This is a genomic window from Bradyrhizobium sp. SZCCHNRI3043, from assembly GCF_032377735.1.
In the GTDB taxonomy this organism is placed as follows: Bacteria; Pseudomonadota; Alphaproteobacteria; order Rhizobiales; family Xanthobacteraceae; genus Bradyrhizobium.
Genome location: NZ_JAUHID010000018.1, coordinates 1 through 115,343 on the forward strand (window position 1 = coordinate 1; position 115,343 = coordinate 115,343).

Sequence of the window (115,343 nt, forward strand, 5' to 3'; positions counted from 1 at the left end):
GCTCCCCGCCTCGCGTGTCGTGACGATCGCGCGCAACGCCCCTCCGGCTGAGGCGGGATGGCGACACTAAAGCACAAATTCCGAAAAAGCGAAAGTGAAAAATTTAAGCATGGGCCGACGACGGCGCTCATCGCGCTGAAGAACCACACAAACTTTCTTTGTAGGCGCAGCCCTTTCACATCGTCGGATCGCACTCATCATCGCTCCGCCCTGACGTCGCGCATCCGAGTTGCCCGGCGGGCACCGCCGGCGCCTACCTGGGATCATCGATCCGGCGGCAACAGGCTTCGCCGGACAGCCGGCGAGTAGTCGAGCGACGTCAGCAGGCGGTCCTCAATCTGGCCGACCATCAGACCATGCTCGGCATGGGTGATGCGCTTGATCTCGGACCATTCCGCATCCGCCATGAAGGCTGCCCACCCCGCTATCTTGGTGGCCTCGTCCGGCCATTCCAGAACGTAGACGAACTCGGTCCGCTCGCCGAACCGGCTCTCCCACATCGCGACGATCTGGAAGCCATGGCGCATGCGCATGATGCGGGCGGCGTGATCGCGAAAACGGGCATGAAACGCCGCCTTGTTGTGCTCGAAGATTTCGTAGATGCGAAGCTGATGGATCATGACGGCTCTCCTTCACGTGGATATGGGCGTTGCACGCCAAGCAGCAAGGCGCGTCACATCATGGTCGCGCGGCGGTCGGCGCCATCGTCGCGGGTACGAAGGCGTAGCCCGGATGAGCGCAAGCGACACCCGGGGTCTCGCGTGCAGCTCGTGTGTCCCCGCATGTCGCTCGCGCTCATGGGGGCTACGGAAAGCGCAACGTCGCCGTGAGCGGCGTTCGGGTTCAAGCGAGGATGTCGCCGCTAGCCGCGTTTTTTCCGGTCGCATCTTCGAACCGGCTGCTCCGAGGCGCCGTCGAACCTCGCAAGCGGACCATTTCGGCTTCGCAAAACCGAAGGATGGATCAGATGTCGAGGATGTCGAAACTGCGGCTGCTCACCACGATCGGGGCCATTGCGGCCGGCGCGGGGGCGACCGGCGCCCATGCACGTCAGCTCAATTTGCCGCCTTGCGAGCTGAGCTCTTGGGGCTCCTGCGGAACCTATGAGCTGCTGCCGCAGCCCTCGCGGCACCGCACCTCCGACACCTCGCCGACCTACATGAAGCAGACCGACCCGCGCTACAGCAGCGCCATGACCGCGGCCGGAGGCGGCGGCGGGGGCGGTGGTGGCGGCGGCGGCCGCTGAGCCCGAAGCTGGTGGGTGGTCGCTGTGTAGCCTGGATGAGCGGTTCGTCCGCCGAAGCCTAACGGGCGAAGGCGGAAGCGACATCCGGAGTCTTCACCGGCAGGAGTGCTGGCCCGCATGTCGCTGCGCTCATGCGGGCTGCCGAACCGCCCGCGCCTTACGCCGCGCCCGCCTTCTGCGCGTAGGCCCAGGCCTGCTTGGTCATCGGCACCATGCGCTTGACCGACTCGATCGCCTTGTCGTTGGCAGCGGTGCCGTCGCGGATGCGGCCGATGATGCCCTGCAGAATGCCGGCGAGCCGGAACAGATTGTAGGCGAAGTACCAGTTGAGGTCCGGCAGCTCGGTGCCGGTGACGCCGCGATAGATCGCGGCCGCCTCCTCCATGGTCGGGATGTTCTTGGCCTTCAGGTCGACGCCGTCGAGGCCCGGCATGATCCACTGCATCAGCAGATAGGTGAAGTCCGCCATGGGATCGCCGAGCGTCGACAGCTCCCAGTCGAGCACCGCGATGACGCGCGGCTCGGTCGCGTGGAAGATCATGTTATCGAGCCGGTAGTCGCCATGCACGATCGAGACGCGCTGCTGCGCCGGCAAGGTGCGCGGCAGCCACTCGATCAGCTTCTCCATCTCCGGCAGATGCTCGGTCTCGGACGCCCGATACTGCTTGGTCCAGCGGTCGACCTGACGCGCAAAGTAGTTGCCGGGCTTGCCGAAGTCGGCGAGGCCGATTGCGACGGGATCGTAGGTGTGCAACTTCGCCAGCGTCTCGATCTTGCTGGTGAAGATCGCGCGGCGCTGCGGCGCGTCGACATGCGGCAGGGTCGGATCCCAGAACACCCGGCCCTCCTCCATCGACATGATGTAGAAGGCAGCGCCAATGACGCTGTCGTCGTTGCACAGCGCGTAGGCCTTGGCGACGGGAAAGCCCTGCTTGCCGAGCGCGGCGATGACGCGGAATTCGCGATCGACCGCATGCGCTGACGGCAGGAGCTTGCCGAACGGCTTGCGCCTGAGCACGTAGGAGCGCGCCGGCGTGTTGAGCCGATAGGTCGGATTGGACTGGCCGCCCTTGAACTGCTCGACGGTGAGCGGGCCGGCATAGCCCTCGACATGCTCGGCCATCCACGCCGCGAGCTTGGCCTCGTCGAAGCGATGCCGCTCCTCGACCGGCTTGGTGCCGGAGAATTCTTCGTCCTTCTTGACGCCGTCGGCCACGACGAACTCCCTTGGGTCATATTGAACGTAGGATGGGCAAAGCGAAGCGTGCCCACCGCTTTTCTCGGAGACTGGAATGGTGGGCACGCGCCTGCCCGCGCGCTTTCGCGCCCGGGCCGACGCTTTGCCCACCCTACAAGGTCTGCGTCAGTGCCGCGGCTCGTTGGCGTATTTCTTCATCTCGAGCCGGGCAATGGCGCGGTTGTGCACCTCGTCCGGGCCGTCGGCAAGACGGAGCGTGCGGATGTTGGCGTAGTCCTTGGCAAGACCCGCCTCGTCCGAGACGCCGGCGCCGCCGAACGCCTGGATCGCGTCGTCGATGATCTTCAGCGCCATGTTGGGCGCCGCCACTTTGATCATCGCGATCTCGCCCTGGGCGGTCTTGTTGCCGACCTTGTCCATCATGTCGGCGGCCTTGAGGCACAGCAGGCGCGTCATCTCGATGTTGGTGCGGGCCTCACCGATGCGCTGCTCCCACACCGAATGCTCGATGATCTTCTTGCCGAAGGCCTGGCGCGTCATCAGCCGGCGCACCATCTTCTCCAGCGACTCCTCGGCCTTGCCGATGGTGCGCATGCAGTGATGGATGCGGCCCGGACCGAGCCTCCCTTGCGCAATCTCGAAGCCGCGGCCCTCGCCGAGCAGGATGTTCTCTTTGGGCACCCGGACGTTCTCGAGCAGCACCTGGGCGTGGCCATGCGGCGCGTCGTCGAAGCCGAAGACCGGCAGCATCTTCTCGACCTTGATGCCGGGTGTGTCGAGCGGCACCAGGATCTGCGACTGCTGCTGATGCTTGGCGGCCGACGGATCGGTCTTGCCCATCAGGATCGCGATCTTGCAGCGGGGATCGCCGACACCCGACGACCACCATTTGCGGCCGTTGATGACGTAATGATCGCCGTCACGCGTAATGCGGGTTTCGATGTTGGTGGCATCGGACGAGGCCACCGCGGGCTCCGTCATCAGGAAGGCCGAGCGGATCTCGCCGTCCATCAGCGGGCGCAGCCATTTGCGCTTCTGCTCCTTGGTGCCGTAGCGGATGAACACCTCCATGTTGCCGGTGTCCGGCGCCGAGCAGTTGAACACCTCCGAGGCCCAGGAGATGCGGCCCATCTCCTCGGACAGCAGCGCATATTCGAGATTGGTCAGACCGGCACCACGGAACTCGTCGTCCTCGTGCTCCGACGGCGGCATGAACATGTTCCAGAGGCCTTCCGCCTTGGCCTTGGCCTTGAGGTCCTCCAGGATCGGGATCACCTTCCAGCGATCGCCCTCGGCGTCCTGCTGCTTGTAGATCGGCACCGCCGGGCGGACATGCTTGGTCATGAAGCTGCGCACGCGCTCCAGCCATTCCTGCTGCTTCGCCGACATCGTGAAGTCCATGGGACTCTCCTCAGGGTTTCCTCGAGATTGTTTTGACCGCAGTGTCGGCCCGCCGGATGCATCCGTGCAAGTGTGATCTCGCGCGACACGACCGCGCGAACCGTCGCTGCAGTGCCAAAATGTCGTCTCGCGGAAGCACCGCGATTGACATTCCGGCCGTCTCAAACAATAGTTTCATACAATTGTTTGAAACGCAACTCCCCACCCTGCTTCGTCGTTCGGGAGGACCAGCATGGCGACCGACCAGACCCGGACTGCGATCCTGATCGCCGCCGAGCGGCTCTATGCCGAGCGCGGCTTCTCCGACGTGACCTTGCGCGACATCGTGGCGGAGGCGAACGTCAATCTCGCCGCGGTGAACTATCATTTCGGCTCCAAGGACGAGTTGATCGCCGAACTGTTCGTGACCCGCTCGATCGCGCTCAACCGCGAGCGGCTGCGCGAATTGCGCGCAGCGGAGGATGCCGGCGGCGGCCGCGCCGACATCAGCGACATCCTGCGCGCGCTGGTCGGCCCGATCCTGCGCGGCTGCCTGGGGCCGGAGAACCAGCGCTCGGCGGTGGCGCAATTCATGATCCGCGCCTCGATCGAATCGGTGCCGCCAATCCGCCGCATCAAGAACAAGGAAATCGACCATCTGCGGAAGTTCGCCGCAGCGATGAAGCGCGCTTTGCCGGAGAGCTCCGAGGTCGACCTGTTCTGGGGCCTGCATTTTGCGCTCGCCATGGCGCATCACACCATCCGCGAGAGCGAGCGGCTGACCAAGCTCTCCGACGGCCGATGCGACCTCGACGATGTCGAGGATGTGATCGCGCGGGTGGTGCGCGGTGCCGTGCTCGGCTTGACGACGCGCGTGCCGGCGGCAAAGTCACAGGCCAAGGTCGCAGCGCGCGAGGCGCGCTAGACCTCGTGCTCCGCTGGATGAGAAGGAAGCTCGCCTGATGACGCAGCGCTTGCGATTGATCATGGCCGTCGCCGCCACGGCGCTCGCGATGGTGACCGCCAGCGAGCCGGTGCTGGCCCGCGGCGCCGCCGCCAGCATCATGAACTCGCCGGGCTATCAGCGCCGCCTGCAGGAATCACGGCAGCAGCTTGGCGCGCCGCCGCGGGCCCCGTTGTTCGAAGCGCCGCACTCCTATTCCCCGTGGAAGGCGAAGCGGCACCGGCATCACCGCCACGCCCACTGATCGTACGCTACACCACGTCCTCTGCTTCAAACTGCAGCCCGGATGAGCGCAGCGACATCCGGGGTCTTCACCGGCGGTAGTGGCGATCCCGCATGTCGCTTTCGTTCATGCCGGCTACGCGGCTACACCACGCCCTGCTGCCTCAACGCCGCGATCTTCGTCTCGTCGTAGCCGAGCTGCACCAGCACATCCCGGGTGTGCTCACCGAGCAGCGGCGGCGCGCGGTACTCCGTGATCGGCGTGCCCGAGAAGGTCAGTGCGTTGCGGATCAGCGACAGCTGCGGCTCGAACGGGTGCTCGACCTTCACCTCCATGCCACGCGAGCGCACATGCGGGTCTGCGAAGACGTGGGCGAAATCGTTGACGGGTCCGCAAGGCACGCCCGCTTTTTCGAGCTCCTCCAGCCAGTGCGCCACCGAGTTCTTCAGGAACAGGCCGGCAAAGATCGCCATGATCTCCTTGCCGTTGACGACGCGGTCGTTGTTCTTGACGAATTTCGGATCGGTGGCGAGCTCCGGCGCCCCTAACACGGCGCAGGTGCGCGCGAACTGCGCGTCGTTGCCGACCACCAGCATCAATTCGCCATCGGTGCAGCGGAACACGCCGGCCGGCATGCCGCCATTCCCCCAGGTGCCGCGGCGCGGCGGCGACTTGCCGTTGACCAGGAAGATCTGGGCGTAGTGCGACAGCGAGGCGATCACGGTGTCGAACAGGCAGACGTCGACGTGCTGGCCACCGCCACCATTGACGTCGCGGTGATACAGCGCCGAGAGGATGCCGATCGAGGTATTCATGCCGGTCATGTAATCGACGATCGACGGCCCGACCTTCATCGGCCCCGCCCCCGGTTCGCCGTCCATGTGGCCGGTGACACTCATCAGCCCGCCCATGGCCTGGAAGATCGCGTCATAGCCGGCGCGCGGGGCATACGGCCCGGTCTGGCCGAAGCCGGTGACCGAACAATAGATCACGTCCGGGTTGACCGCGCGGATCGCCTCATAGTCGAGGCCATAGCGCTTGAGATCGCCGACCTTGTAGTTCTCCATGAAGACGTCGCAATCCTTGGCGAGCGCGCGGATGATCTCCTGCCCCTCCGGGCTCGCGATGTTGACGGTCACCGACTTCTTGTTGCGGTTGGCGCAGATGTAGAACGAGTTGTTGTTGTTCGCCTTGCCGTCGGGATCCCAGAGGTAAGGCGGGCCGAAGGCGCGCGCGTCGTCTCCCGTGCCGGGCCGCTCGATCTTGATCACCTCGGCGCCGAGATCGGCCAGCATCTGCGCGGACAAGGGTCCGGCGAGCACGCGCGTCAGATCGAGAATCTTGATGCCAGAAAGCGGCAGGGCCGACATGGAGTTCCTCCGGGAGCCTTATTCCTTGTGGCGGATTTGCTCTGCGAGGCACCGCCTGTCACCCGCGGATACACCATTTCGTGCCCCGGAGCACTGCGCTGGCGGCATGCGGCCTTGCCCGGCACAGGATGTCACCCGGATTCGCGACGCTCACCGAACCGGTAGCACCCATTGGGAATGCGCCCGCAATCACCGGGGCACGCGCCGACTTTCTTGCTTCGTTTTGTGTGCGACGGGAGTCCAGACACATCCGGACACAGGGAACAAGGAGCCGTTAAGCGTTACAACCACAGCTGGAGACAGGTTTGATGTCTTACCCGGAGCACACCATGACTTCGATCTCTGCCTCCTCGATGAGCGGCTTTTCGCCGCTCGACCTGCTCAAACAGGAGCTCACCAAGGAAGTCTCGGCCGGCAAGGTCAGCTCGACCGACCAGACCGCCTTGTCGTCGGCGCTCGACGACATCGACTCCGCATTGAAGAGCGGCGGCAACAGCTCGTCCTCGTCGTCGACCTCCAGCACGCCGCCCTCGCCCGAGGAGATGCAGTCGAAGATCGACGATCTCATCCAGAGCGAGGTCGACAGCGGCAAGCTCACCTCCGACCAGGCGACCGAATTGAAGAACGTATTCGCCAATGCGTTCTCCGGCGGCGGCGCCGGCGGTCCGCCGCCCGCACCAAGCGACGATGCCAGCAGCGACACCACGTCGAGCACCTCGTCGTCCTCGTCGAGCTCATCGTCTCAAGTCGAGGAGCTGTTGAAGAAGCTGCTCGACGCGCTGCAGAGCTCGAACAGCAGCAAGACCTCGTCCTACAGCGCCAGCGGCACCAGCTCGTCGAGCTCGTCCAGCAAGTCGCTGGTGGTCGACTTCTCGGCATGATCCGGCGGTCTCACCATTGTGCCCGCGGTCTATCGCAGCGCTCATGCGGGCTACGTGGAGAAACCGGCGGCGTCACTCCGGCGCATTGAACGTCCGCGCGAAATACACCGGCGCAGCCGTCTTTTTCAGGCGGTAGAGCTGCGCCGGCCGGTTCGGCCCCTTGCGCATCTTGGCGATCGGTTCGATGAGGTCGGCCGACAGCATGCGGGTCCGGAAGGCGCTCTTTTCCAGCGCACGATCCAGCACGACCTCGTAGGTCCGCTGCAGTTCGGGCAAGGTGAATTCCTCGGGCATCAGATAGGCCGGCAGCGAGGTGTACTCGACCTTGTTGCGCAGTCGCTGCACCGCAGCGCGCAGGATCTCCGCATGATCGAAAGCGAGCTTCGGCTTCACGCCGGTCCCGTCGAGCGGAAACCATTGCGCGTCCGCGGCGAGCGCCGTCTCCGCCGCTGACGCCGGGACCAGCGCAAAATACGCGTGGGTCGCCGACCAGCCGCGGGGATCGCGGTTCGCGCTGCCCCAGCTGCCGAGTTGCTCCAGATACGGGCTGACGACGCCGGTCTTCTCGACGAGCTTGCGCCGGGCGCAGGCTTCGAGATCGCGATCCGTGTCGACATCGACGAAGCCGCCCGGCAGCGCGAAAGCGTCCGGGAACGGCTCACCCTCGCCGTGACCGCGGCGCACCAGCAGCACGTGCAGCGCCTCCAGGCGGATCGTGAAGATGACGACGTCGACCGTCGTCAACGGGCGTGGGAAATTAAGCCCGGCCCTGCCTCGCCCGATCTCGCCCGCGCCGCCGCCTGGTTCCTGCCGTCCCGCCATGCCAACCCCTGACCGCCTTGCCGATTTTTGCCCCTTGACACTAGCACGCTTAGTTGTACTGTCCAACTTACTTAGTTGGCGTAACACACTTACGCCATCAGACGTCAGGAGGCCGCCATGTTCGGCATTCGCTTCATCAAGGCCCAACCCACCACCTACCTCCTCAAATACCGCGCCGGCGCCGTGGTCGAGGAAGGCGCCGGGCTCTCCACCTTCTATTACGGGCCCGCGACCTCGCTGGTCGCGATCCCCATCGGCAGCCGCGACGCCGCTTTCATCTTCCAACAGATCGCCCGCGACTTTCAGACGCTGACGATCCAGGGCCAGATCACCTACCGCATCGGTGAGCCGAAGAAGGCAGCGGCGATGCTGAACTTCACCCTCAAGCGCGACGGCAAGACATACGAGTCCGACGACCCGGAAGAGCTACCGCAGCGCGTGCTCGGCGCGGTCGAGGTGCTGGCGCAGCAGGCCGTCAAGGACATGCCCCTGAAGGAGGCGCTGCGCGCCTCCGACCGCATTGCCGAGGCGATTGCGACCGGACTGAAGCGCCGGGCCGACATCGATGCGCTCGGTCTCGAAATCCTCGGCGTCGCCGTGCGCGCGGTGAAGCCGACGCCGGAGACCGCCAAGGCGCTCGAAGCCGAGGCGCGCGAGGCGATCCTGAAGACCGCGGACGAGGCCATCTTCGCGCGGCGCAATTTCGCGGTCGAGCGCGAGCGGGCGATCCGCGAGAGCGAACTCGATACCGAGATCGCGGTCGAGCAGAAGAAGCGCTCGATCCGCGAGACGCAGATGGACGCGGAGGCCAGCGTCGCGGCGAAGAAGAACGAGCTGCGCGAGGCCGGCATGGTCGCCGACATCGGGCTGGAGGCGAGGCGCAAGGATTTCGTGGCGCTGAACGCGGCCAATACCCGCACCTTGGCCGATGCCGAGGCCTATCGCGTCGGCGCGCTGATGAAGATCTTCGAGGGTGTCGACACCCGCGTGATCCAGGCGCTGGCCGCGACCGGCATGCAGCCGGGGCAGCTGATCGCGCAGGCCTTCTCAGGGCTCGCCGAGAAGGCCGAGAAGATCGGGCAGTTGAACGTCTCGCCGGAGCTGCTGAGCAGTCTGATGCAGAAGCCCGCGGAGGCCGCCCGTGTCCGGCAATGACCGCAAGGTGGTGCTGGTCACGAGGAGAACGCGGCTCGATGAGCTGATCGCAAAATTCCTCACCGCGGACCAGGCCCGCTTCTATGTCGAGCATCTCGGCGCCGACTTCTCCGACTATGAGCGCGAGCACGCGGCCTACCGGGCCGCGCGCTTGACCAGCGTCCAGACGCTGGAACGCTGGGGCCGCTACCAGATCGTCGACCGCAGCTTCCTGCCGAACTTCCTGTTCGGCCCGGCCGACATCGTCGCGGCGCTCGGCCCGGACGGCCTCGTCGCCAACACGATGAAATATCTCGACGGCCAGCCGTTGCTCGGCCTCAACCCGGACGCGGCGCGGCATGACGGCGTGTTGCTGCCGTTCAAGCCCGCCGATCTCGCGAGCGTCCTGCCCGAGGTCGCGGCCGACAAGCGCGCCGCCAAGGCGGTGACCATGGCAAGAGCGAGTCTGGCCGACGGCCAGGTGCTGCACGCCGTCAATGACCTCTTCATCGGCGCGCGCACCCATGTCTCGGCCCGTTACGAGATCACGATGCGCGACAGCCATGAGCGACAATCCTCCAGCGGCCTGATCGTGGCAACGGGGCTCGGCTCGACCGCCTGGTTCAAGAGCATCGTCACCGGCGCGCTCGCCATCGCCGGCAGCTTCGGTGGCCGCACGACGGGCGGCGACTACACTCCCCTGCCCTGGGACGCCCGTGCGCTTCGTTTCGCCGTGCGCGAGCCGTTCCCGAGCAAGACCTCGCAGACCTCCCTGGTCTGCGGAGGCCTCAGGGGCGCAGAGACCCTGCGCCTGCGCTCGCTGATGCCCGAGAACGGCGTCATCTTCTCCGATGGCATCGAGGCCGACCATCTCGACTTCAACGCCGGGACCGAGGCGGTGATCGGGATTGCGGAGCGACAGGGGCGGCTGATCGTGTAGTTCGGTCCCGCAGGTCGCGTCGTGGGCAGCGTAACGTGCTCTTGCCGCGTCATTGCGAGCGCAGCGACGCAATCCAGACTGTCTCTGCGGAAAGATTCTGGATTGCGTCGCTGCGCTCGCAATGACGGAGGAAAGACCAAGCGTCCATCTTCCACATGTCGTCGCTGCGGGCGCGCGGCCGTAGGGTGGGCAAAGCGGCCGCCGAAGGCGGCAGCGTGCCCACCGTGGATCGGCGCGCTCGACGGCAAAGATGGTGGGCACGGCGCAATCCCGATCTCGGTCGTGGACAGAGCACGGCTGCGGCTTTGCCCACCCTACGGCCGTCACGCCCGTGCGAACACCAGCACGCCGTTCGCCGGGATCGTCACCATCGCTGAGCACGGCTGGCCGTGCAGCGCCGGGCCGCCTGCGATCACAGCGCCATTGTTGCCGACGACATCCGGATTGACCCAATTGTCGTAGACGTCGCTGTTGAATACCTCTTTCCACTGCCCCGGTGCAGGGAAACCGATGGCGTAGTCGCGCCATGGCGTCTCGCTCAGGCTCACGATTACGACGACGTCGTCGCCCTGGCCATCCCAGCGGTGAAAGGCGAGCACGCGGTTGCCGTCATGGACGTGGACGATGGCGCAGCCTTCGGCGGTCAGCGCCGGATGGGTGCGGCGGATCGCGATCAGTTCGCTGGTAAAGCGCATCGCATCGGCGGTGATCTTGTCCTCGCCGTCAAGCAGCGCCCAACTGATCGTTGTGTCGGGGTTCGGCGTGTCGCTCCATGGTCTGTCCTCGAACAGCTCCTGGCCCATGAACAGCATCGGGATGCCCGGCGCGGTCAGCAACAGGCCCGTGGCGACGCGGCTGCGGCTGCGCGCATACCAGCAGCGGCTGTCGATAGGATCGGCGAGGCGCGGGATGCGCGGCTCGCGGCCGGCATAGACGATGTCGTGGTTCTCGATCGAGTTCACCGCGCGCCAGCGCTTGTCGAGGCTGAGATCGGCGATCGCCGCGGCGATCGGCTGCATCGCAACGGCAGCGCCGGCGCCTCCGGCCGCGCTGGCGACGGCGCCGCGCACCGCAAGGCGCAGGCCGTCGCTCCAGGTCGCGTCGAAGCCGGCGCCACCTTGTGCGATGTCCCTCACCACCCACGGGTTCACCGGCCAATATTCGGCGATCTGGAACGCGTCGGGCTTCTCGGCGCGCAGCGCCTCGGTGAGCTGCTGGCAGGTCGCCCAGCCGCCGAAGCGGTCCATCACGCTGACCTCGTCGAAGCGCAGGCCGTCGGCGTGGTACTCGCGGTACAGCATCACGGCATTGTCGACGAGGTACTGCCGAACGTCGGCGTTCCAATAGGCGAACACCTGGCCGCCGGCCCAGCCCTGGTCGGTGAAGTACAGGCTGCGATTGGGATCGCCATAGGCCTGACGGTCGAAGAACCAGATGCTGTTCTCATCAAAACCGCCGCCGGCGTGGTTGTAGACGACGTCGAACAGCACCGCGATGCCATGGACATGACAGACGTCGATCAAGGCGCGCAGTTGGTCGTCGCAATGACGCACGGTGTCGACGCCGGCGTAAGGCGCCGCGCCAGCCGCGACCAGGATCTCATTGGTGCGGGCGACATAGGCGGCGAGATGCGCCTCCTCGGCCTCGCCATAGTCGGTTTCCGGGCTGAACAGGTCGGTGCCGTTGTAGCCCATGCTGAACATGGTCGGGAATTCCTGCACCGGCAGCAGCTCGATGGCGTTGATGCCGAGCTTCGCCAGGTGCGGCACGCGCTCGATCACGTCGAAGAAGCAGCCGTCGGGATTGCCCGCCTTCATGTCGAAGGTGCCGACGTGGAGCTGGTAGATCACGAGCTCGCTATAGGGCGGCGGTGTGAACGCGGTGTCGTGCCAGGGAAACGCGTTGGGATTACGCAGCACCGAATGCGATTGCGGGAACGGCGGATCGACGGTCAAGAGCCGCGCATGCGGATCGCGCTTGTAGCCCGAGGTGCCCTCGCCTTCGACGAAGTACATGTAGGCGTCGCCGTCCTTCAGGCCGGGGATGAAGATCGCCCAATGGCCGTTGCCGATCGGCGCCAGGCGGCAGCTCGCGTCCTGCGCCCAGTCGTTGAACGGGCCGGAGACGTAGACCGCCTTGGCATGCGGCGCGAACACGCGGAAGGTAGCGCCGCCGGTCACCAGGGTGCCGCCCATGGGAGCCTGGAGAAGATGCATCTGCCGCAGCGAAATCCTCAATCCTTCGGGGAATGGCGGCAGCGTAACAGGTTCGAGCAGCATATCCATGATGGTCGGCTCTCCCCGGCGCTCAGAACAGCCGCGCGCCATTCGGCACGGGCTTGTCCGGCTGGAACAGCACGACGTTGCCGGCCTCGTCCGGGAAGCCGAGCGTCAGCACCTCGGACATGAACTTGCCGATCTGGCGCGGCGGGAAATTGACGACGCCGGCGACCTGGCGGCCGATCAGGGTGGCTGGATCGTAGAGCGTGGCGATCTGGGCGCTGGAGCGCCTGGTGCCGATGCCGGGCCCGAAATCGATCGTCAGCTTCAGCGACGGTTTGCGCGCCTCCGGATAGGGCTCGGCCGCGACGATGGTGCCGACGCGGATGTCGACGACCAGGAACTGGTCGAAGCTGATCCCTGCTGCCGCCGGCGCTGTGGGATCATGGGCAAGATGCATGGCGGCCTCATCGAACGCATGACCGCGCGGGAAGGCTTGCGGTGCCGACGCGGTCTGGGTCGGAATCTTTAATCGCCATAAGGGCTCCTGACAATGCACCCGCCCGGCGACGGCACGGCATATGGACGATTGGCTGTATTGGTGTGGCAGGCCGGTCGCAGGGTGCGAAGCCTTCAATCGCAGGCTGGGCAAGCGGGGGTGCCGCTGCCCCGCATCGCCGAGCGGGAGGTGCGTGAATCGCCATGGAATGTCGCTATCCGGCAAATCGTCGCGTGCACGCCTTGACCCGCCCTGCAGCATGTCCGCCGCCGAGCGCAATGATTATGACACGTCGCCCGTAATGTCGCAGTTCGGTCGCTTTGCCTCCAGACACAGCACGGAGGCCCAGCCTGGCTGCGACTACTGGACATCATCAGCAAGCTTCGCCGGGCACAACCTGCCCATGGCGCGTTGCCGGCCCCGGCGCTCTTGGGAATGGTCCTGGCCGGCGCTTCTGTCAGGCGAGCTAGGCGGCGCGCCGCCCGCGCGACAGAGTTTCGGATGGAAGCTCACCGAACATGTCGCGATAGTCTCTTGCGAAGTGTCCGAGATTTCCGAAGCCGCAATTGAAGGCGACTGCAGAGACGGAGGTGCGCTGATCTGCCCCCGAGAGCATCTGCTTTGCCCGTCGCAATCGCACCGTTTTCGCAAACGCCATCGGCGAGTATCCGCGGCTCTTCTTGAAAGCAGTATAGAGCGCGCGGATGCTGACGCCTGTCTGTGATGCCAGCGCCTCGATCGTGATGGCGCGGTCCCAAGAGGCCTCGATATACTCTTCGGCCAGCCGGACGATCCGCGGCACGACGTCCTTTTCGGCTCTCTCCAACAGCTCGCTGAAATTGTGGCGGTGAGCCGACAGGAAGGAAACGATGAGAGCCTGCTCCAGTTCGACGAGCACCGTGCGTGGCAGCTCTGTAGCCGCAGCATCCAACTGATGAGCGAGGAACATCGCCAGATCGCGCAAGACCAGAGCGTTCGGCTGCACCGCAGCCGCTATGGGATCAAACTTGAGGACACCGGCTGGCTTTGCACCGAGCAGCGTCGTCAATGTCTGCTCCAACGCCCTCGCGCCTATTCGAAGAATGAGCTGCTCATAACCTGGCTCGAACACAATCCTGTTGGGTTCGCCAGGCGCAACGATGCAGGACTGCCGCTCGGTTATCGCGATCGCCGTGCGATTCAGAATGGTCAAAGCGCTGCCTTTGAGGCCAATTTGCAGGCGCGCGAAGTCGCTCTCCGGGAACTTGACGACCGCCCTCGCCCCGCCATATGCACAGAAGCCCAGGCCGATATTCGTAAGCTGAAGGTAGTTGCCCACCCCCAGGAAGCCATCTGCCTTGGTGACTGCGAAGCCAGTTGCCCCGTAGACCGTACGCAACGCGTGCTCCATCGCCTCCGGATCGTCTGTACGAATGACGGGAGCGCGGCTCAGGAGGCTTACGGATCGGTCCAAGTTCATCGAAGGATAGTATCTCAGGTTTGACCGGACTCAAACCTGGGAAAAACCCGGTCAGCGGCGAGGTGCCGCAGCTCCCTTCATCGCCGATATAGCTTGAGGTTCCAGTTTCTGAGCGACCTTTGCTGCTGCCCCAGCGCTCTTGGGAATGGTCCTGGCCGACGCTTCTATCAGGCGAGCTAGGCGGCGCGCCGCCCGCGCGACAGAGTTTCGGATGGAAGCTCACCGAACATGTCGCGATAGTCTCTTGCGAAGTGTCCGAGATTTCCGAAGCCGCAATTGAAGGCGACTGCAGAGACGGAGGTGCGCTGATCTGGCCCCGAGAGCATCTGTTTTGCCTGTCGCAATCGCACCGTTTTTGCAAACGCCGTCGGCGAGTATCCGCGGCTCTTCTTAAACGCAGCAGAGAGCGCGCGGATGCTGACGCCTGTCTGCGATGCCAGCTCCTCGATCGTGATGGCGCGCCCCCAAGAGGCCTCGATATACTCTTCGGTCAGCCGAACGATCTGCGGCGCGACGTCCTTTTCGGCTCTCTCCAACAGCTCGCTGAAATTGTGGCGGTGAGCCGACAGGAAGGAAACGATGAGAGCCTGCTCCAGTTCGACGAGCACCGTGCGTGGCAGCTCTGTCGCCGTCGCATCCAACTGATGAGCGAGAAACATCGCCAGATCGCGCAAAACCAGAGCGTTCGGCTGCACCGCAGCCGCTATGGGATCAAACTTGAGGACACCGGCTGGCTTTGCGCCGAGCAGCGTCGTCAATGTCTGCTCCAACGCCCTCGCGCTTATTCGAAGAATGAGCTGCTCATAACCTGGCTCGAACACAATCTTGTTGGGCTCGCCCGGCGCAACTATGCAGGACTGCCGCTCGGTTACCGCGATCGCCGTGCCATTTAGAATGGTCACAGCGCTGCCTTTGAGGGCAATTTGCAGGCGCGCGAAGTCGCTCTCCGGGAACTCGACGACTGACCTTGCGCCGCCATATGCACAAAAGCCGAGGCCGATGCTCGCAAGCTGAAGGTAGTTGCCCACCCCCTGGAAGCCATCTGCGTTGGAGACTGCGAATCCAGTTGCCCCGTACACCGTACGCAACGCGTGCTCCATCGCCTCCGGATCGTCTGTACGAATGACGGGAGCGCGGCTCAGCAGGCTCACGGATCGGTCGAGGTTCATCGGAGGATCGGTCCCCACTCTTATATGGCTTTTGCCAAAATATTGGAGCGTACGTCTTCCGGGCTGATCCAAGTCAACCTCCGAACACTTTCGTCAGGCGGCAGGCGCCTCAGTTCCATCAGGTTCCCGTTTCTCACATGTTAATTCGAAAGGGTAATTGGCTAGTGATGCAGCTAATTCTGAGCAAAGTTTGCAGAGACTGGACTTGAGAATGACTTCAAAATCGCTGCGCGACGCGCTTCAATCTCGTTGAGATGAACAGGCCGCAGGTCTTCTCTGCGGCCGCAAGAGAGGAGACGAACGTGGCGGCACGGGACCAGTATTTCAGCCCGACGACGTGGAACTCATGAGGTCCGTGCTGGACGAGGCGGTGATCATCCTGCCCACTGACACACCGCCAGTGTCTCACGTTTCCTATGGGACACAGTCCTCATGATTGGCTCTCAAGCCTGAGCGGGCGTCGTTCGCGTGCCGCTCGACGGCTTTGAGGGAATGGGGATCAGGTGATCAAGACAAGCGCCCCCAACCGTCGACGCTGGGCGCTTGAGATACTCGATATTGCGAAGCAGGTCACCGAAGCGATGAACTTATGACCTTGTCACAACGCGAGCCTGGCAACGTCCACACGCCTGTCGATATGAGGCGATATGAAGTGAGTCCTTATCATGCTTATCAAGACGGTCACGTTGCATTCTATTACTTATCTTGTCGGGATTACCAGTTCAGTGGCAGTGCACCAGGTCATCCCCTCGCCGGGCACAGCGATCATCTTGCAGTCTGGCACGACTGCAATACGTTATCAGCAGGTCGCCAATCGCTCGACCAAAGGCGATAAGTTGCCAATCAGGCACGCAAATCGTCAACTCAACGTGCCAGGTTCTAAATTCGGAACCGACTGCAGACCGCCAATTGATGTCCCTGGGCGCTGCTTTGCAGACGCCGAAGGGATCCGCAAGGTCGCGTTGTCCGCTCCCGGCCCCCTTCGTGGCATACCGATTGCTTTGAACCAAATCGGTTCTGATGCGACGGGTCTGGTGTAGTCGTGGTGCAGAAAAAAATGACCGATATTCGAGGCGGCGACCTGTCCAATCAGGCTGTATTGAAATCGCTAAGTAGACTCCGCGCAGCAAAGCTGCGCCTCGATCGGCCGACGTCGCTCCAATCGACAGAGGCCACCCTGTTGTCGCAGATCGCGCTTTGCGACGTTCTATTGGACGAAATTCAGTCGATCGCTTGCAGCCTAAAGCGGCCGAGGCCGTACCCCGGTGAGCCGACGGCTGGTCGGAACCGGGCACGGCTGTGGTACCGTTCCTCAAACATGGGGTGCAGCGCCGGCACGCGGCGCAGCGATGCCGCCTTCCACCGCTGGAGACGGGGCCGCGTGCCGTCGATTGACGAGGCCGGTGCGGCCGATGGGTCCCAGGGTCCCCCACGCGCATCGCGGCCGCTCGCCGCAGAGTCTCGCAGCCTCCCAAAACTCCGCTGTCTTCCCGGCGTACGCAGGGACCCATAACCACGGGGGATTGGTGACGTGAGATGGCCCGACGTCCGCAGCCCAACGGCCTTTACGGAGGATAGGTCCCGGGTCGGCGCCCCGCCGCCGCTTCGCGCCGTCGTGGCTTGCTCGGGACGACAACGGAGGTTGGCGGGAGAGCGGAGACGCGGATCAGTCGTCACGTAGCCCGGATGAGCGCAGCGACATCCGGGTTCACCGACACGGCACGTGAGACCCCGCATGTCGCTGGCGCCGACGCGCGTCCCGCGCGCCGCCTATCGCTCATGCGGGCTACGCGCCGCACCCAGACAGATCCGCGCGAGAAACGCACCATCTCTCCTCCGTCATGGCGAGCGCAATGAAGCAATCCAGACTGCCGCCGCGGAACGATTCTGGATTGCTTCGCTGCGCTTGCAACGACGATCGGCCCGACGGTCTCGTGCGTCAAGCTGTCATTCGCACCGGGCCGTGGGCACGTCGCTGCGCGGCTTTCGCCGCGTAGCGCCTACACGACTACAACTACACATTCTCCAGATGGCACGCCACCCACTGGTCCTCGCCCTTCAGACGCAGCTCGGGCGCCTCCACTCGGCAGCGGTCGAATGCGAGCGGGCAGCGGGTGTTGAAGCGGCAGCCCTTGGGCGGGTTGACGGGGCTGGGAACATCGCCCTTGAGAATGATCGGGGTGCGCTCGGCGCCGGGCTCGGGAATTGGGACGGCTGAGAGAAGCGCCCTGGTATAGGGATGGCCGGGGGACGCGAAGATCTGGCGGCGCGGGGCGAGCTCGACGATGCGGCCGAGATACATCACGGCGACGCGGTGCGTCATGTGCTCGACGATGGCGAGGTCGTGGCTGATGAAGAGGAGCGCGAGGCCGAACTCGCGCTGCAAATCCTGCAGCAGGTTGACGATCTGCGCCTTGACGGAGACGTCGAGCGCCGACACCGCCTCGTCACAAACGATCAGGTCGGGCTTGGCGGCGAGCGCGCGTGCAATGCCGATGCGCTGGCGCTGGCCGCCGGAGAATTCGTGCGGGCGGCGGTTCACGGCGTCGCGCGGCAGCCGGACGATCTCCATCAGCTCGGCAATGCGCGCATCGCGCTCGGCCGCAGTCTTGGAGAGGCCGAAATTGTTGATCGGCTCGGCGAGGATGTCGCGGATGCGCATCCGCGGATTGAGGCTGGAGAACGGATCCTGGAACACGACCTGCACGCGGCGGCGCATCTCGCGCAGGCGGTGCGGGCCGAGATCGTCGATGCGCAGGCCGTCGAGCACGATCTGTCCGGCCGTGATGTCGAACAGCCGCAGGATGGCGCGGCCGACGGTCGACTTGCCGCAGCCGGATTCGCCGACCATCGACAGGGTCTCGCCGCGCGCGATCTCGAACGACACGCCGTCGACGGCGTGCACCCGGCTCTTGGCTCGGCCGAACAGGCCGCTGCGGATCGGAAAATGCTTCTTGAGGTCGTTGACCTGCAGCAAGGGAGCGCTCATGCGGCGGCCTGCTCCTTGGCGGCGAAGTGACAGGCAGCGATGTGGTGCGGCGCCTTCTGCTCCAGCCCCGGCGCATATTGCCGGCACACATCGGTGGCGAGCGCGCAGCGGCCGGCGAACACGCAGCCCTCGATGCGCTGCTTGAGGTCCGGCACCTGGCCGGGAATCTCCGCGAGCCGCTTGATCTCGCCCGACAGCGACGAGCCGAGCTTCGGCAGCGCGCCGAGCAGGCCCTGCGTGTAGGGATGGCGGGGGCTTCGGAACAGTTCCCTCACCGGCGCTTCTTCGACCTTGCGGCCCGCATACATCACCATCACCCGCTCGGCGACCTCGGCAACGACGCCGAGATCATGGGTGATCAGGATGATCGCCGCGCCGACGCGCTGCTTCAGTTCCAGCATCAGCTTGAGGATCTGCGCCTGGATGGTGACGTCGAGCGCGGTGGTCGGCTCGTCGGCGATCAGGAGCTTTGGATTGCAGGCGAGCGCCATCGCGATCATCACGCGCTGGCGCATGCCGCCGGAGAGCTGATGCGGATATTCGCGCACGCGCCGTGCCGGCTCGGGGATGCCGACCAGGGTCAGCATCTCCACCGCGCGCGCCTCCGCCTGCGCCTGGTCGAGCCCCTGATGCAGCCGCAAGGTCTCGCCGATCTGGCGGCCAACCGTCAGCACCGGGTTGAGGCTGGTCATCGGCTCCTGGAAGATCATCGAGATGTCGTTGCCGCGAAGCGCGCGCATCTCGCGGTCGGAGAGCGTCAGGATCTCCCTGCCCTCGAGGCGGATGGAGCCGGCGATCTTGCCGGGCGGCTCCGGGATCAGGCGCATCATCGACATCGACGTGACCGACTTGCCGCAGCCGGATTCACCGACGATGGCGAGCGTCTCGCCGGGATTGACGTGGAACGACACGCCGTCGACGGCGCGGTTGATGCCGGTGGGGGTGCGGAAATGAACCTGCAGGTTCTCGACCTCGAGCAATGGCATCATTTGAGCTCCCGGCGATCTCTGACTGCGCTGCTCATGGGCTCTTCGCCATGCGCGGGTCGAGCGCGTCGCGGAGGCCGTCGCCGACGAGATTTACCGCGAGCACCGTCACCGACAGGAACGCCGCCGGGAAGAACACGATGTAGGGCTTGACCTGCCACAGCGCGCGGCCCTCGGCCATGATGTTGCCCCAGGACGGAATGGTCGGCGGCGTGCCGGCGCCGATGAAGGAGAGGATCGCCTCGGTGATCATGGCGCTGGCGCAGATGTAGGTCGCCTGCACCAGCATCGGCGCGGTCGTGTTCGGCAGGATGTGGCGCAGGATAACCATCGGCGTTCGCGTGCCCGAGGCGACGGCGCCATCGACATAGGGTTGCTCTCGCAACGACAGCACGACGCCGCGCACCAGCCGCGCCACGCGCGGGATCTCGGCGATGGTGATGGCGAGGATGACGTTGCCGACACTGCCGCGCGTCAGCGCCATCAGCGCCACCGCCAGCAAGATCGGCGGGATCGACATCAGCCCGTCCATGCAGCGCATCAGCACGCCGTCGGCCCAGCGCACGAAGCCGGCGACGAGACCGATCGTGAGCCCGATCAAGGAGGCGCCAAGCGCCACCGCGAGGCCAACCGTGAGCGAGACACGGGTGCCATAGAGCACGCGCGAATAGATGTCGCGGCCGAGCGCATCGGTGCCGAACCAGAAATCCGCCGACGGCAGCCGCGTGCGCTTGGCCGGCGCGATCGCGGTGGGATCGACGGTGAAGAGGAACGGCGCGAACACGCCGATGATGACGAGCAGCAGCAGCAGCGCGCCGCCGATCGCCACCGTCGGATGGTTGCGCAGGAAGCCGATGGCGCCGCGCCGGATCTTCGGCGCAACCATCAGGTCGGGCAGAACAGGGGCGAGGACGAGGCCCGGCGGCGGCGATGTGGATGTCGTGGCGGTCAATAGCGGATCCTCGGGTCGACCAGGGTGTAGGTGATGTCGATCAGGAGATTGACGAGCACGTAGACGAAGCTGAACAAGAGCACGATGCCCTGGATGACCGGATAGTCACGGCGCAGGATCGCATCGATGGTGAGCCGGCCGAGACCCGGAATGGCGAACACGCTCTCGGTGACGACGGCGCCACCGATCAGAAGCGCGATGCCGATGCCGACCACGGTGACGATCGGCACCGCGGCATTCTTCAGCGCATGAATGAACAGGATGCCGCCCTGCCCCAGCCCCTTGGCGCGGGCGGTGCGGATATAGTCCTGCTGCAGCACCTCGAGCATGGCGGCGCGGGTGATGCGCGCGATCAGGGCGATGTAGACGCAGCCGAGCGCGACCGCGGGCAGGATCAGGTTCTGCAGCCACGGCCAGACGCCTTGGGCCAGCGGCGTGTAGCCCTGCACCGGAAGCCAGTCGAACTTCAGCGCGAACACATAGGCCAGGATGTAGCCGACGACGAACACCGGCACCGAGAAGCCGAACACGGCAAAGGCCATGATGATGCGGTCGATCCAGGTCCCTGCCTTCCACGCCGCGATGACGCCGAGCGGCACCGCGACGATGATGGTGAGGACCAAAGTCACCATCATCAGCGACAAGGTCGGCTCGATCCGCTGGGCGATCAGGGCCGACACCGGCAGGTTGGTGAAGATCGAGGTGCCCAGATCGAAGTGCAGCAGACGCCACACCCAACTGCCGAACTGGACCAGGAATGGCTGGTCCAGTCCGAGATTGGCGCGGATGCGCTCGACGTCGGCCGGACTCGCCTGGTCGCCTGCGATGACAACGGCCGGATCGCCCGGCGCGATGTACAGCAGGCTGAAGACGAACAGCGCGACGATCGCCATCACCGGCAGCGTCGACAGGACTCGTCGGAGCGCATAAGCGAGCATGAGACGTCTTTCGCTTTACGCCGTCTTCGACACGCCCCAGAACAGCGGGATCGGCCCCTTGGTCACGCCGGAGACGTTCTTGCGCCACGCGGTGTAGCCGAGGAAGAAGCCGGTCGGCGCGAACACGACGTCGTCGAGCGCGGCCTTGTTGATGCGCGCGGCAACCGCCTTCTCCTCGTCGAGCGACTTGGCGGCGAACCAGTTGGTGATCTCCTTTTCCACGGGCTCGCTGGTCGGCCAGCCGAACCAGGCCTTGTCGCCATTGGCGCGCAGCGCGGTGTAGGCGGCCGGGTTAATGCAGTCGGCGCCTGCGTGCCAGGTGTGGAACATGTGCCAGCCGCCTTGCGAAGGCGGCGTCTTCTGCGCGCGGCGGGCGCCGACGGTGCCCCAATCGGTGGCGACGAAGTCGACGGTCATGCCGAGCTTCTTCAGGAGATCAGCGGTAACGTCGCCGAACGCCTTGGTGATCGGCTGGTCCTGCGCGACGACGCAGGTGATCGGCTCACCCTTGTAGCCGGCCTCCTCGAGCAGCTTCTTGGCCGCCGCGAAATCGCGTTTGCCTTTGAGGATGTCGCCGCCCGCCTCGGTATAGAGCGGCGTGTCCGGCGTGAAGAAGCCGGGCAGCGGCTTCCACAGCGCGTTGTCGTCGCCGACCAGCGCGCGCATATAATCTTCCTGGCTCATCGCCATCAGGATTGCCTGGCGCGCCTTCACGTTGTTGAACGGCGCATGCAGGTGGTTCATGCGGAACGAGCCGACATTGCCCAAGGGATCGCCGATGTCGACGCCGATGTTCTTGTTGCCCTTCAGCACCGGCACGAGATCGGTGATCGGGTTCTCCCACCAGTCGACCTCGCCGTTCTGCAACGCGGCGGCCGCGGTCGCGGGATCCGGCATGATCACCCATTCGACGCGATCGACCAGCACCTGCTTGCCGCCGGCGAGCCACACCGGCTTCTCCTGGCGCGGCACGTAGTCGGTGAACTTCTCGAACACGGCCTTGGCGCCCGGCACCCACTCGCCCTTGACGAACTTGAACGGGCCAGAACCGACATATTCCGACATCTGCTTGAACGGGTCGGTCTGCGCAATGCGCTCGGGCATGATGAAGGCGCAGGGCGCATTGCCCTTGCCGAGCGCGAACAGCATCTTCGGATAGGGCTGCTTCAACACCCATTTGAAGGTCTTGTCGTCGACGGCCGTGAGCTCGTTCTGCAGCGCCTTCAGCATCAGCCCCATCGGATCGCGCGCCGACCAGCGCGTGAGGCTGGCGACGACGTCCTTGGCGAGCACCGGCGCGCCGTCGTGGAATTTCAGGCCCGGGCGCAGCTTGAAGGTCCAGGTCAGGCCGTCAGAGGAGACCTCTTCGGATTCCACCATCTGGCGCTGCGGCACGAACTGGTCGTCGATGCCGTACAGCGTGTCCCACACCATCGCGGCCGCATTGCGGACCACATATTGCGTGCCCCAGATCGGATCGAAATTGGCGAGATTGGCCTGCGGCACGAAACGCAGCGTCCGTGCGGACGCGCCTTGCGCGATCGCCGGCGCCGCGAACCCCGTCAGCGCCAGGCCACTCGCGCCCGCCAATCCCTTCAATACCGTTCTGCGATCCATGTTCTCTCCTGATGCAACTTGCCTGAGTTCAATTGCCGAAATTGTAAGCAAGGCCCATGCCATGCGCGCGAAGGGGATTCATTTGAACGCAAATGAGGCATGAGGCGCAAGGGCGCAGGTGCCGTAGGGTGGGCAAAGGCGATGCGATAATCCCTCCACGTCCGAGGTCACCGTGGCGCCGTGCCCACCATCGCGCCGCACACTCCGCCGCAAGACGGTGCACACGGCGCCATTGCGGTCTCACATTTGGAAACAGCACGGCTGCGCCTTTGCCCACCCTACGCAGTGTGCCAGCTGGCCGCATCACGACTTGCGCACCGGCGAGCCATCCGCCATCAGCCGCTCGCCCTTGCGTTCGACGATCATGCCATAGGCTTGCGGCTGGCGGTGGACGTCGAAATTGAAGATCGTCTGCTTATAGGATCTGCACAAATCGAGGTCACAGCGCGCCAGCGCGATCTCGTCGCCCTTGGTGGCGCAGGCCGCCACGATCTCGCCCGAGGGTGCGATGATGCAGCTGCCGGCGATGTGGTCGATGCCCTCCTCGATGCCGCCCTTGGCGACGCCGATCACCCAGGTGCCGTTCTGATAGGCACCGGACTGCATCACCAGGCGGTTGTGGAACAGCGAAAGGTCGTCATGCTCCGGTGCGGGCGGATTGTGCACCGGCGTGTTGTAGCCGATCAGCACCATCTCGACGCCCTGCAGCCCCATCACGCGATAGGTCTCGGGCCAGCGGCGGTCGTTGCAGATCGCGATGCCGATCACGCCGCCAAAGGCGCTGGCGACGCCGAAACTTTTGCCCGGCTCGAAATAGCGCTTTTCCAGATGTTGGAACTTGCGCCACGGCTCGTGCTCGGCATGGCCCGGCAGATGCACCTTGCGGTATTTCGAGACGATCGCGCCGGTCTTGTCGACGAGAATGGCCGTGTTGTAGCGGTGTACGATGCCGTCCTCGAGCGCCAGCTCGGCATAGCCCAGGCAGAAGCCGACGCGCAGCTCCTTCGCGAGCGCGAACAAGGCCTGCGTTTCCGGCCCTGGCATCTCGCGCTCGAAATAGAGGTCGATCTCGGCCTGATCGGCCATGTACCAGCGCGGGAAGAACGTCGTCAGCGCCAGCTCGGGATAAACGATCAGGTCGCAGCCATTGGCGTGCGCCTGCCGCATCAACGCCATCAGTCGCGCAACCACCGCGGTCCGTGTTTCGCTCTTGGCAATCGGACCGAGCTGACCAATGGCGACGTTGACGAAGCGCGGCATGTTTCCGTTCCCTATTTCGGAACTAAGTGATCGTTCCGTGGCGCGCAGCTCTTGCACCGATCATGCCATGCCTGCTCAATCGCGCAAGCCCGGCGCGTAGCCGAACGCCACGGCCGGCTCGGCCGCGGTCTCGACCCACACGCTCTTCACCTGCGTGTATTCGTAGAGCGCCTCGACGCCGGAGGAGCGGCCATGGCCGCTGTTGTTGTAGCCGCCGAACGGCGAGGCGACGTTGATGGTCTTGTAGGCGTTGATCCAGAACGTCCCGGCCTTGACCTGTGCTGCGACGCGATGCGCGCGCGCGACATCCCTGGTCCACACCGCGCCCGCGAGGCCGAACTCGCTGTCATTGGCGATCGCGATCGCCTCCGCCTCGGTGTCGAAGCGGATCGCGGCGACGACCGGACCGAACACCTCCTTGCGCGCGATGCCCATGGCGTTGGTGACGTTCTTGAGCACGGTCGGCTTGACGAAATATCCGCCGTCCTGCGCCACGCCAGTTGCGCCAGCGGCGACCTCGGCCCCCTCGGCCGCGCCTTCACGGATCATCGACAGCACGTGATCATATTGCTTGGCGTTGTTGATCGGACCGATCTCGGTGTCCGCCGACAGCGGATCGCCGCATCTGATCTTCGCCGCGCCTTTCGCGACCAGATCGACGAAGCGGTCATAGACCGCGCCCTGCACCAGCAGCCTGGAGCCGGCGACGCAGCTCTGTCCGGCGCCGCCGAAGATCGCGGCCTGCGCGCCGACGGCGGCGCGTTCGAGATCGGCATCGGCGAACACGATGTTGGCGGACTTGCCGCCGAGCTCGAGCACCGACGGCAACAGCCTGCGCGCCGCAGCCTCGCCGATCAGCCGCCCGGTCGGTACCGAACCGACGAACACGACCTTCCTGACCGCAGGCTGGCCCAGCGCGGCCTGCCCCGTGGTGTGGCCGAAACCCGCGAGCACGTTGACGACGCCCTTCGGCAGGCCCGCGCGTTCGGCGATGCTTGCCAGCGCCAGCGACGTCAGCGGCGTCAGCTCCGACGGCTTGAGCAGCACGGCGTTGCCCATGCTGATGGCGGGCGCGATCTGCCAGCCCGCGGTGAAGATTGGCGCGTTCCACGGCGTGATCTGCAGCACCACGCCCATCGGCTCGCGACGCGTGTAGTTGAGATGGCTCGAAGGCACCGGGATGACGTCGCCGTGGAATTTGTCGGCCCAGCCGGCATAGTACTCGAACATCTCCGCGACCTTGGCGACCTCGCCCCTGGTGTCGCGGATCGGCTTGCCGGCGGACAGTGATTCCAAATGCGCCAGCGGCTCGGCCGCGGCGAGGATCGCCCGTGCCACCGCCTGCATCACGCGGCCGCGGCCCGCGGCGGTCAGATTCGCCCACTCCGCCTGCCCCGCCACAGCAGCTGCCGCCGCCTTGGCCGCCACATCGGCGCCGGCATCGGCATAGGTGAACAGCAATCTGCCGGTGGCGGGATCATTCACCGAGACCGTCGCGCCATCGCCGACGATGAGGTCACCGCCGACATGGGAGCCAACGGCCTCCAAGTCAGGCCAGAACGGTAGCGTCGCGGCGCGCAGGCGGGGATCGATGAAATGGGTCATGGCGGCAGGCTCACGGCTTCGCCATCGAACCGAGCTGCAGCTCGACGATGCGGTTGAAATCATCAGTGTCGGCAATGCTGGCGGCGCTGTCCGCCCAGATGCGCGCGGTGTCGGCGGCCATCGGCAGCGACAGTCCGAGCTCACCGATGAGCTGCGCCGCGAGCCTGACGTCCTTGCGCATCAGCTGCATGGTGAAGCCGGAATCGAAGGCGCCGTTGAGAATCCAATTGGGCACGTTGACGAGCGTGACGCCGGAGCGGCCCGAGCCGGCATTCAGACCTTCCAGCAGCCGCTCGGCATCGACGCCCGCCGCATCGGCGATGCGCAGCGCCTCCGCGGCGGTGAGCAGGTGCGCGGCGCAGAGGAGATTGTTGACGATCTTGGCGACGTTGCCGGCGCCGACGCCGCCGACATGGACGCGCTTGGCGCTCATGCGATCCAGCACCGGCATCACACGCGCCAGATCCGCGTCGTCGGCGCCGATCACCATGGTCATCGTGCCGCTCGCCGCGCCCTTCGGTCCGCCGCTGACGGGCGCATCGACGAAGCCCATGCCGCGCGCCTTGAGAAGGGCTGCGAGCCGGCGCGAGGTCTCGGGATGCGAGGTCGAGGTGTCGACGATGACGACGCCGGGCCTGGCCTGCGCGAGGATGCCGCCGGCGCCCTCCACGACATCGGCGACGATGCCGGCGGTCGGCAGCGACAGGATGACGATGTCGGCGGCGGCGATCACGCCGCCAATGCCGTCGGCAATCGCGATGCCCTCGGCCGCCAGCGCCGTTCGCATCGCGGCGAGCGCGTCATAGCCGGTGACGGCAAAGCCGGCGCCCTTCAGCGTCAGCGCCATGCCGCGCCCCATCTTGCCAAGTCCGATGATGCCGATCGCCGTCACGTGGCCTCCTGCCAGGATTTGCCTCGGCAGCGTAGCCGCACCAATCCGGAGCAGACATCAGCGCCCTCCGCCGCTAGTGTTGCCCTGAGGTCAACAGTTTCCGAAGCCATGTCCGCCCTGCTCGATCACCACCGCCTGCACTATCTGCACGAGGCGATCCGCCTCGGCTCGGTACGCGCCGCCGCGGAAGCGCTCGACGTCAACGCGTCGGTGATCAGCCGGCAGATCGCACTGCTGGAGAAGGAGCTCGGCCTGACCCTGCTCGAGCGGCTCAGCCGCGGCATCCGCGCCACCGAGGCCGGCGCGCTGCTGGTCGAGCGCTTCCGACAATGGCAGGCCGACCAGGCCGACACCGTCGCGAAGTTGCGCGAACTGCAGGGCCTCAAGCGCGGCCATGTCGACATCGTGCTCGGTGAGGGTTTCGTCAGCGACCTGATGTCCGGCCCGCTCGGCCGGTTCTGGCAGCGCCATCCCGACCTCACCATGGCGTTCGATCTCGCCGGCACCAACGAGGTCGTCAATGCCGTTGCCGAGGATCGCCATCACATCGGGCTGGTGTTCAATCCGGGCGCCGATCCCCGCATCCGGATCGCCACCGCGAGCCGGCAGCCGCTGTGCGCGATCATGCCGCCGGATCACGCGCTGGCGCGGCTCGGCCGTCCCTTGCGCCTGCGCGAGCTCGCCGACCACCCGCTCGGACTGATGCATCCGAGCTACGGCACGCGCCAGATCGTGGCGATGGCGGAGGCCGCCGAACGCATCGCTCTGTCGCCGAAGCTGACCACCAGCTCGATCAACGTGCTCCGCCACTTCGTCAAGAGCGGCCTCGGCCTGACGCTCTTGCCCGCCTTCTCGATCGCCGCCGATCTTGCCGACGGCTCACTCGCTGCCGTGCCGGTCGACAACGGCCTGCTGGCCTCGAGCGAAGCCTGCGTCATCACCCGGCGCGGCCGCGAGCTGCCGCATGCCGCCGGTCACCTGCTGCGCTTCCTGAGTGGTCAGATGCGGGCGTTCCGGGTCGGCGGAGCCGCCGGCAAGACCAGGACGCGCGGCGCCGGACGTTGATCCGCGCAGATCACCGCGGATCGTTTTCCGTTGCGCTCGCACGTGGGTTGCGATTGGATGTTGCAACCTCGGGAATCGACCTCATGCGCAACGTTCTCGCGATCGCGTTCGGCCTGTGGGCGGCGACAGCGGCCCAGGCCGAGACCTGCCAGTTCATCGGCAACCAGATCCTGTGCGACGACGGGACCTCGGGGCAGCGGATCGGCAACAACACTTATTGGAACGACGGCTCCTCGTCACAGCAGATCGGGCGCTTCACCTACAACAACGACGGCAGCAGCTCGCAGCAGATCGGCAACCACACCTACTACAGCGACGGCACGTCGGCGCATACGATCGGAAACACGACCTATTTCAGCGACGGCAGGACGTGCCGACGGATGGGCAACCGCGTCTCTTGCGACTAGGCGATTCGGCCAATGTGACCGACGCTGCAACGGCTTCTCGGAGCTGGAAATATTTGAAATAAAGGGAATTGAACCCTTGCATCGGGGCACGTCGGCTCCGGTCGACGGTCGTTCAACTGGCGTTTCACGAAGGTAGCCATCATGGAGTTCCGCTTTTCTTCAACGATCGAAGACGAGGCCTCACACGTCCGCTTCCAACTTGGAAATCTCGAATTCTTTCGAACCGAGAAATATGATGTGACCTGGCCAGATGCACTCAAAGCGGAGATCGAGCAAGGTATAGCTCAGTTTTCAGATGAGAGACTGCGCGACGCGATCGTGCGTCACGACTTGCCGGGCGCCAGTTTGGAGCGCGTCGTGCAGTCATGGCGGCGGGTGGAGGATCGATTTGCTTCCGATTTCGTTGCGCAGCTTACGCGACAGTTGCCAAAGGTCGTGCGCGTCCATGTCACCAAGTTTGGTCCGGGCGGGTCGCACAATGGCGCATCGATGGCGCCGCGGTTGGTCGTAAGCTATCCGGAAATGAAGGGATTGGATTTCAACAGCGTTCTCGTCCATGAGTTCATCGAAGTCTTGCTTTGGACAAGGTTCCGCAGCGAAGAAGCCAGACTGGGAAAGAGAGCCGCTCATGCCATCAAGGAAGCTGTCGTCGACAAGTTCTGCTCCTGCGACAACCTGATACCCGTCGTTGGGAGCTACAGAAAACAAGCGAGCTATTCCCAACTGCCTCCGGATTGGGAAGGTTGGCTACCAGCTAAAGGGCTGACGTGGAGTTCGTAGCGACCAGGCCAAATCTAGTGCGGCGTCATGCTGGCTGGCGTTGACGCAGCGGTGGTGACGGCTAACAAGTAAGAGGTCACAGTTCGGGCCGGCAAACAGTCAACCACCCGACGAATTCACTCCACGACCAAACCTTGACCGAAAACCCGGCGCGATGAATTCTTGCGGCGAGCCGGGTTTCGTTTGTTACCAAAACATCAGACTCGTCCGCAGCCGTTGCAGCTATCAGCGCGTCTTCCGCGTGCTTCGTATTTCCTGCCATGTGCGCGACGATTGAGGCGTTGACTGCATTGCGGCCCCAACTGCATTCATCCCACTCTGAAACGTCCCAAATTGCGCCGGTTGTCGATACCTTCCCAGCCAGTCCGTATATCTCCAACAAAGCAGCGCGCTTCGGCTCTGGAGCCAGCGACAGCTCATCGCGCTGAACGTGGGTGCTAACGAGCGTCAATTGACCGTCCGCGATGCGCTCCTGAATCGCTCCGATCACAACCTGATCGGCCGCAACCAGATCATGCACATTACTGTCCAGCATGATTCTCATGGGTCAGTGTTCTATTTGAAAATGAATCGTCAGGTAAAATGGTTGCCACCATACTTGCCACCAAAGAGAACCTACCTTTGGCTAAGTGGCTGAAAATACTGGAGCGGGTGAAGGGAATCGAACCCTCGTATTCAGCTTGGAAGGCTGCTGCTCTACCATTGAGCTACACCCGCATCAGGGCGTTCCCTAACATGGTCCGCGGCGGGTCTCAACCTCTTCGGGGCGGGGTTTCGAAGCAGATGGGTCCCGGATCGGGCCTGATGGAACGGCCCGAAGCGATGGCAGCGCGCGACATCGAGACCGCGGCGCGGCACGCCGGCGGCGGCCGGTTCCGTAATCTGCCCCCTACCCTCGCCGTCCGGACCGTCCTATATTGGCGTCACCATCAACAACGAAAGGAGGTGATCCAGTGTCTTTCACCAAGCGCTGTCACCTCGCTGGGATCGCCCGCTGAGCGGCTCTTCATGAGCGACGTTTGAGGGCGTGATTCGTCAGCGGATTGCGCCATCGCGGCTTGGCAACGGGGCGGTCTCGGCCCTGGACCAGCGAGTTCAAGAACGGAAGCGCGGCGGGTCTCACGGCTCGCCGCGTTTTTTATGGCACCTCCGCCCGTTCCCCGGCGGACGGTGCCGGGGGCGCCGGCTCACTGCGGACGAACCGCCGCGCCAGGAAGCCGCCGAAGCCGAGCATCCAGAAATACTGCACGTACTCCGGTGCAAGCGCTGCGATCACGATGCCCGGCACGAACACGATGACGGGAAAGATCGCGCCGGCGATCTCGGCATGGCGGCCGCTTGGAAGCGCGAGCCACCACAGCGCGGCGTTCAGCGACGCAATGATCGTCAGATGCAGGCCATAGAGGACGGCGACCGCGCTGCTCAGCCTGTAGCCGCCGTAGAGCCCGTTGGTCACCGGCAGCAGCACGATCGACAACAGGAAGAACAGATTCAGGATGACCACGGGCCGGCCCGCGAACGGCTGCCGGGCCAGCCGCCGGTGGTGGCTGATCCAGAACACGCCGGCGATGATGAAGCTGAGGACCAGCCCGGCGAGACGGCCGGAATAGGTATGCGCCAGGTCGATCCAGCCGGGCATATGCGCGAAATTGGGCTTCGGCAGGTCGTAGGCGAGAAGCGTCATCGCCACACCGAAGATGGTGTTGGACAGCGATTCCAGCCGGCGCATCTCGAACAGGTGGGACTGAGGCTCTGTCATGTCGAATCGGAAGCGACCGCGGCGGGGAACGGAGATGAAGACTCACGTTCTATAGCAGCTCCGGCGCCGCACCGCCCGACCTCGCTGCCGCCCTTGGGCGGCAGGCTGTCACGTCACTCGCCGCCCTCCAGACCAAACCGGCGATCGAGCGGCAGCCCTCACCGGCACGCATAGATATGGCCATCGAAGCCGCGATAGCTGCGCGTCGCCGGGTTGTAGCTGCGGAACTGGACGCAGGCCGGCACACCCGCTGTGCGCAGCCGGGGCTTGTCCTCCGGATGCAGCCGGGCCGCGGTCGGGGTTGCGGCCGCAGGCCTCGCCATCACGATCATCGGCCGGCTGGCGACCATGCGCGATGTCCTGCCGCCATCCTTGACCGCTGCATCCCTGACGGCGACCACAACGGCCTGCGCCTGGGCCGCCTTGCCGGATGACGGCTTGCCCGATGAGGCCCTGGCTGGGGGTGGCGTCGTCGCGGGCGGATTGGCCGCGGCCGTCTTGGCGGAGGACGGCTTGGCAGAGGACGGCTTGGTCGCTGCTGCCGCCGCCGTCGACGGCGATTTCACGGACGGCTTGGTCAGGGACGGCTTACCGGCGACTGGCTCTGCTGCGGCGGCCTTCGGAGCCGCATCCTGCTTGTCCGTAACTGCGGCCTGCTTCGGCTCAGCCGAGGCGGCGGATGTCGTCGCAGCCGCCTCCGCAGCCGCGACAGGCTTGACCTCGGCACCGGCCGAAATGTCGGCGCTGGCAGCCTGGCTCGGAACGGACGGCCCAGGATTGACCGACGCGGTCTTGTCGTCTGCAGGGATCTTGTCCTCGGCAACGGGCGCCTCGGCCGGCTTCTTGATCAGCTTCTTGCATTCCAGCGGGAACACCAGCTCGCCCGACGCCGTCAACCCGATCGGCTCGCATCCGCCGAACGGCCCGCTGTCCTTGCCCTGATCCTTGGCCACCTCGCCTGCGGATGGTGAGGAGCCGCCCGGCTCGGCGCTTCGCGCAAGCGAAACGCCAACTACAATCTGAAATAGAACAACGCCGCACAACAATCCGGCCCGGCCGGCCTTCCGCCCCAATGTACACATGACACGCTCGCTCGACGCATGAACTCCGACAAGGCCATCACGCCATTGAGGCAAGTCTGTGAAGGCAAGCCGCGGATTCCCGCTGCGATGTCAATTCGATGGCATTGTGTCCTGTTTGCACGATCAACCGTGCCGCAGGAATCCCTCAATGCGGTTGCAATCGGAGCCTAACAGGGTCGCCCGCGTGCGGTGACCGTCGGGCATTGATGGCCGCGGCCAGATGCGAGCGTCCGGACAGACCCATTGAGCGCAACCGACTATCGTCCCGACATCGACTGCCTGCGCGGCTTCGCAGTGATCTCGGTGATCGCGTTCCACTACGACATCTCGCCGTTTCGCAGCGGCTATGTCGGCGTCGACATCTTCTTCGTCATCTCGGGCTTCCTCATCACGCGGATCATTCATGCGGAGGTGCGGACCGGAACGTTCTCATTCGCGGCGTTCTACCGGCGCCGTGCCAGGCGCATCCTGCCCGCCGCCCTCGCGATGCTGTGCGTCACCCTGCTCGGCGCCAGCGTGATCCTGTTGCCGCGAGATGCAGTGTCCGTGGCGCACCAAGCGCTGGCCGTCCTCGTCTTCTGCTCCAACATCCTGCTGTGGTCGCAGCAGGGCTATTTCGACGCCGCCGCCATCACCAAGCCGCTGCTGCACACCTGGTCGCTCGGGGTCGAGGAGCAGTACTATCTGCTGTTCCCCACGCTGGCGCTCGCCGCCTTCGCGCTGCGGCGGTCGCTGATGCTTGCGAGCTTCGCCGCGGTCTGCGCGACCTCGTTCCTGCTCTGTGTGATCCAGACCCGGCTGCAACCCGCCGCCGCGTTCTTTCTGTTGCCGGCCCGGGTCTGGGAGCTCGCGCTCGGCGCGCTGCTGGCCGTGGAAGCCCTGCCGGCACCGCAAAGCCAACGGCTCAGGATTGCGGTGGCAGCACTGGGCTGGATCGCACTCGCCGCCGCCGTCAACCTGTTCTCGCCGCACACGCCCTATCCCGGCACGGCCGCGCTGCTGCCGTGCCTCGGCGCCGCCGCCGTGATCTGGGCCAATCCGACCCCGAGCAAGGCCGTGCTGACCGCGGTCAAACCGATGATCGCGATCGGGCTGTGGTCCTACTCGCTCTATCTCTGGCACTGGCCCGTCGTCTCGCTGGCGACGGCCGTCTGGGGTCCGCCGAGCTCGATCGCGGACAAGCTGGCGCTGCTTGGAGCCTGCACCGTGCTGGCGCTGACGAGCTTCTATCTGATCGAGCAGCCGGCGAGGCGCGCGCAGTCGCCGATCGCGGCGCGCGCGCTGGTCGCGAGCGCATCGGTCGTGCTGCTGGCGTCACTCTCGATCATCGGACTTGCCGGCTTTCCCGCCCGCTTCTCGCCGCGGGAGCGGGCGATAGCGGAATTCATCAGCTACGATCATAAGTCCGTCTATGAGAGCGGCACCTGCTTCCTCGATCCGGGCCAGACGTTCGAGGCGCTGCAGCCGTCATGCCTTGCCAAAGGCCCGCGCCCGCGCATCCTGGTGTGGGGCGACAGTCACGCCGCTCACCTCATCCATGGCCTGACGCGAGCCATGCCCCAGGCCTCGCTACTGCGCGCCAGCCTTGCGCAATGCGTCCCTCACGCCGAAGCGGGCCAGTCCGCCGCCTGCACGAATTTCAACCGCCGGCTGCCTCGGCTGGTGCGCGAGCTCACGCCCGACATCGTCGTGCTCTCGGGCAATTGGACGCGCACCGCGACGACGCCGGCCGCACAGGCGAGCCTGCTCGCCACGATCAAGGCGATTGCGGACACCGGCAGCAAGGTGGTGGTGGTCGGGCCGGGCCCGCAATTCGATCGTCCGCTACCGCATCTGCTGATCGCGGCGAAGCGGTTCGGCGTCGGTACCGACGGGCACATGCTGGATCTGCTCGGCGAGGTCGACGACTTCATGCGCACGCTGCTGACGGACGTGGCGCAGACCGAATACGTTTCGCTGCTCGCGCTGCTGTGTCCGGCAGGAGATTGCGTGCTCCAGACCGCCGACGGCGCGCCGCTCGCCTGGGACGATGGTCACCTCACGGCGCAGGGCTCGGAGCTCGCAGGCGCACGGATCGTCGCGGCGTCGCCGGCATTGGCCGCGGCCGCAAGCGCCGCAACCGATAGCGAATAGCGCCACCTAATCGTCCGACAGGAACCTCGCGAACACCGGCGCGGCGCGCTCGCCCATGCGCTGGGCCCCTGCCACGGTGAAATGGCCGGCATCCTGGAACAGCCACACGCCCCCCTCCACGACCGGGCAATCCTGGTCGCAATAGACCTCCGAGGGCCTGAGCAGCGTCACCTTGGCCAACGGCCTGATCGCCTCCAACAGGACGGCATCGATGATGCGGTTGGTCGCCACCGCCTCGCTCTTCGGCACGGCATCGCACGGCTTGGCGGGCGCATGCCAGCGCGGCCCCGGCAGCATGCGTAGCTGATCGAAGGCGCAATTCACCGGACGGACCTGGCCGCCGACGACGAGGAAATGCCGGCCCGGCCGGTCGAGCAGACGGATCGTCTCGGCAAGATGAGCGGCGACCGCGGCGTTGCGGGCCTGCGCTGCCGGCCCATCGCCGAGATCGAGATAATGCTGCCACGCCTGCCCGATCACGACGAAATCGGCCTGCGACTGCCGGATCCGCGGCAGCTCGCTGTCGCGCAACTCTGCGCACACCTGGGCGCGCGGTCCCTCCGCGGTGAGCCCGGCGAGCGTGGGACATCCGCTCATGGTGGAGACGTGCCCGATCATGCCGCGCGCCTTCAGCGTCGCATCGAGCGCGGCGACATATTGCTGGACGTAGGAATCGCCGAGCAGCTCGACGCCGCGCGTGCCGTCGAGATCGCCGAACGCGCAGAGACGGCCGAAGGTGCGGCCGCATTTGTTGAGGCCGAAGCCCTGCAGCTGGAACAGCGCGAGCTGGTCGTCGGGCAGTCGCGACACGACGCCGTTGGCGCGGAACGTCACATGGGTGAGCGCGGCACCCACGATGAGCACGGTCGCAAAGCTCGCCACCTGCGCAACCCTCGGCCACGGCAGCCGCCGCAGCGGCCGCTCGACGATGACGAACATTAGCGTGGTCAGCACCGCCATCAGCGCGAGCTGCGCCGCCAGTCCCGCCGCGGTCTGCGCCGCATCGCCAAAGATGAAACGGACGAAGAAGATCACCGGCCAGTGCACGAGATACAGCGAATAGGAGGCGGCGCCGACGACGCGCACCGGGCGGACCATCACCAGCGATGTCGGCGCGTTGGCCGCAATGATGACGGCTGTGGCGATGCAGGGCAGCAGCGCGGTGACGCCCGCAAGGGACTGATAGCGGCCGATCACGAGGAGGCTGCCGGCCAGGACGACGTCGCCACAGGCGGCGGCGAGCAGGCGTGCGCGGCGCGGCGACGCTGCCAGGCGGGCCTCGAGCGGAATGGCGAGCGCGCCGAGCGCGAATTCGAACACCCGGAACGGCGTCAGGAAGAACACGGCGTCCGGATCGCGCGATGACCAGAGTGCGGCCGCGGCAAGGGACAACAGCCCGATCGCGGCAATGGCACGGAACACATGCCGGCGCGTGCCGAGCCACATCAGCAGCAGCGGCGCCAGCGCGTAGAATTGAACCTCCGCCGACAGCGACCACAAATGCAGCAGCGGCAACTGATCCGCGCTCGGCGCGAAATAGGCGCTGGCCTCGCGCCAATATTGGATGTTGGCGATCGAGAGCAGCCCGTGGGTCGCCTCCTTGGCGAGCTGGCGCAGGGCTTCCGGCGACAAAAACAGCCAGCCGACCGCGAACGTCGCCGCTGTCGTCGTGACCAGCGCCGGCAGGATGCGCCGCGCCCTGCGCAGATAGAACTCCGACAGCGAGAACCGCTGCGCGGCGACGTCGCGCAGGATCTGCCCGGTGATGAGATAGCCGGAGATGACGAAGAAGATGTCGACACCGGCATAGCCGGCCTCGAAACCCGTGATCTTCAGATGAAAGAGAATGACGATGACGACGGCGATCGCCCGGAGGGCATCGATGTCGGCCCGATGACTGCGTTCCAATGTCGTCCACTCCGCGCATCCCTCGAGGCGGACGAGTTGCGCAGACACGAATGGCAACAGCGGGAAACAGTCATGACGTCATCGGACCCATCCGATGACACCGCGCCGGCGATGCCGTGGCGGACGTGAAGGAAGTTTGCTGAAGTCGGCCGCAAGTTCGGCAATCCGTTGAACGATCAGCTCGAATACGGCAATCTGGCGGCGCTGAGGGACCATGCGGGGCTGAGGACGGTGATGAACCTGTTGCGAGGAGAAGGGCGGGCAGCGTTCGCGGGAATAGCCGTCGCGGCGCTGCTGGCGGCGGCCACCTCAGCCGCGGCGCAAGCCCAGACGCCTGCTCCCGCGCCCGGTCCCGCTCAGACCACGGTCGAACGCAATGCCAAGGGCGTCGCCGGCAAGCCGATCCAGGTCGGGATCTATCTCAACGTCCAGCCCGACTGCTCGTCCGGCCCCCTTCCCTCCATCCGTCTGCTGACGGCGCCGGGCAACGGCACCGTCACGATCAAGCGCGGCAAGGTCAGCGCGACCAACTACAAGCAGTGCCTCGCCCTGGAAGTGCCGGGCTTCATCGCCTTCTATCAGTCGAAGGCCGACTTCGCCGGCACCGACACGGTCACGCTCGAGGTCAAGTTCCCGCAGGGCCGCACCGAAGTGCAGCGGATCATGATCAACGTCGGCGTCGGGCCGGCGGGGCAGAAGATCTGAGCCGCAGCGCATCGGCGACGCCGCCTCCATGAGAAAAGGGCCGCCTCATGGGCGGCCCTTTGCTTCTGCTTGTCCCAAGCCGGCCGGGTCAGACGTGGACCTGCGTCTGGGCGTGGCTGTTGTCGATGATCATCTTGATCACGTCGTCGCCGGCCGTGAGGTTGCCGCCCGTGTCCTTGATCGTCGCGACGTTGGTCCAGCCGGAGCCGGCGTTGATCTGCAGCGTCAGGTCGCCGTTGTTCAGCACGCCACTGCCGTTGGCCGAGGCCAGGCTGGTGTGCCCGCCGCTGTCGACGAAGCGCACCGCGTCGGCATGGTTGCCGGACACGCTGGCCAAGAGGCCCGAGAGGTCGATGACGTCGCCGGAGGTCCCGGTCTGGAAATCCAGGATGGTGTCGAGCCCGCCGCCGGCGAGATCGCCGGCGTTCCACTTGAACGTGTCGGACCCGCCGTTGCCCGTGAGCTGGTCGGAGCCGGCGCCGCCGATGAGAACGTCAGCGCTGCCCGACCCATTGATCGTATCATTGTAGTTCGAACCGATCACTCCTTCCATATTCTTGTAGCTGTCCGTGCCGAGACCAGGAATGGACACATTCGTTGCGGTCGAGCTCTGAGTCAGCGTCAACGTAAAACCGGCCGTGGCATCCGAGAAGTCGAGCAGGTCGATCCCTGTCCCGCCATCGATGGTGTCGTTGCCGCCGCCGCCGCGGATGATGTCGTCGCCGTCGCCGCCATTGATCGTGTTGGCAGCACTGCTGCCGATAAGTATGTCGTCGCCCGAGCCACCGGTCACGCGCTCGATATTGGCGATTGAGCCGAAGCCGGTGGCCGTGCCGGCGCCGAGATTGACCGTCACGTCCTCGCTGGTGATGTAAGTCAGCGTATCGCCGTTGTTGCCGCCGAGATCGGCGGTCACCGCCTCGATATTGCTGAGCTTGGTCCCGTTGACGTCGGTGATCACGCCGCCGGCAACCGTGACGTAGATCAGATCCTGGGACGACGTCCCCTCGATGACGAACGTGTCGGTGCCGATGCCGCCGTCGACGGTGTCGACGCCGTCGTTGACGCCCCAATAGAAGGTGTCGTTGCCGGAGCCGCCGATGGTGACGTCGTTGCCGCTGCCGCCCCGGATGGAGTCATTGCCGGCGCCGCCGTTGATGTAGTCGTTGCCGGCGCCGCCGAGCAGCGTGTCGTTGCCGCCGAGGCCGTAGATGCCGTCATCGTCGGCGCCGCCGTTGAAGTTGTTGCCGCCGCTCGACCCGATCATCACGTCGTAGCCGTTGTTGGCATTGGCCTCGAGCGTGTTGTCGACCGTGGCGGTGATCGCGTCGCCGTCGTTGGCACTGTAGCCGGACAGCCACGGTGCCGAGCCGACCACCCACGACTTGTCCGACAGCGAGTTGATGGTGAGATTGAGCGCACCATTGTCGAGCGCGTTGAAGGCCAGATAGGTCGATACGGACGATACCGAGTCGGTGGCCGTGACCTTGTAGACGTACAGGCCCGCGTCGTTGTTGCTCGGATCTCCGGTGAACTGATTGCCGGTCCGGTGGATCCAGCTGTCGTCGCCGGTCGAGCTGTAGACGAGGCTGTAGGTGTAGGTGACCGTCCCCGTTCCGCCTGAGAACAGCGTTGCCGCATTCAGGCTGATCACGTTCGGCGAGTCGGTGTTCTGCGACAGCGCATAGCGTCCGTCGGCGCTCGTGGTGTCCACGACGGCCAGCGGCGCCGGCTCGTTCGTGCCGTTGATGGTCACGTCGATGACCTGGCTGGCCGTGCCGTCGACCGACTTCACGGTCAGCGTGTCGTGCTTGACGTCGCCATTGTTGAGCGCCTGGACGTTGGCCGCCGAATTGTTCAGCGTATAGCCCCAGGCCCCGGTCACCGCGTTGAAGGTGAAGGTGCCATACGTCCCCGCCAGTGAAGCGGGCGTCTGGAACTGGGCTTCCCCGCTATCGACGTCGGTAACCGTCAGGGTCCCGCCGGCCGTCAGCGTGCCGTCCTCCTTGACCGTCCCGCTTGCCGTGCCCGCGATCGACGCCGCATCGTTGACGCCGTTCACCGTGACGGTGACGGTCTGCGTCGTCGTCCCGCCGTGACCGTCGTCGATCTTCACCGTGTAGGTCTGATCGATATGGTCGCTGGCGCGCAGCGACTGGATGTCGGCGTCGTTGACGGTGAACGTCCAGTTCACCTTGTGGCCGGTATTGTCGACCGTGGCGTTGAACGAGCCGTAGTAGTTGCTGCCGGCCGGTGTCGTGTAGGTCACGGTCTGGGCATCGCCGTCTACGTCGGTGAAGGCGATCGCGCCGGACGCCCGCTCCACGCCCGGTGTCACGACCGTGCTGGGTTGCACCGAGATGTCGTCGATGACGGCACCACCTGCGCTCGCGAACTTGATCGTCGTCGACGTCGAGGTCGCGGTGAACTGGTAGGTCTGCTCCGTCCAGCCAAAGTTCCAGGCGCTCGTCGTCAGAAGGGGTGTTCCATCAACGGATGATGTCACGGCCGTACCGTAGGTCATCACGTAGAAGTCGACGGTATAGGTCACGCCGACGACGGTGCTGATGGTCTGGCTCATCGAGCTCGATGCGCCGTAGAAGTCGGCCGAGCCGCCATCCGTGCGGCCGCCCACGACGGTGACGGCATGGGCGCCCCCGACCGTCCACGCATCCAGCGTGTAGAAGTTGCCGTTGTAGTAGCCGAACGAGCCGTTCTGGATCAGGTTGCCGCTCGGCGCCGCATAGGAGGCGTCCTCGGTGACGCTTGCCGCGGTCGTTCCGGCTCCGAAGGTCGGCGCGTGGTTCGGCGCCGTGACCGAGCCGGTCTGGCCGCTGGTCACGTTCTCGGCAAAGCCCTGGCCGTCGGTATAGGTAACGTTGGCCGAGATCTTGTGGCCGACGTCGTTGGACCCCAGCGTATAGGTCGAGCCGGTTGCGCCGTTGATGACGGCGCCGTCCCGCAGCCAGTGATAGACGACGTTCGACGCGGCGCCATCCGGATCGCTGCCGAGATTGGCGGTCAGCGTCTGGCCCTGCGTCGCCGTGCCCAACACCGTCACGCTCGCAGCGCCGTCATTGACCGGCGTGATGGTCAGCGTGAAGGCGTCCGAGACGGCATATTCGCCGTCGCTGGCGTAGACCGTGACGTTGACCGTGCCTACGAAATTGGCCGGCGGGGTGCCGCTGAAGGTGCCGGTCGTGGCGTCGAAGTGCAACCACGCCGGCAGGTTGCTGCCGTCGCTGAGGTTCGCCGACAGCGTCAGCAGGTTCGCGGTGCCATCGAAGCGGCCATCGACATCGGCAAACGTGTTCGACGGGATGGTGAAGCTGAACGGCTGATCTTCCGCCGAGCTGCGGTCGGTCAGCGCGTTCTGCAGGACCGGCGCATCATTGTTGCCGAGGATCTGGATCGTCACCGTCTTGGCGGTGCCGTCCTCCGTGTAGACCGTGAAGCTGTCGGTCAGCGTGGTCTCACCTTCCTTCAGCGCCTGGATTCTCGGGTCGTTGTTATAGATGCCGTAGGTCCACCTGCCATCGCTGCCGATGTCGTACCAGCCGTAGCCGTTGGCCGTGTTCGAGGACGTCGCCTGCCACACATCGTTGTGCCCGTCGACGTCGGTCGCATTGAGGTCGCCGCGGGCGATGCCATAGAGCGGGCTGCTCTGGCTGTTGGCGATGCCGCCCTCCTCGGCGATGGTGCCGGTGGCGTCGCCGCTGATCACGGCCGCGTCGTTGACGCCGGTGACCGTGATCTTGAGCGTCGCCGTGTTCGACACCGCGCCCGACGGATCCTTGTCGGTATAGGTGAAGGTGTCCACCGCGGGCACGCCCGCCGCCAGCGCATCGGCCTTGTCGGCGACATAGGTGTAGGAGCCGTCCGAATTCAGCGTCAGATGGCCGTAGGCGCCCTCGATCGAGGTGCCGACGCCCGCCCCCTGCGTCACGCTGCCGGTGCCGGCCACGACGCCGGACACGACGAGCGAGCTGACGGGGTTGTCGACGTCGCTGTCGGCCACCGAGCCGCCGGTCGAGCCGCGGATGACGCCATTCGCAACTGAGATGTTGAGCGTGTCATCCTCGAGCACCGCATGGGTGTCGGAGTTCGCCACCGGCGGGTGGTTGGCGGGGATGACCTCGACGCTGACCGTCTGGGTGGCACTCAGATTGCCGCCGCCAACATTGCCGTTGTCGTTGATGGTGATCGTGACCGACCCCGGCTGGTCGCTGTTCGGCGTGAACACCGCCGATGCCAGATAGGTATTCAGATCGTTGATCTTGAACCCGCTCATCGCGAGCGTCTGCTCGGCGTTGAAGACGCCGAGCAACGGAATGGACAGCGTGCCGCCGGAGATGTCGAACCTCACGGACTCGACGACATTGCCGTCCGCGTCGGAGAAGGTGATCGCGTTCGCGCCGGTGAAAGCGAACGACGCGCCTTCATCGGCGGTCACGTGCGTCGGGGCATGGATCTCCGGTGCATCGTTGACCGGCACCACGTTGATCGTCAGCGTGCCGATGTCCGTCTGTCCGGCCGCATCACGCACCGTGTAATCCACGGTATCCGCGCCATAGAAGTCGGCCTTGGGCTTGTAGACATAGGTGCCGTCGGCATTGAAGTGAATCGTACCGCCCTTGGCCGTCGTGAAGTCGCCCGCCACCACGCTCAGCGTGTCGCCGGTGTCCGGGTCGCGGTCGTTGTGCAGAACGCCCTGCGTCGGATCGGACACGGTCAACGTCGTGTCCTCGTTCACACTGGCCGTGTCATCCACGGCCGTGGGAGCATCCTCGATCGGGTTGATGTTGATCGTGATCGTCTGCGTCGCGCTCAGATTGCCACCGCCGACATTGCCGTTGTCGTTGATGGTGATCGTGACCGATCCCGTCGCATCGTTATCGGCTGATGGCGTGAACACCGCCGACGCCAGAATGGCGTTCAGATCGCTGATCTTGAACCCGCTCATCGCGAGCGTCTGGCTGGCGTTGTAGACGCCGAGAGACGGGATCGCGAACGTGCCGCCGGAGATGTCGAACCTCACGGACTCGACGACATCGCCGTCCGCATCGGAGAAGGAGAACGCGTTCGCGCCGGTGAAGGCGAATGGCGTATCCTCGTTCGTCGTCACCTGCGTCGGCGCATGGATCTGCGGCGCGTCGTTGACCGGGGTCACCGTGACATCGATCGTCTGCAGTGCGGTGTTGACGACGTCGGTGTGGACGTTGCCGTCCGACAACGTAGCCTGGTCGGTGACCTCCGCGACCACCGACAACGAGAACGTGCCGTTGTAGTTCGCGGGCGGCGTGATCTGCAGCGGGTGGCTGTCGAACGCGGCGATCGCGGCGGCGCTATCGATCACCCACTTGCCGGCGTCAGCGCCGGTTCCGGCATGGCCGACCGAGAAGGTCGCACCGGCCGGATAGCCCGAAATCAGCAGCCGCAGGCTTTCGGAGCCGTCGGTATCGGTGACGGCGGCACTGATGAGCTTCAGGTTGATCGTGGTGTCCTCGGCACCCGAGGCCGGGCCGAGATCCATGAAGCCCAGCGTCAGCGCGTCCGCCTTCGGTGCGACGTCGACCGTGACATGCGCGGTCGCGGTCCCGCCATCGCCGTCGCTGACCGTGTAATCGAAGCCGGCGACGCCCGAGAAGTTCTTGTCCGGCGTGAACACCGGATTGCCGTTGGAGAGCGAAACGGTGCCGTGCGTCGCGTTCGACACGCCGGTGACGGTTAAGGTGTTGTTGTCGACGTCGGTGTCGTTGTTGAGCAGGCTGAGCAGCGCGTTGACGGTGAGCGGGCTATCCTCACTCGCCTGGACCGCGTCGTCATGAGCCACCGGCGGCGTGTTGAAGACACCCGCGAGCGAACGGGTGCCGTCGGTGAAGGCAAAGCTCTCGTAATTCGTGAACGTATCGGTCAGGCCGTTGTGGGTGACCTGCACGCCGATCAGCGTCACGCCGTCCGTCGCGAACACCTTGGTGTAGGTCGCCTCGGCGAACTTGAAACCGAACTTCACCGTGTCGGTGTCAGAGCCGCCGTCGGACACAACGCTGGTGTTGCCGGCAAACCGGACGAGATCCAGCGTGTCGTTGCCGGAGCCGCCGTTGAAGACGATGGTCGACGGCGCGATCGCCGTGCCGCTGATATCGGTGATCGTCACCGTGTCGCTGGCGGTGCCGCCGGCGATGGTGATGCGCTCGATCTCGTCGGCGCGGATCGTCGCGCCGTTCGAACCGTCATAGCGCACCAGAATGTCGGTGGCGTTGCTGGCGGACGGATCGTTCAGCGTCGGATTGATCTCGGTACCGGTCGAGGTCTTACCGATGGTGAAATTGCGCGCATTTCCATCGCCCGTGATCGCGAGCACGTCGTAGTTCGGAAAGGTCGTGCCAGACTCCGAGCCGCCGTCGATGACGTCGCTGCCATCGCCCACCGTGTAGAGGAAGGTGTCGTTGCCAGCGCCGCCGAACAGCCGGTCGCCACCTCCTCCGCCGATGATGATGTCGTTGCCGGCGCCGCCAAACAGGGCATCGCCGCCCACGCCGTTGCCGCCGACCAGAATGTCGTCGCCATTTGAGCCGTGGGCCTCGGTCACGCTGCCGAGCTTGTCGGTGCCGACCACCTTGTCGGTCACCGCGGCGCGGTCGGTCACGCTGTGAGCCCCGACGGTCTCGCCGACGACCGTCGCCGCGCTGTCGCCGAGATTGACGAACACCGGCGAATTCGGCGCGTCATAACGCGTCGTGGTCACGGTGCCGGCGGCATCGACCCGGACGGTGAAATTGTTGGTGAAGACGTCGTGGTCGCGATCCTCGACCGCGAAGGCGAAATTGATGTCGAGATACTGGTCGGCCGCGCTTGAGGTCCCGATCGGCGCGGGGTGATCGAGCGGCTGCAGCAAGGTGAAGTTGTAGGAGCCGGTGCCGGTCTCCGACAGCGTCACCGTGAACACGGCCGCATCAGCCGCGTTGCCCGTCACCAGACCATTCTGGCCGATGTAGCTGCCACCGCTCATGCGATAGGCGGTCAGCGTCGTGTGATCCGCCGACATCACATAGGTCAGGCCGAAGCCGAGCGATGTCAGTCCGGAGAGCTGGTGGTCGGCTGCATCGTAGACGCGCACCGGCGACGCGCCGAAGAACGTCACCGACGGCCCGGGGCTGTCGCCATCGGCCCCATAGGTGATGCGCAGATCGACCGCGCCGGTCGAGACGCTGCCGGCTGCCTCCGAGATCGCGACGGTGTCGACGTCCTGCGACTGCGGGCTGTCATCGTTGACGGTGATGATGATCTGATCGTGCAGCGCAACGGAATCGCCGTCGGAATCGGTGGCGGTCACCGCCGTCGACAGGTCGAGCGTCAGCGTGTTGTCATGGCCGGTGCCGACGTGGTCCAGCGCGCCCTTCAGACGGAACGAATACTGGCCGGTGTTGGCATCGACCTGGAATTCGAAGATCGTGACGCTGCCAGCCTTGGCGATCAGCGTGTTGTCGACCCCCATGCTGTAGGTCAGCGCCACGCCGCCCGACGTCAGCGACAGCAGCTCGGGCGCGAGGTTGGTCTTCTCGACCGTATAGGTGCCGGGCTTGTCGGCGCCAAACGACACCAGCGAGCTCAGATTGCCGGTGAAGTAGGAATCGTTGCCGTTGCCGTCGCCGTTGAGGTCGTCGCCATGGTTGCCGGTCGCGGTCACCACCGTTCCGTTCGGCAGCTCGCTCTCGTAGACCGCCGCTCTCAACACCGTCGCCGTCGCGACGGGGCTGTCGTCGTCGATCGTCACGGCGAATGACGAGATGGTGCTGTCGCCATCCGCATCGGTGGCGGTGAAGCCGAAGGTCAGCTTGACGTCGTTCTCGTTCTGGCCGGCCGGATGATCGACGTGCTTCAGCAGCGTGAAGCTGTAGCTGCCTGCACCGGAATCATCGAGCGAGACCTTGAACACCTGGCTGGCTACCGACGGCGGGTTGCCGTTGCTCGGATTGCTGCCGGTGTAGCCATAGACCGTATTGCCGACGACCCAGAGCTTGACCTGGACGCCCTCGACCGTCAGCGAGCCCGCGTCCGAAGTGGCGTTCTGGCCGTTGGTGATGCCGCTGAACGCGACCGCGCGGTTCACGCCGCCGCTGTTGTTGTCGTCGGCGCCCCAGGAGATCGCCAGCGAGCCGTTGGCCGTGACATTGGCACCGGCGACGTCGCCGATGGCCGCTCCGGTGTTGCCGCCGGAAAGCCCATCCTCGTCGACGGTCCCGGCATCAGACGTGCCGATCGCGGGCCGGCCGTTGTCGTCATTGATGGTGACGGTGAAGTTGCCGCCGGAGGCGATATCGCCATCGGCATCGGTCGCGGTGAAGCCGAGCTTTAGCGACAGTGCATTGGTCTGGCCCGAGCCGACGTGATCGACATTGTCCAGGAGCTCGAAGGTGTAGCTGCCAGAGCCATCGTCGGACAGCGTGATGTGGAACACCTTGCGGTCATTCGTCGTGAGCTGGCCGCCATTGTCGTTGGCGACGCCCCAGATCTCGGTGTCCGACACGCGGATGAACTGCACCGCCGTGCCGTTCGACGTCAGCGTCGGACTGCCTGCGCCGGTGGTCTTGACCACGTCGCCGGTATGGATCGCGCTATCGAATGCGACGCTGCGATTGGCCGCGCCCGAATTGCTGTCGTCGGCACCCCAATTGATGTTGAGCGCGACATCGGCCGCGGTCTGGGTCTGAAACACCTCCGCGCCAGCAGAGCCGGTGGCGTTCTCGGTCAGCGTCGCGGCGGTCGGCGAACCGAGCACCGGCACGTCGTCCTTGACCGAGACGGCGAAGCTGTTGCTGGACGTGTCGCCGTCGCCATCGGTCGCCGTGAAGCTGAACGACAGCTTGACGATGTTCTCGCCGCTGCCGGCGGGATGGTCCAGAGTGCCGAGCAGCTTGAAGTTGTAGGAGCCGTCGTTCTGGTCGCTCAGCGACACTTCGAACACGCGGGCGCCGTGGGCGAGATCGCCGCCGGTGTAGCCGACCAGCACGCCGTTCTCGAAGGTGTACTTCACCGTCTGGCCATCCGACGTCAGCGTCAGATTGCGGCCCGAACTGTCCTCGGCGTCGACATTCGCGCCCGCGCTCGTGTAGCGGAAGCTGACCGAGCGGTCGCCGAGCCCGCCGCCCGAGGTCTTGTTGCTGTCGTCGGAGCCCCAGCTGATGTTGAGGTCGCCGCTGACCGCGGTCGGCGCCTTGGAGACATCCGTGCCGCCCGGCAGATCGTCCTCGTCGACGGTCCTGGCATCGCCGGCCGCCGCCACCGGCGCGGTGTCGAGCACCGTGACCTTGAAGCTGCTGGTGACGCTGTCGCCGTCGGAATCCGTGGCCTTGAAGCCGAACGTCAGCGGCAGGCTATCGTCGTTCTGGCCGGACGCCGGGTGGTCGATGTTGTCGTACAGCGTGAACTTGTAGCTGCCATCGCCGCTGTCGGACAACTGGATGGTGAAGACGGTGCGGTGATCCGCGGTGACGGCCGTCAGCAAGGTGCCGTCGCTGGAGATCGTGTAGCTGATCGCCGAGCCGTCGGAGGTCAGGCCCGTGGCGCCGGCGGCAGTGGTGAAGGCCACCGCGCGGTTGTGCCCCACGCCCGTATTGTTGTCGTCGGCCCCCCAGGAAATGTCGAGGCTGCCGGTCTGGACCGTCGAGTTCGACGCGTCTGGATGGCTGGTGTCGTAGCCGTCGGTCGGCAGGCTGGCCTCGCTGACGGTCTCGTCCTCGGCGCAGCCGACGGTCGGCACGTCGTCCGTCACCGCCACCGTGAAGCTGCTCGTGGCGCTGTCGCCGTCGGAATCGGTGGCCTTGAAGCCGAAGCTCAGCGCCAGGCTGTCGGTGCCCGACTTGCCATGGTCGAGGTTGTCGAGCAGCGTGAACTTGTAGCTGCCGTCGCCGTCATCGCTCAGCGTGACGGTGAAAACGGTGCGATGATCGGTGGTGACCGCGCTCAGCGTGGTGCCGTCGGACGAGACCACGTAACTGATCGCATAGCCGTTCGACGTCAGCCCGTCCGGGGCGGTCGTGTCGAAGAACGCCACCGAGCGGTTGTTGGTCGCGCCGGAATCGTTGTCGTCGGCGCCCCAGGAAATCGCGAGGCGGCCGGTCTGCACGGTGGAGTACGGCGAATCCGGGAACAGGACGTCGTAGAGATCGGTCGGAAGGTTGGCTTCGCTGACGGTCTCGCTCTCGGCGTGCCCGATCGTCGGGACGTCGTCGATCACGGTGACGGTGAACGTGCTGCTGCTTGAATCGCCGTCGGAATCGGTCGCGGTGTAGTCGAACGTCAGCTTGACGACGTTGCTGCCCTGCCCGGCCGGATGATCGAGATTGCCGAGCAGCTTGAAGGTGTAGGTGCCGGTACCGTCGTCATCGAGCGAGACTTCGAACACGCGCTGCCCGAAATTGAGGCTGTTGCCGGTGTAGCCGACCAGCACGCCATGATCGAAGGCGTATTTCACCTGCTGACCGTCCGAGGTCAGGCCGCTGAGGCCGACATCGCTGCCGTTGGTCACATGGACATCGGCGGCAGCGTTGGACGTGTTGGCGAAGCGGACCGAGCGATCGGCGGCGCCGCTGTCGTTGTTGTCGGCACCCCATTTGATGTTGAGCGCGCCGGTCACCTGAGGATCGCGGCTGCCGCCATCGTGGCCGCCGAAATCGTGACCGCCGAAATCGGGGCCGCAATCGCCGCCACCGGCGTTGAGACCGGCTTCGCTGATGCTCTTGGCCGCCCCGGTATGCGCCTCCGGGCTGTCGTCGTTGACGCTGACCTTGAACGTGCCGCTGACCTGATCGCCGTCGGAATCGGTGGCGACGTATTTCAGCGTCAGGGCGATGCTGTCCTCGGTGTTGGGCACCGGGTGATCGAGATTGTCGAGCAGCGTGAAGCTGTAGGATCCGGAATCGAGGTCGGACAGCTTCACCGTGAACACGGCGGCATTGGCCTTGTTGCCGGTCCAGTTGCCGTTGCCGTCGATGTAGTGCTGTCCGTCGAAGCGGTAGGCCGTGATCAACGTGCCGCCTTCGCTGACGCCGTAGGTCAACGCGACGCCGTTCGAGGTCAGGTGCTGCGCGGCGAGCGTGGTAGTGGCGTCGGATGCGAAGGTGACGGCGCGGTCGCCGTTCACCGGTGACGCACCGGTGATCCCGACATTGCCGAGATTGTTGGCGCTGTCGCTGCCCCAGGAGATGCCGAGATCGCCCGTTGCGACCGTGTTCTGGCCGGGGACGTCGCCAGGCCCGCCCGCGAGCCCGATCGGGAGCCCGTCCTCATCGACCACGCCGGTCGCAATCTCCCGGTTCAGCACCGGCGCGTCGTCGTTGATCTTGACCTTGAAGGTGTCGGAGACCGCATCGCCATCCGAATCCGTGGCGACGAAGCCGAGGGTGAGCGTGACGTCGTCCTCGGTGTTGTGGGCCGGATGATCGATGTTGTCGATCAGCGTGAAGCTGTAGGACCCCTGCCCCTGGTCGGACAGCGACACCGTGAACACCGCAGCCTTGGTCAAGTCGCCGGTGGCATGGCCCTCGCCGTCGACGTAGGTGTGATGCGCTTCATCGTAGCGGTAGGCGGTCAGCAGCGTGCCGTCGGGGGACACGGTGTAGGTCAGCGCGACGCCGTTCGACGTCAGATGCTGGGCGGTAAGCGTCGAGACCACGTCGACGGCGAAGGTGACGGCGCGGTCGCCGTTGACCGGCGCACCGTTGATGCCGCCGTCGACATGGCTGTTGGCGCTGTCGGCGCCCCAACGGATGCCGAGGAAGTCGGTCACCGTCAGATTGGCGCCCGCAGCGTCGTTGCCATCCGCGTAGGAATTGCCGGGATTGCCGAGACCATCCTCGTCGACCACGGAGTAGCTGACGCGCTCGCCAAACACCGGGGCGTCGTCATTGACCTCGACATTGAAGCTGCCGTGGATTGCGTCGCCGTCGGAATCGGTGGCAACGAAGCCGAAATACAGCCCTTGACTATCCTCGCTGCCGTGGACCGAATGATCGAGATTGCCGGTGAGATTGAACGTGTAGGAGCCCTGGTCCTGATCCGACAGCGAGACGGTGAACACCGCGGCGCTGGCGAGGTCCTCCGTCGGCTTACCGTTCGCGTCGACATAGGTCTCGTGGGCGGCGTCGTAGCGATAGGCGGTCAGCAGCGTGCCGTTCTCGGAGACCTGATAGCTCAGCGGAATCCCGTTCGACGTCAGCCCCAGCTCCTCGAGCGAGGGAACCGTGTCCGCGGCGAAAGTGACGGCGCGATCGCCCTTGACCGACGCGCCATCAATGCCGCCGTCGACATGGCTGTTGGCGCTATCGGCGCCCCACAGGATGGCGAGCGTCTTGGTCACCGTCAGATCGGCGCCGGCGACGTCGCTGCCTTCCACGTAGCTGTCGCCGGCATTGCCGAGGGCGTCCTCGTCGACCACACCGGCGCTCGGCGCATCGCCGAACACCGGCGCGTCGTCGTTGACTTTCAGGGTGAAGCTGTCGGTCACCGCGTCACCGTCGGAATCCGTGGCGACGAAGCCGATGTTGAGCGTGATGTCGTCCTCGGTGCCGTGCACCGGGTGATCCAAGTTGCCGGTGAGCTCGAACGTGTATGAGCCGCGGTCCTGATCGGACAGCGACACCGTGAACACCGTCGCGCCGGCCGAGTCCGTCGGCTTGCCGTCGGCGCCGACATAGGTCTCATGCTCGGCGTCGTAGCGATAGGCCGTGAGCAGCGTTCCGTTGTCGGACACGACGTAGGTGAGACCGAAGCCGTTCGAGGTGAGATTCTGGGCGTCGAGCGTCGCGACCACGTCGGCCGCGAAGGTCACGGCGCGGTCGCCATTGACCGGCGTGCCATCGATGCCGCCATCGACATGGCTGTTGGCGCTGTCGGCGCCCCAGCGAATGCCGAGCGTATCGGTGACCTTCAGGTCTTCGCCATAGGCGTCGCCGTCATCCTTGTAGCTGTTGCCGGCGTTGCCGAGGCCGTCCTCGTCGACCACCGAATAGCTCGGCTTCTCGCCGAAGCTCGGGGCGTCGTCATTGACCTTCACCGTGAAGGTGTCGGTGATCGCATCGCCATCGGAATCGGTGGCGACGAAACCGATGTTGAGGGTGATGTCATCCTCGGTGCCGTGCACCGGGTGATCCAGGTTGCCCGACAGCGCGAAGGTATAGGAGCCATGACCCTGGTCGGACAGCGACACCGTGAACACCACGGCGCCCGACAGCCCCTCGCCTTCCAGCGGCTTGCCGTTGGCATCGACATAGGTCTCGTGCGCGGCATCATAGCGATAGGCGGTCAGCACGGTGCCGTTCCCCGACACTTCGTAGCGCAGGGCAAAGCCGTCGGAGGTCAGATCCTGCGCCTCGAGCGAGGCCACCACGTTTGCGGCGAAGGTGACGGCGCGGTCGCCGTTGACCGGCGTTGCGTTGATGCCGCCGTCGACATTGTTGTTGGCGTCGTCGGAGCCCCAGCGGATTCCGAGCGTATCGGTGACCGTCAGGTCTTCGCCATAGGCGTCGCTGCCATCGGCGTAGCTGTTGCCGGCATTGCCGAGACCGTCTTCGTCGACCACCGAATAGCTCGGCTTCTCGCCGAAGCTCGGGCCGTCATCGGCGACATTGACGGTGAAGGCGCTGTTGACGGGGTCGCCGTCGGCGTCGGTCGCGACCACCTTGAAGGTCAGCGGCAGCGACGCGTCGTTGGCGCCGTTGTGGTCGATATTGTCGGACAGGGTGAAGGTGGCGCTGCCGGAGCCGGTGTCGGACAGCGACACGGTGAAGATGGTGCGCGCGCCCTCACCCTCACCTGCGGTCGCGATGATCTCGGTGCCGTTAGCCGACAGCGTGTAGGAGATGGCCTCGCCGTTCGAGGTCAGGCCCAGCGCCTGCAAGGTCGCGATCTCGGACGCGTCGAACACCAGCGAGCGGTCGCCGTCGACCACGGTCCCGTTGGAGCCGCCATCGACCTTGCTGTTGCCGTTGTCGGCGCCCCAGCCGATGTGGAGATCCACGCTCGCCGTGGTCGGCTCGAAGCCGTCGCCGCCCACGACCTTGGCGACGAGCTCGCTCTCGCCGCCGCCTTCACTGGCGCCGCCGGTGTGCTCGGCGACATTGATCGCCTCGACGGTGCCGGCGACCGGCGAATCGTCGTTGACGCCGATCACGATCGTCACCGGCGCGGTGTCGCCGCTGCCGTCGATGGCGATGACGTTGATGGTGAGGTTCAGCGTGTCTTCGGTCCCGAAGACCGGATGATCGAGCGGCTGCAGCAGCGTGACCGTATAGGTCCCCGCGATCGTCGCGTTGGCGTCGAGCGTGACGGTGAAGACCTGGTTGGCGACGATCGAGGGATCACTGCCGATATAGCCGATCAGCTCCGGCTGGCCGTTGACGGTGGTGATCGCAAAATGCACCTCCTGGCCGCCGGACGTCAGCCCGGCAAGACCAGGCTGTGACGCCGCAAACGCAAAGGCGCGGCCGATCACGTCGGTGCCGAAGTCGACGTTCAGCGAACCGGTAAAGCTCGTCGCCACGCCGCCGATGTCGCCGCTGCCGCCGGGCCGGCCCTCGGACAGCCCGTCCTCATTGAGCACCACGCTGTCGGCGACGCCGGCAATCGGCGTCGGATTCGGCGTGACCGGATTGTCGCCGAATTTGGTGGTGGTGTCCTCGGCTCCCAGCAGCCCAAGCGGCGTGCCGCCGATCAGCGCATCGATCTTGAACGTCCCGAAGTTCGCTCCGGCAGGCACGCCCGGCGCACCGGGCGTTCCCGCGGCGGGCAGCACCGACTGGTCGGTGGTGATGGGAAACAGCTCGGCGAACTGATCGCCATTGATGATTCGGTCGGGGCCGACCTCGAAGCTGACGTCCTTCAGCGGGGCGCCGTTGGTATCGAAAACCGGGTCGATGGACACCGTCGACTGATTGTCGAACAGGATGATGAGGCGGTTGCCGATCTTGATGAAGGTCAGCCGCTCGCTGGCGATGTCGCTGAAATCGATCTGGCTCTGACCGTCGAGGTGAACCGTAATGGCTTGGTTGCCCGGCGGTTTGCCGATCTTGAGGTGCTTTGCAGAGGCGCTGGATGGCTGCGAGGACGTGCCGGTCAACTGGGCCAGCAGGACAGGAGCATTCATGCGCCAAAACCTCCAAATATGGGGCGCTTTGGTGGCGCTCCCATTTCTATCGTTAAACTATTATTAAACGAGAATACGGGTCAATATTACCGGTTCTTGTTAATCAGACTTTAGGGACTTTGGGTAAATGCAGTCAAGTGCAACGGCATTTATGAAGGTAAATTAGTCCGCGCCTATGCTTCCGCGCTACGCATGGCGCAGCCGGAAAGACAAGATTAAATCGGGTTTTGGCCTGGAGAATTACTACTGATCCGCAGTTGTTCCGCGCGCAATACTTGCGGAACACCACGCACGCTGTCGTGAATATGAGCTGAGCGCCATGAAAAATGGCCGAAATGGAACTCCGCCTCTCGCGAATTATTTGCGAAAGGCGGGAACTATTCTTGAAAGAGGTTGTGCAGCGGCAGAATGCCTCAGATGCGGCTGACCACGCAGGCGACCGGTTCATATTTGCGCAAATACAACAGCGCCTGGTCACCGATACCATCGAGCCACACGCCGCGGCCTGCGTAGCGATAGCCGTCGCCCATCGGAACGAGACGGACCGGAATCGCGTGGCGAGGATGGAGGTAGAGCTGCGCGGTGACGATCTCGCCCGGCGCGAGCACGGGAGGAGAGCGCAGCACGTAACTGCCGCCATTCTCGCAGGCGATCGCAAACGCCGCGCCCGGCAGCACCACGGCGTCGGCCCGCGCGATGCCGATCATCCCACCGATCGCCGACAGGACCACTGCCCCGCAAACCATGACTTGCTTGATATTCACCGCGGCCCCCTGCTCGCCAGCTTCCCGGCGTGCATTAAGACCGCAAACGGCGCCGGCTACAAGTCGTTCGGCTGCGACATTCAGAGCAGCAACGGTCGGCCCGGATCACGGCCGCCGCCGATGTCGGCTTCGGCCGCCGGCGTGACGTCGCTCTCGCTTTCGTGGTGCGGCCGCTCGGCATAGGGCGCCGCGAACAGGCTGACGCCGCGGTGATCGATCGCAAACAACGGCATGAAGGACTGCAGATCGCGACCTTCCATCAGAGCGGCCCGCCGATTGTCGAGCACGAGCCACTTGCCGTCGAGCCGCACTGCGACGACCGCATGATCCTGCCTTACGGCGAGGTCGCGGACCAGAAGCAGCTTGAGATCGGATTCCGGCGTTCCCGCCGCCAGCAACAACGCGTATTTCGCGATCGCGTAGTCCTCGCAGTCACCGAGGCCGCTGCGAAAGGTCTGCAGTGGCGAACTCCAGACGTCCGGCAGGCCGTGTTGCTGATCGTCGCTGACGTAGCGCACCGCCTGGTTGACGCCGCGATTGATGATTTCCGCGCGTGCACGACCTTCGCTGGCGGCAGCCGCCGATCGCATCAGCGCGACGAAGAAGCGCTCCGACGCCGAGCAGCGCGCGTCATCGCCGTTGCAGCGGTCGGTCGACATCCGCTCGCTCGCCATCGCAGCCTGGATGCCGCGCCATTTCACCCACAGCACGCCTTCGGGTGCGCGGAACGTCACCAGGCCGAACGGCTCGTCGCTGGGATTAGCGACCGCCGGCCCCTGCGGGGCGTCGCTGACTGATCCGGCGCGGCCGGCCGGGTCGGTCGATGCCACTTCCACAGGCCCGGAGGCCGCGCGACGCAGGCCGTCGTGCTTGGCGAGCACGGCATTGATGGTGAAGAAACGGACGGGCGGCGGCACCGGCAGCGCGCTATCCGCAGTACCCTGCAGAGATCTACGATTTGAAGTCTCGGCAAACACAGCGCCGGCACAACCGGCCACGACTGACAACACAAGCGCAAGCCCCAGCGCGCGCGGGCGAACCCGCGGCCGATCGATCCGCAACATCAGTGACGCCCTGTATGCTCCGGGCATCGGCCGACGTCATCGCGTCGATCCCTGTCCCGGTTGTTATCGGATCAGGGATAGGGCCGGCGCGGCTTCGGGCCGGTTAAACCGCGGTGATGTTCGCGGCCAAGCTGCGAACGCGACTAATCGCGGCCGACCAAATCGCGTCGCATTTGAACGATTCAGAATTTGGTAACGCAAGCCGGCTCGCTCCGCCGCGGATCAGCGCAGCGACTTCTGGGATCTCACATATTTTTCGCGGAGAACCGGGTATCGCTGCACTCACACGAGCTGCCCGCGCCTGCGGTCAGCGCTCCCGCAGCGCCTCGTCGCGCAGCATGCGGGCAGGCTTGACCAGATAGTCCAGCACCGATTTCTTGCCCGTCAGGATCTCGACGGTCGCGACCATGCCCGGGATGATCGGAAGCGGCTGCTGGGCGGTACCGAGGTGGTTCTTCTCGGTGCGCACCATCACCCGATAGAAGGTCTCGCCACGCTCGTTCTTGTCGCCCTTCTCGTCGGTGATGGTATCGGCGCTGATGCGCTCGACGCGCCCGTGCAACGAGCCGTACACTGAGGAATCATAGGCGCTGAGCTTGACCACCGCCTCGTGGTTGGGACGGATGAAGGCGATGTCCTGCGGACGGATGCGGCCTTCGACCAGCAGCGTGTCATCGAGCGGCGTGATCTCCATCAGGCTGGCGCCTGGCGCGACCACGGCGCCGATGGTGGTGACGTTGAGCCTGTTGACGATGCCGCGCACGGGCGAGCGCAGCTCGGTCCGCCGCACCCGGTCCTGGGCCGATTTGATGTTCTCTTCGAGCACGGCGAGATCGCCGCGCGCCTTGGCGAGATCGTCCTCGGCCTGGGCGCGAAACGCCGTGACGATGTTGAGCCGGCGAGCGCGCGCCTCCTGCACTGCGGCCTCGGTCTTCACGATGCTCGCCTGCACCACCGCGAGCTGCCCCCGCATGTCGGTGGCCTGGCGGTCGGCGCGGAGCATCTCGATCTCCGGCACCACCTTCTGGTCGAACAGCTTGCGGGTCAGCCCCAATTCGCGATTGAGCAGTGCCAACGTCTCCGAGAAGCGCTTCTCGGTGGCCCTGAGCTCGTCGATCTCCTTGCTCTTCTGCTGCTCCTGCTGCTGCACGACGTCGATGTCCTGCGCAAGCTTGCGCGCATGGGCGTCGAACACGGCGCGCTCGGTCTGCACCGCGCGCGGGGCGTCCGCGACGAGCTCCTCGGGAAACTCGACCGGGCTGCGGCCCTCGGTTTCCGCCGCCAGCCGGATCACCCGCGCCGCCATCGCGCCGCGGCGCTCGCGGATCTCGCCGAACTGCGACGCAAAATTGGTGTCCTCGATCCGCGCCAGGGGCTGATCCTTTTCGACGATCGCGCCTTCCTGCACCAGGAGATCGGCGATGATGCCGCCTTCCAGCGATTGAACCACCTGGGTCTGGCGCGACGGCACGACCTTGCCATTGCCGCGCTTGACCTCATCGAGAACGGCGAAATGCGCCCAGATCAGGAAGGTGAAGAACAGGCCGAGCGAGGCCAGCAGCAGCATCCGCGCCGTCTTCGGCGTGCGCAGCTCAACGGCAGCCCTGATGTCGTTGGAGAACGCGAAATCGCTGAGCGCCATGTCACAGCGTCCCCTGGACCGGCTTCACCGCGTGGCTCGCGGCCGGCGCCGCCGCGGGCTGCTGCGGACGCAGCATGGTGAGGATCTGCGCGGTCGGACCGTCGGCGACAATCTTGCCGGAGTCGAACACCAGGATGCGGTCGACCAGCGACAACAACGAAGGCCGGTGGGTCGAGACGATGATGGACATCTCGCCTTTGGCCAGCGACTTCAGGCGCTCGAGGAATTCGCCCTCGCTGCGGACGTCGAAATGCGCAGTCGGCTCGTCGAGGAACAGCACGCGCGGCTTGCGGATCAGGACACGCGCCAGCCCGATCGCCTGCTTCTGCCCGCCCGACAGGCTGCGGCCGCCTTCGGCGATCATCATCTCATAGCCCTGCGGGTGGCCGGCGATGAAGGTTTCGACGCCGGCGAGCCGCGCTGCCTCGAGCACCTCCTCATCGGTCGCCGCCGGACGGCCGAGCGTGATGTTGTCGCGCAGCTTGCCGTAGAACAGGTCGGTGTCCTGCAGCACGAAGCCGATGCCGGCGCGCAGATCGGCCGGGTCGTACTGCTGGATGTCGATCCCGTCGATCAGGATGCTGCCTTCGGTCGGCGGATAGAACGCAGTGGCGAGGCGGCCGACGGTGGTCTTGCCCGAGCCGACCCGACCGATGATGCCGATCTTCTCGCCCGGCTTGATATCGAAGGAGACGTTGTCGAGCGCCTTGGTCTGGCTTCCCGGATAGGAGAAGCTGACGTTCTTGAACTGGATGCGGCCCTGGTTGATCTCACGCGCGACGTAGATCTTTTCCGGCGGACGCTCACGGTCCAGGGACATCAGCCGGTCGATCGAGCGCAGCGCCGACGTCGTCTGGGTGAAGCGCGTCATCAGGCCGGCGATGCCTGCGATCGGACCGAGCACGCGACCCGACAGCATGTTGGCCGCCACCAGCGCACCGATCGAGAGCTTGCCGTCGAGGATCAGGAACACGCCGACCACGACCAGCAGCAGGCTGCAGAACTGGCTGGCGACGCTCGCCGCGGTCATGGCCATCGACGCCCAGAACTGGACGTCCTCGCTGGAGCGCGCCTGCGCCGCCACCGAGCGCTCCCACACCGTCTGCACCCGGCTCTCGCCGGCCACCGCGCGCACCGTCTCCATTCCGTTCAGCGATTCCACCAGAATGCCGTGACGCGCGGCGGACTGCGCCTGCATCTGCCGCATCGCGCGTTCGAGCGGCCGCTGGATCAGCAGCCCGACGGCGATCATCACCGGCAGCATCAGCAGCGGAATCCATGCGATGGGACCCGCGATGATGAACAGCACGATGATGAACACGACCGCGAACAGCATGTCGGTCGCCGACACCACGGTGCCGGAGGTGAAGAACTCGCGAACCGAATCAAAGTCGCGCAGCTGGTTGGCGAGGATGCCGACCGATGGCGGCCGCTTGTCCATCTTCAGCGACATCACGTGCTCGAAGATGTTCGCGGCAAGCACCACGTCGATCTTCTTGCCTGTCATGTCGATGATGCGGCTGCGCACCACCTTGAGCAGGAAGTCGAATCCGATGGCGAGGAGAAGGCCGATGCCGAGTGCGACCAATGAGGGGATCGCGCCGTTCGGGATCACGCGGTCGTAGACGCTCATCGTGAACAGCGGCGCGGCCAGCGCCAGGATGTTGACGATGAACGCGGCGATCGCGACATGGCCGTAATTGGCGCCGAAGCGGCTGACCACCGACCAGAACCAGTGCGTCTTCGGCACCTCGCCGGCTGCCGCCACGCGCGGATCGGCGACTGTGGCGGGCCGCACCAGATAGGCGAAGCCGACATATCGCGCCGCGACCGCCTCGAAGCGCTCGATCGCCGGCTGTTCACGACGCGAGGGATCGACGATGGTGAGGCGGCCGGCGGCCTCGTCGATCGTCAGCAGGATGCGCGTGGTGCCGTCGTGAAACATCAGCACGCAAGGCAGCACCAGCGCGGGGATCTCGCTCAGCGGCCGTTCGACCAGTTGCGCCTCGAGCCCGGCCCGCTGCGCGGCGCGCTCGTAGAGCGCGATGCTGAGCACGCCGCTGTCGAGCGGCAGTCCGGATAGCAGCGCGCTGCGGCTCAAGGCGCGGCCATGATGAGCTGCGAGGTAAAGCAGACTGTCGCTGAGAGGATCAGTTGCTGCTGCGGCTGCGCTCATCTGCGGCATCACGTGGGCCGTCTCTTCGAGCTCGAACCTTGTCGGACGAATATTCAACGACGCCTCGAAAACCCATCTGGCCCACCGAGCAGCGCGGACCTGCACCCATTGCTTCTTGCTAATAATTTGCCTTAGCCCAATTCTTTGGCTCGCACCTGGCTTTTTCAAGATTTTTGCAGGTGCTTCTCGACAATCTCAGCGCAAAGTAAATGCGTATGGTGAAAAGCCGGCGCGACATGCACCGGCTTTGTTAGTCTCACCTATTTCGGCGCGTGCCCGTTGGGGCTCTGAGCGAATCCGCCGTACTTTCCGGACGCGACGAATAGCGTCGTATCCTCAGGATCGCTCGAGGCCCACCGATCGCCAAAGGTAATCGGCGCAGGATGCTTCGGCGTACCATCATGCAGGCCGAACATCGGCACCGGACCGGCGGAGCTCAGCGGCTGCGGTCCGGGCGCAGGCGCGCTCAGACGAACAGGCGCCAGGCTATAGCCGATGAAGCCGCTCGGCGTGTCCACCGGCTCGGTCTCCGGAGGATGCCCGGTCTTCAGGTAGTTGAGCATCTGGCCCATCGCGGCGAGCAGCTGATAGTCAGCGAACACAACCACACCGCGCGCCGACACCAACGACACGTTGGCATTGAAGTACTGGTTCTGTGAGTTCAGGAGATCGATCAGCGTGCGCTGGCCGAGTTCGTATTCCTTGTTGTAGGCGACGAAGGTGCGACGGGCCGCTTCGACATCGCGCACGAGGGCGGCGACGCGATCGGCGGTGATGATCCGGGCCGCCCAGGCCTTGTCGATCGACTCCAGCGCATCGCGCTGCAGCCGAGCGTGCTTCTGCTGCTCCTGGATCATCCGCTGCGCGGCTTCCTCACGGCGCCAGCTGTTCTGACCGCCGTTGAAGATATCCCAGGACGCAACGACCTTGCCGCTGACCTCGTCGTAGCGATTGGTGTAAGTGATCGATTCCTTGCCGGTCGTCGCGCGGCCTTCGAGCGAAAGCGTCGGCAGGAAGGTGCCGGTCGTGGCATCGAAGCCCCGCTTGGCAGCCGTCACATCCGCCGCGGCGGCGCGCAGGGTCGGATTGAACTTGTAGGCGATGTCGAGCGATTCCGCCTTGTCTCTCGGCATGTCGGACAGCCGGCCGGGGAAACGCAGGTTATAGGGCTCGACGCCGACGACCTTGCGGTACTTCGCCCGCGCCACTTCCAGGCTGAGACGGAATTCTTCGAGCACGGCCTGCGCTGCAGCGACCCGCTCCTCGGCCTGCTGGGTGTCGCCCTCGCCGGCCCGGCCGCCCTGGAAACGGGCCAGCACGTTCCTGCGCAGCTCGAGATGAACCTTGAGGTTCTTCTCGGCCAGCGCGACCAGCCTGGAGTAGCGCACCACGTCGACATAGGCCTCGGCGGCATCGAGACCGATCAGCTCGGTTCGCTCCAGCACGCGGTACGCGGCGGCATCGACCCGCGCAGCCTGGCGCCACACTTCATTGATCGAGGAAAAGCCATCGAACAGCAGCTGACGGACCACCACGCCGGCCTCGCGGCCGCGCAGGTAGCGGCCATTATTGGCCGGCGCCGGTGAAACATACTGCTTGAGCATCTCGGGCCCGGCGCTCGCATCGAGCCGGACCTGCGGCAGCAGCGTCCCCTGGGACTGGCGAAGCTCGGCTTCGGTGGCCCGCCGGTTGGCGGCGGCCTCCCCGACACCGGGATTGGTCTTCACCGCCTGGTTGATGGCGTCCTGGATGGTGAACGGCTCAGCGCCCAATGCCGGGCTAAAGCTCATTCCCACAACACATATCAAAATCGGTGTATATATGCTCTTGAACATATGGAACCGATAACAAACGTGAGATCAGCTCGCAATGCGACTCGCCACAGTTGCGACGAAAAACCGCCCGGTTGTGGCAGAATAGCTACGCTCCGCCACATTCTTCGAGGCGAAAGATTCAGGATTCTGAAGCAAAATCAATGCGGTGGGAATGACGCGAAGCCGACGCGGTTGATTTAAAGCCAGCTATTTTTTTCATAAAGAAAATCTCGCGACAGAGAATGTCGCGTTTTCCGTGGTTGCTTCAATATATCGATCGCTTTCGCGGCATTAACTCGGCTGTGGCAGCCGGAACCTCACCCCGCGAGGGTGGACCGGCAACAAGCGATCAATAGCCCACCGTTGCCAAGCCGGCTTGTCCGGAGCCTGGGTTCTGGCGCGTCGTCATGGCAGCCGTGAGCGATTGCCGCCGAGGGATCGAGGAACAACCAAGGATACAATGGAGGTCACGATCGACCGTTGGATTTCCGGATCTCGCCATGACCCAGATGCGCCCCATTGATTTCGGCGCTCCGTCTGCAGGGAATGCGGCGGCAATGCCCAGGGGGTCCCCGATCCTTGCAAAATCTCATGGAGCTGAGAGGCAGTAAGTTGGTGGGGGAGGCAGGACTCGAACCTGCGAAGCCATGAGGCGGCTGATTTACAGTCAGCTCCCTTTGCCACTCGGGACACTCCCCCGTATCGACGGCAATTCGGGCCGGCCGCGGAATAGCAGCGTCGGGACCATCAGCGCCATGGAGACGGTAAGACCGCGGGGCCCGGATGAGTGGGCGCGCGCGGCCGGGGTGGTTATGATCGAACCCGCCCCTCGAAGTCAACCAAGGGACGACGAATTTTCCCGTCTCAGCGGTGCCAAATTGCCAGAATCCGCAGGCCGTGACAGAAGCTCGGGCCATGAGCGAACGCGACCGAAAGCCACCTTTTCGCCGTCCGGGCGGTAAATTCTCCGGCAAACCGCGCGGATTCGAGCGCCCCCAGCCGTGGCGGGAGCGCGGTCAGGACTCGGATGGCCCCGTCATTCTCTATGGCTGGCACACCGTGACCCTGGCGCTGGCCAATCCGAAGCGGAGGATTCGCAAGCTTTACCTGACCGAGAACGCTGCCCGCCGGCTCGCCGACGAGCGGATCGAGACAAGGGTGACGCCCGAGATCGTGCGTCCCAGCCAGATCGACCAGCGGCTCGGTCCGGACGCCGTGCACCAGGGCCTGTTGGCGGAGGCCGATCCCCTGCCCTCGCCGGACATCGACACGCTCGCGGCCGAGGGGCTGATCCTGGTGCTCGACCAGATCACCGATCCGCACAATGTCGGCGCCATCCTGCGCTCGGCGGCGGCGTTCGGCGTGAAGGCCGTCGTCACCACCGGGCGCCACAGCCCCGAGGCCACCGGCGTGCTGGCCAAGTCCGCCTCCGGCGCGCTGGAGCTGGTGCCGATCGTCACGGTGCAGAACCTCGCCCGCGCGCTGACGCGGCTGAACGAACGCGGCTTTCAGACAGTGGGGCTGGACAGCGCGGGCGAGGAGGACATCGCGGCGGTCGCCTTGCGCGAGCCACTCGCGCTGGTGCTGGGCGCCGAGGGCAAGGGCCTGCGGCAGTTGACGCGCGAGACCTGCAGCGTCGTGGCACGGCTCGACATGCCCGGCGCCATCAAGAGCCTCAACGTCTCCAATGCCGCCGTGCTCGCACTCTATGTCGGCGCGACCCGCATCGGATTGATGCCGAAATGACGAAGCGCCCGCGCGCATGCGGCGCGCGGGCGCTGGCGTGAACGAAGGTGCGGCTGATCAGTAGTAGCGGCGCAGCACACGCTGGCCGTGATAATAAGGCGAGGCGCCCCAGCGATAGGCGTGGCGGGGCTGGGCATATACCACTTCGGGGGCGACGCGGGTCGCCTCATAAGCATGCCGGCGGTGGTGATAGCGATAGACCGGGAGCGCCTGCTCCTCATAGGCCGGATACGGCGCGAAGGCGCCGGGACCGCTGTAGGTCGGACCCTGGTTGACATAGTAGTACTGCCGCGTCGGCTCGGGCAGCCGCTCATAGCTCGCGCCGCAGGCACCGCAGCCGTGGCCATAGGTGTAGCCGGGCTGATAGAAGTATTGCGGCTGATACGTCACCGTGGGCTGGTAGGTCACGGTCGGCTGATAAGTGACCGTCGGCTGATAGGCGACCTGCGGCGCGCACGGCGTGGCGTAGCCGCACGGCGTGCAGGCGGAGGCGCCGCAGGCGGCGGCCGGCGCGCTGCCAGCGGCGGCCAGACCGGCAATGGCGACAAGTCCTGAAATTATTCCACGCATAACTCTCTCCTGTTGACCTATTTTTGCTTGATTTGACTGTTGATGGCGAGCTGCTCGCTAGCGGCGGTAGGCCGGCGGTGAATTAGAATACCCGCGCGGGCCGCCATCAGGCGGAGCCAGGATGACGGCAGGCGGATACATCGGCACCGCCGGCTCCGGCGGCTGCATCTGCGACTGGGCACCCCATGAGCGCGAATAGCTCTCGGCCGGCTTCGGCAGCTTGCGATCGGCCGGCGGCTCGATCTCCATGCGGCCATAGCCCGGCCTCGCTCCGAGAGTCGGATAGTAATGGCCGACATGGGGCTCGGGCTCGACCGGTCGACCGCCATAGATCGTCGGCTGCATGTAATTGCCCCTGCCAAGACCGTACTGGCCTTCGACAACGGCGTAGGACGCATCGATGCCGTTGATGACGACGGGCACGCCGGGCCGCTGCGGAATGACGATCTCGAAGCCTTCGCTGGCGAGCGCGGCGGAAGACGCTCCAATCAGAATCACAAGAGCCGTTGTAATACGCATGAATTCACGCCCCGGTTGCCATCCTACCAATACCGCAACGCGCGCCCCGATGGGTTAAACGCGCACATCAATCTGCTGGTAAGACTAACGCGCGAGCCACCATTCCGGGTTAAAGCCCCGGTGGGGTTCGAGCGCGAGGGTTAATGGCTGATCATCAGCCGAGAGCGACAATACTGCCAGCATCAACCCCGCCTGCCCTGTCCGCGGGACTAACAGCCTTCGGGTCGGAGCAAGCCGGACCGCAACCGCTGCTCCGGCCTCGCAAAGCGATGGCCTCATGTCGTTCCAAAACATTCCCGGCGCGGCGGGAACGACGGGGCCGGCTTGCGCTTAGCAGGTGGGGCGCAACGACGGAGTATTCCATGACACGATTTGCTATTCTCGGGGCTGCTGTACTCGCAACGGCGCTCGCCGGCCCGGCCATGGCGCGCGACATGCATCACCGGCATATGAACCACCAGCAGGAAGGAATGATGCAGCATCGGCACATGGCCCGCCAGGACGGGGCGATGATGCAGCAGCGCACCGATGCCGGGTGGAATACCGGATGGAACAACAACGGCTGGGATCGCCGCAACAGCGGCTTCTGGCCGGCTGACGTCGCCGCTGGAGCGGTCGGCACCGCTGCTGGCATCGCAGGCGCAGCCATCGGAACCGCCGGCGCCATCGCCACGGCGCCGTTCCGGACCGCGGATGCCTATGCCTACAGTCCCGGCCCCTCTTACGGCCAACCGAGCTATGATCGCGGCCCGAACGGCTACTATGGCGACTGGAACAGCTACGCGACCCGCAACGGCCTGGTCTGCCGCCCCGGCACCATGTTCAAGGGCAGCGACGGGCTGATGCACATCTGCCAGTAAAGATCGCGCCGGAGCGGCTTCGATGATCGGCTCCGACAGGGGCGGCCCAACGGCCGCCCTTTTTGCTGGGTTGATGGGAGAAGCGGCCCTCACGCGGGGAGTAGCCGGACTGCATCAACTCTGGTAGGAACACCGCGCTTCGCGAGACCTCGTCGCAATCTGAGGACGAGATCTTCGCCACCAATGTGCATTCGCCGGCTTAGCTCAGCGGTAGAGCAGCGGTTTTGTAAACCGAAGGTCGGGGGTTCAATCCCCTCAGCCGGCACCAGCTTCCGTGAAGTTGGGATTTGCTGCAGCAATCGCTATCATCGGCCTTAGGCGTCAATTCGCCCTCGTCCTGACCGCTGGCTTGGCGATGCCGGTCGCCGACGGCGGCTTGGGCGCAGTCCACTCTGGATCCGGCAACGGCCCGCCGCCCTCGCCGGTCGCTCCGATGAGTTGGCCGGGCACCTGATCCGTCACCAGCACCCAGCCTTGCGTCGCGCAGAACAGCCCGAGCAGACAGCCCTTGACCGCCAGCATCTTCGGGCCCTCGCGCCAGATCGAGACGGCATAGGTCTTGCCGTCCTCGGCGTTGTAGACCTCGCCGCTGTGGCGGCCGTCGGCGTTCAGCTTCAGGCCGAGCAGCATCTGGTGGCCGAGCAGCAGACGGCCGCGCCTGGCCGGATCCGGATTCAGCCGGTCACGGAACGGCTGCCCCTTGGCATCCGCCGTCTCCTTCATCCAGACGATGTAGCCGCAGACGCGATCGGCCATGGCGCCACAACGCTCGATGCGGACGCGGGCGCGGCCGTCCTCGGTCAACCATGTGCCGAGCGGATCGCTGATGGGAGCGGCGTGACCGCGGCCCTCCGCCATCGACAGCAGCAGGCTGACGACGATGCGCAGGCCAACGCGCAGAACGAATCTCAATGTCATGTCCAGGGACCCCGTTGTCTCCACGGCCTCGAGCCACGCGCTCGTACGGCGAGATTGACGTCGCCAATGGCTGCCGGACATTTGCCGGTGCCCTCGATGCGAAAGCACGCGAAAGACGGCTGCGCGGCGGGCCGCCTTCTGGGGCCCCGGTCGATTCGTCTGCACTGCCCGCTCATTGGAGCTGCGCGACCAGGGCATCGGCCCCCTTGTCGATCCCGGCTTCTGCGGCCGCGAGCGCGCCGACGCTGGCCTTGATGTCGTAGGGAGAGGGATATTGCTTGCTGACGAAAGTGTTCAGCAGCCGCCCGCTCGCGGCATCGAAGATCTCGGCCGCGTAGAACACCGAGCCGGTCAGCAGCCCCTCGCCGTCGCGGGCGCTCTGCACACCGTTGTAGACGGCGCCGGCGAGATCAAAGCGCGAGGCGGTGCCGAGCACCGGCGTGTTGGCGACGGCGCCGGTCAGGGTGAGCCGCACGCGCAACGTGGCCGGCCCTCGCTGGCTCACGACCCGGAAGCGCGCCGACAGACTTTCCAGGAAGCGCGACCGCATGTAGGCGGCGAGCCTCGCCTTGTCCTGCTCGGACATGTCGCCGAACTGGTGATCCCTGCCGCGATAGATCACGACCGGATCGAGCATCACCTTGTCATAGCTGCGCCAGTCCGCGGCAACCGCGTAGCGGTACGGCACCCGCCCCGAAGGATCGGCGGAATTCGGCGCCAGATAACGCGCCGAGGCCACCTCGGAATAAGCCACCGGCGTCACCGTATTGCAGCCGGCGCAAAGACCCGCCGCGGCAATCGCCGCAAAGCCGGACACCCGGAGTCGAACCGTCATTCCCTTTCTCCTCACCTGCGCGGCTTGTTGCGAAGCACAACCAGCGCCCAATCAATAAAACCGACCAGACGGTTTGTAAAGAAGCTCGGTGAAGATTGCGTTAATGTCTCGGTGGGATGCGACCCGGCGCCTGCCGAAGAAGCGGCTTTCGAGGCAGATCAGCGGTCGGACGGGACGCGGTGCTCGAACCCCGTCCATTGGCGGTCGTCGAGCAGGCGGGCAAACAGGCGGTCCAGGTCCGGCTGCTCCAGCGGCGAGACGCGCAGCATCGTCATCAACGCAAGCCCACGGGCCGCCGCCCATCTTAGGACCGCGAGATCGGCGTCCTCGGCCTCGCCGCGGATCTCGGCTACTCTCTCGGCATCCTTGGCACGGGCATCGGCCAGCAATCCCGGCTCCTGGGCGAGCGCGCCGAGCATGGCCTGCGCCACCGAATATTGCTGGGCGATCAGCTCCCGCGAGATCGCGATCTGCGTCGCGAGCTCGGGCTGATCAGCCGCTTTGCCGCCTTCAGCCCTGTACCTGCTGGCGAATTCGTCGAAATGCAGGAATTGCTGTTCCAGCAGAGCCTTGAGCACCGCTTCCTTGTTGGGGAACTGGTGCATCAGCCCGCCCTTGCTCAGCCCGCTCTCGCGGGCGATCGCGTCGAGCGTCAGCCGCCCCGGACCATCGCGGGCGATGATGGTAAGGGCGGCGGTGAGCGCGGCTTTGCGCGACCGCTCGGAGCGTGAAGGGTTGTCCATCGAAGACTGCGAAGTGCCCGGGCGGCGCACGAAGGTTGCGAGCAGGAAGATGCCCCGACACCGAGGCGGCTCCGTCATAGGGGCGAGCCACCCTCCTCTGTCAAGAAGAGCTCCGGAAAAAACCGCCGCGCCTCAGGAACCATCTGCGCGGGATTGAATTTCTGCTATCACCTTCCGCGGGTGGGGGGACGAAACGAGTTCAGACTGTGGCAACATTGTTGTCACATCTCATCTAGAACTCCTGCTTATCCCCAGAAGTCACTGGTCTTCAACTTGATTTCGTCAGCCGCTTTTGTTGCAATTGAGGCATCGGGGGACAAGCGTCATGACGTGGAAGGAAGAGCGTGATGCACTGATCGCGCAGACCATGGCCTTCGTGCAGTCGGTCACCGGAAAGCCTGCCGACTTCGCCCAGTTCGAGCTGCCTGCCGTTCCAGCCGACACCCCCGCTACGCCGCAGCAGGCTGCGGTCGAGCGACCGACGCATGTCACCTTGGAGCGTGTGCTCGCCGCCCGAGCCGAAATCGGGGCATGGCGCGGCGGCAACGCGCAAGGCGAGATCCCCGGCGCGGTCGCGGAGGCTGCAAGGCCGAGTGCGCCCCACTCCATCGCGTCCGAGGCTTCGTCCTCAGCCCTGAGCCCAGCCCCCCCGGAGCGTTTCACGAGCATCGCCTCGCAGCTCGATCTGCAGCGCGACATGCAGGCGGAGATTCGTGCCCGGGTCGCTCGCTTCCGGGCCCACCAGGAGCGCTTCAACCGGGAGCGCCAGGAATATTTCAGCGCGACACTCGCGCGCCTGAAAGCATCGGCCGAACGGAGCGCCCTCCCTGAGGACTAAAGCCGGCCGCGCCAGAGGTGCACAACGGCCGAGAGTGCACAAAAGAACGAATCCCGCAATCGACGCGCCCGCTCACAGCCAGGCGCACAGCAGCGCCACATTGGCGACGAAGGCGAGCAGCAGCCCAAAGGCGAGCGTCAGCTGGATCCGCCCGCAAAAGATGTGGAGATCGGTTCCCATGGGCTTAACCATCTGGCGATTCTAGCCCCGGAGTCCCACGGATTCTTTTTTCAAAAATTTAGGACTCGTTTACGACTCGGCCGCGCCGAAAAGGCCCCTTTCCTGCCCCAGGCGCGCCAGTGTCTCGCTACACGTGCCGTTCATTCTCGGTTCATCCTTCGCTTCTCTGGAGCTGCTTGGAATGCCCTACGCGCTATTTTGCAACGACGCCAAGTTGAGCAAAGCCTATCCGACCGAGGGGGATGTCTGGCGGCTGGCGCGGCAGAGCGGGCTTGTGGTGGACGTGATGATCAATGCGCGATCGACCGCGCATCTGCAGCTCGACAATGATTACGAGATCAGACCCTGCGCCGCCGAGCCCGAGGAAGATCCCTGGCAGAACCGTGCCGAAGCCGAGCAGGAGTTCAACATCCCGTTCGCATCCTGACCGGCTGCGGCGGAAGCCCGCCTTGGGTCACACGCGGCAGAAGACATGCACGCCGTTATGCCCGTCCGCTCCCGCGGACGGCTTGATTTCATCAAAGATTTTTCGACAGATAGACCCGCGATCAGCGGGCAGCCGGAGCTGCCGCTGGAAGGTCGCCATGAAGCCCGTTCTCAGGGCGTCGCCGTCGCCAGCGATACCGTCTCGGCCGGAAGGGCGACACAGGCGCGCTTGCGGCTGACACCGCGGATTGCACCGGTCACCTTCAGAACCTTGCCCGACGGGCAGGACGCGGTTTGCACCAGCGCTACCTCGTAGGGGGCCAGCATCAACGGTTCGGACTTCAGAACGGTCTGGGCGGAGCACGGCAAAACAGCCGCCGACAACAACAGCACGGACACCAAGATACGCATGTGGGATGATCCATCAAACCAGCGGGCTGATAATATCAACTGATGGCGAAAGTTTCACGAAGGTTTGAAAATTTTTTTGCACTGCGTGAGCGATCCCGAAACCATCGACGGCCAACCGCCGGACAGCAATACACCCGCACCAGATGGCGCGGGCGTGTTGGAAGTGAGGCGTGATCCGGTCCCCGCCGGAAGCCGCCGGCCGCGGGCTCGGTGACCTCGCTTAGTACTTGCTGGCGGCCGGTCCGCCCCAGCCGAAGCGGTAGTTCACGCCGACCTTGACCGTATGCTCGTCGCTGTTGAAGCGGCTGCCCACAACCGGAGCCGGCCCACCCGTGAAGGTCGTATTGCCGAAATTGTAGTACTGGTATTCAGCCTTGGCCGACCAGTTCGGCGCGAACATGTATTCGAGGCCAGCGCCGACGGTGTAGCCGTCCTTGGTATTGCCGGACGTGGTGAAGCCCGTCGGCACGCCGGCGACGCTCACCCCGAGATTGTTGCCGTCCCGCCAGGCGTAGCCGCCCTTGGCATAGAGCAAGGCCGGTCCCCAGGTGTAGCCAAGACGGCCGGTGACCGAGCCGAGCTGGTTGGCGCCGGTCGAGGTCACGACCGCAGCCCCCGGGAAGCCGAAATTGGTCGTATTGCGATCCATCCAGCTGTACTGGGCTTCGATGCCGAGCACCCAGTTCGGGGCAAACTGGTAGTCGAAGCCGCCTTGCACGCCGCCGAGGAAGCGGCCGTTGTTGCCTTCCAGGCTGTTATTGCCCGCGAAGGCGCCACCAAGGTGACCACCGAGATAGAAGCCGGTCCAGTTGTAGATCGCCTGGGGCGGCGTGTAGACGGGCGCCTTGGTGTAGGTGCGCGGAGGCATGTCGGCGGCCAAAGCCGGGGCAGCCAATGTGGTCAGGGCCACTGCACTGAATAAAAACCGCTTCATGGGACGTCCCCGTTATTCGTCTGCGACATCTATCGAACATCATGGCCGCATTTGGGTTGCCCGGCGGCGGTGACACAGCTGTGATTGCTGCTGCGGTGTCACCAGAGGGCAACAAAGGCCTTTTGTTCCATAGGCTTCCCGAATATTTCGTGAAGCTGACGCCGCGCCCGATATTTGGTCGCCGCGAGGCGGCAAAGCGTTCGGGCCATCCCCGATTTGTGATCGGGCAAGCCGCTTGGCAAGGTGCTGCGACGACGTGGCAGGCGGCCGAAGACGTCGCGGCCTAACGCGTGAGGCCGGCAAGCTCCGGGAATGGCGCGTAGGTCGACCCGGCACAGAGCTCGCCGGCATCCTCGACCAGACGATCGAACCGGCCGTCGACGAACACCGCCGCGCGCTCCTGCGCCGGACGGTAGCTGCCGTCGGACTCGCGCGCCGCATAGCGGAGGCAGCTCACATAGCGCAGCCGGCCACCGACCGTCCGTTGCACCGGCTCCGCCATGACGCCGTCGCGCACCCCGACCGGATTGTTCAGGTAGGTCCTGAGATAGGACAGGATCTCGCTGCGGTGGTTGGCCGGAAACGGCTGGCTGCCGACGCCACGATCGCCGGTGTAGGAGATGCCGCGATTGTCCTCGCTCATGAACGCGGCGGGACCTCCGCTGGCGCACCCCGCCAACAGCAGCGCCAGCGCGGTTGCCGGCCACCAGCTCGTTCTCCCCATCCCCAAGGCGCCCAACTCTTGAAAGCCAATCCCGCGGCCGTTCTAGCTCAAAGCCGGAGGCCGGGAAATCCGTCCCGGCTCACGCCTTCGTCAAGCCGCTGCCGCCGGAGCGCTCTGGCGCGCTCCGGCGGTCAACGACCAGATCGGCTCTGCGTGACCTTGGCCGGATCAGCCGCGGCGGGTCGCCGGCGTCACGCGCTTGAAGCTCACCTTGTTGTGATGGCTGAGATGCGCCACGTGGCGATGCTTGTGGCGGACAAGCGAGGCATGCGGCTTGGTCTTCGTCTTGCCGACGGTGGGCTTCATCTCGTTCGCCTTGTCGCCGGCCTGCGTCGCGCCCGGCTTGGTGGCGTCGGTCTTGGCCGCATCGGTCTTGCTCACATCGGTCTTCGCGGTGCCAGTGGTCTGGCTGGACTTCGCGGACGTGTCGGTTTTTGCAGGACCAGCAGCGAACGCGGGCGCAGCCAGGATCGACGCGGCGAGCAGAGCAACAGACATTGACTTCAGCATGGTCGTCTCCGTGATGTGAAGATCTGGAGGCACCATCCAGTCTGGATGGGCTCGTGATCATGGAGGCGACGATAGGGAACCGGCACTGAACCGCCCCTGAAGTAAAGTGGTGTTTTCAGTTCATGGACATGAAGGGATAGTCATCGAGGTGACTGGTCTGTCATCATGTCGTCCGTATAATGAACCGATCGCGGCGCAAAATCCGCGCAAATGGCCGGGAATATTTCGCAGCTGCGGGAGTTCTTCTCCGTACGCAGTCACCTGTTGGATCGACAACTCGGGAGATACGAATGAAAAAGTCTGCGATCAGGATTGCCACGCTGGCTCTGTTCTCGATGGCCGTGGCCTCCGGGCCGCTGCTTCTGTCGAAGGCCTATGCCGCGGGCAGCGATACCCCGTCGTCGCCGCCGGCGTCGGATTCAGGCAAGAAGAAGAAGGACAAGAGCTCGAGCATCGAAGATCCGAAGTTCCTGGCGGCCTATCGCACGGCCTACACCTCGATCTACGATCGCGGCGACTACGCCACCGCGATCCAGCAGCTCAAGGCGCTGAACCGCGAGGACGTCGCCGACGTTGCCAACCTGATCGGCTACTCCTACCGCAAGCTCGGCAACTACCAGGCCTCCAAGCAGTACTACGAGCAGGCCCTGGCGGATGATCCGAACCACGTGCGCACCTGGCAGTATTACGGCCTGTGGCAGCTCGAACAGGGCAACCGCGAGCAGGCCAAGTACCACCTCGACAAGGTGGCGCAGCTCGCCGGCACCAACAGCGCCGAATATCGCTCGCTGGCCGACGCGCTCGAGAAGCAGCCGGGCACCGGCCTCGTCTACTAAGACGCGATCGGACCAGATCCGATCTCGACAGTGGCGCAACCCGAAGGGGTTGCGCCATTTTCTTTGTCCGCTGCCCTTCGTCCGCTATGGATGGGATGTCGTGCAGTCCATTTTCATCACGTCTTTTGAACGGGAGATTGCCTCGTGGAGTCCTGGCTGGGCGCAGCACTCGATTACATCAAGGATTGGCTGGCCTTTCAGGTCGCCGTTTCGGAGCAACCCGGCTGCATCCTTGCGATTGCCCATCGCGGTGAGATCGTCCTGGAGGCTGCCTATGGCCACGCCAATCTCGACAGCGGCGAGAAGCTGACGCCGCGGCACCGCTTCCGTATCGCCTCGCACACCAAGGCGTTCACCGCCGCCGGAATCATGCGCCTGCGCGAGCAGAAGCGGTTGAAGCTGGACGATCCGGTCGGCGGCTACGTCAAGGATTTGCATCCGGATGTCGCCGCAGCAACATTGAACCAGCTGCTGTCGCACACGGCAGGCCTGATCCGCGACGGCAAGGATTCCGGCCAGTTCACCGACGGCCGATCCTATCTCGACAAGGACGAGCTGCTGGCCGAGCTGAAGCAGCCGCCGGCGATCGATCCCAACAGCCGGTTCAAATATTCCAACCATGGCTACGGCCTGCTCGGCCTGGTCATCGAGGCGATCACCGGCGAGCCCTACCCGGCCTGGCTGCAGCGCGAGATCATGACGCCGCTGGCCTTGCGCGAAAGCGCGCCCGACATGACGCTGCTCGGCAAGGGTGTCCCGTTCGCGCGCGGGCATTCGCGCATCGTGCCCGTGGGCCGCCGGGTCGTGATTCCCGGCGACAATCCGACCCACGCCATGATGGCGGCCGCCGGCATCGTTGCGACCGCCGCGGACACTGCCCGCTTCTTCGCCCAGCTCGCGCCGAACGCAAAGAAGAGCCTGCTGTCGGTCGCGAGCCGCCGCGAGATGGTCCGGAGGCAATGGCGCGTCCCACAGGACATCGAAGAGGCCTATTACGGCCTGGCCCTGATGAGCGGGACGACGGCCGGCTTCGACTGGTTCGGCCATGGCGGCGGCTTCCAGGGCTACATCTCGCGGACGTCAGTCATCCCCTCGCGCGAGATCACGATCACCGTGCTGACCAATGCCGTCGACGGCTGGGCGCCGGGCTGGGCCAACGGTGTCAAGTTCATCCTGCAGGCCTTCGCCACCCATGGCGCGCCGTCGCGCAAGACGCGCGACTGGACCGGGCGCTGGTGGACGCTGTGGGGCGCCGTCGATCTCGTCCCCTTCGGGGCGCAGGTGATGGTCGCCAATCCGGTCTTCATCAACCCGTTCATCGATGCCGCCCGCATCGAGGTGACCGGCCGCGACACCGGCCGCATCGTGCAGGCGGCCGGCTATGCCAGCCATGGCGAGGCGGTCAGGCGCGTGCGCACCAAATCCGGCGTCGGCGAGATCTGGCTCGCCGGCGCACGGATACGGCCCGAGCGCGTGGTGAAGGCCGAGATGGAGCGGAAGTATCCGAAGGGGCGGCGCAAGAAGGACTCATAGCCCGGGTGTCGCTGCACTCATCGGGCCTCCTCCCTGCCCTCCTTCATCATGGCCTCGGCCTCACCGCGGAACGCTTTCCGGGCATCGTCGCGAGAATAGAACATGTGCCCGCCCGGATAGACCACGAGCTTGACCCGCGGCGGTCGCGCGAAGGCCGGCAATTGGTCGAGCAGGATCTTCGAGCCGTAATACGGTGTGGCGAGATCGAACAGGCCGTGGCCGACCAGCAGCTTCAGCCTGGGATCGAGCGCGAGGATCTGCCGGAGCTCGCCGGTGGACTCCGGCGGGCTGATGCCCTTTCCGAAATCCCATGACCGGTTCACCGCCCCGCTCAACAGCTCGTAGAAGCCGTCGGGGTGCCAGTTCAGCCTGCGCGTCAGCTCAACCGCGGCACTGGTCAGCGGCGCGGTCAGCACATCCCCGGATGGATCGGAGCTGCGTGAACGACTCGAATCCGGATAGGGATCGATGCCAAGCACCGAGCCGTCATAGCGTCCGGCGATGCGGCCGTTCTTGCGGTCGAACTCGCGGCGAAACTCCGAGACGTCGAACCGGCCGGCCAGCCTGCGGCTGACCGCCTGGTCGATGCCGGTGAGGCTCGCGACCCTGTCGGCGAGCCGGTTGGTCGCTTCCGTATCGGCCTCGCCCTTGACGAGGTCGAGCAGGAAGTCGCCGCTGGCGTAGCGCTCGACATCGGCAAGATCGGCGCGGGTGACCGGCCCCTTCACCTGCTTAGCGACGGCGGCATAGCTTGGCAGGCTCGCGACATATTGCATCAGGCTCGAGCCGGAATAATCGCGAAAGTCCATCAGCGGCGACAGCAGGATCAGGCCGCTGATGCCGATGCCCTGGTCATGCTGCAGGTTGTTGACGATCTTCGGACCGCGAATGCCGCCATAGCTCTCGGCCGTGATGAATTTGGGCGATGCGAGACGGTCGTGCTTCTCCAGCCAGCGACGCACCACGAGCGACAGCGAACGCACGTCGCCGTCGACCGAGAAGAACCGTTTGCGCACCTCGTCGCCGGTTGCGACGAAACGGCTGTAGCCGGTCCCGACGGGATCGATGAACACCAGATCGGTAAAGTCGAGCCAGGTGTCTGCATTCGGCATCAGCTCCGGCTTCGACGAGGGCGTCACGCTGGCCGCATCGATTCCGATCCGCCACGGACCGGCATTGCCGAGCTGCAGATAGGCGGACGAGGCACCCGGCCCGCCGTTGAAGAAGAAGGTCACCGGGCGGCTGGCGCGATCGGCCCCATCGAGCTGATAGGAGGTGTAGGCGATGTCGACCTGCGGCTCACTCTTGTCGTCGAACAGGCGGATCGAACCGGCAGTCGCCGTGAACGACAGCGTGCGATCGGGCAGCTCGAGCTTTTGGGTCGTGGTGGAGTCCGCCGGGAGCTTGTGCTGCTCGGCTGCCGATGGCGAGCTCGGCGGGCTTGCGGCGCGATTGCCGGCCGATCCGGTTCGGTGCGCGCCGGGAGCCGTGGTGTCCTGCGCCGCCGGCGGCGCGTCCTGCGCGTATACGGCTTGGCCGGCGAGCAGCGCCGTCAAGGTCAGGGCCATCAGACGGGACCACACGACGGACGATCTCGAACCTGCCATCAACTCACTCCCTGGACGATGGATTGGCGCAACGCGCTACCCTTTATCGCTTGCTTTACAACCGCATGAACCGCGGCTTGGGACCAAGCTCAACCAACTCTTCCGTGATCCAGGTCACATCCGGAGCAGTGCCCGTTCTTCGTAAGGTGTGTTATGGGCTCGAACCTCTCCATCGCCTCCGGCGTCCCACCACTGGGACACCCAGGTTTGGGCCAAGAGGCGCGCCGCCGATTGCGATCACGGAGTTCATCATGAAGTTGCCGACGCTCATCATCGCAGCCCTCACCGGGCTCGCCGGACCGGCCATGATTGGACCGCCGGCGGCCTGGGCCGGTCCGCCGGCGGCGCTGGTCGAGGACGTCCAGGGGGATGTGGCCGGCGCCGAGCTGATGGACTATGTCGCGCCCGGCCAGGTGATCAAGCTCGGCCCGGATGGCGCCGTGGTGATGAGCTACCTCAAATCCTGCCGGCGCGAGACGGTCAACGGCTCCGGCAGTGTCACCGTCGGACCCGGCGAAAGCACGGTCGACGGCGCGACGCTCAAGAGCGACATCGTCAATTGCGACGCCAGCCATGCGCAGGCCACCTCGCGTGAGACCAGCGAGGTCGCGGCCACGATCGTGCGCAGCGTCGGGCCGGACAGCGCGCCGGTGGCGCAAGCGATCATCTACAGCGCGTCGCCCATCTTCGAGGCCAAAGGGCGCGGCACGCTGACCGTCGAACGCCTCGACCAGCCCGGCGAGCGCCAGCAGGTCGAGCTCTCGGGCCGGCAATACAAGGGACGATTCTACGATTTCGCCGGCACCAGTCACCCGCTCACTCCCGGCGGCACCTATGTCGCGAGCTTCAGCAACTTGCGCATCGTGTTCAAGGTCGACGCACAGGCCAAGGCGGGCCCCGGCCCTGCGGTCGGGCGATTGATCCGGTTCAACTGAGACCGAAGGCTCCCGTCGGTGGCGATCGGACGTCGGACGCGCGACGCGCTTGCCGTCATCGCCATCGCGCTGGCGTGCGCGGGCCTGTTCGTGTCGCCCCTCTTCGAGCGCGGCCGCGGCCTGTCGCTGGATGCGCTGACATGGCTGCGCTTCGAGACCTTCGGCAACCGCCACGATGCAGCAGCGAGTCCGGCGGTGGTGATCGCGGTCGACGAGGAGAGCTACCAGGCGCCCCCCTTCAAGGGCGCGCCGCTGTTGACCTGGACCGGCGAGATCGGGCGCGTGCTGACGGCCGTCCTCGACGGCGGCGCCAAGGTGGTCGGCTTCGACATCGTGTTCCAGACTTCGATCGAGCAGTCGGAGATTCCGCTCGGCGACAGCACTCTCGGCGAGAAGACGCGCGGCTTCGATCGCGACTTCCTGCGCGCGCTCGCTGCCGCGGCCGCCGGCGGCAAGGTGGTGCTGGGCGAGATTTTTGCCGAGCCGCCGATCCTGCCCGCGCCCGGCCAGCGCATCGCGGTGCGCCAGCAGCAGAACCTTCGTCCGCTCAACACCTATACCGACAGCGATGATGTCGTCCGCCGCCATCCGTTGACGCTGTCGGTCGATGGCAAGGCAGTTCCGAGCATGGCGCTGGAATTGGCGGGGCGCGCAACCGGCACCGCGCCGGTCATTGCCGCTGATGGCATTGCACTCGGTGCGTACATGGTGCCCGGCAGCGTGCCGGGCACCATGACCCTGAATTTCTCGGGCGGCGCCCAGGACATCCCGACGTACTCGTTCGCCGATTTGCGCGCCTGCGCGCTCAAGGGCGACAAGGACTATTTCCGCCGCGAGTTCGCCGGCAAGGTCGTCCTGCTTGGCACCGTCGGGATCGAGGATCGGCGGCTCACCTCGAAGCGCTTCGCGACCCGCGCCGAGGGCGCGCGCCGGCCGCGCTGCGTGCTGGACGAGCGCAGGATCACCGAGACATTCGCCCGCAGCACCATTGCCGGCGTCTACATCCACGCCACGGCGGTGAACAATCTGGTGCGGCAGGACGCGGCCACCGAGCTCGGACGCCCAGCGATCTTCGCCATCGCCGCAACCATCGCCCTGTTGGCTGCGCTGCTCGCGCGATTGCTGCGCCCCGCCTCCGCAGCGGCCATCCTGGCAGGGCTCGCGCTGCTCTACACCGCGCTCGCCACCGCCCTCTTCGACCATGCCTACGCGCTGCCCTTGGTGGAGCCGCTCGCGGCCGGCGTGCTCGCGCTGGCTGCGACCACCGGCTATCGCTTCATGGTCACCGACAAGGACCGCAGGCTGCTGCAGAAGAGCTTTGCCTATTATCTCGCTCCGCACGAGATCGACCGCATGCTGGCCTCGCGCCGGCTGCCGCAGCTCGGCGGCGAGACCCGCGAGGTCACCGTATTCTTCTCCGACATCGAGGGCTTCTCGCGCCTCGCCGAGCAGATGACGCCGGAGCAGCTCATGGCGCTCACCAATGAATATCTCTCGGCCATGACCGACGTCATCGAAAGCCACGACGGCTATGTCGACAAATACATCGGCGACTCCGTGGTCGCCGTGTTCGGCGCTCCGCTCGACGATCCCGACCATGCACGCAGCGCGGCGCGTGCGGCGCTCGACTGCAAGGCGAAGCTCGCCGAGCTCAACCTGATGTCGACGGCATTCCAGGGCATCAAGGTGGCGCAGCGCATCGGCATCAACAGCGGCGCCGCGCTGGTCGGCAATTTCGGCTCGCAACGCCGCTTCAACTATTCCGTCATGAGCGACGCCGTGAACGTGGCCTCGCGGCTCGAGGGCGCCAACAAGTTCTACGGCACCACGATCATCGCCTCCGAGAGCACGGTGACGCTCGCCGGAAACGAGTTTGCCTGGCGCGAGCTCGACACCATCCGGGTCAAGGGTCGCGAGCAGTCGCTGAAGATCTACGAGCTGCATGGCCGCGCAGCCGAGCTCACGCCGGAGGAACAGGCTCTCCTCACCGGCTACGCCGCAGGCCTCGCGAATTGGCGCGCCGGCGAACTGCCGCAAGCGGTCGACTGCTTCGCGCGGGGCGCACCGAGCGATGCTCCAAGCCACTTCTTCGCGGAGCGGGTGAAAGCAACCTTTGGGACCGGCTCCTTGGCCTGGGACCCCGTGCGCAGCCTGCAGGAAAAATGACGCGGCGATGACGGCCGCGCGTGCGCGCACTTCCGGGCCATATCAGCCTCATCCCGGCCCCATTGCCCCGGGATACCGGCCGCGATGGACAAGCACGGGCAAGGTCGGCTAGACGACACGGCGCCTGTCACCGGCCAACCGACCAGCGAGCCCTGCGACGCATGACCACGTCCAAGCGATATGAGCGGATCGCCTTCGTCGCGAGTCCGAGTGCCGAAGCCCAGGCCGCACTGACGCAGCTCTCCGCGCTGTACGGCAACTCCGATCCGGACCTGGCGGACGTCGTGGTCGCGCTCGGCGGCGATGGCCTGATGCTGCAGACGCTGCACGACCACATGCGCTCGGGAAAGCCGATCTACGGCATGCATCGCGGCACGGTCGGCTTCCTGATGAACGAGTTCAGCACGATCGATCTGCACGGGCGGCTCGAAGCGGCGCAGGAATCGGTAATCCATCCGCTGCTGATGCGGGCGACCGATGCCGCTGGCGTCGTTCACATCCACCACGCCATCAACGAGGTCTACCTGTTTCGCCAGACGGCACAGACCGCGCGGCTGCGCATCCTGATCGATGAGCGCGAGCGCATGCCGGAGCTGATCGCCGACGGCGTGCTGGTGGCGACGCCCGCCGGCTCCACGGCCTATAATCTCTCGGTGCAGGGCCCGATCCTGCCGATCAACGCCGCCCTGCTGGCGCTGACGCCGATCAGCGCCTTCCGGCCGCGGCGCTGGCGCGGCGCCCTGCTTCCGAACACGGCCTATGTGATCATCGAGGTGCTCGAAGGCGACAAGCGCCCAGTCGCGGCGGTGGCGGATCATGACGAGGTCCGCAATGTCCAGCGAGTCGAGGTGCTCTCCGACAAGACGATCTCGATGCGGATGCTGTTCGACGCCGGCCACAGCCTGGAAGAGCGGATCCTGAGCGAGCAGTTCGGCTACTGACATCGGGCGCTTTTCCGCGCCTTTTTCCTCCTTCGCCGCCCCGGGCAACGCTTTGTTAACCCGCGGCTCCGTATGGTTAATGCGGGTATACCGCCATCACCGGTGATCCTTTCAGGCCGGCCAAATGTACCGCATCGACTTCAACAAGCTGCGCTTTCTCGTCTGCGACGACAATCCGCACATGCGCCGCATCCTGCGCACGCTGCTGCATTCGTTCGGCGCCCGCGAGGTCAACGAGGCCGAGGACGGCGCGACCGCACTCGAGATGTATACTCATTTCTCCCCCGACATCGTCATCACCGACTGGGCGATGCCGATCTTCGACGGGCTCGAGCTTGCGCAGATGATCCGGCAGCCCGAAGCCAAGGGCAACCCCTACGCACCGATCATCATGCTGACGGGACATTCGGAGAAGCGCCGCGTCACCGTCGCGCGCGATGCCGGCGTGACGGAATTCCTCGCCAAGCCGATCTCGGCGAAGGGACTGTATCAGCGCATCCTCAACGTGGTCGCCAATCCGCGCCCGTTCATCAAGACCAAGACCTACTTCGGTCCGGACCGGCGCCGCAACACCAACACCGCTTATATCGGGCCGGAGCGCCGGATCGGCGGCGAGGCCGAGATCTTCCAGCAACCGTCACTTCTGGATAAGGCGCGCTCCGCGGTTTAGGAGCGCGGCAGTGAGCCCGCGTTAACGCAATCCGGGGATCGACGCCCAGAGCGCCCAGTTCCTCGGCTATGAATCGGGGCAATGAGTCGATTTGCGTTGGTCGGCATCATCAGGGGATATCGAGATGGCGAAAGACAAGGCCCCGGCGATCCAGGTCAAGACCTACGCCTCGCATCACGTCATCACCCAGCCCAATCCGCTGAAGCAGGTGCTGCGCCGCGCCGAGGAGAAGGATCTCGACGATCCGATCGCGCGCGCGGAAGCCGCGCTTGCCGGGCTGTCCGGCGAGTTCAAGTCGTGGATGGACACCGAGGCCGATCGCCTGACGAAGGCTTACGGTGCCGTTCTAAACAATGGCTTCGACGACGACGCCTGCGAGGAAATGTTCCGCGCCGCCCACGACATCAAGGGCGATGCCGCGACCTTCGGCTATCCCGCGGCCGCCGAGGTCGCCGACAGCCTGTGCCGGATCATCGAGCACGCGCCCGATCTCGAAAAGGTCCCCGTCGAGCTGTTCGAGCATCACGTCAACGCCATTCAGGCGATCGTGCATGATCATACGAAGTACCACAGCCCGACCGTCGCTGCCGAATTGAGCCGCCGGCTGCGCCGCGTCGCCGACGACTACCTGCTCCAGGTCAACCGCAACCGGCCGGAGCATCTCGAAGCGATCCTGGCGCCGAGCCTAGTGCCGAGCGATCAGCCGTAATCGGATGGCGATCACGTAGGGTGGGCAAAGCCGCCGCCGCAAAGCGGCGGCAGCGTGCCCACCATGGATCAGCAATCTCTGCGGCAAGTCGGTGGGCACGGCGCCACCGCGCGCTCGAACGTGGCGATATCTGCGACGCGCCTTTGCCCACCCTACGGCAGCGGACACGCCTCACGCCGCGATCAGTCCGAACTCCAGCCCGGCCACGAAATCCTCCGCCATCACCTCGTCGCAGAACTCGCGGGCCTCGTCGCGGGCGGATTCGGTGGCGAAGCGGCGCAGCAGGATCAGCAACGGCTCGGCGGCATCACGGTCGGTGGCGCAATGGGTGAGCACGCGCTCCACCATCTTGCGGCGCAGGATCGCTGCTCCGCTCAAGGTGTCGGCAAATCCGTTCTCGCGGCAGACTTCGAGCGCGATGCTGAAGGCCTCGAAGGTGGTGTCGGGAATGCCCGCCTTGCGCAGCAGCCCCTGCAGGCTGGCGCGGCCGCGATCGTTGAGCAGCGCCGACACCCGGGCCCGCGGCATGTCGGCGAGCTCCGACAGCGCGATCTCGAACAATTCGACGTTGCCGGAGAGAAGTGCGCGCAGGATCAGGCCCGCGGTGAGTTGCGAGGTTGCACGCAGATGCTGGACCAGCCCGCGCAGCTCCTCGCCGCGCGACCGCGCCGCGATGGTGATGGTCGAGCGGTCGCGCGCCTCATTGGTGATGCGCCCTGCTTTGTCGGCACTGAGCCAATTCCTGGCGACGACGAACTGCGCCAGTGTCTCGGAGAGCTTGTCGACCAGCGCCGCCCGCGTCGCGGCCGGCAGGTCGTCCAGGACCAGCATCGCTTCGCGGATGGCGGCGAGATGGCCGTGGCGCTCGACGATGCGGTCCCAGGAGAACGGCGCTAGCTCGGCATAGGCGTTCTCGATCAGCTCGAGCGCGGCGGCGGCGCTGCCGACCTCGGCGATCGCGGCGCAGACCGGCGCCGGCAGGCCGACGCGGCGCGCGATGGCGCATTGTGTGTCGGAGTTGCCGGTCGCGACGATGTCGACGAGGTCGGCATCGATCAGCAGCGGCGAATGTTCGAGGATGATGGCGGCGACAGAAGCCTGGTCCGTGGCGAGCGCCTGGACGATGGCGGCCGGCGCCTCCTCCGAGCGGGCGAACACCTCCGCCATGGCCTGACGCACCAACGGCGACGGATCGTCCAGCAGCATGAGGAGCGCGCCCTCCGCGGCGCCGCGATCCTCATCGCAGAGATCCGACAACAACCACGCCCGCGCGAGCGCCCTGGTGGCCTCTGCCCGCTCACCGGCGGGTGCGGTTCTGACCCAACTGAGAAACTGCCGAACGATCATGGTCTTTCCGGCTTACGCAACTTGCAGACAAAGGCCACGAGGGCCTCAACAGCACCGAAAATAAACCACGACGCTTAACAAAGCGTTCACCATAAGTAGCTGGTTTTGTTGATGTTTTGTTAAGGATGGAAATTAAAACTATATTATGCTACCTCTAAATGTCTCATTTGGCCGTAATCCAACGGGCGAAATGCGGCCGCCGCCGGCAGCGCAAGCCGTGGCGGGAGGTCGAAAATAGTTCTTTTTGATCAATGGTTCAGCGACGAGTGCGGACCGCCTTAGCCGGCACATCAGCCCGAAAAGGTGCCGTGGGGATCGCTGAACAGGTCGAGTCTGCGCTGGCCATTGCCGCCGCCATCGTTACCGCCGCCCTCCGGCGAGGCCGCGCTAGCGACCGATGAGCGGCCCCACAATTCGCGGACGGTCGGCGAGACCGCCTGGCTCGACTGGCCGTCAACCTGGAATAGCGAGCGAAACATCGGGTCCGCCGGCCGGTTGGCGGCCGATGCGTCGGCCGTCGTCGAAGATGCGGCTTGCGACGAGCCGCGCGCATCCGGAAACATCGACAGGAAGGTGGCGGTGTCGGTCGTCGGCAGCGCGCCGCCGCCGGCCGCATTGGCCGCGACGTTCGCCGATGCCCCTCCATAAAGGGCGAGCGCCCCGCGCGTCGCCGAGGAGTTGGCGGCGCCGGCATAGCGCGTGTTCAGCACCGCATAGACCTGGGACACGCTGCGGGCTTGTCCGTCGCGATCGTAGAAGATCGGCCGGTTGGCCGCGGCGGCGCTGGGAAACATCCGCGCGGCCGACGCATTCGGCGTCTCCTGGGTGCTGGTGATCAGCTTCGCGGCGCCGCCGACACCCATGAAGTGTGCCATGTAGAGCTCGGCATCGGTCGGCCGACGGCCGATCTTGCCGGCGAGCTGGAAGCTGTTCGATTGCGTGAGCGCAGCGGCCATCGCGGACGACGCCTGCGGGTCGTCGCGCAGCTTCATGATCGCCTGCCGCATTCCGGGATCGCTGACCGTGTAGTCGCCGGACGATGTCCGGGTGATCGCGTCGGCATATTGGCCATAGCCGAGATCGGCGCCGGCTTCCTTCACGGTGCCGAGCCAAGTCTGGTCGATGAACTGGTAGAGCCCGCGCGCTGATGACGTCGAGGCGCCGGCGGTCGGATTGAAGTCCGACTCCATCTTGGCGGTCGACAACAGATATTCGAAGCTGGTGCCGACGCTGTCCGCGGCCTGCTTGATTGCGCCGGCGACCTTCGCCCGGACGCCATCGAGGAAACCGGTGGACGAGGAGTTGGATGCGTCGACCGACATGGGAAGACCCGCTGTTTGCAGATTCGCTGGCAGACGAACGCGCCGGAAACGTCCGGCAAAATGCGGCGGGTATGGTTAATGGCGGGTTAATTCGCAGGGCCCGACCGGGCCAATGAACGACCGGGCACGTCAGGACGCAGGTCGCTGGCCTACTTGCGATAGACCTCGGCGGGATCGAACAGCCTGTCGGCATCGACGAACACGAGCCGCGCGCCACTGCCGTCATCCGATCGCTCGACCTTGCGATAGAAGCAGGAATGGCGGCCGGTGTGGCACGCCGCGCCGGCCTGCTCGACGCGCAACCAGACCGCGTCCTGGTCGCAATCGGTGCGCATCTCGACCACGCGCTGGGTCTGGCCCGAGCTCTCACCCTTGCGCCACAACGCATTGCGCGAGCGGCTGAAATACCAGGCTTCGCCGGTCGCCACCGTCTTGCGCAGGGCCTCCTCGTTCATGTGGGCGACCATCAGCACGTCGCCGCTCACGGCATCGGTCGTCACACAGGTGACGAGGCCGGCCGCGTCGAACTTGGGCAGGAAGGCCAAGCCCTCCTCGCGCTCAACTGAGGATGAAGACACGAAACTCTCTGCTCAACGGGTTGGCAGGCTTACCGTTGCGGCGACCGCACCATGGACAGGAAGCGCGACTGCTCGGCCGGATTGTCCCTGAACATGCCGGTGAAGCGGCTGGTGAAGGTGATGGCGCCGTGCTTGGCGACGCCCCGCACCGACATGCAGGTGTGCTCGGCCTCGATCATGACGGCGACGCCGCGCGGCTTCAGCACCTCGTCGATCGCAGCCGCGATCTGGGCGGTGAGATGCTCCTGGGTCTGCAGGCGGCGGGCGAAGATGTCGGTCAGGCGCGCCAGCTTGGACAGACCGACCACCCGCTCGACCGGCGTATAGGCGATATGCGCGCGGCCGTAGAAGGGCATCATGTGATGCTCGCATTGCGACGTGAACTCGATGTCGCGAATCAGCACGAAGTCGTCGTAGCCGGCGGTCTCGCCGAAGGTGCGGTCGAGCACCTCGGCCGGGCACTGGTGATAGCCCTGGTACAGCTCGTCATAGGCCTCGACGACCCGGCGCGGCGTATCGACCAGCCCCTCGCGGGTCGGATCCTCGCCGATGTAATTCAACAGCGTATAGACTGCGGCCTCGGCCTCGGCCCGCGACGGCCTGGCACGGTCGGGCCGCACGGCGGCAGCGAGAAACTCGGCGGGATCGAGCTCTGCAGCGCGAGCGTCAGTCAGCTTGGCGTCTAACGGCTTGCCCTCGGGCTTGTTCGCACGCAACGTCTTGATCAAAGTGTCCATCTCAACTCCGTTCGACCGGTCGGCGGTCCGACCGGAGTGTCACCGGCACAGCATCACCTTGAGGGCGTCACCTGCAGAGGTGCCACACGCAGGCTTGGCGCCTCTCGCGCCGGACGCCTGTGGATGTGGCTGGAATTCCTGCCAATCGTTTCCATATACTCGCAATATAGGGCGATGAAACCCGGCCGCCAAGGCCGCCACGCCGGTAATTCCGGGACGTCAGGCACATGCTGAACGACATCTACAACAAGCGCATCATCGAGCTCGCCGGCAACATTCCGCGGCTCGGACGGCTGGACCACCCGGACGCCACTGCCACCGCCCATTCCAAGCTGTGCGGCTCGACCGTCAAGGTCGACCTCAAGATGGACGGGCCCGTGGTGACCGACTTCGCCCATGACGTGAAGGCCTGCGCCCTCGGCCAGGCCTCCTCTTCGATCATGGCCCGCCACGTCGTCGGTTCCAGCGCCGCGGAGCTGCGCGAGCTGCGGGAGACGGTCCGGAGGATGCTGAAGGAGAACGGTGCGCCGCCGGAGGGCAAATGGGCCGACATTGCCCTGCTTGAGCCGGTGCGAGACTACAAGGCCCGCCACGCCTCCACGATGCTGACGTTCGACGCCGTGGTGGATGCCATCGGCCAGATCGAGGCCAAGACCAACGGCGAGCAGCCGGCCGCGGCTCAGGGCTGAGGCGGCACCGCTTCCCACCCGTGCGTGCAGACTGACAGATCCATAGCCCGCATGAGCGCACCGGCATGCGGGAGCGGTCGTCGGCAAGCTCATGATTGGACGCGGAGGTCCGGCTCGCCCCGGCGACGTCGATGCCTATTGCTGCGGCGTCGTGGCGACCGTCGCTGGCGGCAGAGCCTCGGCGGTACGCGACAGTTGCCCCTTGTCGCGGTCCAGCGCCACGGAGAAGCGGTCCTGCTGCTTGTCCTTGGCCTGCGGCTTCTGTGCGAGCTCGGCGACCGGCACGGCCCCCTTCGGCGGCAGCACCTCGGCAACCAGATCCGTGGTCACGACGTTGGTGAGCCGCAGCTCGGCGCGTGACAGCTCATGCAGGTCCTCCCAGGGCGGCACGTTCAGCGCCAGCGACAGCAGATCGCCCGCTCCGCCCATCTCGAAGGTGTATTTGGCGAGACGCCCGATGTCGCGCTCGACGATCATCAGGTCCTGCGCCGTATAGCTCGCCGCCTTGGCGTCGTCGGCGCGGTCTCCCATCCAGATCTGGTGAACGCGGACATGGGCCGTATCCGGAACATAACGCGTGGTTCCAGCCAGCAGCAGGAACACGCACATCGACTCGCAATAGGCCTCGGGCATGACGCGCGGCCGGTCACCCGCGCGGCTCGGACGCTGGGTCATGCCGACGGTGGTGCGCATCTTCAGCCCACGGAACCGGCGGCCCAAGGTGATGGCGTCGTTGACCGAGCCGCCGCTGGAGTCGAGCACCAGGGTGGCCCCCGTCAGGTCGCGATCCCTCGCGAAATCCTCGAAATCCTTCGGCGTATCGCCGGTGACGATCCCGACCGCACTGACCCAGCCGCAATTCGGCTCGCAGGCGACCCAACCGAACCGCATCGGGAGTTTGCGCTCTTCGAGCGCGCCGCCGGCGCGCGCCGTGTTTGACATGATGGTGATCGCGCTACCGACCACCGCACCAAGCGCTGCAACACCAAGTAGCATCCAGCGCAATTCACGCGACCGTAGCAATCTCACGCGCAATCCGTCCCCCTCGTCAAGCTCGGTACGCAGTTCCTCGGTTTTCTCGCGGAAAGACCTGACAACCTGGCCTCAAATCCGTTATTAGTCTGTCACATCCTTGTCGGGAAACGTATCCGGGCAATCACCGACCGTCCAGCTGCGGCGTGCTGCGGCGCCGCTGAAAACCGGCCATTGTTGCATCACATCACCACAAATGAACGCGAGCCGGGTTCCCTGCCGAGGAACCGGTCAAAAGTTCGCACATCCATCTGGCATCGCGCTCATGAAGCACTCATGCTCTGACATCGGCTGCCATTCTGCGCACATCGGGTCGCTGCTGGCCCGACTCCCGCGGCGCGCTGCTCACGCGCTGATCTGGCTGTACCGCCACACATTGTCGCCGCTGGTCGGCTACAATTGTCGGCACCTGCCGACCTGCTCGGTCTACGCCGATGAGGCCATCGAACGCTTCGGACTCTGGGCGGGCGGGTGGATGACGCTCGCCCGTCTGCTGCGCTGCCAGCCCTTTGGCACCTCGGGCATCGACAACGTCCCAACAACGGCTCCCGCAGGCGCTCACTGGTATCTGCCTTGGCGCTACGCGCGATGGCGCGGCGTCAACGGCCCGGGCTGATGTGCAGCGCAACAGACGTCGCGCTCGTCAATTGATCTGCAGCACATGGCCCTGGCGAAATCTCGGGCTACGATTATCCTTACGTCACGAGCCGGCGCTCCCATCAGGAACCGCGCTGCCTCGACCTGCATTGATGTGATGCTTCCTTCGGGAGGAAAACAACGATGCGCTGGACAATCAGCCCCAGAAGCAACCGTTCCCGCAAGAGCATCGGTCCCGATCAGGCCGGCCACCACGACGCACGCCAGGTGGATCTACTCTGCATCATCGCTTTGTTGATCGTCATTGTCGGTGCCTGGCGCTATCTTGCCGACAGCACCGCCCTGCCCCCGCCGACGACGTCCTACATCGTGCCCAGCCAGAGCGTGCACTGGTGATATTCACCCCCTACCATCTCGGCCAGAAGATGAAATCGTCGCGCCGCGGCGGCGGATAGAGAGGAACCGGCTCCAGCGGCCGCGGCACGCGCCGGGCGCGCGGCGGTGGCTGGTAATCCGTTTCTGCAGGGGCGCTCGCTTCGGCCGAGACCGTCGCGTCGGCCGGAGGCGATCTCACCGCGAGCAGGACATTCGATTCACGCGTGCGCCAACGATAGCCGACCCCGAATTCCAGCGGCTGCGCACGCTCGAACAGCCTCGCATAGCTCCTCTGGTACATGTCCGGGAATTTGTCGATCGGCCCGGCATAGCGCCCGAACGGCAGGAAACGCCAGGCCCGCGCCTCATAGCTCGCGAGCGGGATGCCGGAATCGTCCTGGATGACGGTGGCGCTGTTCTTCAGCAGCCAGCTGCGGACCCGTGCGAAGCCGTTCTCATGCAACAGATAAGACGCGCTCTTCAGGAGACTGTCGCCCGGCCCCAGCGGCTCGCAGAACTTGAACAACCCACTGGCCTTCACGCCGGAATCGGAGAGATCAGCGGAGAAGTAGTAGAGCGTCTTCGCGACCCCGTCGGCGCCGGCAAACAGGATGCGCGCGCCCTTGGTCGCATTGCGCGTCGGCGGCTCGTTGTTTCCGTGCAATCCGCCATTCTCGTCCAACCAGATCAGACTGGCCTCGCGGATCGTCTTGCCGGTGCGCGCCAGGAAGACGTAGAGGATTGGCAAGGTCCCTTCGAGTTCGCCTTCGCGCAAGTCGACCTTCATGTCCTTGGTGATAAAGAAGGAGAAACTCAGGATCGATTGCAACGAGCGTTCGACATAGGACAGCGCCGGGCCGATGCTGCCTCGGGGCAATCTGGTCAGGTCCGGGATCGGGCCGGTCGGCTCGAGCGCCACCAGGACATAGGTCGTTGCCTTCGGATGAAAGGCATCGGCATAGAGAAAATCCGGCCCCGAGAAGAAATAGAACATCGCCGGCCGCGGCGCGGCCAGATTGGCATCCGCCCAGGCCCTGATCTTCGACAATTGTCGCTGCTCGAGCTGATTGAAGGCGTTGTCGAAGAACGCCGCGTGCCGCCGCCATGCCGGATCCTGCACGAAGGGCACGAGCGGCGAGCCCGCCGCTGGCGCCATGCCCGCCAGCACCCGCGCCGTATCGTCCGGCGTGATGGTCTGAGCCCGAACCTCGAAGCTCATGGCAAGGATCAGACATGCGACGGCGAACCAGACTCTCGAGGCCAACAGCATTTCAATCCGAACCCGATGCGAGCGTTGCGGTGATACGGCGCGATCGCGCGTGAGCGAGCCAATAGATCAGCAATCCCGACGCCATTGCGCCTGCGCCGAGCCCTGCCTGCAAGGGCCGCGTCGCGACGAGATAATACATCATGAAGAAGGTCACGCTGAGGAAGATCAACGGCGTGACCGGATAGCCCCAGGCGCGGTAGGGTCGCGTGAGTTCGGGCTGCGCGATGCGCAGCTTGAGCAGTCCGAGCACAGCGAGAAACGAGCAGGACAAGAGCGAGAACTGGACGAGATCCAGCACCGCCTCGAAGCTCTCCGTGAACAGCATCAGGGTGGCCACCGTGAGCTGGAACAGGACGGCGTAGGCCGGCGCCCCGTTGCGCGAGCGCCGCGCGAACACCGACAGCGCCGGAATGTCCTCGCCCATTGTCATCAGCACGCGCGGGCCGATCCACATCATCGCGGCGATGGAAGGAACCAGTCCGATGCAGATCATCGCGGCCACGAAGCGCCCGCCGGTTTCGCCAAAGATATGACTGCCCGCGATGCTTGCGACCTGAAGTTGGCCCGCGAGCGCGTCCATCGGTGCGGCCCGCAGGAAAACCGCGTTGAGCGCAATGTAGAGCACCAGAACGATCACCGTGCCCAACAGCAGCGCGCGCGGCAAGGTCCGCTCCGGCGCATGCAACTCGCCGATGATGTAGGTCGCCGCGTTCCAGCCGGAGAACGCGTACATCACGAACACCAGTCCGGTCGCGAACGCCGCGCTCGTCACGTGACCGACATCGGTCACGGTTGGCAGGAACGTCACCGGTTGCGGGGTGGCGATGGTGTAGCCGGCGATCAGGAAGGCGGTGATGAGCCCGAGCTTCAGCACGGTCGACAACAGCTGGAAACGGCTCGACTGCCTGATGCCGCCGAGTTGCACTGCTGTCACGAGCCAGACAGCGCCGGTGGCGAGCAGCAGCGGCGGAGCGCCCGGGATGACGGCACGACCATATTCTCCGAACGCCATGGCCGCGAGCGCCACCGGCGCCGCGAAGCCCACCGTCGCCGAGACCCACCCGGCCATGAAGCCGATCGCCGGGTGGAACGCCCGCGTGAGAAAATTGTACTCGCCGCTCGAGCGCGGAAACATCGTGCCGAGTTCGGCATAGGACAGTGCCCCGCAGATCGACACCAATCCCCCGACCGCCCACAGCACCAGAATGGAGAAGCCCGACGGGATGTCCCGGACCTGGAAGCCGAGGCTGGTGAAGACGCCGACCCCGATCATGTCGGCGATGACGATAGCAGTCGCGACCGGAAGCGACACGGATGGAACCCGGTCGCCGTCTGTCCGGCCCCGGCCGGGATCGTCCGCCTCGGATGCAGCCATCTCGTCGAAGGACGCCCGGCGCCCCTTCCTCTGCCTCAGCCCAGGTTCCCGCCGAAGCATTCAAACATCGTTAACGGGCGTTAAATATGACCTTCATCAAGGGTATTTATGAACCGATTTCGGACAGGCCGGGCTGCGACATTGCATTGGGCCGCCAGGCGTCCCACAATCGCGACACGTTCGCGTGGTGTGTCCCGGTGCGCCCGGGGTTGGCCGGACACGATCCTTAACGCGACCTCAATTTCGGCGGCGCAGGTGGAACGAAATCCGCTGGTTGAAGAGCCGTGTTGCGGCTCGAACTCGTCTTTGGGGACGGATGATCGGGGAAGACCATAACATCTTGAGGTCTGTGCGCAGAGGTTGGTGCCTCTGGTGGCGCGCGGCTTTGGCGCTGGCGATCTGCCTTTCGTTCACACATTGCGGCAAGGCCCCCAATCCCGAGGCGTTGGCCGCCAACGCGTCGACGGCCCAGGGGCTGACCTTCGACGATCGTTTTCCGGCACCTGAATTCAGCGACCGTTTCCCGTCCGCGCAGGAGAGTTTTCGGCTTCACACGCCCTCCGACTTCGCCCCGAAGCCGGCGCCCTCTCAGATCGCATCGCTGGAGCCGCAGCGGCCGGGACGGCCGCAGCGTGAGGAACTGACGACCCTCATCAGCATGAAGTCGTCGGCCTTTCCCTATTTCGGCAACAATCCGGCGTCCGACGCACCGTTCCTGAACGTCAGCAGCGGTGAGCGCCGCGGCCACCGCAGCTTCTCCGGCCGCGTCTACTGGCAGGACCAGACCTACAACGACAGCCGTGTGCTGGTGCACGTCCCCGAACAATTCGATGTGCGCAAGCCGGGCGTGATCGTCGTGTTCTTCCATGGCAACGGCGCCACGCTGGAGCGCGACGTGCGCGACCGCCAGTTGGTGCCGCAGCAGATCACCGCGGCCGGCGTCAACGCGGTGCTGCTCGCGCCGCAGATGGCCGTCGACGCCGCCGATTCGAGCGCCGGCAAGTTCTGGCAGCCCGGCGGCTTCAAGCGCTTCATGGACGAGGCCGCGGCCAGCCTCGCCCGCCTGACCGGCGATCCGGCAAGCGCGAAGACTTTCGCCGGCATGCCCATCGTAATCGTCGGCTACAGCGGCGGCTTCCTCCCCACGGCATGGAGCCTCGAGGTCGGCGGCATCAGCGACCGCGTGCGCGGCGTCGTGCTGCTCGATGCGGTCTACGGCCAGCTCGACAAGTTCGCCAACTGGATCGAGCGCAGCCGCTCCGGCTTTTTCATCAGCTCCTACACGCGCTATACCGCGCGGCATGATCAGGAACTGATGGCGATGCTGCGCAATCGCGGCATCGAAGTCTCCGAAGACATGGACCGGCCGCTGCGCCCGGGCAGCGTCGTCTTCGTCGAGACCGACGAGGGCATCACCCATCGCGACTACGTCACGCAGGCCTGGACTCGCAACCCGATCAAGGATGTGCTGGTCAAGATGGCGGCCGCCCAGCCGCCGATCCGGATTGCGGCCGGAGCCCAGGACATGTCGAACCGCGTGTCGAGCCGCTGAGAGAGCGGCCGCCGCAACGCCTCAGGACTTCGGCAGCTTCTCGACGAAGCCGTTGAAGCAGGCGAGCCGCTCGTCCTCTTCCTTGGTGAACTTGCAGTCGCCGACCGCCTTGGCCTTCATCGCCTTCGGCTTGGCGGCCGGCGGAATGACGGCGTCGTAGCAGTTCAGGCGCTCCTTGGTTCCGTCATCGATCTCCAGGCAGGCCTGGAGCTTGGCGGCCGCCGATTGCGGCTTGGCCGGCGCGGCGGCGGCGGTCTTCGTCCCCTTCGGCTTGACCTGCACCAGCGGTCGGTCACCGACCATCGGCGCGCTCTGGGCCAGCGCAGGGGTGCACAGCAGCACTGCAGCCAGGCTCAACATCATCTTCTTCATGCCATATCTCTCTCATCCGACCCGTGGGCACGCGAGGACGTCCGTCGATGCTACTCGCCGGCCGTGGCAGAATCCACGCCCCAGCAGCCCCCACGACATCGGCCTTTAATCCGGTCGGGCCGGCTTTGCCAAGCGTCAACCCGCTGCTCAGGCCGGAACCGCGATCCGCGCGCGCTGGCGGCTGGCCAGGATTGCCAGCAACGCCAGGATCAGGAACATCAGTGCGACGTAGCCGGTGGCGCCGAGCAGGTCGCGCGCGAACAGGCTGCCGCCGATCGCGGAGCCGATGGCCTGGCCAATATAGAGCACGGAGGTGTTGAGCGACACCGAAGCCGAGGCGAGCGGCGGCGCGGCTGCCACCAGCCGAACCTGCTGCATCGAATTGGTGGACGCAAACCCCACCCCCCAGATTGCGACCGCCACCGCCATGAGGCCGTAGGTGCCTGCCGCCAGCGTCCAGGCCGACACGCCGGCGAACATCAGGCAGGTGAACAAGAGCGACGTCCGGTAGGCTCCCCAGCCATCGACGATCCGGGTTGCGATGACGACGCCGAGAAAGCCGCAGGCGCCGTAGATCGCGAACACCAGGCCGATCTGGTTGGAGTCGGCGCCAGTCAGGCGCTTCAGCAGCGGTCCCATGAAGGTGAAGATCACGAACTGTCCCGACATCTGCAGGGTCGTGACCAGGAGCAGCAGGACCACCAGGCGGTTGCGGCCGAGTTCGGTCCAGGTCTTCAACGCGACCGGCGCGCCCTTCAGGCCGGATGGCAGGCGCCACGTCAGCAGCACGAAGCTGACCGCGCCGGCCGCACCGACCGCGAGATAGGCGGCTCGCCAACCGGAATGACTGCCGATGAAGGTGATCATGGGCAGCCCCACGGCGGCCGCCAGCGACCAGCCCAGGAAGACATAGGCGATGGTGCTGCCGCGTCTCTCGACCGGGCTGATCAGCGCCGCCGTTCCGGCGGCCTGCGGTGTATAGAGAGCGCCGACCGCGAGCATCACGAGGCGCAGCGCGAGCAGGCTCGCATAATCGGGCGCAAACGCCGAGCCGAGATTGCCGAGCGTGAGCACCAAGAGCGTCGCTGCGAGCAGACGGCGGCGGTCGAAGCGGCTCGTCAGCCAGGCGGTCAAGGGCGAGCAGATGCAGAGCACCACCGCGCCGAAGGTGATCAGGAGCCCCGCCGTCTGAACGCCGACAGCAAGATCCGAGGCGAGCTCCGGCAGCAGGCCGGCGGGCGCGAGCACCGAGCAGCCGGTGACGAGATTGCCGAGCATGAGCGCGGTCGGCGCAAAGCGCCCGGGAGCGGATGTGGATGTCATCGCGCCTCAATAGCAGAGAATTCCATGCATTTGCATGAAAATGTCTCATGCCGTCCATGACTTTCTCTCGTCCTGCCTCCTTCGTCCATTCTCGTCAGCGCGCGGGGGCGGACTGCGCCGCCGAGGCCTGCGGCGAGGGAATCTGCGTCCACGGAACCGGCGTACTCGTCGGACGGGCGATGGCCTTGGACGGCGGGCAGCTGTCGATCAGCATCTTCAGGGCAGATTGCAGGCCTTCGCTGCTCACCGGAAATGTCGAGACATTGCGACGCGCGACATTCAACAGGGAATCGCTCAGCTCGGCCGACGGCATCAACGACAGCGTTTTCACCTGGCTTGCATTCAGGAACACGCCCCAGGTCTCGCGATCGCCCGACCGCCGCGGCGGCGAGAGGAAATTGAGCCGCATATCTCCGCTCGCCATCGCCAGCGGACCCGGCGGCGAGCCGGCCGGCGCGATGCGCTCGACGTCGAGCTCGAAGCGGTCCTGATCGAAGCAGACCATCTGCAAGCGCGTGGTCTGGAACGTGCTCTCACCGTCCCTACGTGCGAGAATGGTCTTGTAGGCAATCCCTCGGCTGGCGGTCTCGAACATCCAGGGGCTTTCCACCCGCTGCCGCCTGTCGAGCGCAAACCGCGCGATCTCCTCCCGCGTCAGGATGCGCATGCTCTCGAACGGGACAGACCGCGCCACCGTCAGCAGACCGGGATCCGCGCCGAGCTTGGTGATGTAGTCGAGCACCATCTTGTCGGCCCGAGCCATCGCCTGCTGCATCGCCTGCGCCCGCATCTCGCGGGTCGGCACGCCGCCCGTGAAGTTCAGGATGACGCGCGGAGAATGCACCGCGAGCGTCGCATCCGCTGCGATGTCACGTGTGGACGCGCCGAGCAGCAGGTAGGGACAGGCCGAATTGCACGTCGCCCCCCGCGTCCAGACCTCGCCATGCAGCTCGCGTCCGGACAGCTTCAGCTTGCTACAAGCTTCGCCCTCCTGAGGCTCGAAGCCGCACTCGCGCAAGGTGGTACGTCCCACCCGCACGGCGGCCTTGCGCTCGCGCAGCATGTCGCCGATGGCGAGCGCCTGCTGCAGATTGCCGCCTGGAGAATTGAAGTAGATCGGCAATCTGCGCTCGCCGATCTGCTTCATGAACTTGCGGAAGCGCGCGGCGGCGCCGCCGTCGATCTTGCCTTCGGCGGCGATCCAGCTGTCACAGCCATGTCCACAGGCGTCCGAGGAGCCCTTGACGAGCGCGAACGCAATCGGCGCCGAGCCATCTGCGATCCGCGGCGACGGGGCGCGGCGCGCGGCCGGCCTGGACTCCGTTGCAGGTCTGGCCGGGGGCCTTGGCTGCGCCGCCGGCTTCGGCTGCAAAGCCTTTTGCTGCGAAAGAGGTCTCGGCTGGACCATGGATCTGGACTGGTCCGCGGGCCTTGTTGCCGCCGGAACGGCCGCGAGCGACGACAGGCTCGACAGCACGCACATGATCAGTGCGGCCCCAACATGAATGCCGCCGCGCCGACAAACGGAGAGCGGCGCCTCCCCTGCAGACTCCATCGCCAAACGCGTCCCCACGCCCCGAACACTTGAAGTTGTATCATACCGGCCCGCGGCAGCAATCTCCGCATCGCCGCACCGGCCGCAATTGGGCGGTTTTCCCGTCCCTCTCCCGGTTGCAGCCTGAAAATCCCCTGCTATACCCCTTGCTCCCGCTTACCTGCGCTCGTTCGCAGGAGTGAGCTCAAGGAGTGACCCATGTCCGATCCGAAATCGCCTGATTCCAAGTCCGACCAGCAAAAGTCCAATTTCCAATACAGCCTCAGCAACCTGAAGCCCGCCACCCCGGTCGAGAAGATCACCATCAGCTTCCCAGACGGCGCCCGGCGTGAATATCCCAGGGGCACCACCGGTCTCGACATTGCCAAGGGCATCTCGCCCTCGCTCGCCAAGCGCACCGTCGCGATGGCGCTGAACGGCGACCTCGTCGACCTCGACGATCCCATCAACGAGGACGCCAAGCTCGAGCTCGTCGACCGCGACGACCCGCGCGCGCTGGAATTGATCCGGCACGATTGCGCGCACGTGCTCGCCGAGGCCGTGCAATCGCTGTGGCCGGGCACCCAGGTCACGATCGGTCCGGTGATCGAGAACGGCTTCTATTACGACTTCTTCCGCAACGAGCCGTTCACGCCCGAAGACTTCGCCGCGATCGAAAAGAAGATGCGCGAGATCATCGGCCGCGACAAACCCTTCACCAAGGAGGTGTGGGACCGCGAGAAGACCAAGCAGGTGTTCCGCGACAAGGGCGAGGCGTTCAAGGTCGAGCTGGTCGACGCCATTCCGGGCAACGAGCCGATCAAGATCTACTACCAGGGCGACTGGTTCGACCTGTGTCGTGGTCCGCACATGACCTCGACGGGGAAGATCGGCAACGCCTTCAAATTGATGAAGGTGGCGGGCGCGTATTGGCGCGGCGATTCCAACAACCCGATGCTGACCCGCATCTACGGCACCGCCTTCGCCAAGCAGGAGCAGCTCGACGCCTACCTCAAGCAGATCGAGGAGGCCGAGAAGCGCGACCACCGCAAGCTCGGCCGCGAGCTCGACCTGTTTCATTTCCAGGAGGAAGGTCCGGGCGTCGTGTTCTGGCATCCCAAAGGCTGGAGCATCTTCCAGGCGCTGATCGCCTATATGCGCCGGCGTCTCGCCGGCGAGTATGACGAGGTCAACGCGCCGCAGATCCTCGACAAGTCGCTGTGGGAGACCTCCGGTCACTGGAACTGGTATCGCGAGAACATGTTCGCAGCGCAGTCCGCCGGCGACGAGGCCGAGGACAAGCGCTGGTTCGCGCTCAAGCCGATGAACTGCCCGGGTCACGTGCAGATCTTCAAGCACGGCCTGAAGAGCTACCGCGACCTGCCGCTGCGGCTCGCCGAGTTCGGCGTCGTGCATCGCTACGAGGCCTCCGGCGCCATGCACGGCCTGATGCGCGTGCGCGGTTTCACCCAGGACGATGCGCATGTGTTCTGCACCGAGGACCAGCTCGCGGACGAGTGCCTGAAGATCAACGACCTGATCCTGTCGACCTACTCGGACTTCGGCTTCGAGGGCGAATTGACGGTCAAGCTCTCGACCCGGCCGGACAAGCGCGTCGGCACCGACGAGATGTGGGATCACGCCGAGCGCGTGATGGCCACCGTGCTGAACGAGATCAAGGCGCAGAGCAACCACATCCGCACCGAGATCAATCCGGGCGAAGGCGCGTTCTACGGGCCGAAGTTCGAGTATGTGCTGCGCGATGCCATCGGCCGCGACTGGCAGTGCGGCACCACGCAGGTCGACTTCAACCTGCCGGAGCGGTTCGGCGCGTTCTACATCGACGCCGACGGCGCCAAGAAGGCGCCGGTCATGGTCCACCGCGCCATCTGCGGCTCGATGGAGCGCTTCATCGGCATCCTGATCGAGCACTATGCCGGCAGCTTCCCGCTGTGGCTGGCGCCGACGCAGGTGGTCGTCACCACCATCACCTCGGAAGGCGACGAATACGCCAAGCAGGTGCTGGCGGCGTTGCGGCGTGCGGGTCTGCGGGCCGAGATCGACCTGCGCAACGAGAAGATCAACTACAAGGTCCGCGAGCACTCGCTGCAGAAGATCCCTGCCCTGCTCGTCGTCGGCAAGAAGGAGGCCGAGACGCATTCCGTCTCCGTCCGCCGGCTCGGGCGCGACGGCCAGACCGTGATGCCTTCCGCGGAAGCGATCGCCGCTTTGGTCGACGAGGCGACGCCGCCGGACATGCGGCGCCGTCAGCGCGAGGCGGCGTGAGCTGTCCCGGTTCGTAGCAGCGACATGCGGGAACAGTTTCCCCGGGTGTCGCTTGCGCTCACCCGGGCTACGGGCGCTGCTATGCCGATAGGCTGGCCACGGCATCCGTCGCACTCCCATCCCGGCCCGCCGCCTGCCGCGCCACCTCGGCGCATTCGGCCATGTAGAGGAACATCGTCGCGAGCATCCGCTCGATCGCCTCGCGTCCCCTTGGCAGGATGGTGATGGCCTCGGTGCCGCGGACGAGCAGGCCCTTCTCCTCCGCATCCCGCAGCAAGGTCAGCACGTGCTTGCGCGACACCGAAAAGCGCGTCGCCAGTCCATTGATGGAGAGCGGCACGGGACCAGCGGGCGGGAACGGCTGGTCCGGCCCGCCCCCTTGGGCCAGGCTGAACAGGATCACCATGCCAGCGGTGCGCTCGGCAAACGGCTCCAGCTCCGGCGCGCCATCGAGCACCCGCACGCCCGCGATGAAGCGGCGGCCAAGCTCGAGCACGAAGGTCTTCACGAAGGCCGGATCGTTCAGCGCCGCCCGATAAGCCACGGCGGCCGGCAGCACCGCGCTCATCGCGTCGAACTGCACGCCCCACCGCTCGCGATGCAGCGCGATGAGCTTGTCGGTCGGCACCAGCGGACGCCGGCGTCGGTCGAGATTGGAGGCGGACGCGACCAGCCCGGCCGCGCGCATCAGCGCCAGCATCGCCTCGCAGCGGCCGCGGCTGCACAGGCCGAGCCTGACGCACATCTCCTTCATGGCGCCGACGGTGAGGCCGAGCTCGCCATCGCGCTGCTCGGCGAAGTGCAGGTACAGCGCGACATGTGGAAACAGCGCCCGTGCCCGGTCGCTCAGCAGCGCATTGAGGATGCGGTCGCCCCGGTAGAGCCTGACGGCAGCCTCGGTCGACGCCCGCATCGCCACGGCGAAACCCGGCTCGCGGCGCAGCCGCACGACGGCATCAACTGAAGGTGTCAGCGCTGTCATTCCCACCGCAAGTCTGCTGCCCCGGCCGGCCGCGAGCTGCGGTCTCCAGCGTCATCTTTTTACCGATCCACCCAAATTTCCACAATTGCCACGGCCGAGGCTGGCGGCGGACCGATGGCCGCAGCCAACCAGGCCGGGGCCGGCGTGTGAGGCGAAAGATTGCAGGATTCACGTCACGGCTGCACGGCAGCTTGAGCAGAGCGCGCGCCGCCTGCGGCTGCGGCAACACGCGGTAGAACCGATCAAAACGCCGTTCCGTGGTCTCGTTGCAGGCGAAGGCGCATGCTATCTGTCCCGCGTGCAACCAACGAGACATCACGACGTGACCGATGCGATTGAACTGCTGAAGACCCGCCGCTCCGTGAAGCCGCGCGAGATGAGCGGCCCCGGCCCCTCGCCCGCCGAGCTCGACACCATCCTGACCATCGGCGCCCGCGTGCCCGACCATGGCAAACTCGCGCCGTGGCGCTTCATCGTGTTCGAGGGCGACGGCCGCCGCCGCGCCGGTGAGGTCATCGCGTCCGTCTTCGCCAAGAACAACCCGCAGGCCAGCGCGGCCGAGCTTGAGGTCGAGAAGAACCGCCTGATGGAGGCGCCGCTGGTGATCGGCCTCGTCAGCTTCACCCGGCCGCATCCCAAGGTGCCGGCCTATGAGCAGGAGCTCTCCGCCGGCGCCAGCGCGATGAACATCCTGACCGCCGCCACCGCGCTCGGCTATGGCGGCTGCTGGCTGTCCGGCTGGTTCATGTTCGATCGCGATGTGATGAACGGGCTCGGCCTGAAGCCGGAGGAGAAGCTCGCCGGGCTCATTCATATCGGCAAGCCGACCAAGCCGAACGAAGACCGCCCGCGGCCGGCGCTGGCGGAGATCGTGACGCGGTTCTGACAACGAAGCCCGCAGTCCGTAGCCCGCATGAGCGAAGCGACATGCGGGGACGGTGTTCCCGGGGCCGCTCCGCTCGCCCGGGCTACGCACTGCGCACTCGTCAACCATCACGCTGCCTTCGACGACCGCGCGCCGAATTGCGCCAGCAACCCCGCGATCTCCGATGCCGGCTTTGCGGCGCTGAACAGAAAGCCCTGGACCTGGTTGCAGCCTTCGGCGCGCAGCCAGTCGAGCTGATCCGATGTCTCGACGCCCTCGGCGGTGGTGATGATGTTGAGGCTCTTGCCGAGGCCGGAGATGGCCCGGACGATGGCGAGGCAGTCGGAGCGCTGCGCGAGGTCCTTCACGAAGGAGCGGTCGATCTTGATCTTGTCGAACGGGAAGCTGCGCAGATAGCTCAGGCTGGAATAGCCGGTGCCGAAATCGTCCATCGAGATGCGGATGCCGAGCTGGCGCAGCTGATGCAGCGTCGCCAGATTGGCCTCGGTCTCCGCGAGCAGGATCGACTCGGTGATCTCCAGCTCGAGCCGCTCCGGCGCCAGCGCCGACTGCGCCAGCGCCTGGACCACGACCTGCACCAGGTTGCGGCTGCGGAACTGCACGGCGGAGAGGTTCACCGCCACCTTGATGCCATCGGGCCATCGTGCCGCCTCGTGGCAGGCCTCGCGCAGCACCCATTCGCCGAGCGGCACGATCAGGCCAATGTCCTCAGCCACAGGGATGAAGTCGGCCGGCGAGATCATGCCCTTGTCGGGATGACGCCAGCGCAGCAGGCATTCGAAGGCAGAGATGGCGTTGGTCGCGACATCGACCAGCGGCTGGTAGTGCAGCTCGAACTCGCCATGCGCGAAGGCGCGGCGCAGATCGTGCTCCATGTCGCGCCGCTTCTGCGCCTGGCGGTCCATCTCCTTTTCGAAGAAGCGATGCACGCGGCCGCCGTCCTGCTTGGCGCGATACAGCGCCATGTCGGCGTTCTTCATCAGCTCCTCGCAGCTCGCGCCGTCGCCCGGCGACAGCGCGATGCCGATGGAGGCGCCGATCACGAGCTCATTGCCGTCGATGTCATAGGGCGCGCCGAGCGCCGCGATCAGGCGGGCGGCGCACTCGCTTGCGTCGCTGGCGCTGCTCTGGTTGATGATCACCGCGAACTCGTCGCCGCCGAGCCGCGCCGCCAGCTTGCCGCCATGCATCTGCTGCGTCAGGCGGCCGGCGACCGCCTGCAGCAGCCGGTCGCCCATCGGATGACCGAAGGAGTCGTTGACGGTCTTGAACAGGTCGAGGTCGATGCACATCACCGCGATGCGCCGGTCGGCCGCGCCGGCGCCGTCGAGCTCCTGCGTGAGGCGCTGCTGGAAGAACTCGCGGTTCGGCAGGCCGGTCAGCCCGTCATGGTGCGCCATGTAGGCGATGCGCGCCTCGGCGCGACGGCGCTCGGTGATATCGACGATCGCGACCAGCACGCCGTCGCGGCCATCGAAGGTGATCTCTCGGCCATAGGTCAGCACCTCGATCTCGCTGCCATCGGCCTTGCGATGGCGCCAGTCGCGATGAAACAGGTCACCGTCGGCAAGCCGCAACAGCGCGTCATCCAGGCTTTCCCATTCGCCCGGCGGCCAGAGATCCCAGACGTTCATGCAAAGGAGGTCCGCCCGGCCGTAGCCGTAGTGGCCGACCATCGCATCGTTGACATTGAGGATCTGCGCGGTCTTCGCGTCGAGAATGCACATCGGCACCGGATTGGCGTCGAACAGCAGCCGGAACGACGCCTCGCGCCGCTTCAGCGCGGTCACGTCGGCAATGGTCAATGAGATGATGTCGCCAAAGGCGTGGGCGCCGAGCCTGAGACTGCGGGCTTCGCTGTCGAGCTCGAACTGGTCGCTTCGCCCCTGCGTGACGACATCGAACAGCCGCGCCATCACCTCGGGCGTGCACAGCATGTTGCCGCCCTGCTTCAGGCGATGCCATTGCAGCGTCGCCGATGGCAGCCTGAGCAGCTCGGCCGCCGCGCGATTGTGATGGACGACCTGAAAATCGCAGGGCATGCCGACGCTGTCGCGGATGGTTGCGAGCGAGACCACGCCGTCATCCGTCGTCGAGAAGATCGCATCGAGCAGATTATATTGCGCGTCGCGCTCGTTGACATAGGTCCCGACCAGCGTGCTGCCCCACCGCGAGTTGGTCGGCAGCGCCAGGACGTCATAGCTGCGAACCATGCCGTCGCGCACGCAATGCGCATGGGCGAGATAGGGCTGGCCGCTGGCGAGCGCGCAGTTGGCGGCCTCCACCAGCACGGTGGCGCAATCCGGCGACACGGCCTCGACCGCGACGCCCGAGCGTTCGTCCTGCAACCATTGTTGGACATAGCGGCCGCTGCGCGAAATCTGCAGGCCGCCGTCCCGATTGTTGAGCACCGCGATATGATCGGCGAGACGGCCGAGGCTGCCCAGCATGACGTCCTCGTAGCGCGGCAGGCGCTGGCCGGGCTTCAACGCGGCCTGCCATTTGCGCCTGAGCACCGGGATGTCGTCAAACAGATCGCTGCTGATCGTCGTCAACGCCTTGGTCGTCGCGGCACTCATCATTCCCACTCAATCGCCACCCTGTCGGTCCCGGCGGTATCTGAAGCAGACGCGGCTTTAACGAGCTGTAAATGCATTGGCTTCGCGCGTGGCGCGCAGCGATTGTGACAGTTTTAAGTGGTTCCATGGTTATCGCGCATTAGCGACTGTGACAGCATCGCTTCACGTTCGTCGCCTATGTCGCAACGGCGAGGTCGATACCGATACGGCATAGATGCGGATGTGAACCTGCGATCTCGCGACAATCTCTGCCCGAGTTTTGCTGATCGAACCGCCCTCTTCGAACAGAGGGCGCAGGGAGAGCCGGACCTCGACTGAGGTCCGTGGCCCGCCTGCGAAAAAAATGCAGGCGGCAGGTACCACGGGTCAGCCGGAAACCCGGCCCTCCCTGCGCGATGGCTGAACGGCTGCTTCGCGTTCTCCCTGGTGCGCCGGGCTTTCTGGCCACCATCCCCCGCACGACGCGCGAGCATCGCTGTGAGGTTGATATCAGCATCGGGATATCAGGACCGCGCGACTTGACCGTGCGCAGCGAATTGTTCGTCGGCGCGAGAGACTCGCGCTGCAATCCACCACGCCCACCGCTCCCCGCCTCGCGTCTCGTGACGACCGCGATACGCCCCTCATCTCGAGGCGGGATGCGCGGAAAGATCGACCTGATTTGCCCGACGACACAAGAACTAATAACTGCGACAAAGTAACCCGACGGGCAGATGTGGCACGACTTAGCGAGTCGTGTCGCGCACCACTGCTTCGACAATCACCGCTGTCGTCCCGGCCTTGAGCCGGGACCCATAGTCACCGGCCGCGGTGATGCGGGCCACTGACAGCGACGTCCCCCGATAGCATCCGCGGTATGGGTCCCGGCGTTCGCCGGGACGACACCCGTGGTCAGGCGCGCTCCTGCCAAAAACGCTGTTCTTGCATCACTCCTCCTCCAGACGGATGCCTGCGTCGCTCAGCGCCTGCATGATCCGCTCGATGTCCTCGGGTTCGACTGTGTTACCCGGGCAAAGTGCGTTCAGCTCGTCGAACGTGATCCAGCCCTTGCGCTCGCCGATCTCGATGGCCTGGCGGATGATGTGGCATATCTGCATGCGGCTCTCCCAGAGATTGGCTCTCATAGATAGCGGGGAGAGTCGGTGTCCTTCTGCGGGGCCATTTCACGTGCGAGCCGCTTACCGCGCGAGCACCTCGACCTCGCCGTCGACGCCGTTGACGACGCTGAAGGAGCGCTCGAACACCTTGCCTTCGTTCTTGGCGATGGCGCGGTAGTCGCCTTCGGACAGCACGACCTTGGGGAAGGCGCCGATCGATTCCTTGATCACGTCGCCGCCAGGGTTGATGACCGACCAGGCCGTGTTGGCGAGCGCCTCGCCGCCCTTGTCGGAGACGAGCTTCAAGGTGATGACCGCAGCGCGATGCGTCACCGTGACATCGGTGAGCTTGCCGGCCTGGACGCGGATGTCGGAGCGCACCACCGAGTTGGCGTCGCCATAGTTGGAGACGATGTAGTAGGTCCCCTCCGGCAGCATCAGCATGTCGCCGGCGGCGACGTTCGGCACCAGCGGCGCCCGCTCGCGGCCGTCGAACTGGCTGCCCTTGTAGATGGCAAACGAGATCTGGTTCTGCGGGATCTTGCTGGTGCCGACCCTGCCCTCGAGACGCAGGCCCCCGGCCGGCAGCACGAAGGATTCGCGATCGGTCTCCGGCTTCAGGTTCACGGACCTGACCGCGCTGACGAGGCCGAGCGCGACATGAACGACATAGGTACCGGGCGGCAGCACGATGTTCGGCGTTGCGCCGCGATCCTCGCGCAGCATCTTGAAGGCGCCGGATTCGTCCGGCCGGTCGGCGAACACGCGCCAGACCAGCCCGCCATTGATGTTCGGCAGGTCCTTGCCGAACCGCGCCGACAGCGACAGCACGCCCTGATTGGGGGCTGCGGCCGGCGGAGCGGCAACCGGGGGGATCGCAGCCGGCGCGCCGGGTGGAATCGCGGCGACCGGCGGTCCCGGCACCGCCTGGGGTGCCGGCGCCGGAATGGGGCCGGAGGGTGGTGCCAGGCTGACCGCTGCCCCGGGATCGGGCACCGAGGCCGGCGGAACCGGCGGCGGCCTGTCGCTGAACAGTTGCGCTGCGGCCGGCGACATTGGGAGTCCGGTCAGCGGGCACGACAAGGCGAGCACAAGCCATAGCCGCCCGCTGCGCCGGAATCTGGTGAACCCGCGACCTGTCGTCATCGTCCTGCTTTTGACCGAAAACGCGGCAAATTCAAGCCTCTACTCAACTGTCCCCGAGGAACCGCATGAGCGGCGCGCGACTTGGTCGCATTCTCCGGCGGTGAGCGGCCGGAGCGCGCAGTTCCGTCCAGGAGAGCGTTCACATCAGCGGCATCCGATGCTTCCGTCGACCCGGCATAAAGGATGCTTCTGGTAGGCTGGTGCTAGGCTGTCATGCGTCATGAGTCCGTTGCCGACTCATTGCACACAGTATGCGTAGGCGTGGAGATCTCGGTGCTGGATATTCTGAAAGGACGCCGTGCGAGTGGAACCGAAGGTTCCGATGTCGGTCTTGGGACGATCCGCAAGCCAGTCATCGGCCTGGCGCTCGGCGGCGGTGCGGCGCGCGGCTTTGCCCATATCGGCGTGCTCCGAACCCTGATGGCGCACGGCATCGTGCCCGACGTCGTGGTCGGCACCTCGATCGGGGCCGTGGTCGGCGGTGCCTATGCGGCCGGCCAGCTCGATACCCTGGAGGAATGGGCGCGCAGCCTGCAGATGCGCAACATCCTCGGCTATCTCGACATCCGCCTCAACGGCTCCGGCCTGATCGGCGGCGAGAAGCTCGCCGCCCAGCTCGAAGCCTCGCTCGGCCGCGTCACCATCGAGGAGCTGCCGATGAAGGTCGCAACTGTGGCGACCGAAATCCGCACCGGTCACGAGATCTGGCTGACCCATGGCAGCCTGGTCGATGCGATGCGCGCCTCCTACGCCCTGCCCGGCATCTTCGCGCCGGTCCTGATCGGCGACCGCTGGCTGGTCGACGGCGCCATGGTGAACCCGGTGCCGGTGTCGGCAGCGCGCGCGCTCGGCGCCGAGATCGTGATCGCCGCCAACCTGTCCAGCGACGTGTTCACGCATTCGACGACGATCTACTCGCATGGCCAGCCGGTCGAGGTGCCGGAAACGGTGATGGAGAGCGCGCCGCCCAAGCGCCGCTTCGGCAGGCTGTTCTCACCGGAGCGCGCGGTGAAGCGGCAGTTCTTTGGCGGCGGCGGCCGCCCGGGCATCTCGTCGGTGATGGTCGATGCCTTCAACATCATGCAGGACCGCATCACCCGCGCACGTCTCGCCGGCGATCCGCCGGACCTTCTGATCTCGCCGCGCGTCGGCCAGATCGGCTGGTTCGACTTCCACCGCGCGGCCGACCTCATCGCGTTCGGCACCAGGGCGGCCGAACGTGCGCTGGATTCGATCCAGGAGACCATCGGCCAGGCGACCGGCGCCGTGACGCCGACCGGCGGCAGAGCGACGACTACGCCGTCTTGATGTACTGACGCAGGGCTTCCTGCTCGGTCTCGTATTCCTGGACGCGCCACTTCACGACGTCGCCGATCGAGATCAGGCCGACGACGACGCCGCCCTCGATCACCGGCAGATGGCGGAACTTGCCGTTCGTCATCACTTCCATGATCGAGGCGACGGTATCCGCCGGCTTGCAGCTCACCACCCGCCGCGTCATCACGTTCGACACCGGCTCGGTCAGCGCTGAGGCGCCGCGCTCGCCGAGCGCGCGGACGATGTCGCGCTCGGATAGGATGCCCTCCATCCGGGAGCCCGACATCACCAGCACCGCGCCGATCTTGCGGTCAGCAAGCCGCTTGGCGGCTTCGGCGAGTGTGGTCTGGGACTCGACGCTCTCGACCTGATGGCCCTTGATGTCGAGAATCGCACGTACTGTCATTGCTCGTCTCCTTCAGGGGCCGGTGTGCCTTCTTGAGCGAGGCGTCATTGCGGCCGATGCTTCCAGCGATCGTCAGTCAAGCGAGTCTTCAATCAACAGTCTGGCAACACAACGGATCCAATCCTCCCGATCACGCTTTGGTTGCATTGCACTCGGCAGGCTGGCCTGCGCGGCACAAAATGGCCTGCTTTTGTTCATCCGGAATCGTGCTCCGGTTGCAGTGGACGCAAATGATGAATGAAATCACCTGCGCTCGCAAGCGCAGGATTGCGGCAACTAACGGTCGACCACGTCGGACGGTAACGCAGGCGCAGCATCGTCACGCACATGCGGGGTGGGATCGAACAGCGCAAACAGGATCAGGCCGGCGATGAAGCCGCCGATATGAGCCTGCCAGGCGACGTCGGCGCCCTCGGCGCCGGGCGTGATGCCGCCGATGCCGAACACGATGTTGACGCCGAACCACACTGCCAGAAAGCCGAGGACGCGCGGATTGCGCAGCGCACGCGACAGCGACAACGCCGGAACCCTGGCCGCCGCCTCGGCATCTCCGCGAGTGAACGACAGGAAGCTGCCGCTCACGAAGGCAAAGCGCATCGCGGCCGCCATGGTGCCGGACACCGAGGCCGAGGCGCCGATCATCGGCGCCAGCGCGTGCTCATGGGTGAGCAGATGCGCCAGCGCACCGGCCGCCGCCGTCACCGCCATGAACAGATAGAACCGGGCCGCCCCGAAGCGGCGCGCGAGCGCGCTGCCGAATGGCAGCAGCCACAGCACGTTGAAGCCGATATGCGCCAGATTGGCGTGCAGCAGCGAATAGCTGACGAAGGTCCAGATCTTGGCCGGCGTGCCGCCGGGAAACGCCCCGTCCATCAGGGTCTGGTCGTATCGTTTCGGGACGAAGGCGAACAGGTCGATGATCCAGCCGTTCCACTCGTCCGGCAACAGCACGCGCAGATGGATCACCGCGATCAGCAGGATGTAGGCGGTCAGTGCGCCCGGCAGATTGAGGATCGGCTCCCGCGCCTGCTGGAGCGGCGGATCCTGCGTGAGGTCTGACGAGGAGGAATCCAACGGAACGCACGCCTTCGACGAGAGGAACAGATCCGTCAGATAGGCGGCTTTGGCCGGCCTGTGCAAGCGCACGGCGGCAGAGTTGATGTGCGGCGCGGTGGCAGCGGTGGAGAAAGGGCGGCGGATCCGCAAAAAGAACGAGGGAGGGTCCTGAGAAAACCCTCCCTCCGAGACTTGCCGGCCTCTGCCGCGTCCGGAGCGCCCGGGTTTGTTTTCCCCACCCCGCCCCGTCGCGACGACCAGACTTGTTTGACGCCGCCTGCGTGTACCTCACCGTATCGCGGCGGACCTTCCACCGTCCGGCCGCGATCTGATGAACGCATTGTTAACGATCGCTCGGCGGCCGCCAAGCTCATCGTTAATTTAACCTTAACGCGCGGAAGGCCGGGGGAAAGCCGGCACGATCGCACCATCGGCATGGACGCTGCACCGCCCCTCCTGCGAAAACAAACCAGGGAGGCGCCTGGACGAAAGCGGGACAGCAATGTCCTCCGTGACGTCGAGGGCGCGAGGGATCACCGAGATGAAACATCCGTCCAATCGCGAGCTCTTCGCCTATTGGAACGACAGGCGCGGCCATGCCAAGGCGCCGGAGCGCTGCGACTTCGAGCCGTCGGCCGTGCGCGAGCTGCTCGGCGACATCTTCGTCTTGTCCTGCGACGCCGACAGCGGCTTTCCGTTCCGCATGGCCGGCACGCGGCTGTGCGCCCTGCTCGGCGGCGACGTCAAGGACAGAAGCTTCCCGGCGCAGTTCGCGCCCGCCAGCCGCCGCGAGATCGAAGAGATCACGATGGTCGTGTGCGAGGAGACGCTGCCGGCGATCGCCGGCGTCAGGGCGCAGGGACCGGATCGCACGACGGCGCATTTCGAGCTGCTGCTGCTGCCGTTCGCGACGCGCGCGCATGAGCCGATCAGCCTGACCGGCCTGCTCGCCCCGTTCGAAACGCCGCGAGGCGCGCTCGGACCGCTGGAGATGGTGTCATGGCGCTACATCCATCCGCCGGCCGAGCCGATCGTGCCGCGCGCGCTGCGCAAGCTCGCGCTCGCCCGCGGCTTGATGGTGTATGAGGGCCTGCGCTGACTACGGCTCGCGTAGTTAGGACTTCTGTGCAGAAGCAACCGCAAATACTCCAATTGCGTTACCGCTAGCGGATTGTCGTAAGGGCCGAGAGTTTCGCCTGGAACCTTTCGCGCACCTTCTCTGCCCCGCTCTTCGGGTCGTTGGCTATGAGTGCGTTGACGACGACGAGGCCCTTGCGATAGGCGTCGACGGCGTCTTGCAGGGAGCGGTCGTCTTTTCCCGGCTCGCTCTGCTCGCGCGCGGCGTCACCGATGCGCTCGTAGCCTTCCGCCAGCTCAAGTTGACGCTTGCTATCGTCGGGAAACCTTCCCGCGAGCTGCAGCCGGATTTGCAGACCGGCATCATATTCCTTGAGCGCGTTTACGAAGTCGTGCTGCCTTCGCCAGGCGCTCCCAAGCCTATCGTGCGTGTCGGCTACGTCGCGCGTCCATGCCACTTCATCGAGGCCCTTTGCGGTGATCTCCTCGCGAATTGCCAGAGCACTGCGGTATCTTTCGATCGCGCCCGCCGGGTCCTGCTCTGCCACCGAATCGCCGATGATGACGTATTGCCGGGCGAGGCGAATTTTCCAGTCGACCTTGTCGGGATCGTCGCGGGCGAGGCCGGCTGAGAGGTCGACTGCCATCTGGAAGTACTTCAGTGCGTCGTCGAGCTGGTCTTGCATCTTGTGCACGCGGCCGATCTGCTCGTAGATCCTCGACAAATTGGATCGATAGATGTTGTTTTTCGGCTCCCTGCGGACCAGGGCTTCCCGTATCGTCATTGCCTGCTCGCATTCCGCCAGAGCTTCCTTCGGACGATCGTGCGCAGCAAGGGCATCGCCGATCCGGGTCCGAGCATCCGCCACGGCCTTCTGCGCATCCGGATCGTTCGGGTCCTGAGCCAGGAGAGCGGTGCCAATCGCAAGGGATTTCCGGTACCAATCCAGAGCGCCCTTCCAGTCCGTATTCCGGAGGCTGTCCGCAATCTTGTTCTCGACGAATGCGATTCTTCGGCGCGCCGCGTTGTCCGCGGGACTCTTGTCAGCCAGCTGCTGCGCAATCCGTAGCGCGTAATCAAGTTCCGCTGCGGATCGCTTCAGGTCACGGCCCTCGAAGGCGTCTCCGAGTCGGAACGCAACCTCATAACGCAGCTTCTTCCACTCGTCGTTCTCTGCGTCGTTCTCGAGGAGCTGGTCAGCGAGGTCTTTGGCCGCTTCGATTTGTGTTAAGGCAGCGTCATGTGCTCCAACCAGCAGGTACACATCCGAGAACTTCGTCAGCAGCTTGGCGCGATACTCCATGACTTCCGGCCGATTCTCGACGGCACCGAAGATCTTCTCGGCGCCGCGCAGCAGCCGTTCAGCACTCGAAACCTGGATTGCGCCGGTATTGAGCTGATCCTGAATTACATCGAGCACGCTCCCGACGACGGAAAATGCACTTTTCGCGCTCCGCAGCGCGGATTGCTCCTCCAAATCCGCCTTTCGCCATTCCCACACCGCAAAAACGAGCAAGGCCGCCATGACAATCAGCGCCGCGTTCCTGGCGCGGGAATATCGTCGCGCCTGCAGCTCGTTGTGGGCCCGACTGGCCGCCACGAGCTCCTTGAGCTCCGGCGCGCCCTCCATGTAGGACGCCGCGTCGTCCAGAGCGGCGCCGGAGAGCAGATAACCGGCGTCGAAGCCGGATGCCTGCCAGCGCTGCGCCGTCGCGATGAGCTGCAGCTTCGCCTTGGAGCGGTTCCGCTCGTCCTGCAGCCAGTCGCGCAATCGCGGCCAGCCGTCGATCAGCGCGCTGTGGGCCAGATCGAAGCGATCGTCGTCCCAGCCGACGCCTGGACTACGCCGGATGAGCTCGGCATCCACATATCGCTCCAGAACATGGTCGACGCGACCGGCAGGCGCGATCTGCACCAGAACGTCCCGCCGCACTCGGCGGCGGATGAACCCCTCCACATCGGGCTGCACCAGTTGCAGGAAGACGCACCTCGCGGCCGCCTGGTCGTCAGACGTCAGACCGGCGTAAATCGCTTCTGCTGTACGGATCAGAGCGTCTCGCGGCTTGCCCACCTTATGATAGGCTTCCCAGGTGATGCGGTTACGCTCGCGCTGGTCCCACAGCCTTCCAAGGGCAAATTGCAGCATGGCCAGCGCGCCCGCATCGCCGGCAACGCTCTTGGCGAGGTCCTCGACGATTCCCTCGTCGAACTTGAGCCCGACCGTGGTGGCCGCGCTCTCGATGATGTGCTGCACTTCGGCAGCGTTGGGCGGCGCAAGCGAGAAGCGCGCGGCCGGGTCCTCCCCGAGTGACTTGAGCGCGGCGAGCTGAAGCGCCGGTTGCTGGTACCGCTCCTCGATAATGAGGATGGTCCGGTCCGGCTGGCCACGCGCTCCGACCAGTGCCTGAACAAAGCCCTCCCTCGTCTTCTCGTCCGAGCAGATCGTAAAGATCTGCTCGAGCTGATCGACAACCATGATAACGGGCCGCCCCGGAAATACGCCGTCGAGCAGGGCGCCAAAAAGCTCTGGCGAACGTTCGAGCTTCTGCTTCTGCTCGGTGATCCATGTTTCGAGTTTGGGTAATGCGGGATTGGCAGCCGCCTCATATATGCTCGTGAGCAACGCGGCGAACGGATCTGCTCTCGGAACTACGACCAGAACGAGCGGGCTCTTGCCTTCCCCGACAATCTGCGACTTCATCCTTGGGATGGCGCCGGCCATTACAATCGATGTCTTGCCGCTTCCCATCGGGCCGGTGACGAGCACTACTCGCTGTTCGCGAAGCTGCTCCAGAAGTCTTCGGACAGCCTCCTCGCGCCCGAAAAAGCGCCCTGCGTCGCCTTCGTCGAACGGGTTCAACCCTATGTAGGGATTGGCGGCGCTGGTGAGGTCCGGGGCGTGCGATGGGTCGAAGGGGGCGAGGGCGGGCAGCGTGGCAGAGAGAGCCTCCCGATCGCCGGCCGAAAACTGATACGACGTCCAGTAGGTAATGATGTTCTGGGCAGCCTCGCGGTCGGCCGGCGAATCTATCCATCGTCCCGCCGCCTGCGCCCGATCGACGAACTTATGGACGTCGGCAAGCAGATCTTGGTCGTTCTCTCGATCGCGGGCCGCGCGCATCAACGCGATGTGTTCGGCGCGCAATTCGGTTAGCGAGGTGAATGTTGACGGCACCGGTCCTGAGGCTTCCGGCGCAACTTGGTGATCTTTCGACATGGCTCACACCTTGTCAGACAGTTCTCGCAAAGGCTCACGGATCTTCAGGATGTCTCCACACTGCGCCTTGAGATCTCGATCGACATTGAAGAAGTGAAGAAGCGCCGTATCGCGGAATAGTTTGAAATTTCTGCGCAGCGTGCCGAAATTGGTAACGTGGCTGGCGATCGTCTCGTCGACCCGGCTGGCGTACTCCTTCGCATCCTTCGCCCAGTCCGCTTCAGCCTGCGTGGATGCGATCTCGTCGACGCGCGACTTGATCGCCGGCCAGAATTCCTTGAACAGGTCGAGCGATTCCGGTGTGTTCTTTTCGATGTTGTCTTCGGCCTCCCAGAAATCCTTCTCGATTCTCTGCCATTTGTCGTGTTCCGCAACCCGGCTACTCAGTTGCGACTTGATGTTCCTCAAAGATGCGATCGCCTCTTGAAGGTCGGCAGCCGACGCATCCCCTGCCGGTTTGGCGGCGACAGCATTGGCGAGGATTTCGCTCAGCTCTCGCAACGGGAGCTCTTCGGCATATCGGTTGAGCGATGCATTGACCCTGCTCTGTTCGGAGACGATCACGCTCCGAAACGGGAACACCGCAGTGATCACATCGTGCGTATCCTCGTCGCGAACGGCCTTCCGCAATTTCGGAATCGCCGATTCGAGCTCCTCTATCCAGCCCCGCACATGCGTCCGATCGGCGCCGACCTCCGGGAGCAGCTCGGCCGCCTCGCGCACGCGGCTGCAGATTTTCGCGAGGTCGATGACGTGTTGTTGGAGCCCGAACGATGCTTGCGGATCGCGCCCCAGTTCCTTGGCACAATCGATGATCTCGCGGTAATGTCGCAATTGGATGTCGTGCAGGCAATCGTGCAGCTCCTTGTAATGAAAAAGAGCGTCGATTCTGCTGCTGACCTGGTCGAGCGTTTTGCGCGAGGCGGCGACGACGGAGCGTATCCCGGCGTCCTCCTCGACTTCCCGACGCAGGCTATTGATCCCGGTGTTGAGTGTCTTGACGCTGGCCGGGGTGGAAATGCGATCGAGGTGCTCGTCGACAACCCTCTGAAGGGCCTCGTTGGACTGTTGATCCTCCCAGTTCTTGATGCCATTGAGCAGGTCGAGAAGCCGGCCGTCCCCTTCGACCATATCCAGGAGATCGAGGACGATGTTCGGTTTCGGCTGGTCCCAGGACAGTCGATTGAAAACGACTTTGCCCATCGTCGTGCGAACCAGGATCTTCAGATCGTTCATGTTGAACGCATCGCAGATGCCATGGAGCAGCTTCTTGTCCAAGAGAGAGTCCGCCCCTTTCGCGGAGCCGGCAGCGTCTGTCTCGACCATGGCCTCTACGCCCTTTCACTTGAAGCGAAGCGGACCCAGCGCATCATGGCGCCTCGAACTCGATCTTGCCTGCAAGCCGCTGGCGGATCATTCCAATCGGAATGCCCTGATTGAATTTCGGCGAGCCCCAGGCAGGGTCGCCCATGTGATGCATCGCAACCAGCGACCATTCCATATTGAAGCACGGGGACCCCGATGAGCCTCGGTCGCTGTTAGTGGCATAGCGAACCCGTGTGCCGTTGCCGTTCACGCCGAGCACAGCTTGCGTGTCCACGGCGAGCTTCAAAGGGCTCCCGTCCGGATGTTGGGCTATCAGCAGCGGCATGTCGATCTCAAGTGGCGGCTGTGTCTTGGGCATTGCGATCCAGCGCCGTCGCGGGGCACCGGAGCCGGCGTTCTTGTCGATCGGTTCGTTGCCGATGGATCGCGCCAAGCGGGCGAGTACGAAATCGAGTTCGTCGACCGCTGGAAGATCTCGGTCCGGCTGACCTTCGGCCTCGGCCTGGCTGTAACGCGCGAAGTCGATGCGCCAATCTGAATCGTGCAGCGGCACGACAACTCCTTCCGAGCGCGAGCCATCGGTGAGAACCTTGTAATCAAAATGGCAGGCGATCGCGGCCGGACGTGCCGTCCCCTCGATCGCGGACTCGAGCACGTGATAGTTGGTCAGGATGAGATCCGGTCCTATCAAGAAGCCGGTCCCCATCGCGTTGCCGTCAAACTCAATGCGGCAAACTTGGCCCTCGATCTGTGCCATGCATCCCCGCCACACGCCCATATCGAAGGTCTTAAGTCGCGGACGCACGATCGCTTCGAGGCCGCTTGCGGTGGCACGCTCGGGCGCCGCGGTGACGGACTTGCCCGCGTTCTGTACCGACATCGTCGGCGCCATGCCGAATTTCTCGTAGAGGCGTCGTATCTTCTCGTGGTCAGGCTTCGTAAGATACGCAGCGCGGGCCAAATCGACGACGATCGTCGCGCCCTTTCGCTCCGCCCAGTCGATCAGTTGAAACGCCACGTAGTTGTTCGGACCGGGTGTAACAATGTCTTCCAGCCGTTCGTTTAATCGAACGCGGACCATCATCTCCAATTCTCTAGGATTGAACGCTGCGACAAGCGCTTCCTGGAACTCGCCGAAATCGATGCCCGGTATCATCGCACCAGATCCTGCGCGAACTGAGGTGCCCGCCCGGCCGACGATCGGCACACGACGTCTCGTTGAAGCCGATGGGCTCGTCGTCTCGGTGCCCCTCATTGCTCCACAGAACAATGTGCTGCGCTCAAGCTCTACTTTCAAGAGCATTGTTTACGGTATGTAACCTCCCGCTGAAGTCACCGGAGGGACGGGAGACCGCCAGATCCGGTCTGGAGAGTGTGGATCTTGTCGCGACGACCTCTGGTCGCATCGCATGCGGGCCACGCGATCGGGGCTACGTCCCGCGCCTCACCGCGAGCCGGTCAGCGGGGTGAGCAGACTGCCGTCGGGAGCGAACGCGGCGACGTGATCCGAGATGACGAACGAAGTAAGATCGCGCCCGACGACAAGCGGGCCCTGATAGGCCGTGCGCGTGCGCGCGACCAGCGCATCCTCCGGCACGTCCTGGACCGGCTTCACGGTCGCAAACACGATGTGCGAGTAGACTGCGAGCTTCGGCTTCGCCTCGCTGAAGATCCTGCCGGCCTCCTCGGGCGAGGTGTGGTGGTCCTCGATGGCGCGGTAGTTCGGGTAGGATTTCAGCAGCTCCGGATCGATGACGGCGACCTCATGGATCAGAAGATCGGCGCCCTCCGCCGCCTTCTCCACCCGCGGATCGGGCTTGGTGTCTCCGGACAGCACGACCTTCTTGCCGTCGAACTCGACGACATAGCCGAGCGCCGGCTTGATCTTCTCGCCGTGATTGACCTCGATGGCGCTGACCCTGACGCCGTTACGCTCGTAGACGACGCCCGGCCCGATATCGGTCGCGGCGAAGGCGACGCCTTCGGGCGGATAGTGCTCGTCATCGATGCGGATACGGATGTCCTCGGAGAAGGCTTTGGTGAGATTCTCCGTCATCGCCACTGTCCCCTTCGGTCCGAACACGACCATCGGCCCCTTGCGCGAGGCCCAGGGCGTGCCGATCCATCCGCTCAGCCACATGTCCGGCAGCCCCACCACGTGATCGGAATGCAGATGGGTGAGGAAATGCGCGGTGATGCTGCCGAGCGGGATGTTCTTCTGGAACAGGCGGATCGTGGAGCCGCGTCCGAGGTCGAACAGCAGCCGCTCCGGCCCGGCCTCGATCAGGGTGGAGGCGCTGAAGCTCGACAGGCGCGGCGTCGGCGTGCCCGTCCCGAGCAGGGTCACCTTCATCTCGGCCGCCGCGGCCGGCGACGATCCAACCGCTGCGCAGACCACGACTGCCACGGCTCCCAACCAACTCCGCATGAACGTCTCTCCCGTCTTCACTGGTGTCATTGGCGCGATGCAGCGCCTGCCCATTCTATCAGCTCGTCAAAGGCCGTGGCAGCGTGCTGCAGGAGCACAACGTAACGCTGAATTAACCGTGCAGGACTTAGTTTCAACACTGGATCATCCGGCACGCTAAGAGCCGGCTTTGAGTGGCGAAACATGGCGTTGCCGAACAAAAAACTCTCTCTTCCGGCCGCCGAGGAGCGCCGCCGTTTCCAGCGGGTCAAGGTCCACCTGCTCGGCCGCTACATGCTGCCGGACCGCCGTGAGTTTCCCTGCCAGGTGATCAACATGTCGCCGGGCGGCCTCGCGCTGCTCGCGCCGGGCATCGGCAATGTCGGCGACCGCGTGATCGCCTATCTCGACCATATCGGCCGCGTCGAAGGCAAGATCACCCGCATCATCGACAACGGTTTTGCGATGACGATCGGCGCCACCGCGCGCAAGCGCGACAAGCTCGCCGCGCAGCTGACCTGGCTCGCCAACCGCGACATCCTCAACCTGCCGGAGGATCGCCGCCACGACCGTATCATTCCGCGCAACCCGATCGCGGTGCTGACGCTCGAGGACGGCACCAAGATGACCTGCCGCATCATCGACATGTCGCTGTCGGGCGCGGCGATCGCGGCCGAGACCCGGCCGCCGCTGAAATCGCAGGTCATGCTCGGCCGCGTGCAGGCGCGCGTGGTGCGAAATCTCGAAGGCGGCTTCGCGATCGAGTTCCTGCACGCCCAGATCGCCGAAACGCTCGAAGACAGCGTTACCGCGCGGTAAAGCCGCAAGCCTCTGAAATCCCGCAACTTCACGGAGCACACGGCGTCCGCCACCGCGGGCGCCGTGTGGCGTTCGGCCAGCGCACAGGTGGTCCGGCGCGGTTAATGGCTGGCGGGCAAAGCGCGGCAGACCCTGCAACGGCAGCGGTTCCCGGCTTAATGCCGCGCATTCGATTCAACCCCGAACGATTCAAATTTTAGCTAAGTTCGATTCAAGTGAAAGTCGAATAAGCCCTTTGTTTTACTTGGATTTGCGTCAAATCCATCGTGGCGATTTAGCGGCAGCGAAAAATCTTTATGAGACACATGGTCCCAACGAAAACGGGGGGCCAAAAATGGTCAAGCGGACGGGACAGGCAAAAGGGTGGGCGGTCGCAGCCTTCCTGATGGCGATGGGCGGGATGGCGCATGCCGGCGATGACCGGGTGCTCTATGCGAGCCTTGGCGACACCGCACGGGCACCGATCGGCTGGGTCGAGTTCTGCACCGAGACGCCCGAGGAATGCCGCGGCGGCGCGTCGCAGCCCCGCGACATCGTGCTGTCCCAGACCGCCTGGCGCGATCTGCTAAAGGTCAATCGCTGGGTCAACGAGAACGTCAAGCCCATCACCGACATGGACCATTGGGGCGTGGTCGAGAAATGGTCGTTGCCGACGGACGGCTACGGCGACTGCGAGGATTACGTGCTGCTGAAGCGCAAGCTGCTGATCGATGCCGGCTGGCCCCGCGAGGCGCTGCTGATCACGGTGGTGCGCGACAAGAAGGGTGAAGGACACGCCGTCCTCACCGTGAAGACCGACAAGGGCGAATACGTGCTCGACAATCAGAACGAGAGCGTCGTCGCCTGGACCGAGACCGGCTACCGCTTCGTCAAGCGGCAGTCGCAGGGCGATCCCAACGTCTGGGTCTCGCTCGGCGACGGTCGCCCGGCAGTGGCCACCGCCAGCGCAAGAGAACGCTAAGGCGTCCGCGAACGCTGATCAGAGAGGCGAGACACGAATTCGAGTTACGCGACCCGGTCACATCCCCACCCCTCCCCGTCCCAGACCGGTTCGCGCGCGGCCAGGCCTCCCCCAAGGCCTGGCCGCAACTTTTTTGAGCCAGCCGAAATTCACGAAAACCGCTTGAATTCCACGGCTTGGCAGCACCGTTCCGGTCCCGCTCGCCGATCCACCCGTCACTTCGGCCGCTCGGGCCAGGCCCGACTGACCTGATCGCGCAGTTCCTCGAGCCCGCACGCGAGGCGCAAGTCCATCGGTATACTCGTTCTTTTTGAGGAACTGGCGGCCGCTGCAGCCCCGCCATACAATCCAAGATCAGTGATGTTCCACATCAACACGCGAAGATTGATTGCGCTGAGACTGTGGTGCTAGAGTGCTTCTCCTTTAGCGTGGGGCATTGCTATGGGGATGAACCTCGATGCCGTGATCTACTTGCAGCGGAACGGACATCTGACCGGCAGCAAAAACAGAATTCTCGATATCGGGCCGCAGACCATCTATTTCGCACGCGCCGAGCAGATCACGGAAATCGTCGAGCGCCTGGGACAGCCGCGTCCTGACGCAATAACCGTTGATCGGCTCGTCCACTTCTCGACGCCAAGAGCGGACGAGAGAACGACGATGCTTTCCGAGATCACGGATCTCGCAAACATCGAATATGAGGCGATCGATGTTTGTCCCGGGCTGAAGAACACCAACATCCTGGATCTCAACTTCGACGAACTCCCTTCGCAGCTCCGTGGCCATTTCGACGTGGTTCTCAACTTCGGCACCACCGAGCACATCGTCAATCAGTGGAACTGTTTCGAAGTGATGCATGACGCCATGAAGGTCGGCGGC

At 65.2% G+C, this 115,343-nt stretch carries 93 protein-coding genes and 3 tRNA genes (1 of these 96 running past the window's edge); 36 read left to right on the forward strand and 60 right to left on the reverse strand.

Going from position 1 to position 115,343, the window contains the following annotated elements; all coding sequences use genetic code 11:
• Positions 1-263 precede the first annotated feature (263 nt).
• A complete protein-coding gene (locus tag QX124_RS26220) occupies positions 264-620 on the reverse strand; it encodes an NIPSNAP family protein (RefSeq protein WP_315798675.1) in 357 nt (118 codons plus the stop codon).
• 347 nt (positions 621-967) lie between these two features.
• Between QX124_RS26220 and QX124_RS26225 the strand changes: the two genes are divergently transcribed.
• On the forward strand, positions 968-1,246 hold the full coding sequence (locus tag QX124_RS26225; protein WP_315780803.1) for a hypothetical protein: 279 nt from the start codon (positions 968-970) through the stop codon (positions 1,244-1,246).
• Between the two features lie 157 nt (positions 1,247-1,403).
• Here QX124_RS26225 and QX124_RS26230 read toward each other — a convergent pair whose 3' ends face one another.
• Positions 1,404-2,462: a phosphotransferase family protein gene (locus QX124_RS26230; protein ID WP_315798676.1), complete on the reverse strand. Its 1,059-nt coding sequence runs from the start codon at positions 2,460-2,462 to the stop codon at positions 1,404-1,406.
• A gap of 147 nt (positions 2,463-2,609) precedes the next feature.
• Complete coding sequence (locus tag QX124_RS26235; RefSeq protein WP_315798677.1) at positions 2,610-3,845, reverse strand: acyl-CoA dehydrogenase family protein; 1,236 nt, start codon at positions 3,843-3,845, stop codon at positions 2,610-2,612.
• 232 nt (positions 3,846-4,077) lie between these two features.
• On the opposite strand from QX124_RS26235, the gene QX124_RS26240 reads away from it, so the two are divergent.
• Both QX124_RS26240 and QX124_RS26245 read left to right on the forward strand, forming a co-directional pair.
• Complete coding sequence (locus QX124_RS26240; RefSeq protein ID WP_315754162.1) at positions 4,078-4,749, forward strand: TetR/AcrR family transcriptional regulator; 672 nt, start codon at positions 4,078-4,080, stop codon at positions 4,747-4,749.
• Between the two features lie 37 nt (positions 4,750-4,786).
• Complete coding sequence (locus tag QX124_RS26245; RefSeq protein WP_315737571.1) at positions 4,787-5,032, forward strand: hypothetical protein; 246 nt, start codon at positions 4,787-4,789, stop codon at positions 5,030-5,032.
• Between the two features lie 122 nt (positions 5,033-5,154).
• Here QX124_RS26245 and QX124_RS26250 read toward each other — a convergent pair whose 3' ends face one another.
• Positions 5,155-6,381 carry a CaiB/BaiF CoA-transferase family protein gene (locus tag QX124_RS26250; RefSeq protein ID WP_315798678.1) on the reverse strand — a complete coding sequence of 409 codons (1,227 nt, stop codon included), beginning with the start codon at positions 6,379-6,381 and terminating at the stop codon, positions 5,155-5,157.
• Between the two features lie 329 nt (positions 6,382-6,710).
• Between QX124_RS26250 and QX124_RS26255 the strand changes: the two genes are divergently transcribed.
• On the forward strand, positions 6,711-7,262 hold the full coding sequence (locus QX124_RS26255; protein ID WP_315798679.1) for a hypothetical protein: 552 nt from the start codon (positions 6,711-6,713) through the stop codon (positions 7,260-7,262).
• Between the two features lie 72 nt (positions 7,263-7,334).
• On the opposite strand, the gene QX124_RS26260 is transcribed toward QX124_RS26255, so the two are convergent.
• Entirely contained in the window at positions 7,335-8,084 is a 750-nt protein-coding gene (locus QX124_RS26260) for an NUDIX hydrolase (RefSeq protein WP_315798680.1), read from the reverse strand.
• Positions 8,085-8,201: 117 nt separating this feature from the next.
• On the opposite strand from QX124_RS26260, the gene QX124_RS26265 reads away from it, so the two are divergent.
• Positions 8,202-9,239, forward strand: a complete 1,038-nt coding sequence (locus QX124_RS26265; RefSeq protein WP_315798681.1) for an SPFH domain-containing protein — start codon at positions 8,202-8,204, stop codon at positions 9,237-9,239.
• Entirely contained in the window at positions 9,226-10,158 is a 933-nt protein-coding gene (locus tag QX124_RS26270; RefSeq protein WP_315798682.1) for a sugar kinase, read from the forward strand. The genes QX124_RS26265 and QX124_RS26270 overlap by 14 nt, the downstream gene beginning before the upstream one ends.
• Positions 10,159-10,481: 323 nt before the next feature.
• On the opposite strand, the gene QX124_RS26275 is transcribed toward QX124_RS26270, so the two are convergent.
• The 4 genes from QX124_RS26275 to QX124_RS26290 form a co-directional block, all read right to left on the reverse strand.
• The gene (locus QX124_RS26275; RefSeq protein ID WP_315798683.1) at positions 10,482-12,443 is read right to left on the reverse strand and encodes an alpha amylase C-terminal domain-containing protein; all 1,962 of its coding nucleotides are present in this window, start codon (positions 12,441-12,443) and stop codon (positions 10,482-10,484) included.
• Positions 12,444-12,465: 22 nt separating this feature from the next.
• Complete coding sequence (locus QX124_RS26280; RefSeq protein WP_315737564.1) at positions 12,466-12,837, reverse strand: tRNA-binding protein; 372 nt, start codon at positions 12,835-12,837, stop codon at positions 12,466-12,468.
• A gap of 505 nt (positions 12,838-13,342) precedes the next feature.
• Positions 13,343-14,254, reverse strand: a complete 912-nt coding sequence (locus QX124_RS26285) for an AraC family transcriptional regulator (protein WP_315780789.1) — start codon at positions 14,252-14,254, stop codon at positions 13,343-13,345.
• A 257-nt stretch (positions 14,255-14,511) separates the two neighbouring features.
• Positions 14,512-15,504, reverse strand: coding sequence for an AraC family transcriptional regulator (locus QX124_RS26290; RefSeq protein WP_315771134.1), 993 nt, complete (start codon positions 15,502-15,504; stop codon positions 14,512-14,514).
• 665 nt (positions 15,505-16,169) lie between these two features.
• Here QX124_RS26290 and QX124_RS26295 point away from each other — a divergent pair.
• Complete coding sequence (locus QX124_RS26295) at positions 16,170-16,544, forward strand: hypothetical protein (protein WP_315798684.1); 375 nt, start codon at positions 16,170-16,172, stop codon at positions 16,542-16,544.
• Positions 16,545-17,518: 974 nt separating this feature from the next.
• Here the strand turns inward: QX124_RS26295 and QX124_RS26300 are convergent.
• The 8 genes from QX124_RS26300 to QX124_RS26335 all read right to left on the reverse strand — a co-directional run bounded on the left by QX124_RS26300 (position 17,519) and on the right by QX124_RS26335 (position 26,743).
• Positions 17,519-18,493 (reverse strand): oligopeptide/dipeptide ABC transporter ATP-binding protein, encoded by a 975-nt coding sequence (locus QX124_RS26300; protein ID WP_315798685.1) that lies wholly within the window; start codon positions 18,491-18,493, stop codon positions 17,519-17,521.
• A complete protein-coding gene (locus QX124_RS26305; RefSeq protein WP_315737732.1) occupies positions 18,490-19,479 on the reverse strand; it encodes an ABC transporter ATP-binding protein in 990 nt (329 codons plus the stop codon). The genes QX124_RS26300 and QX124_RS26305 overlap by 4 nt, the downstream gene beginning before the upstream one ends.
• A 34-nt stretch (positions 19,480-19,513) precedes the next feature.
• On the reverse strand, positions 19,514-20,431 hold the full coding sequence (locus QX124_RS26310; protein WP_315754138.1) for an ABC transporter permease: 918 nt from the start codon (positions 20,429-20,431) through the stop codon (positions 19,514-19,516).
• The gene (locus tag QX124_RS26315) at positions 20,428-21,369 is read right to left on the reverse strand and encodes an ABC transporter permease (RefSeq protein ID WP_315754136.1); all 942 of its coding nucleotides are present in this window, start codon (positions 21,367-21,369) and stop codon (positions 20,428-20,430) included. Before QX124_RS26315 ends, QX124_RS26310 begins: the two co-directional genes overlap by 4 nt.
• Positions 21,370-21,384: 15 nt before the next feature.
• Positions 21,385-22,986: an ABC transporter substrate-binding protein gene (locus tag QX124_RS26320; protein WP_315798686.1), complete on the reverse strand. Its 1,602-nt coding sequence runs from the start codon at positions 22,984-22,986 to the stop codon at positions 21,385-21,387.
• 303 nt (positions 22,987-23,289) lie between these two features.
• Positions 23,290-24,246, reverse strand: coding sequence for an N-carbamoyl-D-amino-acid hydrolase (locus QX124_RS26325; RefSeq protein ID WP_315798687.1), 957 nt, complete (start codon positions 24,244-24,246; stop codon positions 23,290-23,292).
• 75 nt (positions 24,247-24,321) lie between these two features.
• Positions 24,322-25,851, reverse strand: coding sequence for an aldehyde dehydrogenase family protein (locus QX124_RS26330; protein WP_315798688.1), 1,530 nt, complete (start codon positions 25,849-25,851; stop codon positions 24,322-24,324).
• A gap of 10 nt (positions 25,852-25,861) precedes the next feature.
• Positions 25,862-26,743 carry an NAD(P)-dependent oxidoreductase gene (locus QX124_RS26335; RefSeq protein WP_315798689.1) on the reverse strand — a complete coding sequence of 294 codons (882 nt, stop codon included), beginning with the start codon at positions 26,741-26,743 and terminating at the stop codon, positions 25,862-25,864.
• A gap of 108 nt (positions 26,744-26,851) precedes the next feature.
• Between QX124_RS26335 and QX124_RS26340 the strand changes: the two genes are divergently transcribed.
• The 3 genes from QX124_RS26340 (at position 26,852) to QX124_RS26350 (ending at position 28,995) form a co-directional block, all read left to right on the forward strand.
• A complete protein-coding gene (locus tag QX124_RS26340) occupies positions 26,852-27,808 on the forward strand; it encodes a LysR family transcriptional regulator (protein WP_315798690.1) in 957 nt (318 codons plus the stop codon).
• Positions 27,809-27,891: 83 nt separating this feature from the next.
• Positions 27,892-28,215 carry a hypothetical protein gene (locus QX124_RS26345; RefSeq protein WP_315754125.1) on the forward strand — a complete coding sequence of 108 codons (324 nt, stop codon included), beginning with the start codon at positions 27,892-27,894 and terminating at the stop codon, positions 28,213-28,215.
• A gap of 141 nt (positions 28,216-28,356) precedes the next feature.
• Entirely contained in the window at positions 28,357-28,995 is a 639-nt protein-coding gene (locus QX124_RS26350) for a hypothetical protein (protein ID WP_315754123.1), read from the forward strand.
• 76 nt (positions 28,996-29,071) lie between these two features.
• On the opposite strand, the gene QX124_RS26355 is transcribed toward QX124_RS26350, so the two are convergent.
• Positions 29,072-29,539 carry a hypothetical protein gene (locus QX124_RS26355; protein ID WP_315737550.1) on the reverse strand — a complete coding sequence of 156 codons (468 nt, stop codon included), beginning with the start codon at positions 29,537-29,539 and terminating at the stop codon, positions 29,072-29,074.
• A 99-nt stretch (positions 29,540-29,638) separates the two neighbouring features.
• Positions 29,639-29,712, reverse strand: a tRNA-Gly gene (locus QX124_RS26360).
• 87 nt (positions 29,713-29,799) lie between these two features.
• Between QX124_RS26360 and QX124_RS26365 the strand changes: the two genes are divergently transcribed.
• Positions 29,800-30,018, forward strand: a complete 219-nt coding sequence (locus QX124_RS26365; RefSeq protein ID WP_315798691.1) for a hypothetical protein — start codon at positions 29,800-29,802, stop codon at positions 30,016-30,018.
• Positions 30,019-30,133: 115 nt separating this feature from the next.
• Here the strand turns inward: QX124_RS26365 and QX124_RS26370 are convergent, their stop codons facing one another.
• Together QX124_RS26370 and QX124_RS26375 are read right to left on the reverse strand one after the other, a co-directional pair.
• Positions 30,134-30,754: a TMEM175 family protein gene (locus tag QX124_RS26370; protein WP_315737549.1), complete on the reverse strand. Its 621-nt coding sequence runs from the start codon at positions 30,752-30,754 to the stop codon at positions 30,134-30,136.
• Between the two features lie 158 nt (positions 30,755-30,912).
• Positions 30,913-31,707, reverse strand: a complete 795-nt coding sequence (locus tag QX124_RS26375) for a hypothetical protein (protein WP_315798692.1) — start codon at positions 31,705-31,707, stop codon at positions 30,913-30,915.
• Between the two features lie 372 nt (positions 31,708-32,079).
• On the opposite strand from QX124_RS26375, the gene QX124_RS26380 reads away from it, so the two are divergent.
• Positions 32,080-33,969 carry an acyltransferase family protein gene (locus QX124_RS26380; RefSeq protein WP_315798693.1) on the forward strand — a complete coding sequence of 630 codons (1,890 nt, stop codon included), beginning with the start codon at positions 32,080-32,082 and terminating at the stop codon, positions 33,967-33,969.
• Between the two features lie 6 nt (positions 33,970-33,975).
• Here the strand turns inward: QX124_RS26380 and QX124_RS26385 are convergent, their stop codons facing one another.
• The gene (locus tag QX124_RS26385) at positions 33,976-35,877 is read right to left on the reverse strand and encodes an acyltransferase family protein (RefSeq protein ID WP_315798694.1); all 1,902 of its coding nucleotides are present in this window, start codon (positions 35,875-35,877) and stop codon (positions 33,976-33,978) included.
• Between the two features lie 234 nt (positions 35,878-36,111).
• On the opposite strand from QX124_RS26385, the gene QX124_RS26390 reads away from it, so the two are divergent.
• Entirely contained in the window at positions 36,112-36,582 is a 471-nt protein-coding gene (locus tag QX124_RS26390; RefSeq protein WP_315776785.1) for a hypothetical protein, read from the forward strand.
• An 88-nt stretch (positions 36,583-36,670) separates the two neighbouring features.
• Here the strand turns inward: QX124_RS26390 and QX124_RS26395 are convergent, their stop codons facing one another.
• The 7 genes from QX124_RS26395 to QX124_RS26425 form a co-directional block, all read right to left on the reverse strand.
• Positions 36,671-51,727: a VCBS domain-containing protein gene (locus QX124_RS26395; protein WP_315798695.1), complete on the reverse strand. Its 15,057-nt coding sequence runs from the start codon at positions 51,725-51,727 to the stop codon at positions 36,671-36,673.
• Positions 51,728-52,140: 413 nt separating this feature from the next.
• On the reverse strand, positions 52,141-52,491 hold the full coding sequence (locus tag QX124_RS26400; protein ID WP_315798696.1) for a hypothetical protein: 351 nt from the start codon (positions 52,489-52,491) through the stop codon (positions 52,141-52,143).
• A gap of 80 nt (positions 52,492-52,571) precedes the next feature.
• Entirely contained in the window at positions 52,572-53,408 is an 837-nt protein-coding gene (locus QX124_RS26405) for a transglutaminase-like cysteine peptidase (protein ID WP_315798697.1), read from the reverse strand.
• A gap of 454 nt (positions 53,409-53,862) precedes the next feature.
• Complete coding sequence (locus QX124_RS26410) at positions 53,863-55,197, reverse strand: HlyD family type I secretion periplasmic adaptor subunit (RefSeq protein ID WP_315798698.1); 1,335 nt, start codon at positions 55,195-55,197, stop codon at positions 53,863-53,865.
• A 1-nt stretch (position 55,198) separates the two neighbouring features.
• On the reverse strand, positions 55,199-57,382 hold the full coding sequence (locus tag QX124_RS26415; protein ID WP_315798731.1) for a type I secretion system permease/ATPase: 2,184 nt from the start codon (positions 57,380-57,382) through the stop codon (positions 55,199-55,201).
• 251 nt (positions 57,383-57,633) lie between these two features.
• Positions 57,634-59,163, reverse strand: coding sequence for a TolC family outer membrane protein (locus tag QX124_RS26420; RefSeq protein ID WP_315798699.1), 1,530 nt, complete (start codon positions 59,161-59,163; stop codon positions 57,634-57,636).
• Between the two features lie 637 nt (positions 59,164-59,800).
• A tRNA-Tyr gene (locus QX124_RS26425) sits at positions 59,801-59,886 on the reverse strand.
• A 216-nt stretch (positions 59,887-60,102) separates the two neighbouring features.
• Here QX124_RS26425 and rlmB point away from each other — a divergent pair.
• A complete protein-coding gene (gene rlmB, locus QX124_RS26430; protein WP_315771126.1) occupies positions 60,103-60,933 on the forward strand; it encodes a 23S rRNA (guanosine(2251)-2'-O)-methyltransferase RlmB in 831 nt (276 codons plus the stop codon).
• Positions 60,934-60,990: 57 nt separating this feature from the next.
• Here rlmB and QX124_RS26435 read toward each other — a convergent pair whose 3' ends face one another.
• Both QX124_RS26435 and QX124_RS26440 read right to left on the reverse strand, forming a co-directional pair.
• Positions 60,991-61,503, reverse strand: a complete 513-nt coding sequence (locus QX124_RS26435) for a hypothetical protein (RefSeq protein ID WP_315798700.1) — start codon at positions 61,501-61,503, stop codon at positions 60,991-60,993.
• A 57-nt stretch (positions 61,504-61,560) separates the two neighbouring features.
• On the reverse strand, positions 61,561-62,022 hold the full coding sequence (locus tag QX124_RS26440; RefSeq protein WP_315780761.1) for a hypothetical protein: 462 nt from the start codon (positions 62,020-62,022) through the stop codon (positions 61,561-61,563).
• A 362-nt stretch (positions 62,023-62,384) separates the two neighbouring features.
• Here QX124_RS26440 and QX124_RS26445 point away from each other — a divergent pair, with 362 nt between their 5' ends.
• Together QX124_RS26445 and QX124_RS26450 are read left to right on the forward strand one after the other, a co-directional pair.
• Entirely contained in the window at positions 62,385-62,882 is a 498-nt protein-coding gene (locus QX124_RS26445; protein ID WP_315780759.1) for a hypothetical protein, read from the forward strand.
• A 193-nt stretch (positions 62,883-63,075) separates the two neighbouring features.
• Positions 63,076-63,150, forward strand: a tRNA-Thr gene (locus tag QX124_RS26450).
• 53 nt (positions 63,151-63,203) lie between these two features.
• Here the strand turns inward: QX124_RS26450 and QX124_RS26455 are convergent.
• The 3 genes from QX124_RS26455 to QX124_RS26465 form a co-directional block, all read right to left on the reverse strand.
• Positions 63,204-63,800, reverse strand: a complete 597-nt coding sequence (locus QX124_RS26455) for a DUF2147 domain-containing protein (RefSeq protein WP_315798701.1) — start codon at positions 63,798-63,800, stop codon at positions 63,204-63,206.
• Between the two features lie 172 nt (positions 63,801-63,972).
• The gene (locus QX124_RS26460) at positions 63,973-64,635 is read right to left on the reverse strand and encodes a DUF3313 domain-containing protein (RefSeq protein WP_315798702.1); all 663 of its coding nucleotides are present in this window, start codon (positions 64,633-64,635) and stop codon (positions 63,973-63,975) included.
• Between the two features lie 158 nt (positions 64,636-64,793).
• Positions 64,794-65,456 (reverse strand): TetR/AcrR family transcriptional regulator, encoded by a 663-nt coding sequence (locus QX124_RS26465; protein ID WP_315798703.1) that lies wholly within the window; start codon positions 65,454-65,456, stop codon positions 64,794-64,796.
• A gap of 247 nt (positions 65,457-65,703) precedes the next feature.
• Between QX124_RS26465 and QX124_RS26470 the strand changes: the two genes are divergently transcribed.
• Positions 65,704-66,216 (forward strand): hypothetical protein, encoded by a 513-nt coding sequence (locus QX124_RS26470; RefSeq protein ID WP_315737534.1) that lies wholly within the window; start codon positions 65,704-65,706, stop codon positions 66,214-66,216.
• Between the two features lie 72 nt (positions 66,217-66,288).
• Here the strand turns inward: QX124_RS26470 and QX124_RS26475 are convergent, their stop codons facing one another.
• A complete protein-coding gene (locus QX124_RS26475) occupies positions 66,289-66,396 on the reverse strand; it encodes a hypothetical protein (RefSeq protein WP_041750859.1) in 108 nt (35 codons plus the stop codon).
• Positions 66,397-66,577: 181 nt separating this feature from the next.
• Between QX124_RS26475 and QX124_RS26480 the strand changes: the two genes are divergently transcribed.
• Positions 66,578-66,823 carry a hypothetical protein gene (locus tag QX124_RS26480; RefSeq protein ID WP_315714645.1) on the forward strand — a complete coding sequence of 82 codons (246 nt, stop codon included), beginning with the start codon at positions 66,578-66,580 and terminating at the stop codon, positions 66,821-66,823.
• A 170-nt stretch (positions 66,824-66,993) separates the two neighbouring features.
• Here the strand turns inward: QX124_RS26480 and QX124_RS26485 are convergent, their stop codons facing one another.
• The 4 genes from QX124_RS26485 to QX124_RS26500 form a co-directional block, all read right to left on the reverse strand.
• Positions 66,994-67,233 (reverse strand): DUF6719 family protein, encoded by a 240-nt coding sequence (locus tag QX124_RS26485; RefSeq protein ID WP_315737532.1) that lies wholly within the window; start codon positions 67,231-67,233, stop codon positions 66,994-66,996.
• 220 nt (positions 67,234-67,453) lie between these two features.
• Complete coding sequence (locus QX124_RS26490; protein ID WP_315798704.1) at positions 67,454-68,167, reverse strand: porin family protein; 714 nt, start codon at positions 68,165-68,167, stop codon at positions 67,454-67,456.
• 283 nt (positions 68,168-68,450) lie between these two features.
• On the reverse strand, positions 68,451-68,897 hold the full coding sequence (locus QX124_RS26495) for a hypothetical protein (RefSeq protein ID WP_315776666.1): 447 nt from the start codon (positions 68,895-68,897) through the stop codon (positions 68,451-68,453).
• A gap of 162 nt (positions 68,898-69,059) precedes the next feature.
• A complete protein-coding gene (locus QX124_RS26500; protein WP_315771107.1) occupies positions 69,060-69,401 on the reverse strand; it encodes a hypothetical protein in 342 nt (113 codons plus the stop codon).
• Positions 69,402-69,691: 290 nt separating this feature from the next.
• Here QX124_RS26500 and QX124_RS26505 point away from each other — a divergent pair, with 290 nt between their 5' ends.
• Positions 69,692-70,237 carry a tetratricopeptide repeat protein gene (locus QX124_RS26505; protein ID WP_315737528.1) on the forward strand — a complete coding sequence of 182 codons (546 nt, stop codon included), beginning with the start codon at positions 69,692-69,694 and terminating at the stop codon, positions 70,235-70,237.
• Between the two features lie 144 nt (positions 70,238-70,381).
• Complete coding sequence (locus tag QX124_RS26510) at positions 70,382-71,770, forward strand: serine hydrolase domain-containing protein (protein ID WP_315798705.1); 1,389 nt, start codon at positions 70,382-70,384, stop codon at positions 71,768-71,770.
• 17 nt (positions 71,771-71,787) lie between these two features.
• Here the strand turns inward: QX124_RS26510 and QX124_RS26515 are convergent, their stop codons facing one another.
• Positions 71,788-73,377 carry a S10 family serine carboxypeptidase-like protein gene (locus QX124_RS26515; protein WP_315798706.1) on the reverse strand — a complete coding sequence of 530 codons (1,590 nt, stop codon included), beginning with the start codon at positions 73,375-73,377 and terminating at the stop codon, positions 71,788-71,790.
• A gap of 251 nt (positions 73,378-73,628) precedes the next feature.
• Between QX124_RS26515 and QX124_RS26520 the strand changes: the two genes are divergently transcribed.
• The 5 genes from QX124_RS26520 to QX124_RS26540 all read left to right on the forward strand — a co-directional run bounded on the left by QX124_RS26520 (position 73,629) and on the right by QX124_RS26540 (position 78,798).
• A complete protein-coding gene (locus QX124_RS26520; protein ID WP_315798707.1) occupies positions 73,629-74,312 on the forward strand; it encodes a hypothetical protein in 684 nt (227 codons plus the stop codon).
• Between the two features lie 18 nt (positions 74,313-74,330).
• Positions 74,331-76,478, forward strand: coding sequence for an adenylate/guanylate cyclase domain-containing protein (locus tag QX124_RS26525; RefSeq protein ID WP_315798708.1), 2,148 nt, complete (start codon positions 74,331-74,333; stop codon positions 76,476-76,478).
• A 161-nt stretch (positions 76,479-76,639) separates the two neighbouring features.
• Entirely contained in the window at positions 76,640-77,419 is a 780-nt protein-coding gene (locus QX124_RS26530; protein ID WP_315714654.1) for an NAD kinase, read from the forward strand.
• A gap of 124 nt (positions 77,420-77,543) precedes the next feature.
• The gene (locus QX124_RS26535) at positions 77,544-78,089 is read left to right on the forward strand and encodes a response regulator (RefSeq protein ID WP_172107934.1); all 546 of its coding nucleotides are present in this window, start codon (positions 77,544-77,546) and stop codon (positions 78,087-78,089) included.
• Positions 78,090-78,213: 124 nt separating this feature from the next.
• Positions 78,214-78,798, forward strand: a complete 585-nt coding sequence (locus tag QX124_RS26540; RefSeq protein WP_315754073.1) for an Hpt domain-containing protein — start codon at positions 78,214-78,216, stop codon at positions 78,796-78,798.
• A 171-nt stretch (positions 78,799-78,969) separates the two neighbouring features.
• Here QX124_RS26540 and QX124_RS26545 read toward each other — a convergent pair whose 3' ends face one another.
• The 4 genes from QX124_RS26545 to folE all read right to left on the reverse strand — a co-directional run bounded on the left by QX124_RS26545 (position 78,970) and on the right by folE (position 82,782).
• Complete coding sequence (locus tag QX124_RS26545) at positions 78,970-80,145, reverse strand: DUF2336 domain-containing protein (protein ID WP_315754071.1); 1,176 nt, start codon at positions 80,143-80,145, stop codon at positions 78,970-78,972.
• Between the two features lie 290 nt (positions 80,146-80,435).
• Positions 80,436-81,467, reverse strand: coding sequence for a lytic transglycosylase domain-containing protein (locus QX124_RS26550; protein WP_315798709.1), 1,032 nt, complete (start codon positions 81,465-81,467; stop codon positions 80,436-80,438).
• Between the two features lie 149 nt (positions 81,468-81,616).
• Positions 81,617-82,045 (reverse strand): phosphoribosyl-AMP cyclohydrolase, encoded by a 429-nt coding sequence (gene hisI / locus QX124_RS26555; RefSeq protein WP_315749472.1) that lies wholly within the window; start codon positions 82,043-82,045, stop codon positions 81,617-81,619.
• A gap of 29 nt (positions 82,046-82,074) precedes the next feature.
• The gene (gene folE, locus QX124_RS26560) at positions 82,075-82,782 is read right to left on the reverse strand and encodes a GTP cyclohydrolase I FolE (RefSeq protein ID WP_315737519.1); all 708 of its coding nucleotides are present in this window, start codon (positions 82,780-82,782) and stop codon (positions 82,075-82,077) included.
• A gap of 227 nt (positions 82,783-83,009) precedes the next feature.
• On the opposite strand from folE, the gene QX124_RS26565 reads away from it, so the two are divergent.
• Positions 83,010-83,471 (forward strand): iron-sulfur cluster assembly scaffold protein, encoded by a 462-nt coding sequence (locus QX124_RS26565; RefSeq protein WP_315798710.1) that lies wholly within the window; start codon positions 83,010-83,012, stop codon positions 83,469-83,471.
• 135 nt (positions 83,472-83,606) lie between these two features.
• Here the strand turns inward: QX124_RS26565 and QX124_RS26570 are convergent, their stop codons facing one another.
• On the reverse strand, positions 83,607-84,506 hold the full coding sequence (locus QX124_RS26570) for a hypothetical protein (protein WP_315780744.1): 900 nt from the start codon (positions 84,504-84,506) through the stop codon (positions 83,607-83,609).
• Between the two features lie 262 nt (positions 84,507-84,768).
• On the opposite strand from QX124_RS26570, the gene yidD reads away from it, so the two are divergent.
• Entirely contained in the window at positions 84,769-85,119 is a 351-nt protein-coding gene (gene yidD / locus QX124_RS26575; protein WP_315780742.1) for a membrane protein insertion efficiency factor YidD, read from the forward strand.
• A gap of 164 nt (positions 85,120-85,283) precedes the next feature.
• The gene (locus QX124_RS26580) at positions 85,284-85,496 is read left to right on the forward strand and encodes a hypothetical protein (RefSeq protein WP_315737515.1); all 213 of its coding nucleotides are present in this window, start codon (positions 85,284-85,286) and stop codon (positions 85,494-85,496) included.
• Positions 85,497-85,506: 10 nt separating this feature from the next.
• Here QX124_RS26580 and QX124_RS26585 read toward each other — a convergent pair whose 3' ends face one another.
• Both QX124_RS26585 and QX124_RS26590 read right to left on the reverse strand, forming a co-directional pair.
• Positions 85,507-86,745, reverse strand: a complete 1,239-nt coding sequence (locus QX124_RS26585) for a hypothetical protein (protein ID WP_409997753.1) — start codon at positions 86,743-86,745, stop codon at positions 85,507-85,509.
• Position 86,746: 1 nt separating this feature from the next.
• Positions 86,747-88,120 (reverse strand): APC family permease, encoded by a 1,374-nt coding sequence (locus tag QX124_RS26590; protein ID WP_315776787.1) that lies wholly within the window; start codon positions 88,118-88,120, stop codon positions 86,747-86,749.
• A 316-nt stretch (positions 88,121-88,436) separates the two neighbouring features.
• Here QX124_RS26590 and QX124_RS26595 point away from each other — a divergent pair, with 316 nt between their 5' ends.
• Complete coding sequence (locus QX124_RS26595; RefSeq protein ID WP_409997754.1) at positions 88,437-89,672, forward strand: alpha/beta hydrolase; 1,236 nt, start codon at positions 88,437-88,439, stop codon at positions 89,670-89,672.
• Positions 89,673-89,693: 21 nt separating this feature from the next.
• Here QX124_RS26595 and QX124_RS26600 read toward each other — a convergent pair whose 3' ends face one another.
• From QX124_RS26600 to QX124_RS26610, 3 genes are all read right to left on the reverse strand, one after another.
• On the reverse strand, positions 89,694-90,044 hold the full coding sequence (locus QX124_RS26600) for a hypothetical protein (RefSeq protein WP_315737513.1): 351 nt from the start codon (positions 90,042-90,044) through the stop codon (positions 89,694-89,696).
• A 147-nt stretch (positions 90,045-90,191) separates the two neighbouring features.
• Positions 90,192-91,367 (reverse strand): MFS transporter, encoded by a 1,176-nt coding sequence (locus QX124_RS26605; protein ID WP_315798712.1) that lies wholly within the window; start codon positions 91,365-91,367, stop codon positions 90,192-90,194.
• Positions 91,368-91,461: 94 nt separating this feature from the next.
• Positions 91,462-92,739 (reverse strand): hypothetical protein, encoded by a 1,278-nt coding sequence (locus QX124_RS26610; protein WP_315798713.1) that lies wholly within the window; start codon positions 92,737-92,739, stop codon positions 91,462-91,464.
• Positions 92,740-93,120: 381 nt separating this feature from the next.
• Here QX124_RS26610 and thrS point away from each other — a divergent pair, with 381 nt between their 5' ends.
• Positions 93,121-95,187, forward strand: a complete 2,067-nt coding sequence (gene thrS, locus QX124_RS26615) for a threonine--tRNA ligase (RefSeq protein ID WP_315798714.1) — start codon at positions 93,121-93,123, stop codon at positions 95,185-95,187.
• 79 nt (positions 95,188-95,266) lie between these two features.
• Here the strand turns inward: thrS and QX124_RS26620 are convergent, their stop codons facing one another.
• A complete protein-coding gene (locus QX124_RS26620) occupies positions 95,267-96,169 on the reverse strand; it encodes a hypothetical protein (RefSeq protein WP_315798715.1) in 903 nt (300 codons plus the stop codon).
• A gap of 322 nt (positions 96,170-96,491) precedes the next feature.
• On the opposite strand from QX124_RS26620, the gene QX124_RS26625 reads away from it, so the two are divergent.
• Positions 96,492-97,055: a nitroreductase gene (locus tag QX124_RS26625; RefSeq protein WP_315737508.1), complete on the forward strand. Its 564-nt coding sequence runs from the start codon at positions 96,492-96,494 to the stop codon at positions 97,053-97,055.
• Positions 97,056-97,162: 107 nt separating this feature from the next.
• On the opposite strand, the gene QX124_RS26630 is transcribed toward QX124_RS26625, so the two are convergent.
• The 3 genes from QX124_RS26630 to QX124_RS26640 form a co-directional block, all read right to left on the reverse strand.
• The gene (locus QX124_RS26630) at positions 97,163-99,634 is read right to left on the reverse strand and encodes a putative bifunctional diguanylate cyclase/phosphodiesterase (protein ID WP_315798716.1); all 2,472 of its coding nucleotides are present in this window, start codon (positions 99,632-99,634) and stop codon (positions 97,163-97,165) included.
• A 926-nt stretch (positions 99,635-100,560) separates the two neighbouring features.
• Positions 100,561-100,731, reverse strand: a complete 171-nt coding sequence (locus QX124_RS26635) for an RNA polymerase sigma factor region1.1 domain-containing protein (RefSeq protein WP_315737506.1) — start codon at positions 100,729-100,731, stop codon at positions 100,561-100,563.
• Between the two features lie 81 nt (positions 100,732-100,812).
• The gene (locus QX124_RS26640; protein ID WP_315798717.1) at positions 100,813-101,877 is read right to left on the reverse strand and encodes a hypothetical protein; all 1,065 of its coding nucleotides are present in this window, start codon (positions 101,875-101,877) and stop codon (positions 100,813-100,815) included.
• 273 nt (positions 101,878-102,150) lie between these two features.
• On the opposite strand from QX124_RS26640, the gene QX124_RS26645 reads away from it, so the two are divergent.
• Entirely contained in the window at positions 102,151-103,185 is a 1,035-nt protein-coding gene (locus QX124_RS26645) for a patatin-like phospholipase family protein (protein WP_315798718.1), read from the forward strand.
• On the opposite strand, the gene QX124_RS26650 is transcribed toward QX124_RS26645, so the two are convergent.
• Complete coding sequence (locus tag QX124_RS26650) at positions 103,172-103,600, reverse strand: CBS domain-containing protein (RefSeq protein WP_315737503.1); 429 nt, start codon at positions 103,598-103,600, stop codon at positions 103,172-103,174. The genes QX124_RS26645 and QX124_RS26650 overlap by 14 nt on opposite strands.
• A 276-nt stretch (positions 103,601-103,876) precedes the next feature.
• Positions 103,877-104,674, reverse strand: a complete 798-nt coding sequence (locus QX124_RS26655; RefSeq protein ID WP_315737726.1) for a rhomboid family intramembrane serine protease — start codon at positions 104,672-104,674, stop codon at positions 103,877-103,879.
• 523 nt (positions 104,675-105,197) lie between these two features.
• Between QX124_RS26655 and QX124_RS26660 the strand changes: the two genes are divergently transcribed.
• Entirely contained in the window at positions 105,198-105,755 is a 558-nt protein-coding gene (locus tag QX124_RS26660; protein ID WP_315798719.1) for a PAS domain-containing protein, read from the forward strand.
• 64 nt (positions 105,756-105,819) lie between these two features.
• On the opposite strand, the gene QX124_RS26665 is transcribed toward QX124_RS26660, so the two are convergent.
• The 4 genes from QX124_RS26665 to QX124_RS26680 all read right to left on the reverse strand — a co-directional run bounded on the left by QX124_RS26665 (position 105,820) and on the right by QX124_RS26680 (position 112,705).
• A complete protein-coding gene (locus tag QX124_RS26665) occupies positions 105,820-108,951 on the reverse strand; it encodes a tetratricopeptide repeat protein (RefSeq protein WP_315798720.1) in 3,132 nt (1,043 codons plus the stop codon).
• Between the two features lie 3 nt (positions 108,952-108,954).
• On the reverse strand, positions 108,955-110,229 hold the full coding sequence (locus tag QX124_RS26670) for a hypothetical protein (protein ID WP_315771090.1): 1,275 nt from the start codon (positions 110,227-110,229) through the stop codon (positions 108,955-108,957).
• 91 nt (positions 110,230-110,320) lie between these two features.
• Entirely contained in the window at positions 110,321-111,484 is a 1,164-nt protein-coding gene (locus tag QX124_RS26675) for a trypsin-like peptidase domain-containing protein (protein ID WP_315737499.1), read from the reverse strand.
• Positions 111,485-111,721: 237 nt separating this feature from the next.
• Entirely contained in the window at positions 111,722-112,705 is a 984-nt protein-coding gene (locus tag QX124_RS26680) for an MBL fold metallo-hydrolase (RefSeq protein WP_315798721.1), read from the reverse strand.
• A 183-nt stretch (positions 112,706-112,888) separates the two neighbouring features.
• Between QX124_RS26680 and QX124_RS26685 the strand changes: the two genes are divergently transcribed.
• The 3 genes from QX124_RS26685 to QX124_RS26695 all read left to right on the forward strand — a co-directional run.
• A complete protein-coding gene (locus tag QX124_RS26685; protein ID WP_315737497.1) occupies positions 112,889-113,503 on the forward strand; it encodes a PilZ domain-containing protein in 615 nt (204 codons plus the stop codon).
• Positions 113,504-113,837: 334 nt separating this feature from the next.
• A complete protein-coding gene (locus QX124_RS26690; RefSeq protein ID WP_315737496.1) occupies positions 113,838-114,464 on the forward strand; it encodes a transglutaminase-like cysteine peptidase in 627 nt (208 codons plus the stop codon).
• Between the two features lie 447 nt (positions 114,465-114,911).
• Positions 114,912-115,343: the start of a methyltransferase domain-containing protein gene (locus QX124_RS26695; RefSeq protein WP_315798722.1), read on the forward strand. It continues 480 nt past the right edge of the window; only the first 432 of its 912 coding nucleotides appear in the window; the start codon lies at positions 114,912-114,914; its stop codon lies off the right edge, out of view.

Excerpts from the sequence above, each read along its gene's own strand:
- QX124_RS26340 (WP_315798690.1), top strand. The coding sequence starts at position 26,852 with ATGTCCGCCCTGCTCGATCACCACCGCCTGCACTATCTGCACGAGGCG.
- QX124_RS26350 (WP_315754123.1), top strand. The coding sequence starts at position 28,357 with ATGGAGTTCCGCTTTTCTTCAACGATCGAAGACGAGGCCTCACACGTC.
- folE (WP_315737519.1), bottom strand. The coding sequence starts at position 82,782 with ATGGACACTTTGATCAAGACGTTGCGTGCGAACAAGCCCGAGGGCAAG.
- QX124_RS26620 (WP_315798715.1), bottom strand. The coding sequence starts at position 96,169 with ATGACAGCGCTGACACCTTCAGTTGATGCCGTCGTGCGGCTGCGCCGC.
- QX124_RS26410 (WP_315798698.1), bottom strand. The coding sequence starts at position 55,197 with ATGGCGCTCAGCGATTTCGCGTTCTCCAACGACATCAGGGCTGCCGTT.
- QX124_RS26275 (WP_315798683.1), bottom strand. The coding sequence starts at position 12,443 with ATGGATATGCTGCTCGAACCTGTTACGCTGCCGCCATTCCCCGAAGGA.
- QX124_RS26290 (WP_315771134.1), bottom strand. The coding sequence starts at position 15,504 with ATGAACCTCGACCGATCCGTGAGCCTGCTGAGCCGCGCTCCCGTCATT.
- QX124_RS26665 (WP_315798720.1), bottom strand. The coding sequence starts at position 108,951 with ATGTCGAAAGATCACCAAGTTGCGCCGGAAGCCTCAGGACCGGTGCCG.
- QX124_RS26535 (WP_172107934.1), top strand. The coding sequence starts at position 77,544 with ATGTACCGCATCGACTTCAACAAGCTGCGCTTTCTCGTCTGCGACGAC.
- QX124_RS26640 (WP_315798717.1), bottom strand. The coding sequence starts at position 101,877 with ATGACGACAGGTCGCGGGTTCACCAGATTCCGGCGCAGCGGGCGGCTA.
- QX124_RS26605 (WP_315798712.1), bottom strand. The coding sequence starts at position 91,367 with ATGACATCCACATCCGCTCCCGGGCGCTTTGCGCCGACCGCGCTCATG.
- QX124_RS26420 (WP_315798699.1), bottom strand. The coding sequence starts at position 59,163 with ATGAGCTTTAGCCCGGCATTGGGCGCTGAGCCGTTCACCATCCAGGAC.
- QX124_RS26635 (WP_315737506.1), bottom strand. The coding sequence starts at position 100,731 with ATGCAGATATGCCACATCATCCGCCAGGCCATCGAGATCGGCGAGCGC.
- QX124_RS26345 (WP_315754125.1), top strand. The coding sequence starts at position 27,892 with ATGCGCAACGTTCTCGCGATCGCGTTCGGCCTGTGGGCGGCGACAGCG.
- QX124_RS26315 (WP_315754136.1), bottom strand. The coding sequence starts at position 21,369 with ATGCTCGCTTATGCGCTCCGACGAGTCCTGTCGACGCTGCCGGTGATG.
- QX124_RS26440 (WP_315780761.1), bottom strand. The coding sequence starts at position 62,022 with ATGCGTATTACAACGGCTCTTGTGATTCTGATTGGAGCGTCTTCCGCC.
- QX124_RS26235 (WP_315798677.1), bottom strand. The coding sequence starts at position 3,845 with ATGGACTTCACGATGTCGGCGAAGCAGCAGGAATGGCTGGAGCGCGTG.
- QX124_RS26240 (WP_315754162.1), top strand. The coding sequence starts at position 4,078 with ATGGCGACCGACCAGACCCGGACTGCGATCCTGATCGCCGCCGAGCGG.
- QX124_RS26355 (WP_315737550.1), bottom strand. The coding sequence starts at position 29,539 with ATGAGAATCATGCTGGACAGTAATGTGCATGATCTGGTTGCGGCCGAT.
- QX124_RS26600 (WP_315737513.1), bottom strand. The coding sequence starts at position 90,044 with ATGAAGAAGATGATGTTGAGCCTGGCTGCAGTGCTGCTGTGCACCCCT.
- QX124_RS26415 (WP_315798731.1), bottom strand. The coding sequence starts at position 57,382 with ATGCCGCAGATGAGCGCAGCCGCAGCAGCAACTGATCCTCTCAGCGAC.
- QX124_RS26300 (WP_315798685.1), bottom strand. The coding sequence starts at position 18,493 with ATGAGCGCTCCCTTGCTGCAGGTCAACGACCTCAAGAAGCATTTTCCG.
- QX124_RS26680 (WP_315798721.1), bottom strand. The coding sequence starts at position 112,705 with ATGCGGAGTTGGTTGGGAGCCGTGGCAGTCGTGGTCTGCGCAGCGGTT.
- QX124_RS26545 (WP_315754071.1), bottom strand. The coding sequence starts at position 80,145 with ATGATCGTTCGGCAGTTTCTCAGTTGGGTCAGAACCGCACCCGCCGGT.
- QX124_RS26465 (WP_315798703.1), bottom strand. The coding sequence starts at position 65,456 with ATGACGGAGCCGCCTCGGTGTCGGGGCATCTTCCTGCTCGCAACCTTC.
- QX124_RS26365 (WP_315798691.1), top strand. The coding sequence starts at position 29,800 with ATGGAACGGCCCGAAGCGATGGCAGCGCGCGACATCGAGACCGCGGCG.
- QX124_RS26470 (WP_315737534.1), top strand. The coding sequence starts at position 65,704 with ATGACGTGGAAGGAAGAGCGTGATGCACTGATCGCGCAGACCATGGCC.
- QX124_RS26445 (WP_315780759.1), top strand. The coding sequence starts at position 62,385 with ATGACACGATTTGCTATTCTCGGGGCTGCTGTACTCGCAACGGCGCTC.
- QX124_RS26550 (WP_315798709.1), bottom strand. The coding sequence starts at position 81,467 with ATGTCGGTCGACGCATCCAACTCCTCGTCCACCGGTTTCCTCGATGGC.
- QX124_RS26630 (WP_315798716.1), bottom strand. The coding sequence starts at position 99,634 with ATGAGTGCCGCGACGACCAAGGCGTTGACGACGATCAGCAGCGATCTG.
- QX124_RS26520 (WP_315798707.1), top strand. The coding sequence starts at position 73,629 with ATGAAGTTGCCGACGCTCATCATCGCAGCCCTCACCGGGCTCGCCGGA.
- QX124_RS26305 (WP_315737732.1), bottom strand. The coding sequence starts at position 19,479 with ATGCCATTGCTCGAGGTCGAGAACCTGCAGGTTCATTTCCGCACCCCC.
- thrS (WP_315798714.1), top strand. The coding sequence starts at position 93,121 with ATGTCCGATCCGAAATCGCCTGATTCCAAGTCCGACCAGCAAAAGTCC.
- QX124_RS26330 (WP_315798688.1), bottom strand. The coding sequence starts at position 25,851 with ATGACCCATTTCATCGATCCCCGCCTGCGCGCCGCGACGCTACCGTTC.
- QX124_RS26490 (WP_315798704.1), bottom strand. The coding sequence starts at position 68,167 with ATGAAGCGGTTTTTATTCAGTGCAGTGGCCCTGACCACATTGGCTGCC.
- QX124_RS26480 (WP_315714645.1), top strand. The coding sequence starts at position 66,578 with ATGCCCTACGCGCTATTTTGCAACGACGCCAAGTTGAGCAAAGCCTAT.
- QX124_RS26455 (WP_315798701.1), bottom strand. The coding sequence starts at position 63,800 with ATGACATTGAGATTCGTTCTGCGCGTTGGCCTGCGCATCGTCGTCAGC.
- QX124_RS26580 (WP_315737515.1), top strand. The coding sequence starts at position 85,284 with ATGCGCTGGACAATCAGCCCCAGAAGCAACCGTTCCCGCAAGAGCATC.
- QX124_RS26295 (WP_315798684.1), top strand. The coding sequence starts at position 16,170 with ATGCTTATCAAGACGGTCACGTTGCATTCTATTACTTATCTTGTCGGG.
- QX124_RS26225 (WP_315780803.1), top strand. The coding sequence starts at position 968 with ATGTCGAGGATGTCGAAACTGCGGCTGCTCACCACGATCGGGGCCATT.
- QX124_RS26260 (WP_315798680.1), bottom strand. The coding sequence starts at position 8,084 with ATGGCGGGACGGCAGGAACCAGGCGGCGGCGCGGGCGAGATCGGGCGA.
- QX124_RS26500 (WP_315771107.1), bottom strand. The coding sequence starts at position 69,401 with ATGCTGAAGTCAATGTCTGTTGCTCTGCTCGCCGCGTCGATCCTGGCT.
- QX124_RS26690 (WP_315737496.1), top strand. The coding sequence starts at position 113,838 with ATGGTCAAGCGGACGGGACAGGCAAAAGGGTGGGCGGTCGCAGCCTTC.
- QX124_RS26485 (WP_315737532.1), bottom strand. The coding sequence starts at position 67,233 with ATGCGTATCTTGGTGTCCGTGCTGTTGTTGTCGGCGGCTGTTTTGCCG.
- QX124_RS26390 (WP_315776785.1), top strand. The coding sequence starts at position 36,112 with ATGAACCTGTTGCGAGGAGAAGGGCGGGCAGCGTTCGCGGGAATAGCC.
- QX124_RS26265 (WP_315798681.1), top strand. The coding sequence starts at position 8,202 with ATGTTCGGCATTCGCTTCATCAAGGCCCAACCCACCACCTACCTCCTC.
- QX124_RS26325 (WP_315798687.1), bottom strand. The coding sequence starts at position 24,246 with ATGCCGCGCTTCGTCAACGTCGCCATTGGTCAGCTCGGTCCGATTGCC.
- QX124_RS26395 (WP_315798695.1), bottom strand. The coding sequence starts at position 51,727 with ATGAATGCTCCTGTCCTGCTGGCCCAGTTGACCGGCACGTCCTCGCAG.
- QX124_RS26590 (WP_315776787.1), bottom strand. The coding sequence starts at position 88,120 with ATGGCTGCATCCGAGGCGGACGATCCCGGCCGGGGCCGGACAGACGGC.
- QX124_RS26515 (WP_315798706.1), bottom strand. The coding sequence starts at position 73,377 with ATGGCAGGTTCGAGATCGTCCGTCGTGTGGTCCCGTCTGATGGCCCTG.
- QX124_RS26435 (WP_315798700.1), bottom strand. The coding sequence starts at position 61,503 with ATGCGTGGAATAATTTCAGGACTTGTCGCCATTGCCGGTCTGGCCGCC.
- QX124_RS26540 (WP_315754073.1), top strand. The coding sequence starts at position 78,214 with ATGGCGAAAGACAAGGCCCCGGCGATCCAGGTCAAGACCTACGCCTCG.
- QX124_RS26475 (WP_041750859.1), bottom strand. The coding sequence starts at position 66,396 with ATGGGAACCGATCTCCACATCTTTTGCGGGCGGATCCAGCTGACGCTC.
- QX124_RS26585 (WP_409997753.1), bottom strand. The coding sequence starts at position 86,745 with ATGCTGTTGGCCTCGAGAGTCTGGTTCGCCGTCGCATGTCTGATCCTT.
- QX124_RS26650 (WP_315737503.1), bottom strand. The coding sequence starts at position 103,600 with ATGACAGTACGTGCGATTCTCGACATCAAGGGCCATCAGGTCGAGAGC.
- QX124_RS26505 (WP_315737528.1), top strand. The coding sequence starts at position 69,692 with ATGAAAAAGTCTGCGATCAGGATTGCCACGCTGGCTCTGTTCTCGATG.
- QX124_RS26530 (WP_315714654.1), top strand. The coding sequence starts at position 76,640 with ATGACCACGTCCAAGCGATATGAGCGGATCGCCTTCGTCGCGAGTCCG.
- QX124_RS26460 (WP_315798702.1), bottom strand. The coding sequence starts at position 64,635 with ATGACGGTTCGACTCCGGGTGTCCGGCTTTGCGGCGATTGCCGCGGCG.
- QX124_RS26320 (WP_315798686.1), bottom strand. The coding sequence starts at position 22,986 with ATGGATCGCAGAACGGTATTGAAGGGATTGGCGGGCGCGAGTGGCCTG.
- QX124_RS26250 (WP_315798678.1), bottom strand. The coding sequence starts at position 6,381 with ATGTCGGCCCTGCCGCTTTCTGGCATCAAGATTCTCGATCTGACGCGC.
- QX124_RS26255 (WP_315798679.1), top strand. The coding sequence starts at position 6,711 with ATGACTTCGATCTCTGCCTCCTCGATGAGCGGCTTTTCGCCGCTCGAC.
- QX124_RS26280 (WP_315737564.1), bottom strand. The coding sequence starts at position 12,837 with ATGCATCTTGCCCATGATCCCACAGCGCCGGCGGCAGCAGGGATCAGC.
- QX124_RS26595 (WP_409997754.1), top strand. The coding sequence starts at position 88,437 with ATGATCGGGGAAGACCATAACATCTTGAGGTCTGTGCGCAGAGGTTGG.
- QX124_RS26370 (WP_315737549.1), bottom strand. The coding sequence starts at position 30,754 with ATGACAGAGCCTCAGTCCCACCTGTTCGAGATGCGCCGGCTGGAATCG.
- yidD (WP_315780742.1), top strand. The coding sequence starts at position 84,769 with ATGAAGCACTCATGCTCTGACATCGGCTGCCATTCTGCGCACATCGGG.
- QX124_RS26220 (WP_315798675.1), bottom strand. The coding sequence starts at position 620 with ATGATCCATCAGCTTCGCATCTACGAAATCTTCGAGCACAACAAGGCG.
- QX124_RS26660 (WP_315798719.1), top strand. The coding sequence starts at position 105,198 with ATGAAACATCCGTCCAATCGCGAGCTCTTCGCCTATTGGAACGACAGG.
- QX124_RS26685 (WP_315737497.1), top strand. The coding sequence starts at position 112,889 with ATGGCGTTGCCGAACAAAAAACTCTCTCTTCCGGCCGCCGAGGAGCGC.
- rlmB (WP_315771126.1), top strand. The coding sequence starts at position 60,103 with ATGAGCGAACGCGACCGAAAGCCACCTTTTCGCCGTCCGGGCGGTAAA.
- QX124_RS26245 (WP_315737571.1), top strand. The coding sequence starts at position 4,787 with ATGACGCAGCGCTTGCGATTGATCATGGCCGTCGCCGCCACGGCGCTC.
- QX124_RS26565 (WP_315798710.1), top strand. The coding sequence starts at position 83,010 with ATGCTGAACGACATCTACAACAAGCGCATCATCGAGCTCGCCGGCAAC.